The organism is Flavobacterium sp. GW821-FHT11G01 (genome assembly GCF_058808175.1).
This window is the reverse complement of the sequence record NZ_JBXARK010000003.1, coordinates 137,216-252,558: the sequence shown is the minus strand read 5'-3', so window position 1 is coordinate 252,558 and position 115,343 is coordinate 137,216. Positions and strand designations below refer to the sequence as shown.

Below are 115,343 nucleotides of genomic sequence, written 5' to 3'. Positions count from 1 at the left end.
TGGGGAAGAACTTTCCCTTATTCTAAAACAATATCAGTTGGTATACAACTTGCGTTCTAAAAAAGGTATTTAAAAATTAAAAAATAATTAAAATGAGAAAATTAATAACAAACTCCAGGATAAAACTATCAGTTGCCTTGCTTACTTTTGCAAGTCTGGCTGTTAGCTGCTCAGATTTTTTGGATACACCTCCTGAAGATGTGTTTTCAGATGACAATTTTTGGACTTCAGAAAATAACGTAAAAACATATTCTTGGTTAAACTATAATACCTTTAATGGGTACGGAAATAATACTGGTGTTACAGCTGACTTTTATTTTCATGCGGCTACAGGATTAATAGATGACAACCTGGCTAATAACGTATTTACTAACTTTCCGACGGCTGCAAATGCAACTAACGTAAACTGGAACGAATATTATACTTTGATTCGTCGTTGTAATCTTATGATACAAAGAGTGCCTAATGTACCTATGGATCAGGTGAAAAAAAATCACTATTTAGGGGTTGCAAAGTTTTTTAGAGCTCATACTTATTTTCGTTTAGCACAGCAGTTTGGTGATGTGCCATATACAGACATGTATTTAGCTCAAGGTGATGCTAATGTATATAAACCAGCTTTATCGAGAGCAGAAGTTATAGACAATGTAATTAAAGATTTAGAAGAAGCAATTCCAATGTTATTAAACGTTGATGATAATAACGTTACTGTAAATAAATATACTGCTTATGCATTATTAAGCCGAGTATGTTTAGGTGAAGGTACTTACAGAAAGTACAATTTGGCACAGAATGGAAATGCTTATCTTCAGAAAGCAAAAGAAGCTTCTTTAGCTGTAATGAATAATAGCGCTTACAAACTAAACGCAGATTGGAAAGCACTTTACAATTCTGTTGAGCTACTAGGAAATACTGAAGTAATTTTAACAAAAAGATACATTAAAGGTGTTTTAGGAAATTCAGTACAATCGTACACCAATACATCTACTGTTCAAAACGGATTGACAAAATTTGCTGCAGAAAGTTATGTAACTACTAATGGACTACCGATCAAACAAGCTGGCAATGCTCAATATTTGGGTGATAACAATATTGCCAATACTTTTGCGAACAGAGATCCAAGATTTGCTAAAGCTTTTAGTACAGCAGATTATGCCTATTCTGACAAACCTTTTAATGGTTTGACCTCTATCACAGGTTATGTATTTCAATTGTACAATAACCCTGCTACAACAGGTACAGAGGTTACAACAGGTGGACAAAATCAAATTGATGCTCCGGTTTTCACATTAAGTGAGGTTTATTTGAATTACGCTGAAGCTTGTGCAGAATTAGGTACAATTACTAATAATGATCTTAATTTATCAATTAACAAAGTTCGTACACGTGCAGGAATAGCTATTTTAACTACAGATGGTACAAATGCCAGCGCTGGAGGAGTACAAATAAATGATCCGCAAAGAACAACTGCATTAGAGCAAAAAGCAGGAATTGTTAATCCAATTATATGGGAGATTCGTCGTGAACGCAGAATTGAGTTTATGAGTTGGACTACCATGAGAAAAGAAGATCTTATGCGTTGGAAAAAAGGAGATTATTTGGACAGTAATGCTAATCCAGATGTTGTTTTAGGAGCTAAAATAGTTGCTTTGATAGGAACTAATTCTAAAACAAAAGTAAATTCAGACGGATATGTACTTCCTTATGCAGCAGGTGTAACAAGAGCATTTGTATCACCAAAAAATTACTTGAGTGCAATTCCAACCAATGATATTAGTTTATACGCTGCAGAGGGTGTAACTTTAAAACAAAACCCAGGTTGGTAATTCCAAATTCATAAATAAACAAATTGCCCTTTAAATAATTAAAACTGCCTCTGGAACCTAAATCTACCAGAGGCAGTATTTAAAAAGTCTTTTATTCGCATAGAGTGACAGACAAAATAGAATTTCAATCTGAAAAAATCAGATACCCTTTTCTACAATACCACACTACTACAATCAAAAAACATCAAATAGCAATCAAATAATAACTAATTTTATTGGTCCATTTTTGCCTTAACTATTAACTGTAATTACAATGATAAAATTCATAGCAAAAAGTGTTCTTATTGTAACTTCTTTCATCTTTACGTCTTCTTATTCTAATTCACTTTCAACGGTGACAAAAAGCAGTACGGCAACAATTAATCCTCCTGCAATTAAAACCGGAGCTGATAATTATGAGAAATACTTACCGCTTTTAAAAGATAAAAAAATAGGAATCGTCACCAATCAAACCGGAATTTTGTCCGACAAAACTCATGTAGTAGATTTTTTATTAGAGAAAAAAGTTTCAATACAAACCATTTTTGCTCCTGAACACGGGTTTAGAGGAACTGCAGATGCAGGCGAACATGTTGTTGACGGAAAAGATCCTAAAACCGGTTTATCTATAATTTCGCTTTATGGAGACAATAAAAAACCAAAATCGGAACAATTAGCCGGAATCGATATTATGATTTTCGATTTACAGGATGTAGGCGCTCGTTTTTATACCTATATTTCTTCTTTACATTACGTAATGGAAGCTTGCGCAGAAAATAATGTCCCGCTTATAATTCTTGACCGCCCAAATCCTAACGGAAGTATTGTTGACGGTCCGCTTTTAGAAAAAGAATTCACCAGTTTTGTCGGCATGCACCCTATTCCGCTTCTTCACGGAATGACGATTGGCGAATATGCACAAATGATAAACGGAGAAAAATGGCTAAAAAATGCTGTACAATGCAAATTGACAGTTATTCCCTGCGTTAATTACAATCGAAAAATGGAATACAGTTTACTGGTAAAACCATCTCCTAATTTACCAAACGATCAATCCATAAATCTATACGCCAGTTTATGCCTTTTTGAAGGAACAAATGTAAGTGTGGGACGAGGAACCGAAAAGCAATTTCAAATTTATGGTTCTCCATACTTGACAAAAACCAATTTCAGTTTTACTCCGAAACCTAATTTTGGAGCCAAAGATCCGCTTTATAATGGGAAAGAATGTTTTGGTGAAGATTTAACGAGTTATCCTAAACTAAATCAATTAGAATTAAAATGGCTCATTAAAGCCTATCAAAATACCAGTGATAAAACGAAGTTTTTCAATGCTTTTTTTACAAAACTTGCCGGAACAAAAAAACTGCAGCAGCAAATTGAATCCGGAGTTTCAGAAAAAGACATTCGAGAAACCTGGAAAAAAGATCTGAAAGCTTTTCAAATCATGAGAAAAGCATATTTACTCTATTAAACAAAACTGTTTCGTAACTCTAAATTGACTATTTTTTATCAAAATAGAGAAACCTTATACAAATTATTGAAAGCATAAATATCACAAAATCTGCTGTTTCAAAAATCAAAAAAAAAGAAAAATGAAAAATAAAAATCCTGAAACTGAACAAGAATCTTTGTACAAAGACTTGGATCAAATGAGTGTGAAAGAACTTCTTACAAACATCAATACAGAGGACAAAAAAGTGCCTCACATTATCGAAGAGCAGATTCCTAAAATTGAAAAACTGGTTAAAGCGATTGTAAAAAAGATGCAGCTTGGCGGCAGATTGTTTTATATTGGAGCGGGAACTTCCGGACGAATTGGAATTTTAGATGCATCAGAATGTCCTCCAACTTTTGGTGTGCCACATGATATGATTATCGGAATTATTGCTGGTGGAGATACCGCAATTAGAAAAGCAGTTGAAAATGCCGAAGATGATACTGAACAAGCGTGGAAAGATTTAGCGAAATTTGAAATTTCAAGCTTGGATTTTATTATTGGAATTGCAGCTTCCGGAAATACACCTTATGTTTTAGGAGCTTTGAAAAAAGCGAAGGAACACAATGTTAAAACAGGAAGTATTTCTTGTATCAGCAACGGACTTATTGCTCAGGAAGCAGATCATCCGATTGAAGTAATTGTGGGGCCGGAATTCTTAACCGGAAGTACCAGAATGAAAGCCGGAACAGCTCAAAAACTGACCTTAAACATGATCTCTACTTCGGTAATGATAAAATTAGGAAAAGTAAAAGGCAACAAAATGGTTGACATGCAGTTATCTAACGAAAAATTAGTAAAACGCGGTATCAAAATGATTATGGAAGAACTTGAAATTGAATATGATTTAGCCGAAGAATTACTGCAACAACACAAAAGTGTAAGAGCTGTTTTGTTGGCACAAAAATAAAATTCTGCAAATCTAAAAACATACTATTAAAATCTTTTATAGATTTATACAAATCAAAAATAGAATTTTCATTTTTTGGTTATTTAACGGTGACCTAACAGATTTTATAAAATCTGTTAGGTCTAATTAAAATATACCCGTTTTATATAATTTATAAAAAAACACCAAAACTATAAAATGACACCAAGTACCATCCTTCTTCTTATTATCATTTATTTCGGGACATTATTCTACATTTCACACCGGGTGAGCAGAAAAGACAGCGGAAATGATGCTTTTTTTACAGCCAATAAAAACTCAAAATGGTATTTAGTTGCTTTTGGTATGATTGGAACAGCGCTTTCCGGAGTGACCTTTATATCGGTTCCTGGAGAAGTTGGCGCACCAAGTGGTGAACAATTTAAATATTTTCAGTTTGTATTAGGAAATGCGCTAGGATTTATCGTAATCACAAAACTGTTGCTGCCATTGTATTACCGAATGAATCTGACCTCAATTTATGGTTATATTGAACAAAGAATGGGAGTTTACAGCTACAAAACTGCCGCTTCAATTTTCTTAATCAGCAGAACCATAAGTTCAGCATTCAGACTTTATTTAGTGGTTATTGTATTGCAGCGTTTTGTGTTTGATTTCTATCATATTCCGTTCGCTTTTACCGTATTAATTTCTTTAATTCTTATTTTCTCTTATACCTACAGAGGTGGATTAAAAACGATTATTATTACTGATACTTTACAAACATTTTTCCTCGTAACATCGGTTTTTCTTACCATTTATTTCATTTGCGATCGTATGGATCTAAGCGCGGTTAGTGCATTTGAAGAAGTAAAAAACAGTAATTATTCTAAGATATTTTTCTTTGATGATTTCTTCGGAAGTAAATTCCATTTCATCAAACAAATATTAGGCGGAATGTTTGTTACCATTGCCATGACTGGACTTGATCAGGATTTAATGCAAAAAAACCTGAGCTGCAAAAACATTGGCGAAGCACAAAAAAATATGTTCACTTTTACTGGAATCTTTGTAGTCATCAATATTTTCTTTTTAAGTGTTGGCGCACTACTTTACATTTATGCAAACAAAAACGGAATTGCAGTTCCAACTGATTTGATCACAGGCAAACCAAGAACCGATTTACTTTTCCCTGAAATAGCCTTAAATCATTTAGCCGTTGTTCCTGCCATTGTATTTTTACTCGGAATTATCGCGGCGACTTTTGCCACAACAGATTCGGCCTTAACAGCTTTAACGACTTCTTTCTGTGTTGATTTTTTAGGAATGGACAAAAGTGAAAATACCCGAAAAAATACGGTTAGAACGAGACATTTGGTACACATCAGCTTTTCGGTATTGATTTTCTTTGTGATTATTATTTTCAACACAATCAATGATAGTTCTGTTGTTGGAATGATTTTCAAAGTCGCTTCTTATACTTATGGACCGTTATTAGGATTATATGCTTTTGGATTGTTTCAAAAATCAAGAAATGTCAATGATAAATTGGTGCCGTTAATGTGTTTGGCCGCTCCTTTCCTCACCTATTTAATAAATGAAAATTCGAAACTGTTATTCTCTGGATACGTTTTCGATAATGAATTAATCGTCGTAAACGGATTAATAACCTATTTAGGATTATACCTTACAAGTTCTCGTACAAGCGAAAAAATAAGTTTTTAAGCTTCTTAAAAACACAACTAATTTACTAATCAATTGAAGTTAAAAGTTAATCTTCAATTGATTCAAAAAATACTATTATGAAAGATTACATCATAAAGATCAGCCTTTGTGCTTCATTTTTATTTTTAATCACCAATTGCGCTGTCAAAAAAAACAATGCAGTTACAGATTCAAAAAAAGATATTCCATTAAAAGATACCGTTGTTTATCAAGCTGATAAATCAGCAAAAAAAACTTTTTTCAAAGATTCAGATAAAGAAACCGTTTGGGTTGACAGCATTTACAGCAAAATGTCACTTCGTGAAAAAGTGGGACAATTGTTTATGGTTTCGGCTTATTCAAACAGAGATTCTGTTCACGTCAATCAAGTAAAAAATTTAATTGAAGAATATAAAGTAGGAAGCGTTATCTTTTTTCAGGGCGGTCCCGTTCGTCAGGCAAAATTGACCAACTTATATCAGTCAAAAGCAAAAGTGCCTTTGTTCATCGGAATTGATGCTGAATGGGGATTAGCCATGCGTTTAGACTCTACTTATCGTTATCCGTGGAACATGACTTTGGGAGCGATTCAAGATTTAAATTTAATTGAAAAAGTGGGCCGAAACATGGCCAATGAAAACAAGCGAATTGGAATCCATTTCAATTTTGCTCCCGTTTTGGACATCAACACCAATCCTAAAAACCCAATTATCGGAAACCGTTCTTTTGGCGAAGACAAAGTCAACGTAGCCAACAAAGCAACTGCTTTAATGAAAGGCGTGCAGAGTCAGGGCGTTTTCAGTACCGGAAAACATTTCCCCGGACATGGCGACACCTCTACTGACTCGCATCACGCATTGCCTTTGGTTAATTTTTCAAAAGAAAGAATTGATTTAGTCGAATTGTATCCTTATAAAAAACTATTTGATGAAGGTTTAGTATCGGTTATGGTGGGGCATCTTAATATTCCGAGTTTAGAGTCAACTCCAAATTTACCTTCTTCGGCTTCTTATAATGTGGTTACGAATCTTCTTCAAAAAGAATTAGGTTTTGAAGGTTTAATTTTCACCGATGGTTTAGCTATGAAAGGCGCCAGTAATTTTAAAGGCCCAGGAGAATTAGAAATTGCAGTGCTTTTGGCCGGAAATGATATTTTATTGTGTCCAGAAAATGTTCCGGTAGCGGTTATAAAATTAGAAGAAGCTTATGCAAACAATATTATAACCGAAGAACGTTTAGCGCATTCTGTTAAAAAGATTCTGCATTATAAATACAAAGCGGGATTAAATCATTATAAGCCCATTGATATGACCAATATTTATAATGATCTTAATCCGCCCCAAAATGATGCTTTGCATTATCAATTATACGAAAATGCAGTTACCGTTTTAAAAAATGAAAAAGAAATACTTCCGATAAAAGAACTGAATCAAAAAATTGCTTACATAAAATTAGGCGATGATACGAACAGTGCTTTTATTTCTACTTTAAAAAAATATACGGAAATCACAGAAATTAAAGACAACAATCTTGACAGCCTGAATCAGGAATTGAAAAAGTTTGACAAGGTTATTATTAGCTTTCATAAAGTAAATAAACCTTGGGAAAAACAAGAATTTACCTTAACAGAAATGCTTTGGCTGAAAGAAATTGCCAAACACAACAAAGTAATTTTGGACGTTTTTGCCAAACCTTATTCCTTATTATCGATTACTGATTTTGAAGATATTGAAGGATTAGTGGTTTCTTATCAAAATTCTGATATTAGTCAAGTGGTTTCTGCCGAATTACTTTTTGGAGCCATCGAAGCCAAAGGAAAACTACCCGTTTCGATTAATAATTCTTTCAAAGTAAATGACGGATTGACGACCGAAAAAATAAATCGTCTGGCTTTTACCGCTCCTGAAAATGTCAATATGAATCCAGCAATTCTTTCAAAAATAGATGCTGTAGCGCAAAAAGCGATTGATGGAAAAATGACACCAGGAATGCAGGTTTTAGTGGCCAGAAAAGGAAATGTAATTTTCCAGAAATCATACGGATCACAAACCTTCGACAACGGAAAAAAAGTAACCAACACCGATTTGTATGATGTGGCTTCGATTTCAAAAATGATTTCGACATTGCCAAATGTGATGCAATTGTACGATAAAAACAAAGTGACTTTAGATACCAAATTGAAGGATATGGTTCCTTTTTTTGCAAAAACAAATAAAGAAAACATCATCTTTAAAGATTTGCTAAACCATTACGCAGGACTTCAGGCGTGGATTCCGTTTTACAAAGCTACTTTAGACAATAACAATCAGCCTTCTCAAAAATATTATCGTAAAATAGCCGAAATTGGTTATACAACAAAAGTGGCAGACAGTCTTTATATAAGAAATGATTATCACGATACGATTATGAAGATTATTGCTGATACTCCATTGTCTCTTAAAAAAGAATACAAATACAGTGATTTCACGTTCATTATTCTAAAAGAATATTTAGAAAAAAAGACACATAAAAAACTAGAAGAGCTGAGCAAAGAAAATTTCTACAGCACTTTGGGAATGAATTATACACTTTATAATCCGTTACTTAAATTCGACAAAAGCAATGTTGCTCCTACTGAAATTGATACTTATTTCAGACATCAGGTAATTCAGGGATATGTTCACGATATGGCAGCCGCAATGGAAGGCGGAATTGCGGGTCACGCCGGAATTTTTTCTAATGCTATGGATGTTGCCAAAATGATGCAATTGTTTTTACAAAAAGGAAACTACGGCGGCATTCAATATTTTTCACCACAAACTTTCGATGCCTTTAATACTTGTTATTACAAAGATAAAGGTGTTCAAAGAGGTTTAGGTTTTGATAAAAGAATTGGTAAAGGCGGACCAACTTGCAACTGTGTTTCTGAAGCAAGTTTTGGCCATACCGGATTTACAGGAAACATGGCCTGGGTAGATCCGGAAACAGAAATTGTTTATGTTTTTCTATCCAACAGAACATACCCAGAAGTGGTAAATGACGAAAATAAATTAGCCAAAGGAAAAATTCGCGAAGAAATTCAGCAGATTATTCAAGACGCAATCATAAAATAATTTAAGGCAAAAGTCTTGCTTCTTGCCTCTTTCTTCTAAAATCTATTATCTAAAAAAACCAAACCAATGACAAAAGAACGTTTAACCTCGCTGGATGTATTTAGAGGATTTACTATTTTACTGATGACGATTGTCAACAACCCGGGAAGTTGGGCTGCGATTTATCCGCCTTTAGAGCATGCCGAATGGCATGGCTGCACTCCTACTGATTTAGTTTTTCCTTTTTTTGTTTTTATAATGGGAACTGCGATTCCTTTTGCAATGCCGGTAAAACATTTTGACGGAGCCGTTTTTAATAAAATCTTAGTTCGTTCGTTACGAATTTTCTGTTTGGGATTGTTTTTGAGCGTTTTCAGCAGAATCCATTTATTTGGTCTGGAAGGAATTCCATTATTAGGAGTGAGATTGGTCATTGCATTTGCAGTAGCTTATGCCCTTTTGGGAAATTTCAGTTTAAAAGTAAAAACGTATCTCGCTGTCGGGATCTTTATCGCTTTAATTTCTTTGGCTTACAGTGGTCTTGAACATTTTGAAGATACCAGAATCCCTGGAGTTTTACAACGTATAGGAATCGTTTATTTCTTTACTTCTATTTTGTATTTGAAAACAAATTTGAAAACCCAACTTATAGTTGCTGCTTCAATTTTAATTGGTTATTGGCTTTTAATGGCTTTTGTTCCAGTTCCCGGATTTGGTCCTGCCAATTTTGAAAAAGGTACTAATCTTGCTGCCTGGTTAGATAATTTGTTGCTAAATGGACATTTATGGATCGCTTCTAAAACCTGGGATCCGGAAGGAATTCTAAGCACATTACCTGCTATTGGAACAGGGATTCTTGGAATGTTTATAGGGCAGATACTGAACTTACAAATTCCTAAAATTGAAATTGCAAAAAAAACGGCCATTGCAGGAGTTGTGCTGGTAATAGCAGGTTTACTTTGGAATATCATTTTTCCAATCAATAAATCACTTTGGACGAGTTCTTATGTCCTGTATACTGCGGGTATTGCAACAGTATGTCTGACTATTTTATATTACATTATAGACATTTCAAACTATAAAAAATGGGCTAAACTGTTTTTAATCTGGGGCGTAAATCCTATGATTGTATTTTTCTTTTCAGGTATAATTCCAAGGGTGATGAGTGCTATTAAAGTTCAAAATCCGGAAATACCAACTGAAGAAATTAATGCTCAAAGTTTAATTTACAACCACTGGATAGTGCCTTGTTTTGAAAACCCTTTAAACTCTTCATTGGCTTATGCAATTGCCTATGCTATTTTTTGGTCTATTATCCTTTGGATTTTTTACAAAAACAAATTGGTTTTTAAGGTTTAAAATAAATTACTGTAGTAATAACGATAAATAAAATTCAACCATTTTTTGTTAGTTGTTAATTAAAGCTTCAGATTTTCTCTGAAGCTTTTTTTATGAAATAAATTCATTTCTAACACTAATTTTGTCCTTCCGATGAAATAAGAATCTTTATTAAATAACGCCAGTTTTGCAAGTCAAAAATAATTCACAAAACATAAAAAGGCAGCTGATTTTTAAGCGATTTACAATTTAAATGGAATAGAAAAATATGCGAAATCAATAATTTTATACAATTTAGCACATGTAAATTTAAAAATTCACAAGATTTTACCCGCTCTGACTTATTAAATTCCTAACGTTTGCTATTCTTTATCAATAGATTAGAAATGTAAATCCGATCTTATTGACTTTACAATAATCTCATATTAATTAAATGCTATGTTTTCTGCATAACTGGTATATATTACTAAATGATTTTATAAATTTGCGATCTTATTTTTAATATTTTTTTTGAAGTATTTTAAGCCTTGTAATCAATTACTTTTTCGGGTTTTACTCAAAAAAAATTTATATTATAACCATAATTAAATCCAATGATTAAAAAAAACAAATCCCAAATTCTAGTTTTTATTCTTTTAAATTTATTTTTTTCTCTTAATTCATTTGCTCAAAAAAATCTTTATGCCGGAATTGAAATCGGGCGCAGAGCTATAAAAGTTTCTGTTCTGGATGTAAATAATATCAGGAAAGCTGATTATGATATTTTGTATTTCGCAACTGAGAGATTTAGCTTTGCCGATCATATTACAGCTAATGGCGAACTTACCCAGGAAGATATTGACAAAGCTAGTATTACAGTTGCTGATCAATTGAAGAAAATAAAAACGGAGTTCAAGCTTCTTGAAGAAAATATATTTATAGTCGCCGCTCCAGTTTTCTCTTCTGCCCGCAATGTTGACGTTTTAAAAAATAAAATCACTTCCTTAACTCAGAAAAGTCTTTCTATTCTTAATGTTAACGAAGAACCTAAAACGCTGGTTAAAGGTGCTATACCGCCAGTAGATTACGCTAACGCTTTCTTGCTTGATATAGGCGCTCAAACTACCAAAGGAGGATACATCGATGAACTTGAAGATGACAAATTAGAGTTTATACCTTTGGAACTTGATTTCGGTACAATGACACTTACTGATGCTGTACAAAAAACGGTTGCTAATCAAAATCAGGCGAATGATATGTCAGTATATCAGGAAAAATCTTTTGACTTTAACTCGGTTTTGCGTAAGAAGATCAAAGATTTACTTGACAAAAATCCTCTTTTATTAAAAAAAGATAAAATCTATTTATCAGGCGGAGCTGTCTGGGCTTTTGCAACACTATATTATAATGAAAACGTTAAAGAGCATTATGTTTCTTTAAGTATGGAAGATGTTCTTAATTACGATGCGATCCTGAAAAATAATTTCACCAAGTTCACTACCCTTTCTAAAACCAACAAAGAAGCAGCCAGAGTTTTGAGCACGTATGACCAGAAATACCTTATTTCAGCAAATAACATACTTGTAAGCTGTCTGGAAAGCATTCCAAATTTAGAAACAAAAAAAATATACTTTGTAAAAGATGGGCAAACAATCTGGCTTATTTCACACATTGCAGATCGTTCTAAAAAAGTAAATACTAATTTTTAGTATCTTCTAAAATGGTTCAAAAACGGTTTCGTTAGAACTATAAATAAAAAAACACCACTTGAAAAAGTTGGTGTTTTTTTTTATTTATGGAGTCACTTTGTTTTAAAATACACTTCTAAAATCCTGGTTTTTCAATACTGTTTCAACTTCAGATTCTAAATATTGATAAATCTTACTGTTTAAGAAATTCCCCATACTGATTCGTTTTACTCCTGCATTCTGTAGTGCTTTAAAATCTGGTAAATCAGGCATACACATTACGTTTAGTGGTAGTGTAGTCGTTTTTGTAAGCGTTGAAATATCTTCGATTTTTGTCACACAAGGAAAAAATAATCCATGAACACCAGTAGTTTCATAAATACTAATTCTTTTTTTGGCTTCAATCAGACTGTCGGGCATTCCTAACAGGAAAACATCCGAACGAAGATTGATAAATATCTCTATATCTTCTTTTAATAGTTCTTGAACAACTGCTTTAATTTTTTCAGAAAACGTTTCAGCATCTACCATTGTTCTAACTCCATTTTCAACTATAGAATCTTCGATGTTTATTCCGGAAACACCTATTTTGTACAATTCTTTAATGTTTGTTGCAATTTCTTCAGGAGTTTTTCCATAACCCGCTTCCAAATCTACAGAAAATGGTAAAGTTACTGAAGCTGCAATGCGTTTTATAATAAATAGATATTCCTCAAAACTCATTTCTTCCCCATCAGCATAACCAAGCATTTCTGCAATTGCATAGCTCGATGTAGCAATGGCTTTAATACTCGTGTTCTCCATTTTTTTTGCACTCTGAACGTTCCAAACATTCCCAATCAATAAGGGTTCAGACTGATTGTGTAATTCTTTAAATTTTTTAAAATGATTTCCCATATCGTTTAATTTAAAATTAGGAGGCAATCCTACTTTTGAACTTTTTAAATACTAGTTTCTTTGATATCTGAGATTGTGATATCATCAGCATCAAGGGCATTTAAAAAATCAGTTGCGTCAAATGCTTCTCCTAATGTTGTAACTCCTTGCTTTTTAACTTCACCTGCCAAAATTCTTTTTACAGCCTCGACAATTAATGGAGCTGTAACGGCATAAATATCTATTCCTTCCGCTATAATTGATCTTTTCTTATTGTCTTTTGTCGCCACTACTTCCATACAAAAACGCTGAGAAGATCTGTTTTTTTCATCTACAGGTTTAGGCTCTGGTGTTTCGTCACTTCGTATGTCGGCCAAAGAATTTTGACTCAAATAGGTGTTGATCGTATTCACATTGATATGTTGCGAAATCGTAATTATTTCTGAAAGAGGTACAGTTACTACTTCCTGTGTTAATATTGGATGTGGAAAATCCCAAGTTTTTGATTTCACCTCCAGAACAGGTTGCAAACGATTTTCGGCAAACATAAATCTTTGATAATGATTTCGTTCTCCCGTCAATCGTGTTCCTTTTGTTGGATGCCAGGAATCTAAACCGATATAAAGTGCTATCTCATCTACTTTATCCCAATCCTGCGTAAGTGCTGTACTTAATAAATCTCCAAGACCACCGTAAAACGCAGCTGCAGGAATTATTGTTACGTTAGCCTGTTTTGCTTGTTCAGAAAATTGTTCAAAAATGTCTAATACTGCTTTTTGCTCTGCACTAACATCAAGATAGTGTTTTCCTAATCTCATTGCAGACTGAACGATAGGCTCTGCTGTGTCTAAAAAAGGACCTGCACAGTTTACAATTATTGCTGCATCGGCGAAAGCTTTATCCAGCGTTTCCGGATGATTAATATCTGCTACTTTAGTTATTAAATCCGGATAATCTTTACTTAAAATGTCTAATTTATCAGCATCTCGCCCACTAAGAACAGGTCTGTAACCTTGTTGATAAAGTTGGGCAATTAAAAATTTTCCTGTGTGGCCGTAAGCGCCATATACTGCAATTTTATTTTCCATAAAATGATTTTAATTTTTAAAGTTCGCTATTATGTATTGCTTATTATTTGAACGCTTTAATTCATTTATAATTTCCGATTACTACTAAAAGAATCTCTAAACATTTTCCAGCCTTCGGGAGTTTTTCTCCAAAGTACAAGAAATTTACCATCATCAAAAAGTTCTCCCTTTGCATTAAAAGACTGCCACAAACCTTCTTCTGTTACAAACTCAACACCATCGCCATATACAGCAGTGGTAATAAATTTACCATTTCTCATTCCGTAGCTATCGTAAGCAGCTCTAAAGAATTTTGAGGCAGCTTCAGGTCCGCACATTTGTACTGAATTAGGTGCCATAATACAGGCGTCTTTAGCATAACGTTCAATAAAAATAGAAGAATCGTTTTTTACGAATGATTCAAAATAAACAGCATTACTTTCGGCTATTGCTTTTTTAGCTTCTTCTAAAGCCGTATTTTGAATTTCTTTTTTAGAATTCTTGCAAGACAAAAGCATTACAAGAACAATTACAGAGATTAATAATTTGTTGTGCATAATAAATATTGTTATGGTTACCATGCAAAATTGAGTTTATACACATTAAGAACTAGTGACTTATGTCACTTTTTCAGAGAAGCAAATTATTTTTTCAAGCGGCTCAACGTTTCTCTCGATACGCCTAAATAAGCTGCCAATTTCTTTTTTGAAATCCTTTGAATCAGATCCGGATATTCTGTAATTAAGAGATTAAACCGTTCCGTAGCATCGTTGGTCATATAGGTGAGTAATCTTTTTTGTTGTTTTACGAAGCTGTCATTCGCCTTTTTACGAAAAAAATGTTCCATCTTAGAAAAAGTAGCGCATAGTTTTTCGCGATCCTCAAATGAAATCGAAATCAATTCTGTCTGCTCAAGACAAATGATATCAAAAATCGCTACTGTTTGATTATAAAAACCCTGTTGATCTGTAATCCAGCATCCTTCATTGGCAAATTGAATTATATGTTCTTTGCCTTGCTTATCAGTATAATTGGATACGACAAGACCTTTAGAAACCCAATACGTCTGATTTACTTTTTCGCCTTGCTTTACTAGATTTTCGCCTTTTTTAAAAGTAATTTTTGAAAAATATGGCAAGATATCTTCAAACTCTTTTTCTGTAACAGAAGAAAAATTTGCAATATGTTTATAAAAGATATGAAATTCAGATTCGTTCACCTCCTTAATATTTATTTAGATACTTGTTATTAATCAATGTACTACAAGAAATTTAGTACTAAAATAAACTCATTTTTCGGATTAACCAAATCTCCTATTTAGATTCGTATAATAACAAAAAAGACCGTTCTCCCGAACAGTCTTTTTACTATTTTCAGCATTACAAAAAGCTTAAGCTCTAAATAAAGCGTATTTATTGTAGTTGTACAAAACCTGATCATAAGGCACAAAAAGCGATTTTATTTTTTCTGAAGAAGCATTAAATGTGATTCCGTTATGTTTTCTAAACAAATAGATTTCTTTTAAGCAATTCGATAAGCTTTGGTGTATTTCTGATGTAAAAGTTGGTAATTGCTTATCTCCTACTAATAAATCTATTTGATAATTAGAACTACTTTTAGACAAGTTATTTCCAATAATTCTTATTGTAAAAGTGGTCGCTTTTCCGTTTTGTTCACCCTGATACTGTACTACCATAATTTTAGTATTAAAAGTTTTAAATTAATTTTCTCGTCACTTCAACCTAATTCAGTTGAATCCAATATTAAAGTTATGAAAAAATATAAGTTGTTTTACAAACTGATCTTAAATTATCAATTTGTGACAAAGTTATATAAAATTCTATTTTCAGGATTTCTTTATTCTGTTGTTTTAACAGAAATTTAATCCCACTTTCCAGCTAATACTTTATTATGAATATCCGCAGCAAATAAAGGCGTTTCTTCGTTATTATGCTCTTTTACATTTTGCAGCATCTGACTCTTTATAATTTCCAGATCTGTAATATTAGCTGCTTTCAATAACGCTGTGAATTCATCTGTCGAAGTCACCAAAACCCTGTTTACAAACTCACAAGTATTTGCTGTTATGGAAACGATTTTAATTTCCCAGGTTATGCCTAATTTCGTCATTCCCAAATCTGAAATCGAATCTGAAATCGAATTAACCCGACAATGATTTCTTTCGCCAACTTCTTCAATATAATGTTGCACAAGAAGATTACCAGCAATACGCTCCACATTTATAGACATCTTTTTTCCGTCTTGAGAAATCGAAGTTCCTCCCGCAATATGACTAACCGAACAAGATTGGTATTCCTGATCCTTTAATGTAAAAAGCCAATCTGTAATATCTATTTTTTCTGCAGCACAATGAATTATTGCCTTTGTAGTACATTCAGCAAGTATTTTCATTTTTATGACTCTAAAGCTTTAATAAATTCTGATGCGGACAAAAGTGAATGTCCATAATTCGGGAAATTTGTTTCTACCGTTGCTTTTATTTCTTCCTGATTAAAAGCTCCGATTCCATCTTTAATTAAAGTTACATGATATCCTAATTCTACTCCATATCTTGCGGTCGAGTCAACACACGTATTGGCACGCATTCCGGCAATTATAATATGGTCGATGTCGTGCATCTTTAAAAGAAAATCGAGATCAGTGTTAGCAAAACCGCTCGCTGTCCAATGATTTTGAGCTATTAGATCACCTGCTATAGGCAAAAGTTCCGGATGAAACTCAGCTCCCCAACTACCCTTTTCAAAAAGTGTCAAATTTTTACTGCCGTTATGCGATGGCGAGAAAAACTTCCAGTTTAAATAATCTCCTTGTTGTGTATGCCTGTGCGGTGCATAAACAACCTGAATTTTATGTTTTCTGGCAGCAGTTAAAACCTTTTTCATGTTTTCTACAACATTTCCGCCTTCCACGGTTTCTTTTACAAAAGGCCATAATTTCCCGTTTTCTGAAAGAAAATCATTAAACGGATCAATCAATATCAAGGCAGTTCTTTTATTTTGATAAGTACTCATGATTTGAAATTTAGAAGTTACTTCAATTTCTCCCTCAAAATTCAAACCTAATTGTAATTAATTGATTTACAATAAAATACACCATAACTTGATTATTGATATACCGCTAATAAGCTGATACACATCGAAATATCAAAAAAATATTAGAATTTCAAGGCACAAAAAAAACCGTAATGACTTACGGTTTTTCAGCAATTAACTAAATATATTTAATCAACTTGTTTAACGAGAGTAATTTTCATTCATAAGCACGATTAATTTTGGGTAACAATTGTAGTTTCTTTTTCAGTATTAATTTCTAATAAAAATGGGGTTCCATCGTCATCAAACATGGTCATATTAAGCGGATCTAATAAGGCCAGATTTTTAGAAACAGTTCCTTTAAATTTATTATAGGATAGATTCATTTCAGATAAATTATGCAATTTTTCAAGTCCTTTCGGAATTTCGCCTTCAAAGCTATTATCAAACAGGCTCAGGTTTTGTAAGGCATGAAAATTGGTTATTTCAGTGCTTAAGGTTCCTGATAACTTGTTATTATTTAAAAGCAATATTTTCAAAGTCGAAATTTTATAAATTGAACCTGGTAAATCGCCTTCAATTTCATTATTGAATAAAGAAAGTACTTCGAGCTCCTTTAATTTTCCAATCTCTGCCGGCAATTTTCCTTTCAAATTATTTTTGTGCAAATCAATAGCTACTAAATTTACCAGATCAAAAAATTCAGCAGGTAACTCTCCTGTCAAATTATTATCTTCTAAATAAAGTCCAATTACTTTTCCATTTTCAGCCTGAACACCGTACCAAGTTGATACAGAAAGAGATAAATCCCATTTAATTTTCCAGTTTGCTCCATTTGTTGCATGGTAAAACTTAATTAAGGCATCTTTTTCTTTATCTGAAACGGTATCTGCATAAATATTCAATGAAAAAATAAAAGCTATAAAAAATGAGGTTAAGCTTTTCATAACAAAATTTGGGATTTGTTTACGGGTTAAAATTATACATTTTACAGATATAAAGCAGTAAATGTCGATAAAGTGTTAATAAGTAAATAATTAACAGTATTTGTACTACTTAATAAAATCGACAAACGGTATTGTTTTTTGTTTAAATTTGACCAACTAATTCTAAAAACCTCATATTATGGAAATTAACTTTATTGCACTTTTACTGGCCGGAATCGTCACTCTTGTCGTTGGATTCATTTGGTACAATCCAAAAGTCTTCGGAACCATTTGGATGAAAGAAAATGGTTTGACTGAAGAACAACTTAAAACAGGAAATATGCTTAAAATCTTCGGATTTACGTATATCTTTTCTTTAATGATCACAGTAATTTTGATGGGATTAACCATCCATCAATCAGGAGCAGTTGGCATGGTAGGCGGACCACCTTTGTTGGAAAGTGCAAAACCTTCATTTGCCGCTTTTATGGCAGATTATGGAACGGCGTATCGTACTTTTAAACACGGAGCACTTCATGGTTTCATGTCGGGATTATTTTTTGCACTTCCGGTAATTGGCATTAATGGACTATTCGAAAGAAAATCCTGGAAATATATTTTTATTCATGCAGGATACTGGATGGTGACTCTTACTTTGATGGGAGGAATTATCTGTGCCTTTGCATAAATCATACATACAAAACCCGTTTGATATCTAATTTCAAACGGGTTTTTCTTAATAATAACTTAAACCACACCGGTTATTATAAATATTATCTAATTTTGAAAAAATTAGCTCTCACTTTTGACTACAACTTATTCTTTCGAAATATATAATAGCGCATCATTATTACCTCTGGAATGGAATTCGCTAACAGCTGACAACATTTTTTTGACTAGAGAATATCTCACAGTTCTTGAAAATTCTTGTCCGGTAAATATGATTTGTCATTTTATTGGAATTTTCGATGAAAAAAAGCTTGTCGGAATTGCCATCACTCAATTTTTGTTTGCCGAAAAGCTAGAATCTTTTGGAGATCGCGATCAGTGTTTAAAAACTTCCGTGCGGAATTTTGCTTTTAAAAACTTCGCTTCACATGTTTTATTTGTTGGTAATAATATGCTAACGGGTCAGAATGCTTTTGCTTTTGATGAAAATATCAAACAATCAAAAGCGATTAAAACACTACATAAAGCGATTAATCAGCTTAAAAAAAAGCTAAAAGCAAAGGGAAAAAAAGTTCATATCACCAGTATAAAGGATTTTACTGAAACAGAAATTAAACCACTGCAAGCTGAATTTAAAAACAATTATACGTTTTCGACACAGCCTAATATGATTTTTGAAATCAATGAAAACTGGAAAATGGAACAAGATTATATTGATGCTTTATCTAAAAAGTATCGCGATCAATACAAGCGTGCCCGCAAGAAAGCCGATGGAATTGTAAAGCAAAAAATGTCCTTAAGTGATATTTTAAAATATGAAGATATCATTTATGATCTGTATTTTCATGTTGCAAAAAATGCTCCTTTTAATACTTTCTTTTTGGCCCGAAATCATTTTAGTTTTTTTAAAGAAATCATGAAAGATGATTTTTTACTTTATGGCTATTTTTTAGATGGAAAACTAATTGGCTTCAACACTCTAATAAAAAACGGAACTATAATGGATACTTATTTTCTAGGCTACGACGAAAGTATCCAGCGCGAGAAAATGCTGTATTTAAACATGCTTTACGACATGATTGCCTATTCTATCAATCAGGGTTTCAGAGAAATTGTTTTTGCCAGAACTGCACTTGAAATCAAAAGTTCTGTTGGTGCAAAACCTCTAAAAATGTATGGTTTAATTACGCACAGCAATACTTTAATCAATCACAATATTGCCCGATTTTTCAATTATCTGGAACCAAAAACAGATTGGCAGGAACGTAATCCGTTTAAATAACAACTTTGACAAAATTTAAAACTTTGACAAATATTTTTAAGGGATGGCAATTTTCATTTGCTTATGCAGAATATGAATTTCAAGATCAGTTTGTGCGCCGCAATATTCTCCATCAATTTGAAAATTCACCGGATAATCTGTTTTGATTGTCGCTTTATCTGTCGAAATAATAACAATATCATCTGAATCAATTGGCATATTTCCCGTAATAATTTTTCCAAGTAATAAGATATCCAGACTTTTTAGAATTACTAATTCAAATTTGCCATCGTTCATAGCACCATTTGGATTGATCGTAACGCCTGTTCCGTATTTTTGAGAATTGGCAATTACAATTATTCGCGCCGTGTGCTTAACCGTTTCATGATTTGCACTAATTGTAGCAACAAAAGGTTCCGCAGAATCTTTTAGTGTCGTATAAGCTTGCAAAGCATATCCCCAAAACCCTCTTAAATCACTTTCCTCGTAATTTTTTACTAAGTCGGCATTAATACCTATATCGCTTAAATGAATGCTTTTCTTGCCGTTGATACAAATCATATCCATTTCCATATAATGATGCAAAAAGGCAATTTTAAGATTTTCTTCAATAGTTACAGGTAAATCTAAATCGACTGATAAACCGTTTGCGGAACCAGCAGGCAGAATTCCGATAATAACATCGTGTTGTTCCATAGCTTCGGCAACCATTTTTATCGTTCCGTCGCCACCTGCAACTACAATTCGTTCTGGCTGATATTGATTATAAAGTTCTTGTATGTTTTTCTGATCACTTTTACCAGTAGTTTCATAAACTTCAAGATCAAAATGATTTGTGGTTGCAAACTCCTGAACAGCCTCGATTAAATCGGATTTATCAAGATCTCCGGATATAGGGTTTACAACAAATATGATATTCTTTTTCAAAATTTTATTTTTAAAGTCAATTAAAATAATTAATTTACAACATATATAAATATACGTAATTAATGAAACCAATACTACAATTATATCGCGGTTATGCCAATGAAGAAGAATTAATTGTGATGGGACATGTTTTCAAGAGAACGTACAATTATGATTTTCAGAAGAAAAACTTCAAAAACGCCACATCGATAATTAATCAGTTTAGGATAAAAACAATCAAAAATTTTGATGTTTATCTTAAACTTGGAGATCAGGAAATCCATTCAAAAACACTGGATGACGGTTATTTTAAATTTTGTATTCCGCTTGAAAAAGAGTTTAATTTTGGATGGATGGAATATGAGGTCAGCATAAAATACAAATCGGAAATAATAACGACTGTAGGCAGTTTTATTAGGCCTCACACCGGAAATCTGGGAATTATTTCTGACATTGATGACACCTTTTTGATTTCACATACCAGAAATGTGTTCAAAAAAATGTATATTCTTTTATTTAAAAATGTAAACGACCGAAAAGTTTTTAAAGACGTTGTACCACATTATCAAGCCTTAAGTTCTGCTGGAAGAAATAATAAAGAAGAGGAAAATGCTTTTTTTTACATCTCTAGCAGCGAATGGAATTTGTATCGGTTTATTGTGAAATTCACCAAAATACATCAGTTGCCAAGAGCTGTTATTTTATTAAAAGACATTAAACGCGGCATTACTGATTTTTTCATGAGTGGAAGAGGAAATCACAATCATAAATTTGATAAAATAAAACATGTTTTAGAATTTTATCCGAATCTTAAATATGTTTTATTGGGAGACGATTCTCAGCATGATCCGTTTTTATATGAACAAATCTGCAAAATATTTCCTGTTACCGTAAAAGCGGTTTACATAAGACAAACAGGTAAATTTCAAAAAAAATCTACTAAGGCTATTTTGAAAAATTTAGAAAATCTGGAAGTTTCAGTCTGTTATTTTAAAGATAGCAGCCAAGCGATTATGCATTCTAAGTCTATTGGAATTATTAAATGATCTGCTTTGTGAATACTGTAGGTGTTATTGGCACGCGGATGACGTGGATTGTAGCGGATTTAAATTGCAGATTGAAAAATTTGATACAAAAATCCTCAATTGAAAACGATTTTCCTAGCCCAGATTGAAGAGAAAAGCCCGGAGCAAAAAAAGCTAATTTTTCTTGCCAGAAAACAGCGACCAACGGAAGCTCGTTTTATGGTTTAGAAAAATAGCTTTTTTTGTGAGGACTTGAAACGGAAAGCTGGAAATAGCTCCCGAAAATTATTTTAAGCATTGAAATTGTCAATTTCTTCCTGAACGATTTCCCAGTCCAAAAGCAATTGATCAAGATCTTTTTTCTTTTTGTTATATGCAGTAAAAAATGAAGCATCTTCGATATGTTTATCGTAATTCGAAGCCAACAATTTATCATCGTGCTGAATGTCTTTTTCTAATTGTTTGATCTGACTTTCAACTTTACTTAATTTATTTTGAAGTGATTTTCCTTTTTTCTGATCTTCGTAGGATGCTTTGTTTGTTTCTTTTGGAGCAGCAGCTTTGGCAACATCTTTTTTCTCTACTTCACGCATGTTTTCAAGATTGCGCTGTTCTAAGAAATAATTGATATCACCTAAATATTCTTTGATTTTTTGGTCTTTGAATTCGTAAACGATATTTGACATTCCCTGAAGGAAATCTCTATCGTGAGAAACCAACAATAAAGTTCCGCCAAATTTTTGAAGTGCCGCCTTTAAAACATTCTTAGATTTTATGTCCAAGTGATTCGTCGGCTCATCCATCAGCAAAACGTTAATTGGCTGTAACAATAACTTACAAAGTGCCAAACGGTTACGTTCACCCCCTGAAAGTACTTTTACCTTTTTCTCAACATCATCACCACGGAATAAAAATGAACCTAGCATGTCACGAACTTTAGAACGGTTCGTGTCCATTGCTGCATCTTCCATAGTTTGAAGCAATGTAATTTCCCCATCAAGATATTCCGCCTGATTTTGAGCAAAATAGCCTAATTGTACATTATGCCCTAATTTGATATTTCCCTGGTATTCAAATTCATTTACAATCGCTTTAATAAAAGTCGATTTTCCCTGACCATTTTGACCAACAAAAGCAATTTTACTCCCGCGTTCTACCAATAAATCAATATCTTTTAAAATAACTTTATCGCCATAAGCTTTTGTTACATGCTCAGCTTCAACCACTACTCTTCCTGGTTCTTTTGAAACCGGAAAAGAAATATTCATAACCGAATTATCGTCTTCATCAACTTCAATTCGTTCTACTTTATCTAATTTTTTAATCAACGATTGCGCCATTGAAGCTTTAGAAGCTTTTGCACGGAATTTCTCGATTAATTTTTCTGTTTCTTCAATTTTTTTCGCCTGATTCTTTTGAGTCGCCAATTGCTTCTCACGAATTTCGTGACGCAATTCTAAATACTGAGAATAAGGCTTATTGAAATCGTATGCTTTTCCTAAAGAAATCTCAATCGTACGATTCGTTACATTATCCAAAAACATTTTATCGTGCGATACAATCACCACAACGCCAGGATAATTACGAAGGAAACTCTCTAACCAAATGATACTTTCAATATCTAAGTGGTTAGTTGGCTCATCCAGAAGCAATACATCATTCGATTGCAATAATAGTTTAGCCAATTCAATACGCATTCGCCAACCTCCTGAAAATGTTTCGGTTTGGTTATTAAAAACTTCTCTTTTAAAACCAAGACCTAAAAGAATTTTCTCTGTATCTCCAACATAATTATAACCTCCAAGAAGATCAAAACGATGTGTATAATCAGATAAATCTTCAATGATCTGACTATATTCTTCACTCTCATAATCGGTTCTGGTAACCAATTGATGATTTATTTCTTCTAATTTTTTCTCTACAATCTTAATTTCAGTAAAAGCTTCATAAGCTTCTTCTAATACAGTTCTTCCTTGTTCAAAATCGATATCCTGACGTAAAAACCCCATTCGGATATCTTTCTCCTGAGAAATAACTCCGGAATCAGGAGCAAAATCTCCCGCTAACATTTTAAGCATTGTCGATTTACCCGCTCCGTTCTTACCAACAAGACCAACTCGGTCTCCGGCACCTAAACGAAAAGTAACTTCTTCAAATAAATATGTTCCACCAAAAGAAACCGAAAGATTGTGTATATTAAGCATTAAATTGTTGTTTAAAGTTTAAAGTTTCATGTTTTGATACCTTAAACAGAGAATGAAAATTGTAAATTTGCTTTACCCAAATAAACGGTAAAGTAAATTTTTTGCAAATGTTAAAAAAAGGATCCAAACTAAATAGTATTTTAACAGGAAGTTGTCCAAAATGTCAAAATGAGAGCATGTATTCAGACAAAAATCCGCTTCATTTGACTAAAGTTCTCAAAATGAACGAAAATTGCGGTCATTGCGGATTAAAATATCAAATTGAACCTTCGTTTTTTTATGGTGCAATGTATGTGAGTTATGGACTAAATGTTGCCGTAGGAATTGCAGCCTTTATTGTTTCGTTTGTTTTCTTAGGAGCTTCTATAGAACAATCGTTTTTAGCGATCGTTATTACTTTAATCGTGTTATTTCCATTTGTCTTACGACTTTCAAGAAACTTATATATTAATATGTTTGTTTCTTATGATCCTAAGGCCGGTCAGAAATAAGACTCTTTAAATATCTTTTATGAAATCGCTGAATATCAATTTCACGATCTAAAGGAACATCATCTTCAATATTATCATATAAAGCTTTTGCCATAGCAGGTCCTAACATTACACCACGTGTTCCTAATCCGTTAAGAACATGAAGTGACTTACGCTCATGATGTGTACCGATTAAAGGCCTTCTGTCTTTTACTGTTGGACGCACGCCTCCAAAATGTTTTATAATTTCAAAATCACAAGTTATAATCTCCTTTGTACGATCTACCAATTCCTTCTTTCCTTCCTCAGTAGGCAAATCGGTTTTGTCCTGCCAATTGTAAGTTGCACCAACCTTAAATAAGTCATCACCCATTGGCAAAATAAAAACGCTTGTATTTACAATTACATCTAAGTTTAAACCCGGAGCTTTAATTACAAATAATTCTCCCTTTGTACCATCCAAAGGCAAATAATTAAAAAAAGGATTTTTATGTAATCCAAAACCTTCTGCAAAAATAATATGACGAGCCTGAATATTTTTATACTGAATTCCGAAATCAAAAAACTCAATATAACTATACTGAAAAGACTCTTGTAAGAGCAAATTATTTTCCAGCAAGTATTCTTTATAAGAATCCAATAACAAAGCCGTATCGACATAGCCAGTACGCAACACTTCTCCATAATCATATGGGGAATCAATACTATTGTATTTTGTAGAAATTAATTTTGTAGATAAAAAAGGTGCCAGATTTATTTTATCTGAAGCGGCAAACCAATTATTCTGTTCTTCGATCGAAAAAAACTTTCTTAAAATTGGCATTTTAAAATTAAACTGAGTTTTTAGTTTTGCCTCAATCTCTTTATAAAAATCATCCATTAAAACTAATTGTTCTTGTGCCTTCCAAACTTCACTAAAGCGCTTTAAAATTACAGGATTATACAAACCACCCGCAACTCTCGATGATATTTGAGATTGATCATCTAGCACTAAAATAGATTTGTTGTTTTTAAGGGCAATTTCAGCAAAAGAAATTCCGGCTAATCCAGATCCGACAATTAAATAATCTAACATTTTGATATAGGTAAAAAATAAAAAAACTCTTACTACAAAGGTAGTAAGAGTTTTTGTTATAATGTAATATAGATACTTAGTAGTTCCACATATCTTGCTCGAAATTACGAATCTTTTCTTTTACTCTTTCAGATTCTAACAACTGATTTTGCGCATTGTCTTTCATGTATTCTTTGATCTCACGATCTCCGTACAAGTTTTCTTCTTTGTAAATTACAGCATTAAAACGTCTTGAATTTAAGATCTGATCGAATGAAATTGGCAATGCTGAATTATTGTCATTAAAAGCTTTCGCCTCATGTAATGCTTCTCTTGCATTTGGGAAGAAAACCCAAAATAACTCGATATAATCCTTCTCATCACTATTCATCGTATAAACGTCAGGCGTAACTGGACAAATTCCAAGTAAACGATATTTCAATTCACTTTGACGTTTATCAAAATACCAATATCCTTTAATTTTGTATTGTGTAACGTCCTGAGCAGTTAAATCTTGCTTAAGAATATACTCAGCAGGAACTGTTCTTGTTGCTCCAACTGTCTCATCAACATAAGTTACAACTTTCTTTTTACCAGTACCAGTAACTACTTTTTTCTTCACAACGTGAGTTTTGTAGTCATCTGGGTAAGCATTGATAAGTTCTCTACCAGCATCAGTTGTATCAATACGAGATAATGATCCTTCGATGTCTTTCATAGATTTTTTAGTATTGAAATAACTATCAGTATAAACTTCAGTTACTTTACCACTTTTGATGGCTTTCGTCAAAACATCATAAAGAGAACGTCTATCCGAACCAATATTAGCTGTATCTATTGGGAAATATAAAGGAAAGTTGATTTTTTCATTCAAATCAATGATCTCCCAAGTTGTTTTTCCCATCAAGACATCTCTATCATCTACGTAACCATAAGCTAAAGGCTTATCGTTGTCTGAGATAAGTTGTGCAGGAGTCTTAAGTCCTATCTGTGCCGGTGTTTTTGCATTAAGCAGATTCGATTGCGCATGAGAAGCAAAACCTCCAGCGATAGAAACAATAGCTATTAAAAAATTTCTTACTTTCATCATGATATCATTATAAGATATTGAACGTAGTTTTACCTACTTTATTATTGTATTTCGTAAATTACCGGAGCAGTACGTGGCAATAAATAACTACCAGCTCCAACAAGTTTAGTTTTAATTTCAGAAATTGTAACCTGATCACCTCTACCTGCTCTAGCAAGAACTGATTTACATTGTGCATTTAATTTATTACCAGTAACTACAACTGTAGGCTGCCCAGCAATTTTCAAATTAAATCCAACAACATCTAAACCAACTTCGAAATCAAAGTCAAGTAATTTAGCACCAATAGTAGCAATTTCTAAGTTAGATTTAGGTCCTTTAACAACACCCATATCTCCTCTAATTGTACCAGTTGGTCCAGGAATACCTTTAATTCTGAATGTTTTCTTATCAACAACTTTATCTCCGTTTGGCAATGTACCAGTTACAGAAATTGTAGTTTCATTACCTGCACCAGGGCTCATGTTATATTTACCAGGTTTTCCAGCAGAAGCTAAACCTGGAGCACTTGCAACAATTTTGTTAGCATCAACACCAGCGAATGAAACAGAGATTGGGTTAACAACACCTCTATAAACAACATTCATTTTATCAGCAGAAATAGTAGCTGAATTAGGTTTTGGTACTACAACATAAGTTCCTTTAAATTTCAAAGGAATGTTTTTTCCATCCTCTAAGAACGTAAATTGTCCATTGATATCCTGCTCACCAACACCACCTGCAGTTAATGAAATAACAGCTTGTCCGTTAACGATTTGTCCAGGTCCTTGGAAAGAAGTTGGTTTAGTATTTTCGTCATAACGACCTAAAACTACCTTACCTGTAACTTTCTCACCTTGGAAATAAGCATTTTTATCTAAAACAACAATAGCTTGGTAATTGCTATAAGAAGCAGCAGCAACCGCAGCTTTTCCTAAAGCAGCACTGTAAACATCAGACTCCGCTTTTTGAACGTCATTTTGCCAAGCTGAAAGTTTAGCTAATGAAGCAACAGCAGGAAAACCTTTAAAGTGATAAGCTAAATATTTATCTTTTAAACCTTCTTTGTTTTTTACATCAGAAACATCAAATTTCTTTTCAATCTCAGCAACAATAGCAGCATATTTTTTATCTGCTAAAGCCCCTTTCATAGCAGCTTTGTATGCCTCAATATGAGAAATGATATCTTTTCCTTTAGCAGTATATCCTTCACCAGTAAACCAGTTGTCGATATTATCACCTTTGTCCATAGACTCATAAGGCAACTTTCCAGTTTCTTTATCAGTTTCAAAACCTTTTAAAACATCACCTTTCAAAGATCCGATATATGCATAAAATTCTTTCGAAGCTGTTTCAACTTTATGAGCTGTAACTGCAGCAATAGCGAATTCTCCTTTTGCTTCAGCAGCTTTTTGATCTAACGACATCAATAAACCAGCATTTGATTGTTCTGAAGATGTGTTAGCGCTTTCAAATTTTTCATTCATTAATCCAAAAGCAGATAAAACTTCTTTGGACATATTCATTGCTAACATTGCGATGAAAACCAGATACATCAGGTTAATCATCTTCTGTCTAGGGGTTAATTTTCCTCCTGCCATTTTTTTCTAATTAGTTCTTATTAATAAATTTAATATAATAGTTAAAAACTAATTATCCTTTGTTACTCATTGCAGAAAGCATACCACCATAAACACTGTTTAAAGAAGCAATGTTTGCAGTCATTGATTGCATTTGTTCTTTTAATTTAGAAGCATTTTCAGCGATTTCGCTGTTTGCTTGTGCATTTCTTGAAGCACTTTCTAATTGTACTTTGTATAAGCTATTTAATGATTCCATTTGCGCAGCAGCCATAGACATTTCTTCAGCATATTTCTTTTGTCCTGCAATAGAATCTACTGTTGGAGAAATTGCTTTTGCAGCTCCTTCGAAATTTTTGATGCTGTTTCCTAAACTTGACATTAATTCTCCGTCAATTTTAGCCTCTTTCAACATAGCATCTAATTTTTGAGACAACAATCCTTGGGCGTCAGTTGGAGTTTCAGCTTTGTCTTCTTTTTTTCTAGCCTGACCATTTGCCAATTCTGGGTAAACAAGAGTCCAGTCTAATTCTTCGTCTACCGGTTCGAAAGCAGAAAGAGCAAAGATTAACGCCTCAGTTACCAGTCCTACAGAAAGCATTAATGTTCCTGTTAACGGTCCGATTTCAAAGTGAGTAATTTTGAATAATGCACCAATAATTACTACTGCCGCTCCCATACCATAAGCGAAATTCATTGCTTTTTTACTTAATAATGCCATAATACTTTTTTTTAGGTTTTAATAAAATAGATTTGATTTGGTTATTGAATTTAATTGTAATTTACTTTTTCTTTTTGCCTCCTGTTACCTGAGTTCCCATGTAATCTTGTACAGTTCTGAAACCAATGTAACTTCTTGCAGAGTCAGCATATTCGTGATCACGTGTACTTACCTGTAGGAAATAAGCAACGTCTTTCCAAGATCCACCACGAACTACTTTTCTTTGATTGTTTCCGTCGATAACGTTCGGATTCATTGTTGAAACGTACTCATATGCATTTGGATTGTAAGCTGAATCCGTCCATTCTGAAACGTTTCCTGCCATGTTATACAATCCGTAACCATTTACTTCATATGATTTTGCTTCAACTGTATATAAAGCTTCATCAGCAGCATAATCTCCTCTGCTTGGTTTGAAGTTTGCTAAGAAACAACCTCTGTCACTTTTCGTATAAGGACCACCCCAAGGATAAGTAGCAGACTCCAGACCTCCTCTTGCAGCATACTCCCATTCTGCCTCTGTAGGTAATCTGAAAGCATTTACTAAGTCACGTCCTTTTTTCTTAGATTTAATATAGCTGTTTTTGTTTAAAGTTCTCCATGCACAGAAAGCTTTAGCTTGTTTCCATGTAACACCAACTACAGGATAATCTCCGTAAGCTTTGTGCCAGAAATAATCATTATGCATTGGCTCATTGTATGAATAAGCAAAATCTTTAATCCAAACTGTTGTATCAGGATAAACACTAACTTGTTCAGTTTTAACGAAATCTTTTCTTTTTCCAACCTTAGCTTTAGCAGCAGCCTGGATATCCATCCAAGAATAACGGAATTTCAATTTATTTACATCAATTGTTCTTAAACCATTGTAAGATTCTTCAATTGGCAAATACATAGAATCCATTACCTCAGTATAATACTCATCCGGATAAGCTTTAGTATCTTTAATTAACTTAACTTTTTTGTTTAGTTTTCTACCAGCATACGGATCATCTTTTGTTCCTACACTATAGTAATTATCATACATATACTTATCATAAGCCGTCATTTTATCTGGCTCAGAATCATTAAATGCATAATCAGCGATACTACCGCCTTTTTTACCTTTATCACCTGTAGATTTCTGTCCAGTTTCATCAGCCAAAATAGCCAAACGAACTCTCATTGTAGAGTCTTTTACCCACTCCACAAACTGACGATACTCGCTATTTGTGATCTCAGTTTCATCCATATAAAATGAACGAACTGTTACCGTTTTAGTTGGAGCGTCTTCTACATTAGCTAAATCAGCATCTGATTTACCCATAATAAAGGATCCACCCGGAACTAATGTCATTCCGTAAGGTTTCTCAGGATGCCATTTCCCTCCTGTAACACCAACTAACTCACCTTTGTCACCTGACTTACCACAGCCGATTACTAGTGATAACATTGCTGCAAATGCAAAAAACTTCTTCATATAAATTTGGGATTATCTATTCATTATTATAAGTCCGTAAACGTATTTATTATTTATCTAAAAAACAATACTAGTTGCGAAATTTATTTTACCGTTCAAAAATAATGTTAAATAAAATAAAAAAAAAATATTTTATCGACAAACTAGCATAAAAAATCGACGTAAAACGTTAAATTTTAAACAATATAAACTTTTTCCTACTAAATTTTCTTAACTTATTTTTAATAATTCTAAAGAATTAAGATTTTTTTTAAAATTATCCTTTACAAAGCATTTTTTCTTTGTGCTTTCCACCATCTTTCTGGCAATTCTTGGTTACAAGCACACAAATATTCGTCATAAGAACACGGTAATAACGTATTTCTTTTCAATTTATTGTTTCCATTTGATACAAACGGAATTTCGATCCACCAACGCTCTGTTTTATCACTTTTGTAAAAAATCAATTCTTCATCTTCCAGTGGCACAATGTATTTCAGATAGTTAGTTCTGCTTCCAAATGGATATTCTTTAGAACGATAATGATATCCTTCAATAAAATACCAAACAATTTGAGCAATCATTGTTGACTCATATACGGTACTATTGTGATTAAAGATTCCAAATGACGAAACTTTATCACTAATTCCAGCATATCTTGCTAATGAACAGATTTCTTTTCCGTTAAAACCATTAGGTTCAAATAAAACATTATTACCTGAAGCAGAAGACTTTACAGAATTCAAATCAATACTAACCAAATCAGCATCTCTAAAGACAGGTTCCGCCAAAGCGATTTTATTTGAAATTTCACCTAAACGATAGGCATCAAAAAACAACTTTTCAATTAAATCAATTTCTTCCTGTGAATTGTAATAGGTCTGATATCCTATATTACAATAATTAAAGAGGTTATTTGGCTCATCTATAATGATTTTCGTCAAATAAGAATTGGCAGAAACTGTTTCGTTTTCCTTACCAAAATCAAATCGATTGTCTACCGCTACCATATTTACCATTTGCTCTAAATCATCATACGCACGATATAAAGCATAGGTCAAATCCTGCGAACCTCCCAGGACTATAGGAATCACTTTATTCTTAATTAAAGCAGCCGTTACCTTTTTTAATGCAAAATAAGTATCTTCTACTGAATCTCCTGCAAGTATATCTCCTAAATCAGCAATAGAAGCATCCCAGTTACCCGGAAACATACTGTAAAGCTTTTTACGAACAGCCGTCAGGTTAACTTCATTAACCATATTGATATTTCTTCGATCTTCTAAAACACCTACTACAGCTATCTGCACCTTGCTAATATCAGGAAATTGATCATGAGTATGCAAAACAATCTTGCTACCTAATTCTTGTGAAGACAACGAACTAATGAATTGTAAAATTCCGTCGTTAACTGGTTCTAGAAAATCAAATTCCATTTATTATTTCTTTTTAGCAGCTGGTTTTTTAGCCGGAGCTTTCTTTGCTGTTGTTGCTTTTTTTGCTGGTGTTTTTTTAGCCGGAGTCTTTTTTGCAATCATTTCCTGAACTTCAGCTAATGTTAATTTAGTTGCATCAACATCTTTACTTAATTCAATTTTGATTTTACCTTTTGTAATAACAGAACGACCCCAACGTGCTTTTTCAACCAGAATACCTTCGTCTTCCCAATTATGAAGCACTTTGTCTATATTTTTTTGCAATTTATCTTCAATCAGTTCTTCAACATCATTCTGTGATAAATTATCAAAATTGTATTTTTTGCTCACATTTACAAAAAGACCATTCCATTTGATGAACGGACCAAAACGCCCCACACCCTTTTGAACTGCTTCTCCTTTGTAAACTGCAATTGGCGCATCAGCGAGTGCTTTTTCGTCAATCAATTCCTGAGCTCTTTCTTTTGTAACCGCTAATGGATCTTCACCTCTTGGCAGTGAAATAAAAACACTTCCATGACGCACATAAGGTCCGTAACGTCCATTACTCACTTCAACTTCTTCTCCTTTATATTCACCTAAATTTTTAGGCAATAAAAATAAATTCAAAGCTTCTTCCAGAGTAATATTTCCAATATTTTGATCCGCCATTAAACTGGCAAACTTTTTATCTTCATCATCTGCTTCTCCAATTTGAGCCATAGGTCCAAATTTTCCTAAACGAACAGATACTTGTCTTCCTTCTGCATCTTTACCCAGAATTCTTTCACCACTTTCTCTTTCTGCATTTGCCTCAACATCCTTAACATTTGGATGAAATTTATCATAGAACTCTTGCATCATGGTTGCCCAATCAATATTTCCTTCTGCAATTTCGTCAAAGTCTTGTTCTACTTTTGCCGTGAAATTATAATCAAGGATATTTCCAAAATTCTTAACAAGGAAATCAGTAACGATTGTCCCGATATCTGTAGGAACTAATTTTCCTTTATCAGAACCTGTATTTTCTTTCAACAACTTCTCTCCTACTTTATCAGCCTGCAAAGTAAGTTGCGTATAATTACGTTCCTGACCTTCAAGCGTTCCTTTTTCTACATAATTTCTGTTGATGATAGTCGAAATAGTTGGCGCGTACGTAGATGGACGACCAATTCCTAATTCTTCTAACTTTTTCACCAAGGAAGCCTCTGTATAACGTGCCGGCGGTCTTGAATATCGTTCTGTAGCTGTAATATAGTTGTTAACCAGTTTTTCGTTTACTTTTAACGCTGGCAACATTCCTTCTTGTTCTTCCTCATCATCATCATGTCCTTCTAAGTATACTTTTAGGAAACCTTCAAAAAGCAATACTTCTCCAGAAGCTGTAAAAATTTCACCATGATTATTTGCTTCGATTTTTACGTTTGTTCTTTCTAATTGCGCATCACTCATTTGAGACGCTAATGTTCTTTTCCAGATCAAATCATATAAACGAGCCTGGTCACGGTCAATGTTTACGGTGTGGCGTGACATATCAGTCGGACGAATTGCTTCGTGCGCTTCTTGTGCTCCTTTGCTTTTGTTGGCAAAAGTTCTCGGTTTAGAAAACTCTTTCCCGTATGATTTTATGATTTCAGCTTCAGCAGCATCCATTGCATCTTTAGAAAGGTTCACACTATCCGTTCTCATATAAGTAATAAGTCCGGCTTCGTATAAACGTTGTGCTAATTGCATGGTGATTCCTACTGGCAAATACAATTTTCTTGCTGCTTCCTGTTGAAGAGTAGAAGTTGTAAATGGTGCTGTTGGAGATTTTTTGGTAGGTTTAGTCTCTAAATCAGCTACCTTATATTTTGATCCGATGTTTTGTTTTAAGAAATCTTCGGCTTCTTTTTTAGTATTGAAGTTTTTTGGCAATTTAGCTTTAAAAGCTTTTCCTGCTTCATTCACAAATTCTGCTACAATTGAATAACTCGCAACTGCATTAAAATTCTGAATTTCGCGTTCTCTTTCTACAATCAAACGAACTGAAACAGATTGTACACGTCCGGCAGAAAGTCCACCTTTAATTTTTCTCCATAAAACCGGAGATAATTCGTAACCTACTAAACGGTCTAAAACACGACGTGCTTGTTGTGCGTTTACTAAATTATAATCAATTTCTCTTGGATTCTCAATTGCTTTAAGAATCGCTGATTTGGTAATTTCGTGAAAAACAATTCTTTTGGTTTTTTTAGTATCTAGTTTTAATTCTTCCGCCAAGTGCCATGAAATAGCTTCTCCTTCGCGGTCCTCATCACTTGCTAACCAAACCATTTCGGCATTTTTAGATAGTGTTTTTAGTTTACTTACCAGCGCTTTTTTATCGGGAGAAACTTCGTATTTAGGTTTAAATCCATTCTCTACATCTACTCCTATTTCCTTTGATGGTAAGTCGGCTATATGTCCATAACTTGACTCAACCTGAAAATCACTTCCTAGAAATTTCTCTATCGTTTTCGCCTTTGCAGGTGATTCCACTATTACTAAATTCTTTGCCATTGATCTATTTTTCTGCAACAAAAGTAGAAGTTTTTTTTAAATATCAACCTTGATAATGCATTTTTGAGTTATTTTGATATTATGTTTCTAAAAATTGCAGATTTATCTGTAATCTCACCTATTATATATATAGGTATAATTTTAAATCGATTATGTATCAAGAATTTGCTTTTCTTTAGAATTTTAGATTGTAGATTTTAGATTATTTAATTTACTTGCATTTCGCGTAGTAAATTTAACCGCAAAGGTCGCAAGGGTTTACGCAAAAGTCGCCATAAACAGCTTTGCGAACTTAATGAAGCCAATTAGCAAACAAAAAATACTTTGCTTGCTTTGCGGTAAAATTAACCCGTCAACACAGGAGGTCAAAGATATACACAAAGTTATCCAGGCCCTAATCTGCTACTTTTAAGAGTACTGGAAATCAATCTAAAATCTTAACTCTAAAATCCAAAATCTTTTCTCTGCCATCTTGTCATATTTATACCTTTTGCGTTATCTTTGCACTTTGAAATTATACAATGGAAAAGATTATTGAAGAAAGCAAGCAGGGCGAAAGTCTTGTTTTGGAGAATAAACCTGAGAATACTAAAAAACTTTTTATAGAAAGTTACGGTTGTGCGATGAATTTTTCGGACAGTGAAGTCGTAGCTTCTATTTTATCTATAAACGGATACAATACTACACAAACCCTGGAAGAAGCCGATTTAGTTTTGGTAAACACCTGCTCCATTCGGGATAAGGCAGAACAAACTATTCGTAAACGTCTGGAAAAATACAATGCAGTAAAACGAATTAACCCAAAAATGAAAGTAGGCGTTTTGGGCTGTATGGCCGAGCGTTTGAAAAGTCAGTTTTTGGAAGAAGAAAAAATAGTCGACCTTGTTGTTGGACCAGATGCTTACAAAGATTTGCCCAATTTATTGGCAGAAGTTGAAGAAGGTCGCGACGCCATCAATGTAATTTTATCGAAAGAAGAAACATACGGAGATATTTCACCGGTTCGTTTGATGAGCAACGGAATTACCGCATTGGTTTCGATCACACGTGGTTGCGACAATATGTGTACGTTTTGCGTTGTGCCTTTTACACGTGGTCGTGAACGCAGTCGTGAACCTCAAAGTATTATGACTGAAATTCAGGATTTATGGGATAAAGGCTTTAAGGAAATTACGCTTTTAGGTCAAAACGTTGACAGTTACCTTTGGTACGGCGGTGGTTTGAAAAAAGATTTTGTTAATGCTTCAGAAATGCAAAAAGCAACGGCTGTTGATTTTGATCAATTGCTTGAAATGGTTGCCGTTGGTTTTCCTAAAATGAGAATTCGATTTTCAACTTCGAATCCGCAGGATATGCACGAAAGTATTTTGCATGTTATTGCGAAATATCCAAATATCTGCAAACACATTCACTTGCCTGTTCAATCTGGAAGTAACAGAATTTTAAAGGAAATGAATCGTCTGCACACTCGTGAAGAATATATGTCTTTAATCGATAAAATCAGAGCTATTGTTCCGAACGCTTCGATTTCGCAAGATATGATAGCCGGTTTCCCAACAGAAACGGAGCAAGATCATCAGGATACTATGAGTTTGATGGAATATGTGAAATATAATTTCGGCTATATGTACTCCTATTCTGAGCGCCCTGGAACTTTGGCCGGAAGAAAAATGGAAGATGACGTTCCGGAAGAAACAAAAGCCAGAAGATTACAGGAAATTGTCGACTTACAACAAAAACACGCCTGGTTTAGAAGCGAGGAATTCGTTGGCCAAGTTGTGGAAGTTTTAGTCGAAAAAGTTTCTAAAAAATCAAAAGACGAATTCTCAGGAAGAAACTCTCAAAGTATTACAGTTGTTTTTCCTAAAGAAAACTATAAAATTGGAGATTTTGTGAATGTGAAAATTGAAAACTGTACTTCAGGAACACTAAAAGGAACAGCTGTTGGATTAAGTGAAATGAATTAAAAATGTTTTAGGTTTCAAGTTTCAGGTTCTTTGCGTAACTTGAAACTTGAAACCTGAAACAAAAATATATAAGCACGAGGTTAAAAGTTAAATTTCAGTTTCAATGAGAAACTTGAAACCTGAAACAAATAAAAACTTGAAACAAAAACTACATGGAAACAGTTCAAGCAATAAAACAACGATTTGAGATTATTGGGAATGACCCGAAATTAAATCGAGCCATTGAAAAAGCCATTCAGGTTGCACCTACTGATATTTCGGTAATGGTAACCGGGGAAAGTGGTGTTGGTAAAGAAAATATTCCGAGAATAATCCATTCGCTTTCGCACAGAAAGCATGGTAAATATATTGCTGTAAACTGTGGAGCTATTCCGGAAGGAACAATTGACAGTGAACTTTTTGGACACGAAAAAGGTGCTTTTACCGGTGCAACAAGCACCCGTGAAGGTTATTTTGAAGTTGCTGACGGTGGAACTATTTTTCTTGATGAAGTAGGTGAATTACCTTTAACAACCCAAGTTCGTTTGCTTCGTGTTTTAGAAAATGGTGAATTTATAAAAGTAGGTTCGTCTCAGGTTCAAAAAACCAATGTGAGAATTGTTGCAGCAACCAATGTGAATTTATTCAACGCGATTGAAAAAGGGAAATTCCGTGAGGATTTGTATTACCGTTTAACGACAGTAGAAATTACGTTACCACCTTTACGCGAAAGAAATGAAGACATTCATTTGTTGTTCCGAAAATTTGTGGCCGATTTTGCACATAAATATAAAATGCCTCCTTTGAAACTTGATGAAGATGCAGTTCAGCTTTTGCAAAAATTCAGATGGAACGGTAATATTCGTCAGTTGCGAAATGTAGCAGAACAAATTTCTGTTTTAGAAACCAATCGTGATATTTCATTAGCCACTTTACAATCGTATTTACCTACAGAAGGAAGCAATTTACCTTCTGTAATTAGTGACAAGAAAAAAGATGATTTTAGCACAGAGAGAGACATTTTATATAAAGTCCTTTTTGATATGAAAAGTGATTTGAATGATTTGAAAAAACTCACTTTAGAATTGATGAAAAATGGTTCTTCTAAAGTACAGGATATTAACCCTAATTTGATTCAGAAAATATACGGTTCTCAGGAAAATGACAGCGAAATTGATTTTGAAGAAGAACCAAGAACAGCCGTTATGACACCTGCAACGCGCGAAGATAGTTATCGCATACAAGATGATAATAATTATTTAGACGCCGAAACCATTGAAGAAGAAGAAATTCTGCGTTTAGAACAAAAAGAAATCGAAATGATTAAAAAATCATTAGAAAAAAATAAAGGAAAACGAAAAGCGGCGGCTGATGAATTGGGAATTTCGGAGAGAACTTTATACAGAAAAATTAAACAATTCGATTTGTAGTTTTTTGCCACAAAGACACAAAATGTTTTTAAATCAAAAAGAATATCTTTGAACTCTTAAAATTAGAAATGAAAAACTTAAAATATATTTTAATTCTGGTAATCGCTACAACTTTTAGTGGTTGCAACGTTTACAACTTTACCGGAACAGGAACAATCGATGCCAAAACTTTTCAGGTTAACTTTTTTCAGAACAACGCTGATTTGATCGAACCTGGAATTGACAGACAATTTACACTGGCCTTGCAGGATTTGATTATGAATCAAACCAACTTAAATCTGGTGAGCAACAGTGGCGATTTAACTTATGAAGGCGAAATTATAGATTACAGAATTACACCAATGACAGCGACAGCAGATCAGCAGGCGGCACAAAACCGTTTGACAATTCGTGTAAACGTAAGGTTCTCAAACAGAAAAAAGGAAACAGATGATTTCGAAAAACCATTTGAATTTTATTATGATTTTCCCGGAACATCATTACCAACCGGATCTGTTTTAAACGCAGCGATTACGACTATTTTTGAAAGAATCACACAAGATATTTTCAACGAGTCATTGGCAAAATGGTAAATATGTTGAATTGGTAAATTATTTAGTCGTTTAATCGATTAAACTAATTTCAGAATAACATCTAAAACAAATAAACGATTAAATAATAAATAATGAACGTAACTGATTATACATACTTAATGAACAAACCCGATGCTATTACAGAAAAGCAGGCGGAAGCATTAGGCAATGTTTTGAATGAATTTCCGTATTTTCAAAGTGCTCGTGCATTGCGATTAAAAGGACTTTACAATCAAAATAGTTTCAAGTATAATTATGCTTTAAAAGTTACAGCCGCTCATACGACTGATCGCTCTGTTTTATTTGATTTCATCACTTCAGAAACTTTCACTTCTATTCAAGGTGAATATTATGATAAAAAACTTCAGGACCTTTTAAATATTACTGTTTTTGACAGCGAGATTGTATTAGCTGAAGAAAAAAAGAAATTAGCAGAAGTTCGAATTGATCCAATTGAAAAATCTATTCTTGATTCTATTAAAGAAGCAACAGGTGTTACTTTTCAAGAACCTGCAAAAATTGAAGAGAAGTCAATTGATATCATTATCGAGCAGCCTGCTTTAAATTCTTTTACAGAAGTAACAACCGTTACTATTGAAGAACCTTTAAAAATTGAAGAAGAAACAATTGATTTGGTTATCGAACAACCAACTATAGATTCTTTTACAGAAGCAACAAATGTTACTTTTGAAGAATCTTTAGTAATTGAAGAAAAACAAATTGAATCAATTATACCAACTTTAGATTCGTTTCAGGAAGTAACAACCGTTACTTTTGAAGAACCTTTAGTAGTTGAAGAAAAACCAATTGAAACAGTTACTGAGCAGGTTATTTTAGATTCTTTTAAAGAAGTAACAGACATTACTTTTGAAGAGCCGTTAACAGTTGAAGAAAAAATAATAGATGCAATTATTGAACAACCAACTTTAGATTCTTTTGAGGAAGTAACAACTACCCCTTTTGAAGACCCTTCAGAAGTTGAAGAAAAACCGATTGATCTGATTATCGAACAACCGACTATCGATTCTTTTGAGGAAGTAACTTCAACTATTGAAAATACTGCTATTATAGAAGAAACCCCAATTGTTGAATCAACACCTATTATAAAGAAACCAATTTCGACTTTCTTTGATGAAATTGTAGAGGAAGAAATTCCGGATGTAAGAGTGGAACCAATTGAAGAATCTATATACAATTCATTACAAGAAGCTACAACTGTAGTTTTTGAAGAAGTGCCTGTGGTTGAAGAACCAAAAGAAATCCAAGAGCCAAAAGAAATTGAGGTTTCAGAAACAGTAAAAACAGCCGAAGAAAATCTGGAAATCGGAAAACCTTTAGATTTTTCTGCTAATGAAAAACACTCCTTTCAGGAATGGCTTCAATTAGCAAAAACAGAACCTATTGATCGCACCAATGAGGCTTCGGAAGAATCAGAATCAATTAAAAAAGTCGAAAATACTTTTGAAAATATAACGCAATCTGAATCGATTGATGATGAAAAAAAGAAAAAAGCAGAAATAATCGATAAATTTATTGAAACAAACCCAAAAATTTCTCCAATAAGACAGACTGCAATAACGCCAGCGGTACAATTGGACAGTGATAAGGAAGAGAATTCTTACCTAATGACTGAAACTTTAGCCAGAGTATATTTGGAACAAAAAAAATATACAAAAGCCATACAAGCATATGAAATATTAATTTTGAAATATCCAGAAAAAATTAGTTTCTTTGCAGACCGTATTTCGGATATTAAGATTTTACAACAAAATAACAATAATAATTAAGCAATGAGCACATTTTCAATTTTTTTAGTTTTAATCACAATAGTTTGTTTTCTATTGATCGTAGTAATCATGGTTCAAAACCCTAAAGGAGGCGGATTATCGTCTACAATTAGTGGAACTCAAATGTTAGGTGGAGTACAAAAAACAACTGACTTTTTAGATAAAAGTACCTGGACACTAGCGACTATTTTGATTGCTTTAATCTTGCTTTCAAGCTTAAGTTTCACAGGATCATTAAGTGATACTGATTCTAAACTTATTGAAAAAACTGAAGCTCCTGCAACTACACCAGCTGCACCAGTTCAACAAACTCCTGCTCCGGCAACGCCAGCAGCGAAATAATAGTTTTAAAATAAATATTAAATGCCAGCCTGTCAAAGCTGGCATTTTTTTTAAGAAATAATGTCAGTTTTTGGAGCATGGCACAATTTCTGAAATCCAATAGAACATAAAAAACGTATAACTTATAATAAATTAATAAAATATAAAAATCATGGCCTTAAACATTAAACCGCTTTCAGATCGCGTACTTATTGAGCCTGTTGCAGCTGAAACCAAAACTGCCTCAGGTATTTTTATTCCGGATACTGCCAAAGAAAAACCACAAAAAGGAACTGTTGTAGCTGTTGGAAATGGATCTAAAGATCACACAATGACTGTAAAAGTTGGTGATACTGTACTTTACGGAAAATATGCAGGAACAGAATTAAAACTAGAAGGAACTGATTATTTGATTATGCGCGAAGATGACATCTTAGCAATTATCTAAAATTGCTTTAAGCTTTAAGCCGTAAGCTATAGGCTTCAACAAAGCTTAAAGCCTATTGCCTAAAGCATAAAGCCAGAGAATGAGGGATTTTAAAAAATACGATATTTGGCAACTAAGTCATTCTTTTACTTTAGAAATCTATAAAATGACTTCTACATTTCCGAAAGAAGAATTATATGGATTAACAAGTCAGATTAGAAGAGCATCTTCCTCAATTCCAACTAATATTAGTGAAGGCTGTGGAAGGAATAGCGATAAAGAATTCAATCAATTTCTCAATATCGCTTTAGGTTCTGCAAATGAAACCGAATATCTTTTGATTTTAGCTAAAGATTTGCAATATCTCAATAATGAAATTGCAGAAAATCATATAGAAAAAATTAATAGCATAAAAAGCAAAATTTACAAATTAAAACAAGTATTAGTTTAGTAATAGGCTGTAAGCAATAAGCTTTCCAACAAAGCGTAAAGCCTAAAGCTTAAAGCAAATAAAAAAATAAATATTAATTCAGCAGTAGAAAGGCTAAAGCCTAAAGCCTACTGCCTAAAGCAAATAAAAAATGGCAAAAGATATAAAATTTGATATTGAAGCACGTGACGGATTAAAACGTGGTGTTGATGCATTAGCAAATGCTGTAAAAGTAACTCTTGGACCAAAAGGTCGTAACGTAATTATCGGAAAATCATTTGGTGGACCAACTGTTACTAAAGATGGTGTTTCTGTTGCAAAAGAAATCGAATTAAAAGACCCGTTAGAAAATATGGGTGCGCAAATGGTTAAAGAAGTTGCTTCTAAAACCAATGATTTAGCCGGTGACGGAACTACTACTGCTACAGTTTTAGCTCAGGCAATCGTTAAAGAAGGTTTAAAAAACGTTGCTGCAGGTGCAAATCCAATGGACTTGAAACGTGGTATCGATAAAGCGGTTGAAGCTATCGTTGCTGACCTTGCAAAACAAGCTAAAGTTGTTGGAAGCGATTCTGATAAAATCAAACAAATTGCTTCTATCTCTGCAAATAACGACGAAGTGATTGGGGAACTAATCGCTACTGCTTTTGCAAAAGTGGGTAAAGAAGGTGTTATTACTGTTGAAGAAGCTAAAGGAACTGACACTTTCGTGGATGTTGTAGAAGGTATGCAGTTTGACAGAGGATATCTTTCTCCTTACTTCGTAACAAACCCAGAGAAAATGGAAGTTGAATTAGACTCTCCATACATCTTATTATACGACAAAAAAGTTTCTTCTTTAAAAGAATTATTACCAGTTTTAGAGCCAGTTGCTCAATCAGGAAAACCATTATTGATTATTGCTGAAGATGTTGACGGTGAAGCTTTATCTACATTAGTAGTAAATAAATTAAGAGGTGCTCTTAAAATTGCTGCTGTAAAAGCTCCAGGTTTTGGAGACAGAAGAAAAGCAATGTTAGAAGATATCGCAATCTTAACTGGTGGAACTGTAATTTCTGAAGAAAGAGGATATACTCTTGAAAATACAACTATCGAAATGTTAGGAACTGCAAAAAGAGTTTCTATCGATAAAGACAACACTACAATTGTAAGTGGTGCTGGTGAAGCTGACATTATCAAAAACAGAGTAAACCAAATTAAAGGTCAGATGGAAACTACAACATCTGATTATGATAAAGAAAAATTGCAAGAGCGTTTGGCTAAATTAGCTGGTGGTGTTGCTGTTCTTTACGTTGGTGCTGCTTCTGAAGTGGAGATGAAAGAGAAAAAAGACAGAGTTGACGATGCATTACACGCAACTCGTGCTGCTGTTGAAGAAGGAATTGTTGCTGGTGGTGGTGTTGCTTTATTAAGAGCAAAAGCGGCTTTAGCAGGAATTACAGCTGACAATGCTGATGAAGCAACTGGAATTCAGATTGTTTCTCGCGCTGTTGAATCTCCATTAAGAACTATTGTTGAAAATGCAGGTCTTGAAGGTTCTGTAGTGGTAGCAAAAGTGGGTGAAGGTTCTGGTGATTTTGGATACAATGCTAAAACTGACGAATATGTAGACATGCTTAAAGCTGGAATTATCGATCCTAAAAAAGTAACTCGTGTAGCATTAGAAAATGCTGCTTCTGTTGCCGGAATGATCCTTACTACAGAATGTGCATTAATTGATATTAAAGAAGAAAGCGCTGGCGGAATGCCAATGGGTGGCGGTATGCCAGGAATGATGTAATCGTTCTTTTCTTAAAATTTAAAACGCCAAGCAGAATTTCTGTTTGGCGTTTTTTTGTTGCCACGAATTACACGAATTTTCACGAATGCTTTGCACATAATCATGAGAAAAAAATTAGCGTAATTCGTGTAATTCGTGGCAAACTTAACATTCTCTTTTTCTTTTAAAAAACGGTTATCGGTATCTTTGCAGTTCTATTAAAATTGCACAATGAGAAAATTTACCACTCAACTTTTATCTTTTACCTTCTTATTTCTTATCTCATTTTCCTATTCTCAATCCAGTAAAGACAATTATGTTGTTTTGGTTTCTATGGATGGATTTCGTTGGGATTATGCCAAACATTTCAAACTTCAAAACCTCAACAAAATAGCCAAAGAAGGCGTACATGCAAAATCGATGCGACCTTCCTACCCTAGCAAAACTTTCCCAAATCATTATGCTATCGTGACCGGACTTTATCCGGATCATCATGGTATTATCAATAATGTTTTTTATGATAGCGCTTTAAACGAATCTTTTTCATTGTCTACAAAAGCGAAAAATGATTCAAGGTTTTATGGCGGAAATCCCATTTGGAATGTAGCTGAACAACAAGGTGTAAAATCGGCTTCTTTCTTTTGGCCGGGATCTGATACCGATCAAAAAAGACCTAGTATTTATAAAAATTACGATGATAAAATTCCGTACGGAAACAGAATTGATACGGTTATTAAATGGCTGCAACTTCCAGATAAACAACGTCCGCATTTGATCACTTTATATTTTGACGAACCGGATCATACGGGACATACTTATGGTCCGCTTTCTCCTGAAAACGAAAAAATGGTACACAAAATGGATTCGGTTATGGGACAAATGTCTTCGAAATTAGATCAATTGGCTATTGGAAAACAAATCAATTTAATCATTGTTTCAGATCATGGAATGGCCGACATCAGTAATGATAAAAAAGTAGCCATTTTAGATTATCTAAAACCGGAATGGTTGGGTTACAAAGCTGTAATTAATCCTATTATGAGTCTTCAGGCAAAACCCGGTTTTCAGGATTCCATCGCTAAAGCACTAAAAAAAATACCCCACATTAAGTTTTGGAGATCTGCCGAAGTACCAAAAAGATTGCATTACGGAACCAATCCGCGTGTGCATGATTTTGTTATTGAAGCCAAAAAAGGGTACAGTTTAGTAAGCGAAAAAAAGCAAAACATAAAAGGCGGAACACATGGCTACGACAATAAAGAAAAAGATATGCACGCTATTTTCTACGCAAAAGGCCCGGCATTCAAAGTAAATAAAGAAGTTAGCACCTTTCAAAACGTTTCGGTTTATCCTTTAATAGCACATATTCTGGGATTAAGAATCGAAGAAGTTGACGGTAAATTCAGCGAGGTTAAAAACATGCTGAGAGAATAAGAAAATGTGCCAATTAGAAAATTAGATAATTTTATAGATTCCGTATAATCATTATCTAATTTTCTAATTGACTCATTGACACATTTTTTAAAATCCAGTCGAGATAGAAACTTCTTTCCATTGCTCTAATTGATTCTGAACGCTTTCAATCTTTTGATTGGCCATATCATAAGCATCTTGTCCTAGAAATAAATGCAAGGCAGGATTTTCTTCATGACTCATATTGATTAATGCTTCAGCTAATTTTTCAGGATCTCCTGGTTGATTTTCATTAATGCTGCCTTTATGTGCATTTTCAGAAGCTCTAACTTCCTTATAAGCTGCAATTGGATTCTGAGGTAATAACAAAGAACTATCTTTTAAGAAATCAGTTCTAAAATAACCTGGGTACACCAACGTTACATTCACACCAAATTCTTTTACCTCAGCAGCTAATGATTCTGTTAAACCAGCAACAGCAAATTTTGTAGAGCAGTAAATTCCCCAACCCGGAAACTCTCCATAATATCCTCCAACAGAAGAAATATTAAAAATATGTCCCGATTTGTTGGCACGCATATAAGGCATTGTATTTCTGATTACATTTAGCAATCCAAAAACATTTACTTCATAATTTTTTCTGGATTCTGCATCTGTTAATTCTTCCAGTGCTCCCAGCAAACCATAACCTGCATTGTTTATTAAAACATCGATTGTTTTAAAATGATTTACTGTTGCTTCAATTGCTTTTTTGACACTTCCTTCATCTGTCAAATCCATTTCTAAAGGCAGAAATTTTTCTGATATATTTCCAAGTACTTTAACCAATGACGCCTCACTTCTTGATGTTGCAGCTACTTTGTAACCTTTTGCTAATAATTTTTTAGCCAATTCTAATCCAAGTCCTTTTGAGGCACCTGTGATAAACCAAACTTTGTTATTTTCCATGATTTTAATTTTTACATTTAATTATGATACAAAGGTATCAGCGAAGTGCTTGTACAGAATTAAAGCAATCAAATCAGAAGTTACGAAAATCAAACAATTTCGGTTACGCGATAAGTTTTCGGCGAAAGCTGAACATTTTTCTTAAAGAAATTGATAAAATGAGACAATTCATCAAAGCCTAAACACCACGCAATTTCATTAATATTCCAATTGGTTTGTTTGAGCAAAATCATGGCTTCCTGGATAATTCTTTCAGAAATAATTTGCGAAGTTGTTTTTCCGGTAGTTTCTTTCAACGCTTTATTCAGATGATTTACATGCACGTTTAACTGACTTGCAAATTCTGAAGGCGAACGAAAATTAATTTGTTGCGCTATCGATTCGATTGGAAATTGTCTTTCTAACAATTCTAAAAACAAAGAAGAAACCCGAATCGTTGCATTCGATTTACTGTATAATGAAGTAGTTACCGTTTGTGTTTTTAAAGCTAAATGAATAATTTCGAAAACAAGATTGCGGAGAACATCATATTTAAAAGCGTAATCAGAATTGATTTCTTCTAACATTTTCGAATAAACTATCTTTAAAGATTCTGCCAGTTCTTTCGAAACCGGAACAATCGGATTTCCGCCGGGCTGAAATAAAGGATATTCTTTTAAATTCCCAAACTGACTAAAAAAAGCATCAGTAAAAATGCAGAAAAAACCGGTTTGATTTTCATCGATATGTTCCCAACTGTACGGAATTTGTGGATTCGCAAAAAATAAAGCCTGATCTTCAATCGAAACGACTTTATCAGCATAATGCACTTTGTTTCTTCCGATGATCAAACTTATTTTATAAAAGTCTTTTCGCGTATAAGGCAATGGATTACAAGTATTACCAATATAATCATCCAATTTAAAAACATTAAAATGTCCGATTTCTTTTTTAAGATTCTCGGGCATTCCGTTTATTTTAATCGTATAAAAATCTTCTAAGGTTTCTGTAAGTTTCATTTAACAAAGTTACAAAAATCAAATAAAAACAATTAGATAATGAGAAAATTTGATAATTAGATAATTCTATAGATTCTGTTTAATCATTATCTAATTATCTAATTGGCACATTGACACCTTAAGAAACCACTTTATACGTAGGATCTTCAATTACATTGACTTTAATAACCGCTTCGGCATTTTTGAGTAAAATTCTGCAGTCTTCGCTTAGATGTTTGAGTTCGACAATTTTATTAAGCTGACTGTATTTCTTCGTTAAATTATTCAGCGCTTCTATGGCCGACATATCCGCGATGCGGCTTTCTTTGAAGTCTATGATGACATGATTGGGGTCGTTTTGAATATCGAACTTTTCCATAAAAGTAGCAATAGAGCCAAAGAACAACGGACCATAAATTTCATAATGTTTGATTCCGTTTTCGTCGATAAAATTTCGGGCACGGATTCTTTTGGCACTTTCCCATGCAAAAACCAAAGCTGAAATTATTACACCAATCAAAACGGCCAAAGCCAGATTATGAAGCAAAATAGTAACCACAGCTACCAGAATTCCAACAAAAATATCGTGTTTTGGCATTTTATTGATCACCTTAAAACTCGCCCATTCAAAAGTCGTAATCGCCACCATCATCATTACACCGACTAAAGCCGCCATAGGCAATTTCCCAATTACAGGTGCTCCAAAAAGAATGATTACTAAAATAGTCAACGCAGCAATAATTCCCGAAAGTCTGGCTCTTGAACCCGCACCAAGATTTACTAAAGTCTGCGCGATCATAGGGCAGCCTCCCATTCCGTAGAAAAAGCCGTTTAAGATATTTGAGCTTCCCTGTGCAATACATTCACGATTGCTGTTTCCGCGTGTTCCGGTAATTTCGTCTACCAGATTTAAGGTTAACAAACCTTCTGTTAAACCAACCGCAGCGACGATAACAGAATAAGGGAAAATAACTTTAAAAGTCTCAATAGACAAAGAAATATTCGGAATATGAAAAGGTGGAAAACCGCCCTGAACAGAAGCGATATCCTGAACCGTTTTGGTATCAATATTAAAGATAAGCACAATGGCAAAAACCACCATAATCGCAACCAATGAAGCCGGAACAGTTTTGGTGATTTTAGGAAAAATCAAAACAATACTAATTGTCAACGCCACCAAACCTAGCATAATATACAAAGGCGTTCCCTGCAACCACGAAACCTGTCCGTTTACCATGGTTTTAAACTGTTCTAACTGCGACATGAAAATCACGACCGCCAAACCGTTTACAAAACCAAACATTACAGGCTGCGGCACTAACCGAATAAATTTTCCGAGTTTAAAAAGCCCGATACAAATTTGCACCACTCCACCCAATGCAACGGCAGCAAAAACATATTCGATTCCGTGCGATTTCATTAGGGCGATCAAAACGATCACGGTTGCTCCTGCCCCGCCCGAAATCATTCCGGGTCTTCCTCCAAAAATAGCCGTTACCAAACCCGCAATAAAAGCAGCATACAAACCCACCAAAGGCGGAAATCCAGCTAAAATAGCAAACGACAACGATTCTGGAATCATGGTCATGGCAACTGTTAAACCGGCTAAAATTTCGTTTTTGTAATTGACTTTTTGGGTAAAGTCGAAGAGTTGGAAAGCTTTTTTCATAAGTCGCAAATTTAGGGAATTTGGGAATTAGAAAATGAGATAATTTGAGATTTTATGGTTGCTGAGAAAGCTTAAATAGTCCAAAACTTTAAAATCTTGTTGAAAATATTCCGTGGAGCATATTTCATAAGGTTGTCCTTGATAACAAAAATTAAAACTTAACCATATACAATTAAAAATTACACAATTAACCTTTTATACATTTTATTCTGTAGTAAAAAACCGTATAAACACCTGTTGTAAATTCTTAAACAATTGTTAATATTGCTTTAAACAAGTTAATATTAATTCTATCCTATTTATTAACAAAGTCAATTAAAAATATTGATTTACATTATAAGTTTCTTGTTCTAATAAATTAAAACCGATATGAGAAAAAAGATCATAACAATAGTAATCTTGCTGATAAACTTGTATGCAAACTCTCAAGTGAAAAAAGTCACAGAAGAACAAATCTTCAATGCTTTTAAACAAGACATTGTAAAATTTCAAGGCTATCTAAGCATGTTAGGAGGTGGTGGAAACTGCGCATCAATTGCTTTAATAAAATCAGCAATAGGAACTTTTGGAATTAATGGCGTATTTAAAGAAGTGAAAATTGATTCCTTAAAAGAAAAGGTTTATGTAACATGCAGAGATAACAAAATTATTGATTTAACATTTGAAAGACTTCAAAATGGCAAGGATCACTTTTTTATTATTTCAAATACGGATAAATTTTCTAAAGAAATTAGCGATTATGCTGCTTTTTGTTTTGCTGTAATGTGTAGAGCAAAACAATTACAACTAGGGTATGACGAAAAATATTTTTATCGTGGAGTTGATAATTTAAATAAAGGAGAACCTACTGAGACAATTTATACTTTATTAGGATTAAACAAAGAACAAATAACCAACTTAAACATTAACAACTTGAGAAATTATAAAAACATTGTACTTTATATTTCTCCACATGCAGTATATAGTAGTTCAGGAAATTATGACGAATTCTTTTCAGGTACAATAACAGGTATTTGAGCCTTTAGAAAGATTAAATTATTTTCATTGTAAAACTGAAAATGGCTGCCCAATATTAGGAGCATATAGCCTTAAATAAACAAAAACTAATAAGTTTCTAAATATTGGAATTACTTGTTATCACTAATTTATAAAATGTCTCAAATAGAATTACATATATATTTTTATACTGTTTTTATGTTAAACCTCTTAAATATAAAAGATGAAAAAAATCAAATTCCTTTTAAACATTTTTTTTTCCTTGGCGTACTTTGTGAACTATGGACAAACCTTTAGTTTATCGGATTCATTCTCCCAAAAAAAATCAAAAACAATTGAAACACAAAATTCAATTATCAAACTTGTAAATTCAAAAGGAAAAGAAAATTTTATTATATCTGGTAAACTTTTAGACAAAGAAACAAAATCTCCAATTCCTAATGCTACTATTTCGGAGAACAATAAGAGTAATAGTGCTACAACTACCGATTTTAATGGTAATTTTACTATCGAATCTGCAAGTGAAATGCCAGAATTAAAAATTAGCAACATTGGCAATGATACCGAAATAGTTGATACTGATTCTTCAAAAGATGAAGAAACTTCCCTAACCTCCTTGTCAGGTTTGTTAGTTGCAAATTTAGGCGAAGAATCTATTGTACAGCCAAATATTATGCTTTCACAAGGTTGGAAAATTAGCTCTAGATCTGCAATTGAACTTAGAGTCTTAGGATTTCAAAAAAACAAGGATACGATTCAACTAACTAATGGATTAAATTTAATTAAGCCTGAGATTAGCAAAATCGACATTAGAATAACTGGTGACTTTATTCCGTTTAAAAACAAAGAAGCATTTTCTTTAAATACTGAACTTAATTTATACAAACAGCAACTTAACAAAGTTGACACTTCTTCTCAAAATATTCAAGGAAAGGATATTACAAGTTTACTTTGGAAGCTTACAGCCGGCTACAATCCAACAAAAGGATTACATTTTTATGCTTCTGGGGTATATTACAATGTTTTCGAAGGAGTAGAAAACTATGAGAAACGTTTCGGGGAAAACGCTATAAAACAATTTTGGAATTGTGAATTATCAGGGAAATTTGTTTTCAAAGATGGAATGATGAAAGGGACATTTGTTCAGGCTGCATTGAATATTAATTCTAATAATTACAAAGAATTATTAAATACAAAAGATTCTGGTGTCTTTTTATTAAGAATCGGTTTTGATAAAACTCTTATACGTGAATAATCAAGAAAGCACTATTTAAAATCACTAAATTTTACAATTAAAAAAACCTCAACTAACACAACTAAACCCGATCAAGGCAATTACTTACTCAACCCACCTTTTAAGTTTACAAGCATAAATAATTAAATAAATAAAATTATGCCATTAGAAAATTTAAACGGACTGCATTACACCGCAGCAGAAAAAACAAATGTTATCGGTTTGATGACAAGTATTGAGACTTCGCTTACAGCAAAATTTAAAAACCTTAGCCCTGCCGAGCGCACCAAGTATGGAAGTGTAAATGAGCAAAACAAACTTTTAATTAACAAAGTAAAAGATTTTAGAAACAGTCAGCCTGCAATGAGTAGTCCTGATGTTGATTGGACGGAGTTTCAAAATGATTGCGATTCTAGGGAGTTTTTACAAAACACAATAATGCGTTTAGAAGCTTTGCTTAACAACCTGAAAAACAACAAAACCCTACACGATTACGATTGTTATCATGCAGCCTTAACTGATTATGATTACAGCAAATACAAAGCAGGAAGTAAAACGGCAGGCTTTGAAGTAAAAGTAAAAGAGTTGGCGCAGTTTTTTAATAGAACTGGTGCAACAGTCGAAAAGAAAACTGAGGATCCGATTTCTTAAAATTAAATTCATTATTAGCAAAACCTCTCAGAAGTAACTCTGGGAGGTTTTTTTATAGAATAAAATTAACTTGTTTTCCTCATATTTCATGCTTACCCATATTTGGCGACTTGTTGTGCATGTATGGGTGTTTTCTTTTCATTTATGACGGATTTACCCGTCAAAGATGACGTTCATGACGCCAAATTTGACGTCATGAACGTCATTTATTCCTCTCATAGCCTCATGCATGAGTGGAATTTACTCATGCTTGACGCCTTAAACTTCATGTATGGACGGTTATCGGTCATACGATCATCCTTATTGAAGTAGAACCCGTAAAAGTACTTGGTGGTTGGAATACAAACATACAATATATACCTATCTTACAAACATTTAGAATTCGATTACTCAGATATAGACAACAACTTTTTAACATTCATCTGGATTTGAAATCCATACAAACCATAAAGTTTAAAATCGTATTTTCGTTTCATAATAACTATCGATCTACAAATGAGAAAATTTCTGTTTCTAATACTTTTACTGGTTCAAAATACTTTTTCACAATCTAATGAAAACAATGCTGAATGCATTAGAACAAAAAATCTATCAGAGCAACAACGATTAAATCAATTTCCTTTCTCAAAAAGTTCGCAAATCAAGATCATTTCTTTTAAAGATAAATATGAAGAAGTTTCTGGGCAGGGTTTAATAAAACATATGCGTTCAATCAAATTAGGACAAGACGTTTTTAATCCTGAATTGTATTATGAAACAGCCACTTTAACTTCAGAACAAATAAACAAGTTAACTGATATTATCTACAATTTCACTTATAAAAAAATGCCTTATGCAATGGAAGATGTAAAATGTTACATGCCCAGAAATGGTATTTTACTTCTGAACGCTGACAATCGAATAATTGCATATTTAGAACTGTGTTTTAGTTGTAAGCATTTTAGATCTAGCGACAAAAGATTTAGGATTGGTGAATATTGCAGTACAAAGTATGATATGCTTAAATCCATATTTGAAAACAGTACGATTAAATATGGTATTTCTGAAATTAAATAGTTTTATTTCTCTTTCCAAAGTAATTAATATTTCAAAAAAAATTAACTTGGCAAGATTCAAAACCAAAAATAAGCTTTAAACAAATTCTCAATGAACAAACTCAGATTGTTTTTTCTGCTTTCCGCAGTTTTCATCTTCATAGTAGCAATCGCTTTAGGAGGAAGAAGCTTGATATTTTATTTTAAAAATAAAGAAATGTTTCAAAATCCTAAATCTTATAAAAAAGAATTTGTTGTAATTGACTCTACCTATACCAAAACAGTAGGCTCAAAAAATAAACGAATTTTAACTTATGGTTTATCTAAAAGATTTGATAATTATAAAACCATTTTTGATCTAAATACTCCAGACGGAAGTGCCGTTATCGAAAATAATATTACGGTTGAACCTATTGCAGATACTTTAAACCAAACTCATCTTAACTACTATGCGTGGGTAAACAAACAAAAGGAAAAAGGTTTTATCTGCAATCAACATGAACAATCCATTCAGGATAACTGGATTTTTTCTGATCAAATTTTATATATCAAAGCAGCTATCGGGATGTTGCTATTTTCCCTCGCTGTGTTTTATTGGCTGAAAGTATATTTAATTTTCAGGAAATAAATCAAATATCCATTGTGCGCAGATCTCTGACTTCGTAACCACAAATTTTCGCCAAAAATCATCTCCTTCTAAACAAAACACCAAGCGCCCCAGTAGACCACAAAGCCCATAAAATTAAAACAGGCTGAAAAAACAATCGAATCAATCGGGCCTGATCAGTGTTCATTCCCAGAGCGTCTGTTCCGTTTAAATATTGAGCTAGATTACCCGGAAAAACGAGCATAAAAAATACAGCAAGTACAATCCCAATTTGTGCTTTGTAACGGGTTAGAAAAATCAGCGTCAAACCCATTGCCATTTCGACAATGCCGGAAAGTATAACCACAAGATCTTTATCCATCGGAACCCAATTCGGAACCTGTGCCTGAAAATCGGTTCGCTGAAAAGTAAAATGTCCCATTGCTGCCGTTATCATAAAGATTCCCAAAAGTATTCTGAAGAAATTTTGAGTTTTGGTAGTTGTACTATTTTCCATCTTTTACTATTTATTTACGATTGAAAGAATTCCTTGTCTATTACAAGTGTTCTTTTTCAAAATTACGTAATCAGTCCTAAAATACTTTGCACTTTCTAACAGTATCGTTGCGTAATAACCATGTGATTTCTTTAAGCAATATTCTCCAATCCACCCGGAAATGGCCTATACGCATAATAATGCAAAACTTCTTCAATAGCTATTTTCAGAGCTTCGTTTATGGGAAGCAAGCTAACACCCATTCTAAGATCGATTTGGGCTAATTGCATATAATAATCAGAAAAAATGGGAACGTATTGGCCGTTATTGATCTCTTCTTCGGCTTTATTAAAGTTTTCCTGTTGCTCTTCTTTTATGATTTTGCAGGTGGCTAATCGTAGTTTTCCAAATTTGTCTGTCGTAGCGCCATAACCAAAAAGGCGGCAAATTAAACCGCGATAACGATAATTGCTACAACTTCCTTTATGATATTCGAGAACGGAAAGCGAACGGTATAAAAAACAGTTTTTAGTCGAAATGCTGCTTAATTCTTTTAAGGTTGCTTCGGCTTTGCCATTCAAAAATAAATGAAATGCCCAGGGTAAAAATTCTAAAGGCGAAGCGTCTATGTTGGGTGTAGAACAACACTTGCCACAACCGGCGTTGCAATGCAAATGCGTTTGAGACTGGAAAGCCGAAATTTCAATTTCAAGACGATCAAACAATACTTCAACCTGCCTAACCTTCTCCTCTATCGACATTTGTTTTTTTGTAAGGTAGTCTAATAGAAATGGCTCCTGCTACAACTAGCTTTTTATTGTGAAGAGTTTGGGGAATAAGCGGCCATTTTAGATTTGTCGTTTTGCTCAATTTCCCTTTTCATGCTAACTATACCTTTTTTGTCGTTAATAAAAAGCACTTTCAATGTTAAATTTACTGAATGCAATCAAAAACAGGTATAAATACGTATAGCCAGCTCTGGATTAATTCCTATACTTGCTCTCAGTATGGTGGAACATATTTTTATCTTGGTTTTTCTGTAGGTAGGGAACCTTGATTGTTAATACTATTTTTTGGGGCAAAAAGTGAGATCACAATCGATAACGGTTTAAGATCTCACTTTTTAGTTTTAGGCTATTTACCAACTTCCAAATAGTTTGTTTTAAAAAAGCGCAACTGTCTTACGATGGCTGCGCTTTTTTTATAGTATTAAGAGAAAATCTTAAATCACCTTTTCTTTTGATTGTTTGCTTCTATTTGAGCCTCCAGATACAGAATTACTTTTTTAAGGCTTTCAATTGTTTCTTTTCGGGATTCTGCAAGTTCTTTGTAATTAATGGCCTGGTCTGAATCGTCCTTAGCCGTTTTAGTATACGGGACAGCGTCTTCATTTACAACATCCCATTTTATCATATTACCGTTTCCGGATAAAAGCCACTCTATGTTAATATCAGAATATTTTTTTAAGATATTTTCTAACTTATCAACTCCTATAGTTTTATTGTTTTTCAATTGACTGGCAAAAGAACCGTTCGACATACCTACTTCCTTTTCAAAAGCACTTACCTTAATACCCTTGAAATCAAGAAATTGTTTTAATCTTTTTAAAGTGTTTTCAGCCATACATATAATATTTTAGAAAATATCTTATACTTATTACATAAATAAGAAATATCTTACTATATTTGTCCCTTTGTTAATACTAACTGAACAATGGACAAAAATATAAAATCTAAACCGAGTTATAATCAAGATGTGCTAAAGATTATAAAAGAAAGGCACGGATATTCTTACGATTATATTCGGAAATCGATTCGTGGTGACAGGGTTGGGATTATTTGTGATATACTAAAAACAGAATATCATAAGCTTAATAACGAATCTAAAAAAGCGATAGTAAACAAAGTCAATAACCTATAATAAAAACCTGGTTGAATAAGGATTTTTAAACTCTTGAATTATAATGAGTATTTTTTTTATGGTTACTGTTTTTCCAGAAGCTTTAAAAAAACTAATGACCTTAAGGGAAACGAATAGAAAAGAAGTTTCTAAACTAAAATTTAGCTAATAAGAGAATGTGCCTGTTAGATAATTTATAAATATAGCGAATAGGTTTTGATACTAACATTTGCAATGATGGTGGCATTAATAGTGATAATGGTATCAATATCAAGAAAAGACAACAACGAGTGAGTGCCCATAAATGCAATTCGCAACAATAAAAATCCGGATAGAAATATGCGGTAGAACTTTGTATTAATTCTTATACTTTTCACGACTACGGTAAAGTATTTTGTCACGGTTTTACTAGGAAAAAACCCTGAATGCTTTAATGCTTTTTTTTTGAGCAAAAGTGAGATCCGAATCGACAACGATTTAAGGTCTCACTTTTTAGTTTTAAAAAGCTGTTTGATATTATTGAACATTATTTCAGTTGCGGCTTGTAAAGATGTGATACTTTATCTGAGAGACGTTCCTTTTTTTCTATTAGCAATTAAATCTATGTTAAAAGTAGACATGCATTTTAATATTATTGTAAACTTTGTATTACTGTTTAACGTAAATAAAGATGATTATGGAAACACAAATTATGGAACTGGAAAAAAAATATTGGCAGGGAATGGAAAATCATGATTATGAAACGGTAAAAAATCTTACTCATTTTCCTTGTATAATAGCCGGCAAAACTGGCTTACAAAGTGTAGATGAGGCCACGTTTAAAAAGATGTTTGAATCAGGAGATGGAAGTGAAATAAAAGTATTGAATATTTCTGATGTGGAAACGCAATTACTTGCTGAAAATACTGCAATAACAGCCTACCAAATAGAGCTACAAATGGCAAACGATAAGCAAAATGCCCATCTGAAATGTGCCTGCACCTCTACCTGGATTAAAGAAAATAATAATTGGGTTTGTGCACTGCACACTGAAACAGAATTGTCTCAACAATAGATGGAATTCAAATTTAATTAGCAATTTCTGCTCAAATATATATCTGTCAAGGGCTTAAGATTAAGATACATTTATCGTGTAGCTTTTTCTTTGAGCCTTTGTCACTATTAGCCTATGAACCTTAAAAAATGTATCTTTGAAGCTTAGTACCCAAGAACCTACAAAACATGACACGAGAACATTATATTCCCTTTAATAAGGAATTCTTACTCGAACAGCAACTTGCCACTTTCTCTCAAGATCCTAAAAAGGTTGATGATTTCAAAAAATTGTTTGATATTATCGAACATTATTTTCATTACGAAGCTTTTAACTTAAACCGAAATTTAAAGCAAAACTATGCTTTGTTTGATCCGGATTTAAGCAACAAAGAGCGTAAAAATTTTATAGGGAAAAGTGATTTTTCAACCTTTAAGAAAACCCTTTTAACCGTTTTAACGCTCGGAAATTATACGCGAATTGATCAGGAAACTTTAGACGCTGCTTTTAAGGAATCAGATTTGATTGGTTTAAATCTTTCAATCGATTTTAATGCTTTTAAGGATTATGAAATGTATGTGCGAGGTCAACATACAGCAAAGGAAAAGGTAAAGAAATATTTTTTTTGGAAGAAAGAAGTCGAAATCGAATACTACGATCGTGTTCTGATTTACCTGCATTACAACGACACGAATTTCCTGAAAGAAAAGAAAGTTAAATTGGGTAAAATGCCAATTGAACCGGGTTCAGTAGTTTTGAAAATCTTTAAGCGCGTTCCTAAAAATGATTTGGAAACGATTTTTCCAAACGCGATTCCGAGAATGTCTTTAAAGGATAAACTGCTACTTTGGGTTCCGGGAATCTTTGGTGGAATTTCATTATTAAGCGCAAAAGTAATTCCGGCATTGGTCAATATGTATAAGGCTTATGAAACCGGCGAAGCGATCGATTTACTGAACAGTAAAACTTCCTTAAATCAGGGATTAATCGCCTTGGGAATCTTATCTATTTATTGCTTCCGTCAATACAACAATTTTGTAAATAAGAAAATCAGATATTCTAAAATACTTTCGGATAGTTTGTATTTCAAAAATCTCGGAAATAACAGCGGTGCTTTTTATTCACTACTAAATTCATCAGAAGAAGAAGTGCTTAAGGAAACCATTTTGGCGTATACTTTTTTATACAAAAGCGAAAATCCTTTAACTTCCGAAGAACTTGATACTCAAATTGAATTATGGTTTGAAACCAAATTGAACACCAATCTCGATTTTAATGTAAAAAATGCTTTGGATAAACTAAAAAGTATTGGTCTTGGTGTAGAAACCAATGGAAAATGGGAAGTTGTTTCGTTAGACAAAGCACTTGTTACTATTGATGCTTTGTGGGATGGCGTTTTTGAGTATAATTTATAATTGTGAGTTGTGAATTGTGAATTGTGAATTGTCAATACAGCTCCTGTAGAACAAAAAAAAGAGAACCTTAAAAAGTCCTCTTTATAAATTATGATTTTAATAGTTTACTCGCTATCAGCTTCAACCAAATCTTCTACATTTTCGCCCATATCTCCTACGGCTACTAATTCTGGTTTTGAACCTTTTAGTGTATTAAATCTTTCTATTTGTTCCAGATCTCCTTCTTCTCCACTAAAATATGGGAAAACATCCATAATTGGCGATTCTGAAATAGCCGGGATTGTGTAATCTCCCATCGTGTTTTTCATTACCGAAACCGTATTGTCATACGCTTCTTTTACATCATTTGCCTGAACTAACAAATACATATTTGTTTTGCGTTCTTTACCGCTTTCTTCATCAAAAGCAATTAACGAAACTTTCGATTTAAACCAGCGATCAGCATTTTCGAACGGGTGAATCTCAGCATAATTGGCCACTTTGATGTTTGTGATTTTAAATTCCTCACTCACATACGCTGCCATTTCTTCGTTGATTCTGCTTTCTGCTTCTGTATAGGATATGGCGTCTACCAAATAAGGTTCGGTCGTAACCTTTTGTGTTCCAATATCATCTGTTTTTCTATATTTTACTTTGCATTCGTACCAAACTGCGCTCATTTCTATTTATTTTAAGGTTGCCAAAGATAGATTTTAACGGAAATAAAATCGATTAATTGTGAAATAGATATTCACAATTTTGAATAAATTTTAGCTTTAATCCTGATTTACTTTTTAAGTTGCTATTTATCAGATAACAGTATATAAATCAATCATAAAATTTGCGAATTAACTTATAATATTTAATAAATTTGTAATAGCTAAATCCTATAAATGAGAATATTAGAAACCAATTAATTTAAAAAAAAGAGTAACCAAAAACAAATTTTATCGGATAACCCAAACTACTAATAACTTTAAATACCACAAAAATGAAACTTACCAATTTTTTAAGCGGACAAGGTTATGACTTGATCGAAGGACCTGTCAGAAACCATAAACCATTGCAATTATGGCTCAAAAAACCTTTTGATGACGCTCAACTTTATTACGACAATATCAACCATGCTTTTAAGAGCGATATTGTATTGACAGAAATCGAAAACGCTGCGTTGAATGTCGATTACACCAAAAAAGACGAATACGGATTTAATATTGGAATTACCCTTTTGGGAGAGATTTTGAAAACGCTTGGACTCGGAACATTCGGAATAACTTCAAAAATACAATCGGGAAAAACAGTAACGATTAGTTATGGAAATTCGGTTACCAAAGAATACACGATTGGTAATCTTGAAGAATATTTTTACGGTGCTGATTTTCTGCATCCGAATCCTTCTCTTTTAAAAAACATCAACCAAAATTATCTTTTATTGACAACAGGAACCGTTTTTGCCCAAAACCTTGTAGTCGATATTGAAACCGATTTTACTTTGAATGCGGCCTTTGTCGCCAGCCTTAATGACGTCGCTGATGGCAAACTTGATTTTTCTACAAATGGCTTAAATAAATTAAAAATGAACTCCAATATTGGGATTTCTTTTCCGATTGCCGTAAAAGCAAGCCGAATTGATTATGACAGAAGCCGATTTAAAAAATTAATTCAGGTTACAGATACTAATAATATATTTTGATTGCCTGTAATTCTTTCAGGCTCTTAATAAACTGAAGAAAATTTTGTTAGATTTACGCAACTAACCTTAAAACCAAAAAGATGAGAACTTTAGACCAATGGTTTGCAGAATATGCTGTAAGTCATCAAAACCCGAAAAATAAGGCCATTCACTATGTTTGCGTTCCTGCAATTTATTTTTCTATTGTTGGTTTATTAATGAGTATTCCGAGTGGAATAATTGCCAATACTTTAAAATTAAACGCCCCAATTATCGAAAATTGGGCAGTTGTGGTATTGCTTTTTGTGCTTATTTTTTACATTCGATTATCAGTTGCGATGGCGATTAAAATTGCTATTTTTTCTGCTATTTGTCTGGTTGTAAATTATTACATCGGTCAATTTGTACCGTTATGGATATTTTCTATTGGCGTTTTTGTCATCGCCTGGATTGGGCAATTTTACGGGCATAATATTGAAGGCAAAAAACCTTCCTTCTTAAAAGATCTTCAGTTTTTAATGATTGGCCCAGCTTGGGTGGTGGAGAATTTGTTTTCTCGAAAATAATATAATTTAATTACTGATAATGAAAGATTTTAATCCAGAGGAATTTCCTAAAAATTTAAATGAAGAGGATATTCAAAACTTAGCCAAACTTGCGACTAAAAACCCAATAGGTGATTTATGGAAACAAATTGCAGGCAAATTAACACCTGAACAAAAAATTAGAATTAATAAAAATATCGAGCGCAATAAATATTCTGAATCAGAAAAATTAATTTCTTTTCAAAAGAAATCAATGGATGATGAAACATGGGAAAGACTTGTAAAAGAAAGAGAATTAAACAAATTTTACGGAAATATGGGACAACCAGAAACTCCTTCAGAATTTAAAAGCAAATATGGTGTTTGGCCTACCGGATTTGAAGAAAGTTGATTTAAGTTACAATCTGCAATCAAAAGAAATTGTTATGAAAATAAATAACAAAGAGGTTAAAATTGAAAGCTTTGATATTTTTACTTACCGAAGAATCAGGCGTGCTATTGGTTACTTAGGTATCAGTTTGCCCATCCTTTTAGTGGGTTTGTCTTTTATTTCTTTTTTTAAAACCCCACTTCAGCCTTCTATAAGCAATTATTATTACACCAATCTCAGGGAAATTTTTACCGGAACTTTAGCCGCTGTTGGGTTATTTATGATTCGGTATAGAGGCCACGGCAATGCTTCCTTTTGGAAAAATGACAATCTGCTTACCAATATAGCTGGAATTATGGCGATTGGCGTAGCATTGTTCCCAATGAATCCCGATGATTTTACTTTTAAAATTTACACTTTGATTCCGTATTCTGAAAAATGGTTAGGCTGGCTTCACTATGGTTTTGCGGCGCTACTTTTTCTGATCATGGCTTTACTTGCTATTAATGTTTTTACGATTGGTCAGGAGAACGAAACACGAGATGCAAAAAGCATTTTAAACGAAAACAATATTTATCGTTTTTGTGGCTATTCCATAATTGTTTTTGTGATTCTTGTGCCTATTTCTGAAACTTTTAAATTCTTCCGGTATTCCACTTTAATTTTAGAAGCTCTTGCTTTATTTGCTTTCGGAATTGCGTGGCTGATTAAAGGACGTGCTTTAGGCGACAGCGGAGAAATTGGTAAAAAACTGTATCAGGAGAATAATCCTGTGGATACAGAAAAGGTTTTTGAAGAATAGCCTTCTTCTAAAATTAATTTGGATGGTATATTATTTGAATATTTATAGTGATTTAATATTAATTTCTAAATTCATTTACCATGAAAGTAACTTATTACGGACATTCGTGTTTCTCTGTTTTTGCCAATGGAAAACACCTTCTTTTTGATCCTTTTATTACGCCAAACGAATTAGCAAAAGATATTGACGTTGACGCCATAAAAGCCGATTATATTTTTATTTCTCATGCTCATTACGATCATATTTTAGACGTGGAAAGAATCGCCAAAAATACCGGTGCTAAAGTGCTTGGGAATTTCGAAATCTATAACTGGCTCCTGAAAAACGGAATCGAAAATGCGCATCCGATCAATCCGGGTGGAAAATTTGATTTTGATTTCGGACGGGTAAAATGCGTTATTGCACAACATCCGAGCAGTTTTATGGATGGAAGTTATGGCGGAATTGCCTGCGGTTTTGTACTGACAACATCAGACGGAAATTTCTATTACAGCGGCGACACGGCCCTGACTTTAGACATGCAGATTATTCCGAAATTTACCAAACTTGACTTTGCCGTTTTCCCAATTGGTGACGGACTCACTATGGGAGTTGAAGAAGCTATTGAAGCTTCAAAATTGGTTGGGGTTACTAAAATTCTGGGCGTTCATTACGACACTTTTGGCTTCATTGTAATGGATCACGAAAAAGCAACTGCCGATTTTACAAATGCTAATCTGCACCTTTATTTACCAAAAATTGGCAGTACAATCGAGATCTAATTTTTCTAAATATCGTTAAAAAACATTTTTCTTTAGCGAAATAAAGTAGAAAATAAAACTGTTAAGCCGCTCCATATCTCAAAAATACAGGATTATAAAATATTTTAACCAAGGCATTAAAATTGTTTTTTGATTTGTCGTGAACCAAAATTGAAAACGATGAAAAAATTGAAAACCTCATTTGTTTTTTTGATGCTTATAACAAATTTATCTATTATGAATGCACAAAAGATTAGCGCGCTGAATTCAACTACAGAATTTGCTGATGTTCCGGGCCGTAAAATTGCGTATCGCTCGATCGGACAAGGAACTCCAATTATTTTAGTAAACAGGTTTAGGGGTACACTCGATACCTGGGATCCTTTGTTTTTAGATCAACTGGCCGAGAAGTATCGTGTAATTACTTTTGATTACAGCGGAATTGGTTATTCCACCGGAACTTTACCAACCGATGTCAAAATAGTTGCGCAGGATGTGAAAGATCTGGCCGATTTCCTGAAAATTAAAAAAGCCATTTTTATGGGCTGGTCTTACGGCGGATTGGTGACACAGGCTGCAACGCACCAATATCCAGAACTGGTTACCCATACAATTTTATTAGGAACCGGACCTATAGGAAAAAGAGTGATACCGTTGGAACAATCTTTTCTAGATCATGCTTTAAAACCGATAAATGACTTTGATGACGAAGTCGTACTATTCTTTGAACCAGAATCTGAAGAAAGCAGGAAAGCTGCAAAAGCTTCTCACGACCGAATTGCCCAAAGAATTGATGTGGCTAAAATTCCTTCAACCATGGATGTTTTTCAATTGTATTTTGCAGGAGGCGAAAACGCTTCTGAAGACAAAGATAATTACAGAGATAAGCTGAAAACTACCAAAACACCAATTTTAATTATTTCCGGAGATCATGATACTAGTTTTGCAGTCGAAAATTGGTATCCGTTAACGCGGCATTTGCCAACGGCGCAACATATTATATTTCCACAAACGGGACATGCGCCACAGCATCAACACGTAAATTTGGTCGTAAATTATATTCATGCTTTTCTGGAAAATTCGAAATAAAATCGAATATTATAAAATAGGAAAATGGACTTTCTTTTGAAAGAGAGTCCCCTAGCCCAGATAGGAGCGGTATCCTTTTATGGCGGGGTTCGCCATAAAAGATACAAGTGGATAGCTGGAAATAGCTCCTTAAAAACTTCTAAAAAATTGAAAAAACTTCTTTATAAGACTTTTTATAGAGAAGTTTTTTTATTCGTCCCAACCTTTTCATAATAATAGTACTCTATAGTAATAGAGAAGTTTCTTCTGGAAAACTTAAAACTATACTTTATGAAAAACGTACTTCTAATTTCGCTGTTATTCTTCGGATTTTTTACTCACGCTCAAAGTCCACAATTGAATGTAAAAGGTAAAGATTCTTCTTTAGTCCGATTAAATCAACTTAAAGTTGCCGTAAAAATTGTGGGCAATATCGCCTATACGACAACTGAAATGCATTTTTATAACGGAACTAATCGCCAGATGGAAGCCGAATTGATGTTTCCGTTACCGGAAGGCGTTTCGGTTTCAAGATATGCGATTGACATTAACGGGAAAATGCGTGAAGCAGTGCCGGTAAATAAAAACAAAGGAAAACAGGTTTTTGAAGCCGTTGAACATCGTCGTGTCGATCCGGGATTACTCGAAAAAGTAGAAGGAAATAATTTCAGAACTCGAATTTATCCTTTAATGCCGGGAAAAGAACGTATTGTAATTATTGGTTACGAGCAAGAATTAAGCAGTTTTGATGCATCACATTTATCGTATCAAATGCTGAGCAGTTATTCTGGGAAACTGGACATATTTGAGTTGAATGTCGCGGTTTTGGGGGCAACCGCGGCACCAACGATTGTTAATGATGAAGGAATTCTGGCGTTAGAAAACCAGAATCAGGCTTATTTGACTTCTATTAAAAAAGAAAATTATCAGCTTAAGGATAAATTAGTAATCACGATTCCGATTCGTGCTGAAATTCCGAGTGTTGTAGCTCAAAGCGTCAATGATCAGCATTATTTTTATGCCAATACAATTTTAGATAATCCTAAAATACTAAAGAAAAATCCAAATACTATTGGTTTGATCTGGGATGTTTCGCTAAGCTGCAAAAACCGAAATAGTAAGAAAGAATTGCAATTGCTTGCTGCCTATTTTAATCAATTGAAAAACGTGTCGGTTACTTTGTATTTTGCGGGTTACAACTTTGAAAAAAAGAATACTTATGCCATTCAAAATGGTGATTGGTCTGCTCTAAAATCCGTTTTAGAAAATGCGGTTTATGATGGCGGTACCCGATTTTCTAAAATCAAATTGCCGGTTCATGATGAATATTTATTTTTTACAGACGGATTATCTTCGTTGAGTGCAAACCTATTGGCTACAACGAAAAAACCTATTTATACTATTACTTCGCTTGGGGCATCAGATTATGCCTTTCTGAATTATAATGCGATAAAAACAGGCGGGAATTTCATCAATTTAAATCAGTTAAAAATTGAAGACGCGTACGATAAATTAATGTATCAGAGTTTGAAATTTCTGGGAATCAAAGAAAATTATCTGGTAACCGATTTATATCCAATGGCCGGAACACCGGTTTCAGGAAGTTTTAGCGTGGCCGGAATTTCACTGAAAAGCAAAAATGATGTGGTATTGCTTTTTGGTTATGACGAAAAACCTGTATTAGAAAAAACAATTCATATTGATGCTACAATTCCGGTTTCGGGAGAAATAAGCATCGAAAAATTATGGGCACAAAAGAAGATAGCGAATCTTGAAATTCAATACAAAACAAATGCTGATGAAATTGAAGCTCTCGGAAAACGATACGGAATTGTAACGCAAAACACTTCACTTATTGTTTTAGAAAGTTTGCACGATTATATTCAATATGATATTGTTCCGCCCGCAGAATTGAGAGCAGAGTTCGACAATATTATGAAACAGCAATTGGCCAGCGCACAGGCAAAGAAATTTAGTAATTGGGAAAATGTCGCCAGTTATTATGATCAATTAAAAACATGGTGGGATAAGAATACAAAATATAATATTCCGAAGCCTGTACCTGTGCCAAAGAATCCGAAAAATATCAGCAATATTAGTGGTAATGTACGAGGTGTTGTTTCAGATCAGAGTGGTATTCCACTACCTGGAGTCAATGTTTTAGTAAAAGGTACTCGTCGAGGTACTACTACAGATTTTGATGGCAAATTTGGTCTTGACGTCAATTCTGGCGAAAAACTTGTTTTTTCTTTTATCGGAATGGAAACTCAGGAAATTACAGCCGGAAGAACTAGAAATTATAGAGTAACGATGAGGGATTATACAGGCGCACAGTTAGAATCAGTTGTCGTTACTGGATATGGAACAAGCCGCAGCCAACGAGATGATGTTGAAGAGGACGAAATAGCTGATAGAAAAGAAAAAAGAGATTTGCCCGCTGCTTCTGCCATGATGGTACGTTCAGAGAGTGTTTCGGCTCCAAGTAACAACATTCAAAAATCATTGGCGGCAAAAGTTGCCGGTATTGCTGTTGGTTCTGGTACTGCAATTGTTGCTGATAATGCAATCCAGAATCAAAATGTGGTGGACTCCAATCTGGATGTTACTGTTGGTTATTCCAACTTTAACCAAACCAAAGTAAACACCTGGAATCCGGATAGAATTTATTTGAAAGCTTTAGCCAATGCTCCGGCAGAAAAAAGATACAGTGTATATCTTGAATTACGCGCCGATCAAATTAACAATCCGAATTTTTATTTTGATGTGGCTAACTACTTTTATGACAATGGCGACAAAGAAAAAGCTTTGTTAGTATTGAGTAACATTGCCGATTTAGGTTTAGAGAATCATCAACTATACAAATCACTGACTTATGTATTACGTCAATGGGAAACGTATGAAGATGCTTTGTTTACTGCCAGTCAGGTAGCAAAATGGAGAGAACAGGAACCACAGGCGCATCGTGATTTGGCTTTGACATTAGAAGATAACAAACAATATCAGGCCGCTTTTGATGAATTGATCAAAGCTTTAGAAGTAAATTATTTCGGCGAAATGAGCGGACAATATTCTGGTGTTGAAGATATTATTTTAATGGATTTGAACCGAATGATTCAGGAACACAGCGGCATTAAAACAGACAAACTAGACAAAAAATATTTAAGCAAAATGCCGGTTGCAATCCGCATTATCCTAAACTGGAATCAGATGGATACGGATATCGATCTTCACATCATAGAACCAACCAACGAAGAATGTTATTACGGACATCGCGACACCGAAATTGGCGCGCGTTTCTCTAAAGATTTTACACAAGGTTATGGTCCGGAACAATATTTATTGCGAAATGCAGTAAAAGGAAAATACATCATCAAATCAAATTATTTTGGTGAAAGAACCTTAACCGAAAACGGCCCAACAACGGTTATGGTTGAAGTTTATACGTCTAAAAACGGTGTTACAGAACGAAAACTGCAAACGATTCAGTTAGGTAAAATCAAAGAAAATCAAAACCTGGCAGAAGTTGTAATTGATTAATTGTATAATTCATTTTAGTAAAAAAGGCTTTAATTGACATAGGAAAGTATGTTTATTAAAACCTTTTTTTTGTGATGTATATCAGAATAAATAATAGCTAATCCCTCTGAAATTAATGCTTTTGATACTTTTTCAGAATAGTTCGAATAAATCAAAAATATCAAATAATAATTGAAACCTCATAAATAATAATTGATGTTATGATACTTGAAAACATATCATACATTTGTCTCATAACAAGCAAAATAAACTATAGTGAACCAAAAATTACGTGTAATAATTTTCTCTTTCTTCTTCTTCATCCAGACAATAGCCAATAGTCAGAATGTGCAGATTGATAGTTTGAAAAGAGTTTTGATTCATACTCAAATTGATACTTCAAAAGTTAATCGCTACAATACAATAGCTGATTTATATAAAGAAATAGATCCTGATTCTACATTGTTTTATGCTCAAAAAGCAACTGCAATTAGTCTAAAAACCGACTTTACTTTTGGGCTCGCAATGGCTTATGTAAACAAAGGAAATGCTTCGATTATTTTAGGGAATTACTCTGTTGCCTTAAAATATTTTAAAAGTGCTCAAATTGAATTTAAAAAAGCACTGGAGGAAGACCCAAATAAAAAAGAAATTAAAAGCGGATTAGCGCGCTCTTATGCAAGTTCAGGAGTTGTGTATTCTGAGCAAAGCAATCAGAGTCTGGCTTTGAAAAATTATGAAACTGCTTTAAAATTATATCAGGAAATTGATGAACAGGCAAACGTTTCAAAAGCTTTAAATAATATTGGAATCATTTATAAATCGCAGTTTAATTATCCTAAGGCTTTAGAATATTTAAAAAAAGCGTCCAAAATTCAATCTGTTTTAGGAGAACAGAATGCAGCGGTGACATTGACAAATATTGGTGTGATTTATTTTGAAACCGGACAAGAGAAAAATGCATTTTTATATTATGAGAAAGCCAAAAAGTTATTTGAAAAGAATAATAACAAACGTGGATTTGCCTTATTGTGCAATTATCTGGGAGATTATTATAAAAAGCAAAAAAACATAAATCTGGCTGGAGATTATTATAAAAAATCGTTGGATTTATATGAAGAATTGCAAAACAAATTTGGTGCATCACTTTCTTTATATAATATTGGGATTCTACTCTTCGAACAAAAAAAGTATAAGGAAGCTATGCCATTTGCAGAGAAATCACTCGCCTATGCAAAAGAAATTGGCGTGCTTGATCAAACCTATCATTCTGAAAAACTACTTAGTGAATTGTATGAATCATTGAATAATCCTAAAGCAGCGCTATTTCATTATAAAAAATATGTTGATGCCCGTGAAAGTATAATAAATGAAAGAACAACTATGAAATTTGCTTTGGCAGAAGTGAATTATGAATACAAACAAAAAGAAGCCTTGTTGTCTGAAAAAAACAAAAGACAAATTCAGTTTATTATTTTTTCTATTCTGGGCACATTCTTGTTGATTGCATTAGTTCTGGTTATTTATAACAGAATGCAGGTAAAACGCCAACTGACATTGAAAAAAGAGGTAGCAGAATACGAACAAAAAGCATTGCATTTACAAATGAATCCGCATTTTGTATTTAACTGCCTGAGTTCGATTTCGAGTTTTATTGTTCAGAACGGAACAGATTCTGCTTTGAAATATTTATCTAAATTTTCAAAATTAATGCGCCTGACACTTGAATATTCTAAAGGTTCACTGATTCCGATTGACAAAGAAATTGAAAGTTTGCAGAATTATCTGGAATTAGAGCAGCTTCGGTTTCAGGATAAATTTGAATTTGAAATAAGATCAAGCGAAAGAATCGAATTTAATATGGGATTATCTCCTTTGTTGATTCAGCCATTTGTAGAAAATGCCATACTTCACGGCATTGTTCCTAAAGAAGGAAACGGGAAAATTGAGGTTGATTTTGATGCAAAAAACGGACAATTAATCTGTACTATCACAGATGACGGAATTGGATTATCTGAATCCAAACATTTAAAGGAAAATTCGGTAACGGCGCATAAATCAATGGCGTTGGAAATTACTAAGAAACGTTTGCAAATCATGGAATCAATTACTTCCAAATCGGCACAGATTGAAGTAACAGAATTAGAGTCTAATAACAAAAAAAGAGGCACAAAAGTAGTTTTGCGTTTGCCTGTTCAATATATATCTTAAATAAATGATAACAGCAGTATTAATAGAGGATGACAAACATTTGAGAACGGGTTTAAAAGCACTTTTAGACCGATACACAAATGATATTTTGATTATTGGTGAAGCAGAAAGTGTAAAAACCGGAATTGCCGTTATCGAAAAATTAAGGCCTCAGGTCATTTTTCTGGATATTCATTTAACCGACGGAACCGGATTTGATATACTGGAAGGATTGACCAAAGTAAACGGAAAACTAAATGCTCACATCGTGTTTATCACTGCGCATGAGCAATACGCCGTAAAAGCATTCAAATTTAGTGCTTTAGATTTTATATTAAAACCTGTTGATCCGGAGGAATTGCAATTTACAATGGCAAAAATTAAAGAGGCTGTTGGTAAAAATAATTCATTTGAAAACATTGATTTGCTTTTGGAAAACATCCGAAAGAAGGTTGATAATTTTAAACGGATTGCACTTTCTACCAGTGATGGCATTCATTTATTTGAAGTTTCGGATATTATCCGTTGTGAAGCAAAAATAAATTACACACAATTTTTTATCAAAAACCATAAACCAGTCCTGATTTCAAAAACACTTAAAGAATATGAAGAGCTTTTAGGAGAGCACGGATTTGAACGTATTCATCAATCTCATCTTATTAATTTGTCCTATCTCAAATCCTATATAAAAACCGATGGCGGCTATGTAATTATGGCTGATAATTCGAATATTCCTATTGCTCAGAGTAAAAAAGAAAAACTTCAGGAATTAATTAATGCCCTTTAACTCTTACCCCAAACTACTAAAAAAATAACCAATTATGAAAACAAAACTACTCCTATTTCTATTGTTTTTTACTGTAATAATAAATGCACAGGTTTTGACTTTTACAGATCCCACATTTAAGGCAATGCTTATAAATGGAGGTGCTGCAAATTTTACAGCTTTTTCCGGCAGTACAGCTGTAACAAGAATCGATACAAATTTTGACAATCAGATTCAGGTCTCTGAAGCTGCTTTAATTACCAGACTCTGGATTGAAGGTGCCAACGCTTACGCGGTTACCAATATACAGGGAATTGAAGGGTTTACAAACGTAACCGAATTAGGTTTTAACGGAATTAGCACAACATCTGTTAATTTAAGCGGAATGCCAAATTTGAAAACAATTTATCTAAAAAGTCCGACATTGGTTTCGGCAACAGTTTCGGGAATGAATGCATTAACTGGCGTTTCAGTTATGGAAAATCCACAAATGACAGTATTAAATATTTCAAATTGCCCTGTTTTATCTTCCATTGTGGCGCAACAAAATCCAGTTTTCTCCTCTTTAAATGTTAGTAATCTTGCTACTTTAAAAGAATTATATCTGGCGGACAATATTTTGACTTCCCTTGATTTAACAGGCTGCACGAATGTAGAATATTTTAATGCTGTAAATAATAAATTAACTTCAATGAATATTTCGGGATTAACAAAACTGACTACTTTTTTAATTGAGAATAATCCAACTTTAAATAGTATTAATGCTTCGGGTTGCACATTACTTAATTTTCCGCAATCAACATTTCTTTTCAGTAATACGCTTGTAACAGCTGATTTTTCGAATTGCTCAAGTCTGGAGTATTTGCAAATTCCTGATAATGCATTGACAACATTAAATCTTTCCGGTTGTAGTACATTGCAACAATTAAATGTTAAGAATAATGTTTTAACTTCATTAACACTTACGGGTTGTACAGCTCTTACAAATATAGATTGTAGTAACAATAAGCTTACGGCATTAAATTTAAGTTCTTCTCCAAATCTCGTACAAATTCTGGCAACTACAAATTCTATTTCTAATCTAAACCTGACTGGAACTTCTAATTTAAAAAATGCTTTTTTAAAATCGAATCAAATTCCGTCATTGAATCTTTCGGGAAATACAAATCTTGAAATTCTTGATTTGGATCTAAATCCAACAACAAATTTGAACCTTTCAGGATGTACAGGACTAAAGAATTTAAATATACCAAATACACCTCTCGTAACTGTTGATTTTTCGAATTGTAGTTCGTTAAAAAATATTAACAATATCAGTAACGCATTATCATCAATAAATGTTCAGGGTTGTGCTGCACTTGAAGTACTTTCGATCAGTGGGGAATTACTTCAAAAAGCGCCCTTAACAACATTAAATGCTTCCGGTCTTTCGAATTTAAAGATTCTGGATGTTAGTTACAATAACCTGACATCATTAAACCTAACAGGTTGTACTGGTTTAACTAACTTATTTTGTATTGATGCGCCTATAACAACTTTAGATTTTTCGAGCTCACCTAATATCACAGTTTTGAATCTTAGCAATACTAGTTTGCAAAATATTGATGTTTCGGGTTTATTAAATTTCCAATCATTATCAGCCAGTAATAATCCTAATCTTAAAATGGTTTTTGCTAAAAACGGAAGAGATGAAGATTTCTTTTTAAATAATGGAAATACCGGATTAGTTTTTGTTTGTCAGGATGATGCTTACATTGGTAAAACAAAAAGCTATTTACTAGGTTTAGGACTATCAGGAGCTGTTGTGAATTCGTATTGCAGCTTTATGCCAGGTGGAAATTACAACACAATTACCGGCAAAATTGCATTTGATGTTGATAATAACGGATGTGATATCAATGACGCAAAACAAGCTAATGTAAAAGTTAATTTGAATGATGGTTCAAGCCAAAGTTCAACATTTACAGATACAAATGGTAAATATACTTTTTATACAACCGCTGGAAATTTTAATATAACTACAGCTGTTGAAAATCCAACATTCTTTTCGGTTTCACCCACTACACCAACAATCACATTTGCTAATACCAACAATAATACTGCAACGCAGGATCTCTGTGTGACTTCGATTGGGGCTAAAAGCGATGCTGAAATAGTTATTGCACCAATTTATCCGGCAAAACCAGGATTTATGGCCTGGTACGAGATTGTCATTAAAAATAAAGGAAATCAAACCCTTAACGGAGTTGTTGATTTTACATACAATAAAAATTTACTACATTATGCATTAGCAACTTTGGCACCTAATAGCCAAAATCCGGGAACAATGACTTGGAATTATACTAATCTCCTGCCATTTGAGAGCAGAAGTTTTTATGTAGGATTAAATGTAAATACTCCAATGCAAACTCCTCCAGCCAATCTGGGAGATATCCTGAAGTTTACAGCTACTATAAATCCAATTGCTGGAGATATTAATCCTTCAGACAACCAGTTTGTCTTTAATCAGGAAATCATCGGCTCATACGATCCAAATGATATCACTTGTCTTGAAGGCAAAAATGTTTCTCCTTCAACTATTGGTGATTATTTACATTATGTTGTCAATTTTGAAAACACAGGTACGGCCGAAGCTGAAAATATAGTAGTAAAAATTGTTATTGATGAAAGTAAATATAATGTCAGTTCATTGCAACTATTAAGTGCTTCACATGCTGCAAAAGTTACTGTGAAGAAAAATGTAGTTGAGTTTGTTTTTGAAAATATCAATTTGAGTATGTCAAAAACTCCACCTGTTGGGGGGCATGGAACGATACTTTTCAAAATTCAAACACTAAAATCACTCTTAACAGGCGATGAAGTTGGAAAAGAAGCAAATATCTATTTTGACTATAATGAAGCAGTCGAAACTAACAAAGCGGAAACGATCTTTAAAGCTTTAGGAAATAAAGATTTTGAACAAGATAAAAGTGTAAAAATGTATCCAAATCCAACGAAAGGAGCTGTAAATATTAATTGTGATACTACAATAAAATCTATTGAGTTATTTGATGTTCAAGGCCGAATATTGCAAAAAGTAATAGAAGATAAAAACAATTCAAAACTTGATATTTCTAATAAATCAAATGGATTGTATTTCTTGAGAATAACAACTGATAATGGAGTTAAAGTAGAGAAATTAATTAAGGAATAAATTTACTCCTATTTGTTCTATATAAAAGCCTTTTAAAGTCACTGATTTTAAAAGGCTTTTTTCGAAACATTTATTATTTCTTATATTCGTTAAAAAATAAGCACTGCCTAATCTATTTTGGAAAATGATAATCAGGCATTATTTTGTAGTTATAATAGAAACAATAATTCACATACTTATAAAACATTGAAAAATATGGAAAATAAAAAAGTAGTAACATTTATTTTTTGGATTGTTGCAATCATATTGGGTGTAACATTATTCAAGCAATTCGACTTTGAAACTTTAAAATTTGAGAAGCCGGCCTTAGCCATTATTTACCTACTGTGTTTTGCGTTTGCAGTTTTCATTTTAGTGAAGAATTCTAAAAAGGGATCTGAAAAATAGAAAACTGGCCAATTATTTGGGAAATTAATTCTACTTAAAAAGATATACAAAAACCTAATTCATAATGAGATAGGTTTTATAATTTTGTAAAACGACACCTAGTATTACAGATAATAACAGTATAAAAGATTAATCCAACCAAATATTTAACATTATGAAAAAGTTACAATTCAAAGTAAGCATCAGTGCCCCTGTAACCAAGATATATGATTTTATGCTTGGCATTAACAGTAAATCAACTTATGAAGAATGGGTCTCCGTGTTTAACCCCACGTCTACCTATGAAGGAAGTTGGGAAAAGGGAAGTAAAATTCTATTTGTTGGTACAGATGAGAAAGGAGAAAAAGGAGGTATGGTTTCCAGAATAGCTGTAAACATTCCCAACCAATTTGTTTCTATTCAACACTATGGGCTTTTAAAAGCGGATCAGGAAATAACAGAAGGACCAGATGTAGAAAAATGGGCAAACGGATTTGAAAACTATACCTTCGAAAAAAACAACGGAACCACAACCGTTACTGTTGACTTAGACACAACAGAAGATTTTGTAAATTATATGAATGAGACCTATCCAAAAGCTCTTGACAAGCTGAAAGAAATTTGTGAAAAGTAGGAATTAATAAAAAGCTTGAGAATATATGTTCTCAGGCTTTCCTTTTTTATTGTGATTCTGATGGTACAAAATTCGAACCTTTTATTGTGAGATTTGAAGATTTTGAATAATATCCAACTTTCAAATTTTCCTGCTACTGCAAAATCAAAAGCCACTTAATAAAATTTGACAAACTTTTTTTTTGTGTAAATCACTTAATTATTATCGTGAAGCATTCAAATATCTAACCAGATTATCTGGGATTATTATAATATCTTAAAAATACGAATTTTGATTTTCTCTGTTGTTTTTGTTTGCATGACCACTCATATAAATACCAAAGCACAGCACACATATCTACCCAAATTTAGATCGCTTTGTGTGATTTTGTCACACATATAAACAAGTTAGCGGCAAGCAATCAATCTTACGTAACATTCAAACTCGACAAAATACAGGCGACAATTTTTTCCATAATGTCGTTTTCAGTAAACGAAAGTACAGGTTATTTTGCCGACAATATTCATACCGCAAGACGTTGCTGGATTCATTGAGATATGAAATAAATTACGAAATTTGTAAATAAGCAATTTGTTTAAGGATACAATCGTTAGTAAATAAACATTAATAACCTAAAACCAAGAAGATGAACCGTAGAAATTTCATTAAAACAACTGGTATGGGAGCAGCGTCAGTACTTTCTTCTACTTTACTTCAATCGCTATCGACAAATCCTGAATCAGTAGTTAGGAAGCTCTTTGTTTATGGTGGAGATTTTGACAGAGGTTTTGTAAAATATGTTGCGTCATTAACAGGCAAGAAAAATCCAAAAATTTGTTTTCTGCCCACAGCAACAGGTGATGCACCCGGTTATGTCATGAGATGGTTTGAAACTTGTGGCGATTTACCAATAAGATCTTTTGTCCAACGCTCCTTTATATCTTCTTACAGTCAAAAAGATTCATTCGAAAGTATTTTTACTGGTATGGATGCCATTTTAGTAGGAGGAGGTAATACTTTAAATATGATGGCTATTTGGAAGGCACAAGGAATGGATATTGCGTTGCGCAAAGCATGGGAGAATGGAGTTGTTTTAGGCGGTGGAAGTGCTGGGATGCTTTGTTGGTTCGAGCATGGAACTACAGATTCTCGTCCTGGAAAATTGAGTACTGTAGAAGGATTGGGGCTAATTAGTGGTAGCAGTTGTCCACACTATCATGCTGAAAGCGAACGAAAGCCACTTTATTGGTCAAAAATAAAAAATGGCGAATATAAATCAGGCTATGCTTGTGATGACAGAGCTGGAATCTATTTCGAAAACGAGCAAGTCAAACAAGTTGTTTCTCTTGATAAAGACAGTAATGCGTATTTCGTGAGCTTAGAGGGGAATGAAATTAGAGAAACCGCATTTCAAAAAGTTGTATTGCCGCCGGCTTGGCCATAAATTACCTGAATTCATCTCTTTGTAAAGATATTGGTCTCAACAGCCAATTGGGATTATTTCTCTGATCATTTTTACATTCTAATCGCCAGTAACAAGCTAAAAACTAGATGTGCGAACTTAAACATAGAGTTCAAGTTTGGAGCTGAACCTTAACTTTAGAACCTGAAAGCGAATCGTAAAACTTAACAGATCCATGATGGGGTTCGAATCAAAATCTCCTTTAAATATAGGCATTTTCAAAACCAGAAGAAAATGTTGAAAATTTTCGAAACATAAAAAAAGCCTGAGAATCTACATTCTCAGGCTTTTAAAATTCATAGTGACCGCGGAGGGGTTCGAACCCCCAACCCTCAGAGCCGAAATCTGATATTCTATCCAGTTGAACTACGCGGTCGTTTTTATTGTAGATTGTTTATTTTAGAGTTCAGATTCAATCTAAAATCTGAACTCTAAAATCATAAATTCTTACACTAAAAGTTTCTTCACAATTGCAGAAATGGTTTTTCCTTCAGCAGTTCCACCTAATTGAGCAGAGGCTAATCCCATAACTTTACCCATTGAAGCAATTCCTGAAGCTCCGGTTTCAGCAATGATTTTTGCTACTACTGCCTCTACTTCTTCTTCGCTTAATTGCGCAGGTAAGAATTTCTCGATTACAGCAACCTGAGCCAATTCTGGTTCAGCTAGATCAGGACGGTTTTGCTCTGTAAAAATTCTCGCGCTTTCTTTACGGGTTTTAACAAGTCTTTGAAGCAATTTAATTTCATCGTCTTCTGTTAATTCTTCTTTTGATCCTGAAGCTGTTGCAGCCAATAACATTTCAGATTTGATAGCTCTTAATGCTTCTAATGCAACGGTATCTTTAGCTCTCATGGCGGTTTTGATCTCGTCCATGATTAATGTTTGTAAACTCATTGTTTTATTTTATTTAAATAAGCCAGGCTTATATATTGATATGACTATTTTGAATTATTCCCAACTTAACTCGAACTGATAATAAGATTCACTTTAAAAGTGTATTAAAGAAGTCAAATTTTAAAATTCTGTGCGAAGATAAAAAAAATAACCCGAAAATTAAATCCAATTTTCGGGTTATCCTAATATTATGAATGTAAAATTAATCTACGTTGTCGTGCAAAAATGAATTGTTTGAACGCAATTGTAAATCGTTATTACTATCAGTACCAACAGATATTCTTGAATTGGTTGTATTCGACTGATTGTTTGAAAGATCGATACCTAATCTTTTGTAAGCAGGCTCTTTTTCAAGTTCATCAATTCTCGAAACATTATTATGGAATTTATAGTTAAATTCTTTTAGTTTCTTTCTTCTTTCTTCCGCTCTTAAACGTAAAGTTTCTTCGATAGTTAATTCCATTGGAGAAACATTAGAAGTTGTTGAAAAATCAGCTTCCTGAGCAAAATCAACCTTTTGTTTCAACTGAATATTCAATTCAGCTGGAATAACATCTTCTACCACTTTTTCAACTGGTTTAGAAGCCATTAAATTGTCCTCAACCTCCATATATTCTTCCAAAGAATATTTGATAACTCCATTTTCAGCAACTTCTGTTACCGGTACAAATTGTACTGGATCGTTAACTTTGATATTACGTGTTTCGTTTGATAATTCGAATAAAATTTTAGTCTCCTCAACAACCGGTTCTTTTTTCACCTCTGGCTCAGCTCTGAAAAGAGGTAAATCAAAAGAGAAAGTTGTTTGTTCTTCTCTTTCAAAAGTTCTTTGCGGAACTGTTTTTACTTCCTGAACAAATTCTGCTGCCGGAGCTGAAATAGTAAAATCGATATCTGTAATTGGCGAAACGATTTCAAAAGTTACATCAAGATTTTTAATAAACTCTGACATTACCACTAATTCTTCCTGATTGATAGTTGGAGCAACTGCAACTGGAGCAACAGGAGTTGGAACTACAGGACTATGAGTATTAGCAAAAGGCTCATCTTCCATTAAATCAAAAACAACTTTTTCTTCTGATTTCGCAGTAGGTGTTTCAGCATTTAAGTCAAAAGAGGTAACCGTTTTATTTGTTAAATTATGAACACTTCTTTGCTCATCTTCTAACGTATGAATGATTTTTTTAGGTTCTGTATTTACAATTTCATTTTGTTGTTCAACATCAAAACCAGTCGCAATAATAGTTACTGCAATAGCTTCACCAAGAGTTTCGTCTTCACCAACTCCCATGATAATATTAGCGTTATAACCTGCTTCTGCCTGAATATGATCGTTGATTTCTCCAATTTCATCAAGTGTGATTTCATTAGATCCAGAAACGATAAGCAACAATACGTTTTTGGCTCCTGTAATTTTGTTGTCATTCAATAACGGAGAATCCAAAGCAGAAATAATCGCTTCTTTCGCTCTGTTTTCGCCTGTGGCAACAGAAGATCCCATGATCGCAGTTCCACTGTTTGATAAAACAGTTTTTGCATCACGTAAATCGATATTTTGAGTATAGTGGTGCGTAATTACTTCAGCAATACCTCTTGAGGCTGTTGCTAATACTTCATCCGCTTTAGAGAATCCTGCTTTAAACCCAAGATTTCCGTATACTTCTCTTAATTTGTTATTATTGATTACGATTAACGAATCGACTTGCTTGCGTAATTTTTCGATTCCTAAAAGAGCTTGTTCCTGACGAACTTTTCCTTCAAACTGAAACGGAATTGTTACGATACCAACCGTTAAAATCTCTCTTTCTTTTGCTAATTGCGCAATTACCGGAGCTGCACCTGTACCAGTTCCACCACCCATACCAGCGGTAATAAATACCATCTTAGTACCACGATCCAACATTTTTTCAATATCAGCGATACTTTCAATAGCAGATTGTTGCCCTACATCAGGATTTGCTCCTGCTCCAAGACCCTCTGTTAAGTTCATCCCTAACTGAATTTTATTTGGTACAGCACTATTTTGAAGTGCTTGCGAATCTGTATTACAAACGATAAAATCTACCCCTTTAATACCTTGTTTAAACATGTGGTTGATTGCGTTACTTCCGCCTCCTCCTACACCTATTACCTTGATTACATTTGATTGGTTTTTTGGTAAATCAAATGAAATACTTCCAAATTCTGAGTTGCTCATCATCTTTTTGGTTTTGAAATTCTTATTAAATACATTTTTTACTTCTTGACTTGGGGCAAAAAGTAATCCTTTTCGTTTATTACTAATTTATTCTGCGTTGTCTAAAAAATCTTTGATTTTATCGACATAGCGATCAAAAAATGACCTTCTTATTTTTGTTTCAGTAGATTCTGCTTCAACCTTAGTATTATTTCTAACTTCCCTTTGTTGTTCAATAGTTTCTACTCTTTCAACGTAGTTTTCTTCAACTTCGTATCGTTGTTGTACCGGCTGTTGTGCCTGAGGCGGAACATTTCTGTAAACCACTTTTGGCTGTTCGTTTACAAGTTCCATTCTAACAGCACTTTGTGTACTATTTTCAATGCTGTTCATTACCAAACCAACTGCAGTTGCAAACAACGGGCTAGAAATTTCTTCGCTTGAATTTCCTGCTAAATGCTCATTTGGATATCCAATTCTGGTGTCCATTCCGGTAATGTACTCTACTAATTGTTTAATATGTTTTAGCTGAGCTCCACCACCTGTAAGAACGATTCCGGCAATTAATTTTTTACGAGGATCTTCGTGGCCATAAGCTTTAATTTCTGCAAAAACCTGCTCAATAATTTCCACCACACGGGCATGGATAATTTTCGATAAGTTTTTAAGCGAAATCTCTTTTGGCTCTCTTCCTCTTAGACCTGGAATAGAAACAATTTCGTTGTCTTTATTTTCTCCTGGCCAGGCAGATCCGAATTTTATTTTTAAAAGCTCTGCTTGTTTTTCAATAATTGAACATCCCTCTTTAATATCTTCTGTAATAACATTTCCTCCGAAAGGAATCACAGCAGTATGACGAATGATTCCATCTTTAAAAATGGCTAAATCTGTTGTTCCTCCACCAATATCGATCAATGCAACACCCGCTTCTTTTTCTTCCTGACTCAAAACAGCATCTGCAGAAGCCAAAGGCTCTAATGTCAATCCCGATAATTCAATTCCTGAACTTTGAATACATCTTCCAACATTTCTGATAGAAGAAGCTTGTCCAACCACAACATGGAAACTAGATTCTAGTCTTCCACCGTACATTCCGATTGGTTCTTTAATTTCAGATTGCCCGTCAATTTTAAATTCTTGAGGCAAAACGTGAATAATTTCTTCTCCTGGTAACATGGCCAGTTTATTTACCTGGTCAATCAAAAGCTGAATATCTTTTTCGCCAATTACTTCCTCCGGATTACTACGGCTGATGTAATCTGTATGCTGAATACTTCTAATGTGTTGTCCGGCAATACCCACAACAACATCTTTTATTTTATAACCTGAATTGTTTTCTGCTTCTAAAATAGCTTGTTGAATTGATTGAATAGTTTGAGTAATGTTGTTTACAACACCTCTCGCAACACCCAAACTTTTGGATTTCCCAATACCCAAAATTTCCAACTTGCCATACTCGTTTTTCTTGCCTATCATGGCAACGATTTTGGTTGTTCCAATATCTAGACCTACTGCAATGTTATCTTTTTCCATTTTCTATTATTTTGTGCAAACTACTTGTTCCGTAAACCTAAGGTCAATTTTTTTGTATTTGTATAACGAACTATCTAAAACTGCTTTTTGAAAAAAGGCTTTATAGTTATTAAATTTCTTATCAACATTCATCGTTCTTCCAAAATCGATGAAGTAATCATAATTTCGATTAAACATTTTTAGGCTGCCATTAGGCATAATTTGTATTGCAATGATGTTTTTTTTCAAAAACGCATCGTCATAAATTGTGCGAAATAAAGCAGCTAAATCTTCGTTATTTTTTTCATTTATTGCCCCCGAAACAAGAGGAACACGAGCTGTAAAATTGTCTGACAAAGGCATTTTATGTCCTTCATAGTCAATATAAAAAGAGTTATCACCATCATAAACTCTCGCTATTGGTGTCTTCTGTTTTACTCTCGCTTTTAGAACGCCATCGATACTTACAAAAACGTCTGACTTCTCAATCATGTCTTGCGTATCAAGGGTTTTTTCTATCTTATTCAAATCTACTTCATCTTTTCGGATACTGGAAGCGTCTCTTTTATTTTCTATTAACAATTTATTAACCGATTCCGGCTTAACAAACAGCGTGTTTTCTCCTACAAAAACAACCATAGATTTCTTCAATTTTCGATCTCCATTTCGATGTTGAGCGAAAGAATATAAAAAAAGCACAAGCCCAAAAATGAGTACTAATCGAATATTTGTCCAATTAAATATTTTCATTCAGCATTTTTTTAATTGACGGAACCATTTCACCAATATCACCAGCTCCTATTGTTACAATTATTGGCGCATTACTGGCTTTGATTTGCGCTAATAAATCATCTTTTGCAACAATTTTTTTGTTCGAATTTGTCATTTTCCCCAACAACCAATCCGATGTAATTCCTTCCATCGGCAATTCACGTGCCGGGTAAATATCCATCAAAAATGCTTCATCGAATTGTGATAGACTTTCAGCAAATCCATCAGCAAAATCTCTTGTTCTGCTGAATAAATGGGGCTGAAAAATTGCCAAAACTTTACGTCCAGGATACAATTCTCTAACAGCTTGATGTACAGCATTTATCTCTGTTGGATGATGTGCATAATCATCTATATAAACTAAATTTTCAGATTTAATCTGATAAGAAAAACGTCTTCTGATTCCGTTGAATGAAGCAATGGCTTTTGCAATGGAGTCGGTCGGGGTGCCAAACGTTTTGGCCATTGCAATAGCCATCAATCCATTCATTAAATTATGTTTTCCAGGCAATCCAAAATGCAAATCTTTCATGATTTCTGATGGCGTCTGCACATCAAAAACATAACTCCCATCTTCAATTCGAACATTGAACGCCTTATATACAGCATCTTCATTTATAGCACATTGAACTCCTTCAAGAGGCAATTCTTTAGTTATAAAGAGCTTACTTTTATCTTCGACTTTAGAAGCAAATTCTACAAACGAAGCCTCTATAGCATCACTGGTTCCGTAAATATCCAAATGATCGGCATCCATAGAAGTGATACAGGCAATATTTGGATGTAAGTGTAAAAATGAACGGTCAAATTCATCAGCTTCTACAACGGTTACCGTTTTTCCGGTTCCAATTAAATTAGAATTGTAATTCTCCACTATTCCACCCACAAAAGCCGTTACATCTGCCCCACTTTCATATAAAATATGCCCCAGAATACTTGATGTTGTTGTTTTTCCATGCGTTCCCGCAACTGCGAAACTAAACGTGTCTTTGGTGATAATCCCTAAAACCTCGGCACGTTTTTTAATCTCGTAATTTCTTTCGATGAAGTAATTCCACTCTGAATGTGTTTTTGGAACAGCAGGTGTAAAAATCACCAATGTATTCTCTACAAAATAATCACTCGGAATCAAATTAATATTATCTTCAAAATGAATATCAATACCACTTTCAATCAATTCACTAGTCAACATTGAAGGCGTTTTATCGTAACCTGAAACCTGTTTCCCGATATATTTAAAATAACGGGCCAGAGCACTCATTCCGATGCCTCCTATGCCAATAAAATAAACGTTTTGTATTTGATTTAAATTCATTTTAATTTTATTTTTTGAGCTATTTCTCTACTAGATTTATTTGTAAAAAACTAGTAATTAAGCTTTTGTATTTTCTCTTCTTTTAATAACCCAAAATGCCTAAAATAGCATTCTGATTTCTTTTTCGTGTTGTATAATTTCAGACAAAACTTATATTATAACAACTTTTTAATTTGCTCTACAATAACTTTCGTGGCATTTGGCATAGCCAATTTTTTAATGTTATCACTTAATTGTTTTTGTTTTCCCTGATCTTTCAATAAAGCTTCAAAAACAATACTAAACTGACTATCTAATTCTTGTTCTTTTAATAAAATCGCACCTTTTGCATCTACAATTGCCTGCGCATTTTTTGTTTGATGATCTTCGGCTACATTGGGTGACGGAATAAAAATTACTGGTTTCCCAACAATGCATAATTCCGAAACTGATGATGCCCCTGCTCTTGAAATAATTACATCTGCGGCAGCGTATACAAAATCCATTCTTTCAATAAAATCAACAACTCTTACGTTTTGCTGATTGTGTTTTTTATAATCTTCAAAATATAACTTCCCGCATTGCCAAATGATCTGAACATCTTGCGAAAGCATATTATGCAATTCTTTTTCGATTAATTGATTGACTCTTCTCGCTCCTAAACTACCTCCTAAAACCAACAATGTTTTTTTATTCGGATCCAAACCGTAAAAAGTGATTGCTTCATCACGTTTGCTATCAATGTCAATCAAATCCTGACGAACCGGATTTCCTGTCAAAACGATTTTTTCTTTTGGAAAAAAGCGCTCTAAATTTCCATAAGCGACACAAATTGCATTGGCTCTTTTGCTCAATAATTTGTTTGTAATTCCAGGAAATGAATTTTGCTCCTGAATCACTGTCGGAATTCCTGCCTGACCTGCAGCTTGCAATAAAGGCCCGCTGGCAAAACCACCTGTTCCTATAACTGCATTTGGTTTGAATTGTCTGATGATTCTTCTTGATTCTAATAAACTTGTTGCCAGTTTCAATGGAAACATCAAATTCTGCAATGTCAATTTTCTCTGTAAACCTGCAATCCAAAGCCCTTTTATTTCATAACCTGCCTGAGGCACTTTTTGCATTTCCATTTTATCCTGTGCTCCTACAAAAAGGAATTCAGCATCAGGAAATTGTAATTTTAATTCATTCGCAATCGCAATCGCAGGATAGATATGTCCTCCTGTACCACCACCACTTAATATGAATTTATAATTTGTCATATTTTTAAAAGTTTTACGCTATAAAACTATTTTGTTCTTAACTTATTTATTTAAAACTGCATTCATCGGGTTTCTCGAATTATCCTCAATTGAATACATCAATCCTTCCTCTTCATATATTTCGTCAGCTGGTAAATCTTCCTCTGACAACTCTTTATCAATTAATCTTTGAAGTGCTTCTTTTCTTCTTTCTTTCTCTTCTTTTTCTTCAACAATTTCTTCTTCTTTTTTCGTTACACTGATGATAATTCCGAGAGAAAAACAAGTCATCCAAATCGAACTACCTCCACTACTAATCAACGGAAGCGTTTGTCCTGTTACTGGCAATAATTCAACTGCAACCGCCATATTGATCATCGCCTGAAATATCATTGGAAAACCGAGCCCGACGACGACTAACTTTCCAAATAACGTAGTAGCTTTATGTGATGCAATAACGAATCTGAATAATAACAATAAATACAAAATCAATATCGAAACTCCTCCAACTAAACCATATTCTTCAACAACAATGGCATAAATAAAATCGGAAGAAGATTGTGGTAAAAAGTTCTTCTGAACGCTTTTTCCAGGCCCTAAACCTCCTAATCTTCCGGATGCAATCGCAATTTTTGCTTTTTCAATTTGGTAATCATCTTCATCCGGTTTGTCTGTTGTAAAGTTGGCAATACGACTTTCCCAGGTTGATACCCTGCTAAAGAATCTTGAATCCGGAAAAGCTTTAGCAACCAAAAGGAAGAACGCCAACATTGCGATTCCTGAACCTATAATAAAACCAATATACTTTAATGGATATTTACCAATGAACGTTAACATCATTACCATAGCAAAAATCAAGGCTGTAGTCGAAAAGTTCGCTGGTAAAATAAGTGCCAATGTGATAAAAACCGGCAACCAAAGCTGGATCAATGAAACTTGAAAAGGTTCGTTTTCTTCTTTTGTTTTAGACAAATAACGCGCCACAAAAATAAACAGAACGATGGAAGCCAAAGTCGAAGTCTGAAATGTAATTCCGATAAACGGAACCTGAATCCAACGACTTGCATTTGCTCCTGCAATGACAGTTCCCTTTAGCAATGTATAAAGCAATAAAAACCAAACAATTGGCAAAGCAATTTTTGAAATCGCTCTGAAATAATGATACGGCACTTTATGAACCCAATAAATAATCAAAAATCCAATACAAATATGAGCGAGATGTTTTACCAAATAACCCAAAGTGTTTCCGGTTCCATGACCAATGTATGCCAAATTACTACTCGCACTAAAAACAGGCATAAACGAAAATAATGCTAATAAAGCCACGAATGACCATATTACTCTATCTCCTTTTAATTTGTTTACCAATTCTTTCATAGTGCTTTGTTTCAGGTTTTTCAGGTTTCAGGTTCTCCTAACGTGAAACCTGAAACTTGAAACTATTTTTATAGATTATGAACTGCTTGTTTGAATTGTTTTCCTCTGTCTTCGTAGTTTTCGAATAAATCAAAACTTGCGCAGGCCGGAGATAATAAAACGGCATCGCCTTTTTCTGTTAATCTTTGTGCTGTTTTTACAGCATCGTTCATATTATTAACTTCAACCATAATATCAACCACGTTGCCAAAAGCTTCAATAATTTTGCGATTATCGATTCCCAGGCAAATAATTGCTTTTACTTTTTCACGAACTAATGACATCAACTCGTTATAATCATTTCCTTTATCAACTCCTCCAACAATCCAAACTGTTGGAACGTTCATACTGTCTAAAGCAAAGAAAGTAGCATTTACATTTGTTGCTTTAGAATCATTGATGTATTGAACATTCTGAATTTTTAATACTTTTTCTAAACGGTGTTCAACACCTTGAAAATTGGATAAACTTTCGCGAATTGTTGCATTTCTAATTTGCATCAATTTTGCTACAGAGCTTGCTGCCATTGCGTTTTTCATATTATGTTTTCCTTCTAACGCAATGTATTCTGTTTCCATTGTAAACTCTTCTTGGTTGATCTTTATTTCCATTTTGTTGTTATTTATAGAAGCCCCTTCATCGAATTTTTTAGTCAGCGAGAAAGGAATTAATTTTGCTTTTGTTGTGTTATTTTTTAACCATTCTGCGCTTGCCTCATCGTCTGCATCGTAAATAAGGTAATCGCTTTCGGTCTGATTCATTGTTATTCTGAACTTTGAATCGATATACTTTTGATATTTATATTCGTATCGGTCTAAATGATCCGGACTAATATTTGTAATTATGGCAATATCCGGCCGGTATTCTATAATTCCGTCAAGCTGAAAACTACTTAACTCCAGAACATACGCATCGAATTTATTTTCTGCTACCTGCCAGGCAAAACTTTTACCGATGTTTCCCCCCAAGCCTACATTCAAACCAGCCGATTTCAATAAATGATATGTCAGCATTGTTGTTGTTGTCTTACCATTACTTCCTGTAATTCCAATTGTAAGTGCTTCTGTGAAAGGTTTTGCAAATTCAATTTCAGAAATCACTTTTACTCCGGCTTCAATGAGTTTTTTTACTATGGGAGATTTCTCTGGAATTCCCGGACTTTTCATTACCACATCGGCATTCAAAATCAGGTCTTCGGTATGTTTTTCTTCTTCCCAGGCAATTTTATTAATGATAAGAACTTCTTTATAACTCTCTTTTATTTTTCCAAAATCTGATACAAAAACATCGTATCCTTTTTTCTTCCCCAGAATAGCGGTACCAACACCACTTTCTCCTCCTCCTAAAACTACCAATCTCATCTATCTAAGTTTTAAAGTAACGATTGATAATATGGCTAACATGATCGCAACAATCCAGAATCGGGTAACAATTTTACTCTCATGATATCCCTTTTTCTGATAATGATGATGAAGTGGCGACATCAGGAAAATTCTTCGTCCTTCACCGTATCTTTTTTTAGTAAATTTGAAATAACTCACTTGTAAAACCACTGAGAAATTTTCTACTAAAAAGATTCCACACAATAACGGAATCAATAATTCTTTACGAACTGCAATGGCTAAAACAGCAATGATTCCTCCAATTGTTAAACTTCCTGTATCTCCCATAAAAACAGATGCCGGATAGGAGTTGTACCAAAGAAACCCAATTAAGGCTCCCACAAAGGCAGATATAAACACCGTCATTTCCCCTGAATTTGGGATGTACATAATATTCAGATAATTCGAAAAAATAATATTCCCCGAAACGAACGTAAATATTCCGAGTGCGAGGACAGAAACTGCAGACGTTCCCGCCGCAAGTCCATCAATACCATCTGTTAAATTAGCTCCGTTAGAAACTGCTGTGATAATAAAAATTACTACCGGAATAAAAATCAACCAAGCCCATTTTTCATATCCTTCACCTGTCCAGGCTAATATTTCAGCGTAATCAAATTCATTGTTTTTCACAAATGGAATTGTAGTAGCTGTCGATTTCTCCTCAATAGGAGCTGGCAAAACTACCGTTGTGTTTGTTCCGGTTTTATAAATATCTGTTCTTCCCGTATCCGTTCTCACCGTTACAGCAGGATTGAAATAAAGAACTGTTCCAACAATAAGTCCCAAACCAACCTGGCCAATAACTTTAAAAATCCCTTTTAAACCTTCTTTATCTTTTTTGAATATTTTAATATAATCATCAATAAAACCGATTGTTCCCATCCAAAGTGTGGTCACAATAAGCAATACAATATAAATATTATGCAAACGGGCAAACAACAAAACTGGCACAAGCGTTGCAAAAATGATAATCAATCCTCCCATTGTTGGAGTTCCTGCTTTTTCGTTTTGCCCTTGAAGACCAAGCTCACGAACCGTTTCACCTACTTGCTGATTCCTCAAAAAGTTGATGATTCTTTTTCCGTAAATAGTTGACAAAAGCAACGAAAGCATTAATGCTAAAGCCGATCTAAAAGTGATATACTGAAAAACTCCTGTTCCCGGTACATCTAATGTTTTGTCTAAATATTCAAATAAATAGTATAGCATATATCTTGGTTTATTTGGTTAATTGTTGATTTGTTTATTCGTTAGTTTTGACTTAATAATTATTCGTTTAAACGAACAATCAATTCACCGTTTAAGCTTTATTTTTGTAATTGATCTAAAATTTCTTTTACCGTTTCCATATCATCAAAATGATGGCGAACACCATTTATTTCCTGATACGTTTCATGACCTTTTCCGGCGATTAAAATAATATCATTTGGCTGAGCCAATTGACAAGCGGTTTTTATGGCTTGCTTTCTGTCAGTAATTCTCAATATTTTTTTATAATTATGAGCTTCAACTCCTTTTTCCATTTCATCTAAGATCACTTCCGGATCTTCGTTTCTTGGATTATCAGAAGTTAAAATTGCTTTATCACTCAAGTCTGAAGCAATTTTAGCCATAATTGGTCTTTTTGTTTTATCCCTGTTTCCGCCACAACCCACAACTGTAATCAATTGCTCGTTCTTTGTACGGATATCGTCAATTGTTTTTAATACATTGTCTAAAGCATCTGGCGTATGTGCGTAATCTACAATCGCGGTAATGTTTCCTTCTGAAACAATATACTGAAAACGCCCCGAAACACTTTCTAAATCAGACAGTAAGCGCAACGCTTCCAAACTATCCATTCCTAGTTCGATTGCAGTTCCATAAATTGCCAAAACGTTGTAAGCATTAAAAGTTCCGATCAGTTTTACCCAAACTTCATTGTCGTTTACTTTCAATAATAAACCAGACAATTGACTTTCTAAAATTGTTGCTTTAAAATCAGCATACGATTTTAAGGCATACGTAAATTTTCTGGCAACCGTATTTTGAAGCATTACAGTTCCGTTTTTATCATCGATGTTTGATAAAGCGAAAGCCGTTTTTGGCAATGAATCAAAAAACGATTTTTTTACGTCTCTATATTCTGCAAAAGTTGGATGATAATCTAAATGATCGTGCGAAAGATTCGTGAAAATTCCACCTACAAAATGCAAAGCTTCTGTCCTCTTTTGATGAATTCCGTGCGAACTCACTTCCATAAAACAATGCGTTACACCAGCTTCAATCATTTCATTCAAATAATAATTGATTGTAATTGAATCCGGAGTTGTATGCGTTGCTTTATATTCTGTTTCATCAACCATAATTTTTACTGTTGATAATAAGCCAACTTTAAAACCTGCTTTTTGAAACAATTGAAATAATAATGAAGCAATTGTTGTTTTTCCGTTTGTACCTGTAACACCAACTAACTTTAATTTTTCAGAAGGATTTCCGAAAAAATTAGCTGCCATAAAAGCCAATGCGGTATTTGTATCTTTTACTTTGATATAAGTAATTCCTTTTTCAATAGTTGAAGGTAAAGTATCGCAAATAATAGCAGTCGCACCTAACTGAATTGCTTTTTCGATATAATCATGCCCATCAGAAAGCGAACCGCGAATAGCTACAAAAGCATCATTTGCTTCAATCTTTCTTGAATCAAAATCAATTTTGTGTATGTCGATTTCTGTCGAACCTGTTACAGATTCAATCGCTACTTTATATAATATGTCTTTCAGTATTTTCACGATAATTCTAATACTATAGTTGTGTTTTTACTAATAATTTGTCCAGGCTGAATAGACTGTTTTTTTACCTTCCCTACACCAATAACTTTCACCTTCAAATCAAGATTCTCCAGTAAAGCAATTGCATCCATTCCTGGCATTCCTTTTAAATTAGGAATCTGATTTGATTTTTTATTTACTTCAGTAGTATACTTCTCATAACTGGTATCTTGTTTTGGAATTCTTGAATCCAGTTTTTTGATTTTATTTGTTGAAGGTGCATCTGTAAAAATCTTTTGAGCGATTCTTTTAAAAACCGGTCCTGCAACATCAGCTCCATAATAATTATTTTTTAATGTATTTGGCTTGTGAACTACCACAATACAAGAGTATTTTGGATGATCTGCTGGAAAATATCCCACAAAAGAAGATGCATAATACAATCCTTCTTTTCCTGCTTTTCCATAATTCATCTGAGCCGTTCCTGTTTTTCCTGCCATCGAAAAATCTTTCGAATACAACTTAGAACCTGTTCCTTTTTTTACCACATTTTCTAAAACTGCTTTTACTTTTTTAAGCGTCTCAGGCGAGCAAATCTTTGGATTAATTACTTCTACATCGAATTTCTTAATTGTTTTATTCCATTCTTTAATTTCAGATACAAATTGCGGTTTTACCATTACGCCATTATTCGCAACCGAATTATAAAACGCCAATGTTTGCATTGGTGTAACTGAAACTGAATATCCAAAAGCCATCCATGGAAGGGAAATTCCCGACCAGCTTTTACCTCCTGGATGTGGAATAATTGGTCTTCCTTCTCCTTTAAAATGCAATCCTAAAGGTTTATCTAAACCAAAATTTCTAATATGATCTACAAATTTTGACGGATTGCTTTTATAATTATCATAAACCGCCTGAACCATTACCGTATTTGAAGAAAGTTCAAAGCCACGAGCCAATGAAACTTTTCCATAACCCCCATTATGTGAATCACGAACCGAACGTCCGTAATATTTAACTATACCGCCATGACTATCATAAACCGTACTTGTATCAGCAACTTTATCTTCTAAAATTGCCATTAAATCAACTAATTTAAAAGTCGATCCTGGTTCGTGAGACTCTGCTACTGCATAATTTGTAGTTTCAGTATACAATCCATCTTCACCTCTTCCCAGATTAGAAATTGCTTTTATATAACCCGTTTCTGTTTCCATTACAACCACACAGCCATGATCTGCTTCATAATCCTGAAGTTGTTTCAATAAAGCGTGATGTGCGATATCCTGAATAAATACATCAATTGTCGAAATCACATCGTAACCATCAACTGGATCTACTTCGTTTACGTCACGAATTGGTTTCCACTGCCCTTTTGCAATTTTTTGCTTAAGAATTTTTCCGTCTTTTCCGTTCAAATAACTTTTAAAAGCCCATTCAATTCCTTTACCAACTTCAATTCCGGTCGCCGGATCAATTCGATCGTAACCAATTGTTCTTTCTGCAATTTGCCCTATCGGATGTTTTCTAACTGTTTCTTGTTCAATTATGATTCCACCTTTAAAAGCGCCTAAATTGAATAATGGAAAACCTTTAATTTTCACATAGTCAGTGTAACTCAATTTGCGGGCAATCAAATAATAGCGGTTTTTATTGGCTCTGGCTTTTCTTAATTCCTGCTCGTAATACCCTCCTGGTCTGTCTAAAACTGTAGCCAATGAATCTGATAATGCCTTTACGTGCTTTTCAAAAGTTTCTGTTTTTGGCGCTTTTGCATCAAATCTAATTTCATAATTAGGAATTGACGTTGCCAGCAAACTTCCATCAGCCGAATAAATATTTCCTTTGTTTGCCGGAATCACAAAATTTCTAACGGTACGTTGTTTCGCCAGTTTTCTGTAATAATCTCCTTCAACCCATTGAATATTGGTTAATTTAACGACAATAGCAATTGCCATCACGAAGATGAAAACTGCTACGAGGTAAATTCTGTAGGATATATGTTTATCGTCTACTGCCATATTCTTTTAAAGAAACTTTTTTCTTCTTCTTTTTTAACTTCTATTTTTACTGGAGGAACTGTCGATGGAAAAATCTGTTTTTCAAGCATTTTATCCGATATCGTTGATTCCATTTTTAATTTCATTAATTCTGAACGTCGGTCTACAAATTCAGATCGCAATTCTTTTACTTCATTGTTCAGTTTTGCAATTTCAAAAACCTTTTGTTCGTATCGCTGTGTATTGGCAATCATTATAATGGCAAGCAAAATGATAAAAACAATGAATCGCCAGTTTTTGACTGCGTCATCATTTATAAGAAATCTTGCTTTTAATATGCCAAATACTCCACCTTTCATTTTTATACCTTTATATTATATCTTTTCAGCAATTCTCAATTTTGCACTTCTTGCTCTATTGTTGATTTTTATTTCAGCGTCATCCGGAACAATCAATTTTCCGATAGTTTTAAATGGAACTGAAAAGTTTCCATAAAAATCACGTTCCGGTTCTCCTTCAAACATTCCGTTTTTAATGAATCTTTTAACCAATCTGTCTTCTAAAGAATGATAAGAGATCACTGAAAATCTTCCACCCGGATTTAAAATCTCTAATGACTGCTCAATAAACTCTTTCAAAACATCCATTTCCTGATTTACCTCAATTCGAATCGCCTGATAAATCTGAGCCAGTATTTTATTTTTAACTCTTTCAGGTAAATATTTTGCCAAAACCACTTTTAATTCATCTGTAGTTTTGATTGGATATTTTTCTCTTGCTTCTACAATTGTTCTTGCTAAGACTGGTGCGTTTTTCAACTCCCCATAATCAAAAAAAACACGACGCAAATCCTGTTCTTCATATTCATTAACCACCCGATAAGCATTTAAATCATTTTTTTGACTCATCCGCATATCTAATTCGGCATCAAATCTTGTTGAAAAACCCCTTTCCGGAACATCAAACTGATGTGATGAAACTCCTAAATCTGCCAAAATTCCATCGACACTTTTTACTCCGTGAAAACGTAAAAACCTTTTTATAAATCTAAAGTTCTCATTAATTAAGGTAAACCTTTCATCCGGTAATGCATTTGCAAGCGCATCTTCATCCTGATCAAAAGCAAATAATTTACCGTTTGGCCCTAATCGTCTCAAAATTTCTTTTGAATGCCCACCACCTCCAAATGTAACATCTACATAAATGCCGTCAGGTTTAATATTTAAACCATCAACTGTAGGATGAAGTAAAACCGGATTATGATATTCCATTGTCGTCGTCATTAATATTTCCCATTACTTCTTCGGCTAAATCTGCAAAATCCATATCTTCGCCGCTTATTGATTTTTCATATAAATCTTTATCCCAAATTTCCACAATATTAACCGCAGATGAAAAAACCACATCTTTAGCAATACCTGAAAATGCCACTAAATCTTTTGGCACCAACAATCTTCCTAATGCATCAATTTCTACCATTTTAACTCCGGCAGTAAATCTTCGAATGAAATCATTGTTCTTTTTTACAAAACGATTCAGCTTGTTGATTTTTTGCATCATCAGGTTCCATTCTTCCATTGGATACAATTCTAAACACGGTTGAAAAACAGAGCGCTTCAAAACGAATCCGTCCTGAAGAGAAGAAGCCAATTGCTTTTTCAAGGGCGCAGGCATCATTAGCCTCCCTTTAGCATCGACTTTACACTCATATGTTCCAACAATTGTGTTCAAGAAAAATCAATTAATATGTTATAGGACAAAAATATAAAAAATTTTACCACATTTTACCACAATATACCACTTTGTTAATAAGTTTAACCACTTTTCTACCACTCCACCTAATTAACAACCAATCAATACCTTAGCTAATTATTACTCAATTTCCAATTACACTAATCAATTGAAAAAAATATGCACCATTTTTCTTAAAAAAATGTCTATTCATCAGGTTTCTTAACATTTGACAATTCCACCAAAAACACCTCTAAAATCTGATTTTTAACCACTTAGATGTTCTACGAAAATTATCTAGTTAAAAAACGGTAGCAAAAATTCATTTTTATTTATTAAACCCTATATTTGTCCAAATTGAAATTGGCATTAAATTAGATGGACAAACACTACAAAAAAGAAGGTAAATACAGCTATTATGAAGCTGGAGAAGGAACTCCTATCGTTATTTTACATGGCTTAATGGGAGGCCTTAGCAACTTTGATGCTGTAGCCGAATATTTCCCAACAAAAGGATACAAAGTTGTCATCCCTGATTTGCCAATATACACTCAAAGCATTTTAAAAACGAACGTAAAAAGCTTTGCAAAATATGTAAAAGACTTCATTACTTTCAAAGGTTTTGATCAGGTAATTTTATTGGGTAATTCATTAGGCGGACACATTGCACTTTATCACACAAAATTATATCCAGAAAAAGTAGCCGGACTTGTAATCACCGGAAGTTCTGGTCTTTACGAAAGCGCTATGGGAGACAGTTACCCAAAAAGAGGAGATTACGAATACATCAAAAAGAAAGCTGAAGATGTATTTTATGATCCTGCAATTGCCACTCCGGAACTTATTGATGAAGTTTACGCAACGGTCAATGACCGCATCAAATTAATTAAAACTTTAACGATTGCCAAGAGCGCAATTCGTCACAATATGGCTAAAGATTTACCAAAAATGACAGTGGAAACCTGTATTATTTGGGGTAAAAATGATGCCGTTACGCCACCAAATGTTGCCGAAGAATTTGATAAATTATTGCCTAATTCAACTTTATATTGGATAGACAAATGTGGACACGCTGCTATGATGGAACATCCTCAGGAATTCAACAAACTTCTTGAAGAATGGCTCGTTAAAAAGAATTTATAGCATCTAACTTTCGACTTTAGGAGGTTTTAAAAACAAAGAACATGAAAATTACAACCGCCGAATTTATTGTCAGCAATTCTGAAGTTGCAAAATGCCCCGCAGAATTTTTGCCGGAATATGCTTTTATCGGAAGATCAAACGTAGGTAAGTCATCGTTGATCAATATGCTTACCAATCATAAAAATTTAGCAAAAACTTCAGGAAGACCTGGAAAAACACAATTAATAAATCACTTTAAAATCAACAATAATTGGTTTTTAGTAGATTTACCGGGTTATGGTTACGCGAAAGTATCCAAAAAGACCAAATCTGTTTTCCAGCAATTTATTACTGATTATTTTGAAACCAGAGAACAATTAGTTTGTGCTTTTGTTTTGATTGATATTCGCCATGAAGCTCAAAATATAGATATTGAATTTATGTCGTATATGGGTGAGAGTGAAATTCCGTTTTGTATTATTTTTACAAAGGCAGACAAAATCAGCAAAACAAAAATTGACTCTCATATTGCAGCATACAAAAAACAAATGTTTGCCAACAACTGGGAAGAAATGCCTCAATATTTTGTAACCTCATCTACGGAATCAACCGGAAAAGAAGAACTTCTATCTTATATTGACGAAGTAAATCAGGAGGTATTTAAAAACAATTCTCAATTTTAAATTTCAATACAAAGAAATAATAAATATAAAAAATCCCAAATTCCAAGCTTACAATTGGAATTTGGGATTTTTATTTTAAAGAAAAATCTTAAAAATATTTTTTTAGTTTATATTTGAAGCAAATCAAGTATAATCTATGAGCAATTTTAAATCGATTAATTTCACACTTTGTTTTGTTTCTTTTTTTATTTTATTTTCCTGCCAATCATCTCATTATATGTTCACCACGGGACAAAGAACCGGAGTTGATTTTACTTCTGGAAAAAAATGGCTTTTAAACGAATTAGATTGTCCCAAAAATTCTAAAGATAAGCTAACCGAAGAATCTTTGGAATTTTTCAAAAAGAGGTTAGGAGACCGAATTTTTTATATTCATGATGTTAATGGATTACTTGTTACAAGAAAAATTAATTTAAATCCTAACAGCATAAAACTAAAAGAACTAAAAGATGGAACTGGCTTTGATTTCTTTATCAATATTTCTACTAAAAAAGACAGAAGCGATTTATCATCGGTAGAGCTTTATCAGGACGAATATTCCACACAAAGAAATGAAGCTTCGGTCACTTTAGAGATATACGATTTAAACTTATGCCAAATTATTTACTCACAAAAAGTTATAGGCATAACAAACAAAGGAAACACAAAATCGATGTGGGAAACCGAAAAATCGAGCAAACTTATAGACAATATAACGCTCTATAAAAATTCAGACAACTTAATGACCGGAGCTTTAAAGCGAATTTTTAAAGATTTAGAAAAAAGATCTGTAAAATAAAAACAGCAAAAAAAATCCCAAATTCCAATTTCAAAGTTTGGAATTTGGGATTTATCCCGAAGCTTGGGGATTAGAAATTTCTATTGCTTTGTAAGTTCCAGTTTTTCTGCAAAATAATCACAGAAATCTTTCATTGTGTCTGACATTTTTTCGTCGTCTGTTGCACGTTTAAAAGTATCTGACATAGCAACTAAAGTTTGGTGAAAGAAAATTTTCATTTCATCAACCGGCATATCTTTTGTCCATAAATCAATACGCATTGTTTCTTTGGCTTTGCTGTCCCAAATAGACAACATAATCGCTTTTGCTTCTTCAGCCTGAACTCCGCCGTCTTGTGCGCTCCAAGTTAATTTTTCCGGAACACGGTTTTCGTCTAATTCTATATTGAATTTAATTTCTGAGTTTATTGTATCTGACATTATTTCTTAGGTTTATATTTTGACTTTTCAAAAATCTCTTTATTATTTGTTTTTAATAATTCCGGCAAAGTAACATTGTTACTCTTCATATACGAACGTACTATTTGCCATCCAATCCATGCCCCAACTCTTCCTGGGGTATCATTATCTATTTCCAGATAAAATTTAGAAAACGGTGCCGGCGTCATAAATCGGGTTGTTAATTTAGGATCATCGCTATACAGCATTTCTTTTTCCAGAAAATAACGCCACATATACGCTTCATTTTCTTCGCACCATTTTATCTGTTCAGGTGTATAACCAATTTTATCAGCATCTGTATATTCTGGTAATAATAAATCTTTTGCATACAATTGTTTTCCTTCAAAAATCATTTGAGAAACTAAATTCCTATCCGGGAAAGCCGGAATATTTCTGTAAGCAAAACTTGAAACTACATCTGGCATAATTTGTTTCTCTTCAAAATTTTGCTTCAAATAATTCGGAAACTCATAAAATTTATGATCTTTTCCTAAATACAATTCCAAAGCTACAATTACCAGACTATCTGCATAAATTGCTTTGGCATTATAATCCATTTCACCAATTACTGTAATTACTTTTGGCGTTTTGGTTTTTGGAAAATAATATTTGACGTGTTGAAAAAGCGAATTAAATTCCTGACGTACAGGCTCAAAATTCGAATATTTTTTCTGCACCTCTTCATATACTTCTCTCCAAATTGGTTCCTGCATTTTTTTAAGCCAAACTGAATCGTCATTGCCTGCCGGAAAAAAGAACGGATACTGTCTTTTTACTTTAGCTAAATCTTCTGGCTTTGTTTCAAAAAACACTTTATCAAAACGTTCTACTTTAATATCAACCGGAATTTCTTCCACTTCTTTTTCGACTTTGCTTTTTTGATCACAAGACAAAAAAAACAGGGACAGAACCACTATAAAGCGATATATTTTCATTTTATTTTAATTAGATTTGTGTTGCATAAATAAATATACATATACTTAAAAAATATTTGTGCAAATATACATCCCTGTATCTTAAAACTTGAACTATTATGGCTAAAAAAAGTACAATTCAGACAGAAAAAGTAAATACCCACATTGTAGATTGGTTAAAAAATTATGCTAACAATGCAAAAGTAAATGGTTTTGTAATTGGAATTTCCGGTGGAGTGGATTCTGCCGTAACTTCAACATTATGTGCCCAAACTGGTTTACAAGTTTTATGTGTTGAAATGCCAATTCACCAAGCCGAAAGTCAGGTTTCGAGAGGAAGAGAACATATTGAACAATTAAAAAAACGCTTTCCAAACGTTTCAAGCACAGAAACTGATTTAACGGCTACTTTTGAAGCTTTTAAAAGCTCCGTTCCAAAAACAGATGACGAGGCTAAGGTGAGTCTGTCTTTAGCTAACACACGCGCTCGTTTAAGAATGACATCTTTATATTATTTAGCCGGTATTCACGGGCTTTTGGTTGCCGGAACCGGAAATAAAGTAGAAGATTTTGGAGTAGGATTTTATACCAAATATGGAGATGGCGGAGTTGATTTGAGTCCAATTGCTGATTTAATGAAATCTGATGTTTATGCTCTGGGAGCGTTTTTAGCAATTCCGCAATCAATTTTAACAGCAGCTCCAACAGATGGACTATTTGGTGATAACAGAACTGATGAAGATCAATTAGGAGCAAGTTATGACGAACTTGAATGGGCCATGTTGGCAGCGGAGTCAGGAAAGACGGCAGCTGACTTCAATGGGAGAGAAAAATCTGTCTTTGAAATTTATAAACGTTTAAACACCAGCAACAAGCACAAAATGGATGCTATACCTGTCTGCATAATACCAAAAACGTTAAAATAAAACTTTTTAACATTTACCTTCGATTAATTACAGAATTTATTTATTAATTTTACAGCTCCAAAAACATGATAAAACAATTCTAAAAAGGTAAAAATTATGATTAAAGTATGTCTTGCAGACAATCATCCTGTGACTCACTTTGGCGTTAAGTCTTATTTTAAAGACCACGATCAAATTTCAATTGTTGCCAATGTAGGCAATTTTTCAATGGTTAGAGATATTCTTCAAACGAAGGAAATTGACATCCTAATTCTAGATTTAGAGTTAGAAGGTCTTTCGAGCATCTTTGAAGTTAAATCAATCCTGAAAAACTTCCCAAAAACAAAAATTGTCATTTTTAGTGACCTCGCTGAACAAATGTATGCTCCAAATGCAATTAAAGCAGGAGTTTCCGGGTATGTACACAAAACTGAAAAACTTGAAACTTTAGGTCTTTCAATTATTAAAGTACATGAAGGAAAAATTATCATCAACGAAACTGTTCGTAAAAACATGGCTCTAATTGCTAAACAAAGCAAAAGCGAACGTTTGTACAGAAAACTGTCAAATCGCGAGATTGAAGTTTTACGTTACTTAAGTGATGGTAAGAAAAACAATGAAATCTCTAAAATCTTAAACCTGAACGAAAAAACGATCAGTACTTACAAATTAAGATTATTGACTAAATTGAATGTTACTAATTTAGTTGACTTAGTTAACAAAGCGAAGACTTTAGAAATTATTTAATGGTATCTCGACATTACTCTTCCGAGTTTTTTCGAGAATGAATTAACTAGTTTTGAGTAATCGACAACCATAGACAAAAGCTCTATATTATCTGAATTATCAGGTTGTATAGAGCTTTTTAATTCTTCTATAATTTTATCTACCAAAAACCAACGCATAGACATAATTGTTTCAGTAACATATTGCGCAATAGTTTCGTGTTTCATCTTTGAAAAAATGTTCTGCCCTTCCCAATTGTGAAGTGCCAATCTTTCATCTTCCATTAAAATATCCGTTACTTCCTGAGCAAAATCAGGCTGCAAACGCATTAAATATTGCTCCAGACTAAATTTTTCATTTTGATGATAGAACGAAATTAAATCTGTAAAAATATCACGAAATAAATTATTTGAAAGCTCTACTTCATCTTCCTGCAAACTCAAATAAATACGCTGATAGACCTTATATTCTCTTCTTTCCGTAACCGTTTCTATTTCGCCTTCTTCATTATTTTTCAGAAGAACATCTTCAAATACTTCCGTTTTATCACCATAAAGCAATAGAATTTCAATCACTTTTCGCTCTAAACGATATAATATATCAACTTTTTCAGCTTGTTGCTGTTGCTGATATTCTGACTCTCCCGGATACCCCTCAGGCGGCCCTGTTCTTGGATCTTCCGGGTCTCCTCCTGAAAAACCAGTATTTGGGTTTTGGTTTCTAAAAACCTGAAAAGGTTTTTGTTCCTGCTTTTGCTTTTTATTGGCTTCTGTAAGATCTTTTTGAATCAACTGCGCTAACGTACTTACCAAAACCTGCTCCGAGATATCCATTATTCGGGCACATTCCTGAGTATAAACTTCACGCTGAATACGATCCGGAATTTTAGAAATACTAACAACCATATCGCGAATCAAATCGGCTTTTTTTATAGGATCGTTTTTAGCCTCTTTCATTAAGAGGGATGCTTTGAACTGTATAAAATCTTTACTATTTTCTTCTAAATAAGCAACTAAATCATCGTGCGAATTTTTTCTGGCAAAACTATCCGGATCTTCTCCGTCAGGAAAACCACAAACTCTTACATTCATTCCTTCCTCCAAAATCAAATCGATTCCACGAATAGAAGCACGAAGTCCTGCAGCGTCACCATCAAAAAGCACCGTAATATTTCTGGTCAGACGATTGATTAATCGAATCTGATCTGGAGTCAGGGCGGTTCCAGAGGACGCCACAACATTCTCAATTCCGGCCTGATGAAACTGAATTACATCGGTATATCCTTCAACTAAATAACAATTATTTTGTTTGGCGATAGATTGCTTGGCCTGAAAAATTCCATAAAGGACTTTACTTTTATGGTAAATATCACTTTCTGGCGAGTTTAAGTACTTCGCCGCTTTTTTATCATTCGTTAAAATACGTCCTCCAAATCCCAAAACACGTCCCGACATACTTTCAATCGGAAACATCACACGTCCTTTAAAACGGTCAAAAGGACGATCTTCTCTCGGAATTGTCAAACCGGTACTTTCTAGAAATTCCAATTTATATCCTTTACCCAAAGCTTCTTTGGTTAAAGCATCCCAGGTTTCTGGAGAATATCCCAAACTAAACTTTTTGATCGTTTCATTTGTAAAACCTCTTTCTTTAAAATACGAAAGTCCAATTGCTTTTCCTTCCTCTGAATTTAAAAGTGTTTTATGAAAATAATCTTTTGCAAATTCTGAAACCAGATACATACTTTCGCGAATATCTGTATTTGCTTTTTCAGCATCTGTTTGTTCCGTTTCTTCAATCTCAATATTGTATTTTTTGGCTAAATACCGAATGGCTTCCGGATAAGTAAATTGAGAATGCTCCATCAAAAATTTAACCGAGTTCCCTCCTTTTCCTGTACTAAAATCTTTCCAGATTCCTTTTGCAGGCGACACCATGAACGATGGAGAGCGCTCATCTGAGAACGGACTCAAACCTTTAAAATTACTTCCGGCACGTTTTAAATTAACAAAATCACCAATAACCTCCTCTACACGAGCAGTTTCAAAAACAGAATCAATTGTACTTTGTGAGATCAAAACGTAAAATATTTTTAAAGTTGAGAGCTTGTAAAAATACACAAATCCATCCTGAAATTTGTCGATTATTTTCATAAAAAAAGCGCCTCTATCAAAGCGCTTTTTCCACTAACTAAACTCAAACTTTATCTTAGTTTAAATCGAAACGTAATCCCAGGGAGATATTTTTTTCATCCACTAAATTATCCTGAAACAATGGATTCAAATCGTATTTTAAATACAAACTCAAAGCTTTGTAACCTACATAAGAACTTAATCCGTAGATGAAATTATTTACATTATAATCTCCTTTAATTGTCGTTTTATAATCTAAATCGTCCTGATCGTATTTTAGGATTTGTTTTGATTTTACGTTGATTCCTGCATAACCTCCAATTCCGAAACGGAAGCTTTCATGTGTTCTAAAATACGTTTTTCCGTTACTTACTTTAGGTTTTGTAAAATCAAATTCTAAGTGAACCGGCAATACAATATATACGTTTCGAAAACGAGATTCATCCAGATTTATAGCATTTACTTCTAAATTTGTTTGTTCGCCATTGACTACAAAATTGCGATTGTCTGTTGGACGAATGTTATTGTACATTAACGAAAGACCGTATTTAGCATGTAGTAAATTGTCGTTTTTCATTAATCTTGAATTATAAGTAAACCCCCATTCGTAGAAATGCGAACCTATAAAACTATAATTTGAATCCTGAAGTTTTCCGTCAACCATCATATTATTCAAACCTGTAGCAAAAACAAATTGTGAAGTTGTTCTTCTTTCACCTCGAATCGAATCTTTGCATTTTTTATTATTCCAGTCATTTTTATCCCAGTAAATAACAACCTTACCTTTCTTTGTCGAATCCTGTTCTTTGATTTTTCCGTCTACTTTTTGCTGAACCAAATCGTTCAATTCGTTTTGGGCTAAAGTCACTTTTTCTTCGATTATTACTGCTCTGGCTTCGGCTAATTCTTTTTTACGTTTGTCTGCTTGTTCCTGTGTAATTTTCCCTTCAGATAATTGCACATTTACAGCTTCAACTTCTTGTTTTAAAGTTTCTTTTTCTTCTTTGGTAACTTTCTCGATTTTATTGGCAATTTTCTTTGCTCTCGATTCAAAAGTTTCCTGACCTAAAACCTTACTTACAAATAAGAAAATTAGGATTACGAGATGAATTGTAATGTTTTTCATGATTGATTTTTTAAATTGATTGTTGATTGATGATTTTTAATTGTGAATGGTGAATTGTGAATGCTTTATTCCTTTTCCGTCGGGTTAAAACCCCACGCTACAATATGGATCGTTACTCCGGAAATAAAAATCTATATTATATTTCTTGTCTCTTTACTCTTGCTTCTTTGTTCTTTATTCCTGTTGATTTCTGTTTGCCAAAGCCACTTTTACCGTTTGGTAATTTTTATTGACTTTCGTTATTACTTTCTCTCTGAACGAAAGTTCTAATTCGCCGTCAACCTGATTTAGTAAATCATTTGCATTAACTCTTACTTTTGATTTTGGCTTAGCCGAATTTTCTGCAACAACTGTTTTTTCGGCTGAATTAAGCAATTGAACTACAGTTGAGTTTTTAGGATTTTCAACAACTGAAGTTTGATTGTTGATTGATTGTTTTTCGGGATTGTTTTTGATGATGATTGAAGACTCCGCTATTTGATTTGATTCATTTTTAATGGTTTTATTTGTGTTTTGATTACGATTTATCTTTTTTACAATTGAAAATTTTGTTGAAGTCTGAGTTGTATCTTTTTCAGAAACAGCAATTTCCGTTTTAACTGAATCTATTGCATTCAATGCCGGTTTTACTACAGAATCTTTTTTAATGTTTTCTTCAAATACAACTGAATCTTTAGGGTTTTCGATTGCTTTTTTCTGATTAAAGAAGAAAGTTCCAACCAACAAGAATCCAACAACACTTGCTGCGATATACAACCACTTGTTTTTCTTTTTTGGTTTTTTATTTTCAGCAACACTCAACATGGCGTCTAATCGATCCCAGGCTTTATTGCTTGGTTCAATTTTGCGTTCGTTTAGTTTTTCACGGAAATCCTTTTCAAAATTATTCGGTTCCATTATCTTGTTTTTTTAAAATAGTAATTTGTGTTTGCAGCATTTTTCTGGCGTGCGATAATTGCGATTTCGATGTTCCTTCATTAATTCCTAACATCTTTGCAATTTCATTGTGTTTATAACCTTCAATGGCGTATAAATTGAAAACCATTTTATAGCCATCCGGTAAAGCATCAATTAAAAACTGAATCTGATCTATTGAAAACTGACTGTCAATTGCATTAAAACTTTCTTCAATAAAAAATTCATCTTCAGCAAATTTTACTTTTTTCTGAACTCTTAAATAAGAAATACATTCGTTGATCATAATTCGGCGAATCCATCCTTCAAAACTTCCTTTGTGTTCAAATTTGTTTAAGTTGGTAAACACTTTCATGAAAGCTGTTATCATTACATCTTCTGCCAATTGAATGTCTTTTATATATTGTCGACAAACACTTAACATTTTCGAAGAAAACCGACTGTAAATTTGCTGTTGCGCCTGTCGATTGTTCTCGACGGCCAACTTTATAATTTCGGTTTCTTCTTGATGTAAATGAATAATTTTCATTTATAAGCTTTTGGTTTTTGGTTTTAGAAACAGACTTCTATTAGCATAGACGATTGTCGATTCGAAATGGTTGCATGAGAATTAAAAAAATCTGATAAAAATATTTTCAAGGCTAAAAAACACTATTTTAGCTACAAATAATTTATTCTAAATGGCTTTAGAAACTAATGAAAAATCATGCTAAACAAATATAGTTTTATAATTTTTATTCTTCTAACCATAAACATTGCCCAATCTCAAGTTAACCCTAACGAGGTTTTTGTAAATGGCTACACAAAAGATAATGGTACTGTAGTTGCTCCTCATTACAGAACCGCCCCAAACAGCACTAATATTGATAATTTTTCTACTCTTCCAAATATCAACCCACATACATTAGAACCTGGATATATTTTACCAGATTCCAAATTGAATAATATTAATTCAGAGACATATATACCTGACTATACAAATTACTATTCAAATCAAAATGAATTAAAAACTGATTATTCATATGAAAACGAAAGAATAGTAGAAAAAATAAGAGATTTAGAATATCAGTATAATTCTCAAAAATCATCATACGAAGTACTTGATTCAAATGATCCATATTACTACAATCAAAACACTATAGAAGATCTTGATTATAACACTTCCATAATAGATTCTAGTGCTGCATCGATTGATTCAAGTTTAGTTATTAAAACATCATCTTTTGAAAGTTCTCAAATCATTATTCCAGATAATAATTATGACAACAAGAAAACTAATTTTACTAATAACATTATTAAACAAGAATCTGATATTTCAAACTTCGCAAAAATCTGTGCAATCGTTTTTATAATATTAATTTTAAAGAAAATACTTGCATAAGCGGATCAATAAAGCCTTTGAGATTGACTTAATCCTTATTTTTTTCTTTCAATAACGTAGTTCACCATTAAAATAAGGGCATCTTTAAACTCAGAATCTTCGAAATTTTGAAGTAACGAAAGAGCTTCTTGTTGGAATTCTATCATTTTGTTTTCGGCGTAAGCCAAACCATTATTATCTTTTACAAAAGCAATAACTTCTTTAACACGCTTTTTGTCTTTGTTGTGGTTTTTGATGGAGTTTATCAGCCACTTTTTTTCTTGCGGAGTACAAGTATTTAAAACATGAATTAAAGGCAAAGTCATTTTTTGCTCTTTAATATCGATTCCGGTTGGTTTACCGATTGCTTCTTCACTATAATCAAATAAATCATCTTTAATTTGAAAAGCCATTCCGATAAGCTCACCAAACTTTCGCATATTCTCCACCTGAATATCATCTTCAATTACCGATTTTGCACCAAGCGCACAACAAGCCGCAATAAGTGTAGCGGTCTTTTTTCGGATGATTTCGTAATAAACGTCTTCGGTAATATCAAGTCTTCTGGCTTTTTCTATCTGAAGTAATTCGCCTTCACTCATTTCACGAACGGCAACTGAAATGATTCGGAGTAAATCGAAATCACCATTATCTATCGAAAGCAACAATCCCTTAGACAATAAATAATCTCCAACCAAAACAGCAATTTTATTTTTCCACAGTGCATTGATTGAAAAAAATCCGCGACGGCGATTACTATCGTCCACAACATCATCATGAACCAAAGTTGCGGTATGAATTAATTCAATTACAGAAGCTCCGCGATATGTTCTTTCGTTTACAATGCCTCCGGAAACCATTTTTGCTGTCAGAAAAACAAACATCGGACGCATTTGTTTTCCTTTTCGATTTACGATATAATACGTGATACGGTTCAGCAATGCCACCTTTGAGGTCATCGATTCATGGAACTTTGTTTCAAAAAGTTCCATCTCGTTAAAAATGGGCTGTTTTATTTGAGAAGTAATATTCATTTCGATTCCAAATATACTATTTTAAATAAAAATACGTTATCTATTTTAAGTTAGTATATCAACAAATGTGTACTAATTTAAAAAATCACCAAAAAAACATAATCTGATTAAAGCCTAATTTGAATTCATTATTTAAAAGTAAATCACGAAATCGAATTATTATGAAAACAAAATTTTTATTTATTGGAACATTAGTGGCTTTATCTTTTTTTATCAGCTGTAACTCTGATGAAAAAACAAATGACGGATCATCTGCAGCAATTACAAAAGATGAAATAGTTACAAATTCTAAAATTGACGCCTCAATCGATGATGTAACAAATATTGCTGAAGATCAATTTAGCGCACAACAAAATGTAACGAGTAAACCTAGCGGTCCGATAAAAAATTTCCTTCCGAGTTGTGCTACAATAACAACAGTTTTAACTAATAATACCTGGACCAGAACTGTCGATTTTGGAGTTGAAGGCTGTACATTGGAAAACGGAAATACAGTAAAAGGAAAAATGGTTATTTCTTTTTCTAATGATTTTTCGGCTTCAACACAGACTATTAGTTATACTTTTGATGGATTTTATCACAACGGCAAAAAACTTCAAGGTAGTAAAAGCATAGTACGAACTGTAAAAACAACTGATTTATTAGCGACAGCACATCCTGTTTTAACAGCCGCAATTGACCTGACGATTACTTTTGATGACGGAGGTGTTTATACCAGAAAAGGCTCTTTAGTTAAAGAAATGGTAGAAGGTTATGATACCTGGTTCAATTGGGAAGATAACGCCTATTTGGTAACCGGAAGCGGCACCACTACTTTCCCAAATGGAGATACATTTTCAGCAGAAATTACAACACCTTTACAATTTAAAGCAATATGTAAAAAACCATTTGCTGTAAAAGGAATTGTAACGGTAACTAAAAATGGAGCTTCGGCAGTTATAGATTACGGAGACGGAAGTTGCGATACACTTGCTAAAATTACAAAAGACGGAGTAACGGAAGAAATTGATTTGAAAAAATAAGAATCCTTTTTGCCCAGAAAAAAAGCATTAAGAACAAGAAGATCTCTCGTTTTTAATGCTTTTTTACATTTCAAATGTTTTTATGGAACATCATCGCCATTATCAATATTTTTTTTCTACAGATGAGATATTCCTACGGAATATTACATTTCTGCTTCTTTGTTAGCTAGTTGACCGCAGGCAGCGTCGATATCTTTTCCGCGACTGCGACGTACTTTTACTACTACTCCAATGTTTTCCAAAGCTTTTATGTAAGCCATAATCGATTCTTCTGAGGCTTGTTGAAACTCGCCGTCATCAATTGGGTTATATTCAATTAAATTGACTTTACAAGGCACGTATTTACAGAATTTCACCAAAGCATCAATTGAAGCTTTGTCATCATTAATTCCTTTCCAGACTACATATTCGTATGAAATTTTACTTTTGGTTTTTCTATACCAATATTCTAAAGCCTCTCGTAATTCTGATAAAGGGAAATTTTTACTGAAAGGCATGATTCGCGCACGAATTTCATCAATAGCCGAATGCAACGAAACTGCTAATTTGAATTTTACATCATCATCAGCCATTTTCTTAATCATTTTCGGAATTCCGGAAGTTGACACCATAATTCGTTTTGGCGACATTCCTAAACCTTCTGTTGACGTAACCATATCAATCGCTTTAATGACATTATTATAATTCATTAAAGGCTCTCCCATTCCCATAAAAACAATATTAGAAAGAGGATGATTGTGATATAAACGGCTTTCTTTATCGATTGCTAAAATCTGATCGTAGATTTCCCCTGGCTCCAGATTTCGCATTCTTTTTAATCTTGAAGTTGCGCAGAAATTACAATCTAAACTGCAACCCACCTGACTAGAAACACAAGCTGTTGTTCTGGTATCAGTCGGAATTAAAACCGACTCCACTACTAAACCATCATGAAGACGAACTGCATTTTTTACAGTTCCGTCACTACTGCGCTGCATGGTATCAACCTTAATATGATTGATAACAAAATTATCTTCAAGCATAGCACGTGTTGTTTTAGCAACATTCGTCATATCCTCAAAACTGTGTGCTCCTTTGCTCCATAACCATTCATAGACCTGATTTCCACGAAAAGCTTTGTCATTATTTGCGACAAAAAAATCTCGTAATTGATCTTTTGATAAGGCTCTTATGTCTTTTTTCTCGATTTGCATGGTGCAAAGTTACTAAGTATTTATGGAAACCTCTTAATTCTGAAAAAACTTTAGGAGTAAACTTTATAAATTATAAATTTTGGCACGAGAATTGTCTTCCAATCAAAAGGAAAATAATCTTACAAAGCGCGCAATCATTTTAAAATTTGTATCTTTATTTTTCAGCTTTATAACCTTTAAATTTTATAACCTAAAAAAAATTGATTCATTATGAAAAAACAAATTTTAAGCTTAGCTGTAGTTGCTTTGTTAGCATTCGCTGTTCAATCTTGCGAGAAGAAAGAACCAAAACCAGGAGAAGATGAATTAACTCTTGGAAACAAAGTTGACACCTTGACTACAGATATTGAACAGGCAAAGGATAGCGCTGTAATTAAAGCTGAAAATGCTGCTGCAAATGCAAAAGAAGCTTCTGAAAATGCTGCTCAGGATGTAAAAGACGCTACAACCAAAGCTGCACAAGATGTAAAAGAAGCTACTAAAAAAGCTGCAGACAAGGCAGAAGCCGCTGCTAAAGCTGCTAAAGACGGAACAGTAAAAACTGCTAAAGACGTTAATGAAGCATTGAAAAAATAATTGCTAAAAAAATTAAGACTGAAACCATCCACTTAAAGGGATGGTTTTTTTATGCAAAAAAGTAAGCGGATATTTTTTGTATTTTTGTTTCAAATTAGAAGATACTAAAAGATGCATTTTATTTCACAAGACTTAGAAGATTATATCGAACAACATTCTGAAAACGAACCAGAATTGTTAGCAAAACTTAATAAAGAAACGTACCAGAAAATTCTTTTGCCAAGAATGTTGAGTGGCCATTTTCAGGGTCGTGTTTTGAGTATGTTATCTAAATTAATTCGTCCTGTAAATATTTTGGAAATTGGTACTTATACTGGTTATGCGGCTTTGTGTCTATGTGAAGGAATGCAGGAAAACGGAGAATTGCATACAATAGATATTAAAGAAGAATTAATCGATTTTCAACGCAAATATTTTGACGCTTCACCTTGGGGAAAACAAATTTTTCAGCATTTAGGAGAAGCCATTGATATTATCCCTACTTTGGATGTGAAGTTCGATTTGGTTTTTATCGATGCCGATAAAGAAAACTACTTAAATTATTGGGAAATGATTGTTCCGAAGATGAATAAAGGCGGCATTATTTTATCTGACAATGTTTTATGGAGCGGCAAAATTTTGGAGCCTGTTCACCCGAATGATCTTAGTACGAAAGTGCTTTTAGAATATAATTTACTTTTGAAAAATGATCCCAGAGTGGAGACGGTTTTATTGCCGATTCGTGATGGGTTGACAGTAAGTAGGGTGCTTTAAAAAAAGTTACTAAAACTCTAAGACACTAAGGTTCTAAGTTTTTTTTTTAGAATATGTCATTATATAAAATTTGATCTCAAAATGAATTTGTTAAACGAAATAAATACTGAAGGTTTTACAATTATAAATAAAGTTTATAGTGAAAATGAAATCGAAAAATTGATTTCGTTAATTGAGAATAATACCGAAAATAAAGCAGACACTTCTACTTATAGAAAATCTCAGGATTTATTTGCTATCAGGCAATTTCATAAAGAAGTTCCTGAAACTTTGCCTTATATCTTCAATAAAAATCTACAAGATATTATTCAATCTAATTTTGGAGAAGGTTACTTTATAACTAAATCCATTTATTTTGATAAACCGGAAAAATCAAATTGGTTTGTAGCTTATCATCAGGATTTAACAATTTCAGTTGATCAGAAAATTGAGATTGAAGACTTCGAAAACTGGACTATAAAACAAAATCAGTTTGCAGTTCAGCCTCCAAAGGAAATTCTGGAAAATAATTTCACCATCAGAATTCATCTTGATACTACCACAAAAGATAATGGAGCTTTAAAAGTCATAAATAATTCGCATTCAAAAGGAATCTTTAGAGTTGAAAACCTGGAAATTGAAAATGAAACTATTTGTGAAGTCGAAAAAGGCGGAATTATGATCATGAAACCTTTACTGTTTCATGCGTCAAACAAAACTACCAATAACGAAAGACGACGAGTTATTCATATTGAATTTAGCAATCAGGAACTTCCTTACGGATTAGAATGGAGCGAGAAAACAATTCTTGAAAACTAAAAACCTTCTTTTGAAAATAAGTGCTTTAATAAAAAAACTTAGAATCTTAGTTCCTTAGAAACTTAGCACCTTTATAAATTATCCCGGAAAATATTGTGGTTTTAATTTTCGGTAAACCAAATAAAGTAAAGATCCGAAAAGTGCTCCGAAGAAATATCCCGTAAGAATATCTCCAGGGTAATGCAAACCTAAATAAATTCGGCTGTAAGCGAAGATTAACGGCCATAGAAACAAGAATCCTAAATACTTGAAGTGGCGTTTTAAAATCAAATATAAAAAGGTTGCAACAGCCATTGTATTAGCCGCATGGCCTGAGAAAAAACTAAAGGATTTACGAACCTGAACAACACGAATAAATGAATTTATTTCGGGATTATTACATGGACGTAAACGTTCAAAAGTATGTTTGAATAAATTAGTCATCTGATCTGTAAAAGCAATCAATACTGCAATGAAAAGAAGAATATACAAGGTTTGCTTTCCACCTATTTTTTTATAAATAAGAAAAAACAGGAATAAAAAAAATGGCGTCCAATACAATTGATTGGTAATAATCAACCAAAGTTTATCGTATGTTTCAGAACCCAGACCATTAAGATACACAAAGAGATTGGTATCTAATTCTTGTATTTTTTCAAGCATAATTACATTTGGCGTTTTACAGGTCCGGAGATTGAATCGATGTCTTCTTTTACTTTGTCTATTTCTGTTGCAGTATCACCTAATAAATTACCTGATAAACTGGTAGTATCACCTAAAAGGTTCGATTTTGCATCGTTAATCTGGGCATTAATATTTCCTGTGATATCCGTCAAAGATTTTGTATCAAGACCATTAGCCTCAGCTCCTTTTTGAATTTCACTTTTAATGTCGTTGGTTGCGTTTTTTAATTGCGCCATCGCTTTTCCCATTGTACGAGCAATTTCAGGCACTTTATCAGAACCAAAAAGCATTAATACTATAAACAGTATAAAAACTAATTCTCCTCCTCCTATACCAAACATATCTTTTATTTTTGTGTGCCACAAAGATATTAAATTTTGTAGCCGACTGTTTTAAAATTTACTTAAAAAAAAAGACTCTTTTCGAGAGTCTTTTTTAGTTTTATCTTTAATCAAATTTTGATTTTTCTTCTACTTTTGGCCACGAGTTATTGGTTACATCAATATCAGCGGTCATTAATTTTGGATCTATCTGAATGCTTTTGATTGCTTTTTCAGTTGCATAAACCTTCTTAGCCGTATCATTATTTTTTCTCCAGATTTGAGCCGGATACTGGAAGTTTTGTTTTGAACCATCTTCGTAAGTGATCTCAACCAAAATTGGCATGATCATGCCACCCGGTTTATTAAACTCAACTTCGTAGAAATATTTAGGTGATTTTAAACCTGCTTTTTCTTCAGCCGTAAAACTTTGATTTACATAATCTGCTAATAATTTTACGTCATCTACTTTCAATGCTTTTTTCTTTGAGGCATTAACTTCTGCATTATCGCTTGCTACTAGGTAAACGAATGGACCTTTGTCTAATCCAAAACGTCCTTTTCTAACTTTTACATCTTTTAAATCAGCGGTTGGAGTATCCGAAACATAATATTGTTTTACTTCCTTAATTCCGATATCTACAAAATCAGTTGAGTAAAACCATCCTCTGAAAAACCAATCCAAATCTACGGCAGAAGCATCTTCCATAGTTCTGAAGAAATCTTCAGGAGTCGGGTGTTTAAACTTCCATCTGTTTGCATAAGTTCTGAATGCATAATCAAACAATTCTCTTCCCATAACTACTTCTCTCAGGATGTTAAGACCTGTAGCTGGTTTTCCGTAAGCGTTGTTACCAAATTGTGCAATCGTTTCAGAGTTAGACATAATTGGCTCTAAAAACTTTTGATCTCCACTCATGTAAGGAACAATATTTTTTGCCGGTCCGCGTCTTGAAGGGAAGTTTGGATCTAATTCCTGCTCTGCCAAATATTCTAAAAATGAATTCAAACCTTCATCCATCCACGTCCACTGACGCTCATCTGAGTTTACAATCATCGGGAAAAAAGTGTGTCCTACTTCGTGAATTACAACACCAATCATTCCATTTTTAACTTCTTTACTTGTCACCCCGTTTTCATCTGGGCGACCAAAATTCCAACAAATCATTGGATATTCCATTCCCTGATCTTCAGCCGAAACTGAAACTGCTTTTGGATAAGGGTAATCAAAAGTATGAGAAGAATAACTTTTTAAAGTATGAGCCACTGTCATTGTAGAAGTTTCTCCCCAAAGCGGATTTGCTTCTTTAGGATAAACAGATTCTGCCATAACGATTTTACCACCCAATTTTACAGCCATTGCATCATAAATGAATTTTCTTGAAGATGCAATACCGAAATCACGTACGTTTTTAGCACTAAATTTCCATGTTTTTTTCTTTTCAGAGAAACCTTTTTCAGCCGCTTCAGCTTCCGCCTGTGTAACAATTACAACTGGTTTGTCAAATGATTTTTGAGCTTGTTCGTAACGTTTTACCTGTTCTGCTGTAAAAACTTCGGCTCTGTTTGTTAATTCTCCTGTTGCGTCAATAACGTGATCAGCAGGAACTGTAATATTTACATCGAAGTTTCCAAAAGGAAGAGCAAACTCTCCGCTTCCCCAGAATTGCATATTTTGCCATCCTTCAACATCGTTGTAAACTGCCATTCTTGGATAGAATTGCGCAATTACATATAATTTATTTCCGTCTTTTTCGAATAATTCATAACCTGAACGTCCGCCTTCTTTTCTATAATTATTGATATTATACCACCATTTTATAGCCAATGAAATTTTTTCACCTGGTTTTAAAGGAGTTGCCAAATTAATACGCATCATCGTTTCGTTAATGGTATATGACATTGCGTTTCCTTTTGCATCTTTTACTTGATCGATGTTAAAACCACGCTCCAAATCTTTTTTCAAATATTTACTAGAAAAACCATCTAATGGCAATACCTGATTTATTTTTTCACTCTCAGCCAATGGCGCCTGAGTATTTGCTTTAGCCTGATTCTGATCTAACTGAATCCATAGATATTCTAAACTATCCGGAGAATTGTTTGAATACGTAATCACCTCAGATCCTGTCAATTTTGAATTTTTATCGTCTAATTCGATATCAATTTTATAATCTGCCTGTTGTTGGTAATACGCCGGACCAGGTGCTCCGGAGGCAGTACGAAACATATTTGGTGTTGCCAGCAAATCATACATTTGACTAAATTTGTTGGTATCGTACTTACCTTGTTGTTTTGGGGCAACTGTGGTATTTTTTTCCTGAGCCATTAACAAGGCAGGAAAAATTAATAATAATGAAAGTTTTTTCATAAAATGTAATAGGTAATTTTATCAGGGTGTGAAAATAACAATTAAAATGATAATTTAATCCATTCATTAATACTTTAACACTTCTTTCCTTGATGATTCTGTAAAAAGAACACTCTTTTTAGTACCGAAAGCTGAAATATGTGTAATGTTTTGCTGTTCAGCATTCCAATCTACTAAAATGGTGTTTGAAATCTCAAGCGTTTTAAATTTATCGACATCTTTTATTCGGGAATAACAAACCAATACATCACCAGCCTCAATTTCTTTAGATAAAAAAGCAATTTGTTTTGGCTGACCGTTTATTTTTATTGTGAAATTTTCTGAAAGATACTTTTTAAATAATTCTAAATCTTCAGGCGTTTCTTTTTCTGTTCCGACAAAGGTTTTTTTATGGTATTTCTTCTCCATTCCGTTATTTAAATCGTCAATAAAAATACGGGATGTAATTTGAATCATTTTCTTTTCAGCTGCGTAATTGACCTGAAAAACGCCCATGTAAAATTTGTGAAAAGCAAATGAGGATAACGATAAAAATAATACCCCAATTAAGGGGTAGATTAATTTATTTTTCATTTTTGGAAACAGTAATATTCTTAAAATCTTTATTCTTGTTAATCATGAAATCGATTAACTGAAATTTATCATCTGGTTTTAAATATCGCTTAGATTCTGGGTCATTAGAACAATACATTAAAAACAGTTCTATTTCATCATCTTTTAAATTCAATGTTTTATTAAAAAAATCTGGCGTAAAATTATCTCTGGCATACGCTGTAAAGGCAATATCACTTATAACCTCTTCCTGAACATCATCATTTTTACGCAAAAGCTTTTTAACATCCTTAAATATTCGAACAAAATCGGTTCCATATTTAATTGTCTGATCAGAATACATTACAGTATTTTTTGCTGTTGATTGTTTATCATCCTCAAACTGCATATCAACTATTTTCTGAGAACTACCTCCAAGTGTTTTATCCTGAAAATCTTTATGAACCAAAACTTCTTTAAGCTGATTATTTACTAAATCTAAAGGAACAGTAAACAGAATTTGCGAACAATCTTTTTCGGTCAAAACAATCTTTTTAGACTGAAATGCCATTCCCGTAAATACCAAAGTATCTTTTGGCTTTGCCATAATATCAAACAATCCACCAGAACCAATAAAAGTTCTGACATTGGCATTTATATTCATTACATACCCACTTTCAATAGCAAGTGAGGCGTTGGTCACTTGTCCGTGTAATGACTTCCTTGTTGCATTCTGTCCGAATGAGATTTGACAAAACAGGCACAAAACGAGTATTCTTAGGCTATTTTTCATTTTCGAGGATTTTAAGATATTTTCTGGCTAATTCGGTGATTAAAAACATACTCATTGTTTTGTTTTTACTATTCAAAGATACGGCAAATTCAGAATCTTCTACACAATATAATTGAAATCCTTTAATATCTTCTAGTGAAATCCTTAATCTTTCGGTGTAATAATTGTCATCAAAAAGATATTCCAGTTTCCTGAAAAGCATTTCCTTTTTCTCTACATTCACTTCTTTTTTTAGCATCGCCGTGCGTCCGGAAATCCCATTAATTATTTTATCTACCGAAGTAGATTTTGCTGTGTATAGCTTTCTTTCAGCAGGCGTATATGTCTTTTGACCATAAGGAACAATTCCGAGATTTTCAGCCGTAATACCTGCGTTATCATTCACAACAACCTCTTTCAGCTCGATTTGTTTTGCAGTCATTTTTATCTTAAGTGTAGGCGAAGTCAAATCTTCTGCAGTAATTCTAAGTTTTAGTGGTTCCAGATTAACAGAAGAAAAAACCAAAACATCTCCTTCTTTCGCTACAATAGAAAACATTCCGTTTTCATCTGAAACGGCAGTAATTTGCGTATTATTGTTAATAATATTCACCCCTTCAACAGAAGACGATTGCTCAAATACCTGTCCCATAATTTCTTTGGCACCAGAAGCTTGTCCCAATGAAATTTGAGCTATTAATAAAAATAGAATTAATAAAGTATTATTTGTTCTCACTTGCTAATATTTCCTTGTATTTCACAGCCAATTCAGCTAATAAGAATTCTGTTGAAGTTTTATTTTTAGAATTTAAAATGACCGTAAACTTATCATTCTCTACGGCATAATATTCGAAGCCTTTTACATATTCATTGGGTATTTTTAATCGATTCACAAAATGATCAAGACTGAACATATTCTCTAAAAGCTTCATAAAAAATTCCTTTTTTTCTACAACCAATTCCTTTTTAAGCATTTTTGTTCTTCCTGATAAAAAATTCAAAAAAGGGTCCGCAGAAATTGAACCTCCAGCCATTCCGCTCGCACTTGCTGTTGCGTCTAAGGCCGTAGCAGTACGTAATTTTCTTTCACTTTCTGTATATGTTTTTTGATTTCCCTGAACAATTCCTAAAGCCACGGCATTGATATTATCATATCGTTTTATAATTACTTCCTGCAATTGATGCATTACCAAACTGAGTTTTACAGTAAAATTAAGATCTGTAAAATTTTCACTGGTTAACAAAACCCTATTTTCTTTGAATTGAATAGAAGAAAAAACAAGTGTATCTCCAGGTTTAGCCAGAATAGAAAAAGATCCATCAGCAGTTGTAGTTACCATAACTTCAGTTTGTGCATTTACCACATAAACACCTTCCAAATCATTTGTATTCGAAACGATTTTGCCGTTTATAATAGCACGATCCTGATCTTGAGACCAAGCAGTGTGACTCAAAACAACAACCAAAACACATAAAACTTTGTTGATCAAAATGAAAAAATTAAAATTACCGTTAAAAGTGTAAAAATATCTTAATGTGTTCCAAAATTAGTATTAACGGCTTGGTAAAAATATGTTAATTAAACTCTGATTTTCTCGTCTCAAAAAAGAGTTTTTAATACCTTTAACCTTCACAATTTGAGTATATAATTTATGAAAAGCATTATTATTGCCAGCACCTCTACCCTTCACGAGGGCAATTATTTAGAGTATTTATTGCCTAGTTTACAAGTACATTTTAAAAACTGCAAAAGCATTTTATTTATTCCATTCGCTCGTCCCGGCGGAATTTCACATAACGATTATACCGAAAAGGTGTCGCAGGCATTTACAACCATTAACATTTCTGTAAAGGGAATTCATGAGTTTGAAAACCCTGAAAATGCCATAAAAAATGCAGAAGGAATATTTACCGGTGGAGGAAATACTTTTTTATTAGTTACTCAATTATACAAACACAATATCATGCAGCTTCTTTCTGAAACTGTTAAAAACGGAACTCCTTATTTAGGAACCAGCGCAGGAAGTAATATTTGTGGTTTATCAATGCAAACAACGAATGATATGCCAATTGTTTATCCACCAAGTTTTCAAACTTTAGGATTGATTCCTTTCAATCTGAATCCACATTATTTAGATCCGGATTTGCAATCGAAACACATGGGCGAAACCCGCGAAACCAGAATTAAGGAATTCCATGCTTTTAATTCCATTCCCGTTTTAGGCTTAAGAGAAGGAAGCTGGCTTGAGGTAAAAGGAGAAAAAATCACTTTAAAAGGAAACCTGACGGCACGTTTATTCAAACAAAACCAAAGCCCGACAGAATTGGAAACTGAAAGTGATTTGAGCAACTTAAAATAAAATTTCCCAATTTTTTAAATCCCAAATTCCAATTTTAAAAACATTTTTATACAAAGATTGGAATTTGGGATTTAAAAAATTGGGATTTAATTCGGTCTAAAAACAAAAAATCCCCAAACAAATTGCTTGAGGATTTTGAAGA

General features: G+C 33.4%; 104 protein-coding genes and 1 tRNA gene (1 of these 105 cut by a window edge). 51 read left to right on the top strand and 54 right to left on the bottom strand.

From position 1 onward, the window contains the following. From AC1RRN_RS08175 to AC1RRN_RS08140, 8 genes are all read left to right on the top strand, one after another. On the top strand, window positions 1–60 hold the end of the coding sequence (locus AC1RRN_RS08175; RefSeq protein ID WP_492966831.1) for a SusC/RagA family TonB-linked outer membrane protein. Its footprint begins 3,213 nt before the window's first position; only the last 60 of its 3,273 coding nucleotides appear in the window; the start codon falls outside the window, past its left edge; its stop codon occupies window positions 58–60. 32 nt (window positions 61–92) lie between these two features. After that, a complete protein-coding gene (locus AC1RRN_RS08170) occupies window positions 93–1,826 on the top strand; it encodes a RagB/SusD family nutrient uptake outer membrane protein (protein ID WP_492966830.1) in 1,734 nt (577 codons plus the stop codon). 253 nt (window positions 1,827–2,079) lie between these two features. Then, window positions 2,080–3,279, top strand: coding sequence for an exo-beta-N-acetylmuramidase NamZ family protein (locus tag AC1RRN_RS08165; RefSeq protein ID WP_492966829.1), 1,200 nt, complete (start codon window positions 2,080–2,082; stop codon window positions 3,277–3,279). Between the two features lie 121 nt (window positions 3,280–3,400). Next, window positions 3,401–4,213, top strand: a complete 813-nt coding sequence (gene murQ, locus AC1RRN_RS08160; RefSeq protein ID WP_492966828.1) for an N-acetylmuramic acid 6-phosphate etherase — start codon at window positions 3,401–3,403, stop codon at window positions 4,211–4,213. A 177-nt stretch (window positions 4,214–4,390) separates the two neighbouring features. Beyond that, window positions 4,391–5,896, top strand: a complete 1,506-nt coding sequence (locus AC1RRN_RS08155; protein WP_492966827.1) for a sodium:solute symporter — start codon at window positions 4,391–4,393, stop codon at window positions 5,894–5,896. 77 nt (window positions 5,897–5,973) lie between these two features. Then, window positions 5,974–8,967, top strand: coding sequence for a serine hydrolase domain-containing protein (locus tag AC1RRN_RS08150; protein ID WP_492966826.1), 2,994 nt, complete (start codon window positions 5,974–5,976; stop codon window positions 8,965–8,967). A gap of 66 nt (window positions 8,968–9,033) precedes the next feature. Next, on the top strand, window positions 9,034–10,305 hold the full coding sequence (locus AC1RRN_RS08145) for an acyltransferase family protein (protein ID WP_492966825.1): 1,272 nt from the start codon (window positions 9,034–9,036) through the stop codon (window positions 10,303–10,305). A gap of 572 nt (window positions 10,306–10,877) precedes the next feature. Further along, window positions 10,878–11,972, top strand: a complete 1,095-nt coding sequence (locus tag AC1RRN_RS08140) for an exopolyphosphatase (RefSeq protein WP_492966824.1) — start codon at window positions 10,878–10,880, stop codon at window positions 11,970–11,972. Window positions 11,973–12,074: 102 nt separating this feature from the next. Here AC1RRN_RS08140 and AC1RRN_RS08135 read toward each other — a convergent pair whose 3' ends face one another. From AC1RRN_RS08135 to AC1RRN_RS08100, 8 genes are all read right to left on the bottom strand, one after another. Next, the gene (locus AC1RRN_RS08135; protein WP_492966823.1) at window positions 12,075–12,848 is read right to left on the bottom strand and encodes an isocitrate lyase/PEP mutase family protein; all 774 of its coding nucleotides are present in this window, start codon (window positions 12,846–12,848) and stop codon (window positions 12,075–12,077) included. 44 nt (window positions 12,849–12,892) lie between these two features. Next, a complete protein-coding gene (locus AC1RRN_RS08130; protein ID WP_492966822.1) occupies window positions 12,893–13,915 on the bottom strand; it encodes a saccharopine dehydrogenase family protein in 1,023 nt (340 codons plus the stop codon). A gap of 65 nt (window positions 13,916–13,980) precedes the next feature. Beyond that, complete coding sequence (locus AC1RRN_RS08125; protein WP_492966821.1) at window positions 13,981–14,451, bottom strand: YybH family protein; 471 nt, start codon at window positions 14,449–14,451, stop codon at window positions 13,981–13,983. Window positions 14,452–14,537: 86 nt separating this feature from the next. Continuing rightward, complete coding sequence (locus AC1RRN_RS08120; protein WP_492966820.1) at window positions 14,538–15,113, bottom strand: Crp/Fnr family transcriptional regulator; 576 nt, start codon at window positions 15,111–15,113, stop codon at window positions 14,538–14,540. 171 nt (window positions 15,114–15,284) lie between these two features. Continuing rightward, window positions 15,285–15,590: a hypothetical protein gene (locus AC1RRN_RS08115; RefSeq protein ID WP_492966819.1), complete on the bottom strand. Its 306-nt coding sequence runs from the start codon at window positions 15,588–15,590 to the stop codon at window positions 15,285–15,287. Window positions 15,591–15,775: 185 nt separating this feature from the next. Beyond that, the gene (locus tag AC1RRN_RS08110) at window positions 15,776–16,306 is read right to left on the bottom strand and encodes a hypothetical protein (protein WP_492966818.1); all 531 of its coding nucleotides are present in this window, start codon (window positions 16,304–16,306) and stop codon (window positions 15,776–15,778) included. Between the two features lie 2 nt (window positions 16,307–16,308). Next, window positions 16,309–16,926 (bottom strand): cysteine hydrolase family protein, encoded by a 618-nt coding sequence (locus tag AC1RRN_RS08105; RefSeq protein ID WP_492966817.1) that lies wholly within the window; start codon window positions 16,924–16,926, stop codon window positions 16,309–16,311. Between the two features lie 254 nt (window positions 16,927–17,180). After that, window positions 17,181–17,894 carry a leucine-rich repeat domain-containing protein gene (locus AC1RRN_RS08100; protein ID WP_492966816.1) on the bottom strand — a complete coding sequence of 238 codons (714 nt, stop codon included), beginning with the start codon at window positions 17,892–17,894 and terminating at the stop codon, window positions 17,181–17,183. A gap of 178 nt (window positions 17,895–18,072) precedes the next feature. Between AC1RRN_RS08100 and AC1RRN_RS08095 the strand changes: the two genes are divergently transcribed. Together AC1RRN_RS08095 and AC1RRN_RS08090 are read left to right on the top strand one after the other, a co-directional pair. Then, entirely contained in the window at window positions 18,073–18,561 is a 489-nt protein-coding gene (locus AC1RRN_RS08095; protein ID WP_492966815.1) for a DUF1761 domain-containing protein, read from the top strand. Between the two features lie 117 nt (window positions 18,562–18,678). Then, window positions 18,679–19,824, top strand: a complete 1,146-nt coding sequence (locus AC1RRN_RS08090; RefSeq protein ID WP_492966814.1) for a GNAT family N-acetyltransferase — start codon at window positions 18,679–18,681, stop codon at window positions 19,822–19,824. A gap of 36 nt (window positions 19,825–19,860) precedes the next feature. Here AC1RRN_RS08090 and AC1RRN_RS08085 read toward each other — a convergent pair whose 3' ends face one another. Then, a complete protein-coding gene (locus tag AC1RRN_RS08085) occupies window positions 19,861–20,730 on the bottom strand; it encodes a diacylglycerol/lipid kinase family protein (protein ID WP_492966813.1) in 870 nt (289 codons plus the stop codon). Between the two features lie 62 nt (window positions 20,731–20,792). Between AC1RRN_RS08085 and AC1RRN_RS08080 the strand changes: the two genes are divergently transcribed. Beyond that, complete coding sequence (locus AC1RRN_RS08080; protein ID WP_492966812.1) at window positions 20,793–21,755, top strand: App1 family protein phosphatidate phosphatase; 963 nt, start codon at window positions 20,793–20,795, stop codon at window positions 21,753–21,755. A gap of 269 nt (window positions 21,756–22,024) precedes the next feature. Here AC1RRN_RS08080 and AC1RRN_RS08075 read toward each other — a convergent pair whose 3' ends face one another. Further along, entirely contained in the window at window positions 22,025–23,938 is a 1,914-nt protein-coding gene (locus AC1RRN_RS08075; protein WP_492966811.1) for an ABC-F family ATP-binding cassette domain-containing protein, read from the bottom strand. 107 nt (window positions 23,939–24,045) lie between these two features. Between AC1RRN_RS08075 and AC1RRN_RS08070 the strand changes: the two genes are divergently transcribed. Continuing rightward, window positions 24,046–24,429: a DUF983 domain-containing protein gene (locus AC1RRN_RS08070; protein WP_492966810.1), complete on the top strand. Its 384-nt coding sequence runs from the start codon at window positions 24,046–24,048 to the stop codon at window positions 24,427–24,429. On the opposite strand, the gene AC1RRN_RS08065 is transcribed toward AC1RRN_RS08070, so the two are convergent. The 7 genes from AC1RRN_RS08065 to topA form a co-directional block, all read right to left on the bottom strand. Next, a complete protein-coding gene (locus AC1RRN_RS08065) occupies window positions 24,410–25,483 on the bottom strand; it encodes an NAD(P)/FAD-dependent oxidoreductase (RefSeq protein WP_492966809.1) in 1,074 nt (357 codons plus the stop codon). The genes AC1RRN_RS08070 and AC1RRN_RS08065 overlap by 20 nt on opposite strands. A 76-nt stretch (window positions 25,484–25,559) precedes the next feature. Further along, a complete protein-coding gene (gene porN / locus AC1RRN_RS08060; protein WP_492966808.1) occupies window positions 25,560–26,549 on the bottom strand; it encodes a type IX secretion system ring subunit PorN/GldN in 990 nt (329 codons plus the stop codon). 44 nt (window positions 26,550–26,593) lie between these two features. Further along, complete coding sequence (gene porM, locus AC1RRN_RS08055; RefSeq protein ID WP_492966807.1) at window positions 26,594–28,132, bottom strand: type IX secretion system motor protein PorM/GldM; 1,539 nt, start codon at window positions 28,130–28,132, stop codon at window positions 26,594–26,596. Between the two features lie 52 nt (window positions 28,133–28,184). After that, window positions 28,185–28,832 carry a type IX secretion system motor protein PorL/GldL gene (gene porL, locus AC1RRN_RS08050; RefSeq protein ID WP_492966806.1) on the bottom strand — a complete coding sequence of 216 codons (648 nt, stop codon included), beginning with the start codon at window positions 28,830–28,832 and terminating at the stop codon, window positions 28,185–28,187. 61 nt (window positions 28,833–28,893) lie between these two features. Further along, entirely contained in the window at window positions 28,894–30,291 is a 1,398-nt protein-coding gene (gene porK, locus AC1RRN_RS08045) for a T9SS ring complex lipoprotein PorK/GldK (RefSeq protein WP_492966805.1), read from the bottom strand. A gap of 263 nt (window positions 30,292–30,554) precedes the next feature. Then, window positions 30,555–31,706: a formimidoylglutamase gene (locus AC1RRN_RS08040; protein WP_492966804.1), complete on the bottom strand. Its 1,152-nt coding sequence runs from the start codon at window positions 31,704–31,706 to the stop codon at window positions 30,555–30,557. A gap of 3 nt (window positions 31,707–31,709) precedes the next feature. Then, window positions 31,710–34,226 carry a type I DNA topoisomerase gene (gene topA / locus AC1RRN_RS08035; protein ID WP_492966803.1) on the bottom strand — a complete coding sequence of 839 codons (2,517 nt, stop codon included), beginning with the start codon at window positions 34,224–34,226 and terminating at the stop codon, window positions 31,710–31,712. 521 nt (window positions 34,227–34,747) lie between these two features. On the opposite strand from topA, the gene miaB reads away from it, so the two are divergent. The 9 genes from miaB (at window position 34,748) to AC1RRN_RS07990 (ending at window position 44,332) form a co-directional block, all read left to right on the top strand. After that, complete coding sequence (gene miaB / locus AC1RRN_RS08030; RefSeq protein ID WP_492966802.1) at window positions 34,748–36,193, top strand: tRNA (N6-isopentenyl adenosine(37)-C2)-methylthiotransferase MiaB; 1,446 nt, start codon at window positions 34,748–34,750, stop codon at window positions 36,191–36,193. A 152-nt stretch (window positions 36,194–36,345) separates the two neighbouring features. After that, window positions 36,346–37,602, top strand: a complete 1,257-nt coding sequence (locus tag AC1RRN_RS08025; protein ID WP_492966801.1) for a sigma-54 interaction domain-containing protein — start codon at window positions 36,346–36,348, stop codon at window positions 37,600–37,602. Window positions 37,603–37,670: 68 nt separating this feature from the next. Further along, on the top strand, window positions 37,671–38,174 hold the full coding sequence (locus tag AC1RRN_RS08020) for an LptE family protein (protein WP_492966800.1): 504 nt from the start codon (window positions 37,671–37,673) through the stop codon (window positions 38,172–38,174). 92 nt (window positions 38,175–38,266) lie between these two features. After that, window positions 38,267–39,961 carry a tetratricopeptide repeat protein gene (locus tag AC1RRN_RS08015; RefSeq protein WP_492966799.1) on the top strand — a complete coding sequence of 565 codons (1,695 nt, stop codon included), beginning with the start codon at window positions 38,267–38,269 and terminating at the stop codon, window positions 39,959–39,961. A 3-nt stretch (window positions 39,962–39,964) separates the two neighbouring features. Further along, on the top strand, window positions 39,965–40,303 hold the full coding sequence (secG, locus tag AC1RRN_RS08010; RefSeq protein ID WP_026985706.1) for a preprotein translocase subunit SecG: 339 nt from the start codon (window positions 39,965–39,967) through the stop codon (window positions 40,301–40,303). 151 nt (window positions 40,304–40,454) lie between these two features. Then, window positions 40,455–40,730, top strand: a complete 276-nt coding sequence (locus tag AC1RRN_RS08005; RefSeq protein WP_012023920.1) for a co-chaperone GroES — start codon at window positions 40,455–40,457, stop codon at window positions 40,728–40,730. Window positions 40,731–40,809: 79 nt separating this feature from the next. After that, entirely contained in the window at window positions 40,810–41,160 is a 351-nt protein-coding gene (locus AC1RRN_RS08000; RefSeq protein ID WP_492966798.1) for a four helix bundle protein, read from the top strand. Between the two features lie 130 nt (window positions 41,161–41,290). After that, a complete protein-coding gene (groL, locus tag AC1RRN_RS07995) occupies window positions 41,291–42,919 on the top strand; it encodes a chaperonin GroEL (protein WP_375031395.1) in 1,629 nt (542 codons plus the stop codon). Window positions 42,920–43,129: 210 nt separating this feature from the next. Then, window positions 43,130–44,332 carry an alkaline phosphatase family protein gene (locus tag AC1RRN_RS07990; protein ID WP_492966797.1) on the top strand — a complete coding sequence of 401 codons (1,203 nt, stop codon included), beginning with the start codon at window positions 43,130–43,132 and terminating at the stop codon, window positions 44,330–44,332. Window positions 44,333–44,419: 87 nt separating this feature from the next. On the opposite strand, the gene AC1RRN_RS07985 is transcribed toward AC1RRN_RS07990, so the two are convergent. From AC1RRN_RS07985 to AC1RRN_RS07975, 3 genes are all read right to left on the bottom strand, one after another. Continuing rightward, window positions 44,420–45,259: an oxidoreductase gene (locus AC1RRN_RS07985; RefSeq protein ID WP_492966796.1), complete on the bottom strand. Its 840-nt coding sequence runs from the start codon at window positions 45,257–45,259 to the stop codon at window positions 44,420–44,422. 89 nt (window positions 45,260–45,348) lie between these two features. Then, window positions 45,349–46,257: a helix-turn-helix domain-containing protein gene (locus tag AC1RRN_RS07980; protein WP_492966795.1), complete on the bottom strand. Its 909-nt coding sequence runs from the start codon at window positions 46,255–46,257 to the stop codon at window positions 45,349–45,351. 118 nt (window positions 46,258–46,375) lie between these two features. Continuing rightward, window positions 46,376–47,905, bottom strand: coding sequence for a SulP family inorganic anion transporter (locus AC1RRN_RS07975; RefSeq protein ID WP_492966794.1), 1,530 nt, complete (start codon window positions 47,903–47,905; stop codon window positions 46,376–46,378). Window positions 47,906–48,274: 369 nt separating this feature from the next. Here AC1RRN_RS07975 and AC1RRN_RS07970 point away from each other — a divergent pair, with 369 nt between their 5' ends. From AC1RRN_RS07970 to AC1RRN_RS07950, 5 genes are all read left to right on the top strand, one after another. After that, entirely contained in the window at window positions 48,275–48,922 is a 648-nt protein-coding gene (locus AC1RRN_RS07970; RefSeq protein ID WP_492966793.1) for a hypothetical protein, read from the top strand. Between the two features lie 202 nt (window positions 48,923–49,124). Further along, window positions 49,125–50,156 (top strand): carboxypeptidase-like regulatory domain-containing protein, encoded by a 1,032-nt coding sequence (locus AC1RRN_RS07965; protein WP_492966792.1) that lies wholly within the window; start codon window positions 49,125–49,127, stop codon window positions 50,154–50,156. Between the two features lie 138 nt (window positions 50,157–50,294). Beyond that, window positions 50,295–50,786 carry a hypothetical protein gene (locus AC1RRN_RS07960; protein ID WP_492966790.1) on the top strand — a complete coding sequence of 164 codons (492 nt, stop codon included), beginning with the start codon at window positions 50,295–50,297 and terminating at the stop codon, window positions 50,784–50,786. A gap of 495 nt (window positions 50,787–51,281) precedes the next feature. Further along, on the top strand, window positions 51,282–51,842 hold the full coding sequence (locus AC1RRN_RS07955; protein WP_492966789.1) for a hypothetical protein: 561 nt from the start codon (window positions 51,282–51,284) through the stop codon (window positions 51,840–51,842). 90 nt (window positions 51,843–51,932) lie between these two features. Further along, a complete protein-coding gene (locus AC1RRN_RS07950) occupies window positions 51,933–52,448 on the top strand; it encodes a hypothetical protein (protein ID WP_492966788.1) in 516 nt (171 codons plus the stop codon). Window positions 52,449–52,506: 58 nt separating this feature from the next. Here AC1RRN_RS07950 and AC1RRN_RS07945 read toward each other — a convergent pair whose 3' ends face one another. The 3 genes from AC1RRN_RS07945 to AC1RRN_RS07935 all read right to left on the bottom strand — a co-directional run bounded on the left by AC1RRN_RS07945 (window position 52,507) and on the right by AC1RRN_RS07935 (window position 54,525). Further along, the gene (locus AC1RRN_RS07945) at window positions 52,507–52,923 is read right to left on the bottom strand and encodes a DoxX family protein (RefSeq protein WP_492966787.1); all 417 of its coding nucleotides are present in this window, start codon (window positions 52,921–52,923) and stop codon (window positions 52,507–52,509) included. A 131-nt stretch (window positions 52,924–53,054) separates the two neighbouring features. After that, a complete protein-coding gene (locus AC1RRN_RS07940) occupies window positions 53,055–53,663 on the bottom strand; it encodes a YkgJ family cysteine cluster protein (RefSeq protein WP_492966786.1) in 609 nt (202 codons plus the stop codon). Window positions 53,664–54,129: 466 nt separating this feature from the next. After that, window positions 54,130–54,525 carry a hypothetical protein gene (locus AC1RRN_RS07935; RefSeq protein WP_492966785.1) on the bottom strand — a complete coding sequence of 132 codons (396 nt, stop codon included), beginning with the start codon at window positions 54,523–54,525 and terminating at the stop codon, window positions 54,130–54,132. A 952-nt stretch (window positions 54,526–55,477) separates the two neighbouring features. Between AC1RRN_RS07935 and AC1RRN_RS07930 the strand changes: the two genes are divergently transcribed. Next, window positions 55,478–55,855, top strand: coding sequence for a nuclear transport factor 2 family protein (locus AC1RRN_RS07930; protein WP_492966784.1), 378 nt, complete (start codon window positions 55,478–55,480; stop codon window positions 55,853–55,855). 167 nt (window positions 55,856–56,022) lie between these two features. Continuing rightward, window positions 56,023–57,249: a TMEM143 family protein gene (locus tag AC1RRN_RS07925; RefSeq protein WP_492966783.1), complete on the top strand. Its 1,227-nt coding sequence runs from the start codon at window positions 56,023–56,025 to the stop codon at window positions 57,247–57,249. 104 nt (window positions 57,250–57,353) lie between these two features. Here AC1RRN_RS07925 and AC1RRN_RS07920 read toward each other — a convergent pair whose 3' ends face one another. Further along, window positions 57,354–57,908, bottom strand: a complete 555-nt coding sequence (locus AC1RRN_RS07920) for a DUF4494 domain-containing protein (protein ID WP_492966782.1) — start codon at window positions 57,906–57,908, stop codon at window positions 57,354–57,356. Between the two features lie 311 nt (window positions 57,909–58,219). Between AC1RRN_RS07920 and AC1RRN_RS07915 the strand changes: the two genes are divergently transcribed. The 12 genes from AC1RRN_RS07915 to AC1RRN_RS07860 all read left to right on the top strand — a co-directional run bounded on the left by AC1RRN_RS07915 (window position 58,220) and on the right by AC1RRN_RS07860 (window position 74,513). After that, window positions 58,220–58,921, top strand: a complete 702-nt coding sequence (locus AC1RRN_RS07915; protein WP_492966781.1) for a gasdermin — start codon at window positions 58,220–58,222, stop codon at window positions 58,919–58,921. A gap of 80 nt (window positions 58,922–59,001) precedes the next feature. Then, entirely contained in the window at window positions 59,002–59,466 is a 465-nt protein-coding gene (locus AC1RRN_RS07910; protein ID WP_492966780.1) for an Mpo1 family 2-hydroxy fatty acid dioxygenase, read from the top strand. Window positions 59,467–59,485: 19 nt separating this feature from the next. Then, window positions 59,486–59,836 (top strand): hypothetical protein, encoded by a 351-nt coding sequence (locus AC1RRN_RS07905; protein WP_492966779.1) that lies wholly within the window; start codon window positions 59,486–59,488, stop codon window positions 59,834–59,836. A 34-nt stretch (window positions 59,837–59,870) separates the two neighbouring features. Then, window positions 59,871–60,617: a hypothetical protein gene (locus AC1RRN_RS07900; protein ID WP_492966778.1), complete on the top strand. Its 747-nt coding sequence runs from the start codon at window positions 59,871–59,873 to the stop codon at window positions 60,615–60,617. 80 nt (window positions 60,618–60,697) lie between these two features. Next, complete coding sequence (locus AC1RRN_RS07895) at window positions 60,698–61,378, top strand: metal-dependent hydrolase (RefSeq protein ID WP_492966777.1); 681 nt, start codon at window positions 60,698–60,700, stop codon at window positions 61,376–61,378. Window positions 61,379–61,537: 159 nt separating this feature from the next. Next, window positions 61,538–62,446 (top strand): alpha/beta fold hydrolase, encoded by a 909-nt coding sequence (locus AC1RRN_RS07890; protein WP_492966776.1) that lies wholly within the window; start codon window positions 61,538–61,540, stop codon window positions 62,444–62,446. Window positions 62,447–62,716: 270 nt separating this feature from the next. Continuing rightward, the gene (locus tag AC1RRN_RS07885; RefSeq protein WP_492966775.1) at window positions 62,717–65,962 is read left to right on the top strand and encodes a DUF2135 domain-containing protein; all 3,246 of its coding nucleotides are present in this window, start codon (window positions 62,717–62,719) and stop codon (window positions 65,960–65,962) included. 255 nt (window positions 65,963–66,217) lie between these two features. Then, window positions 66,218–68,152: a tetratricopeptide repeat protein gene (locus AC1RRN_RS07880; RefSeq protein ID WP_492966774.1), complete on the top strand. Its 1,935-nt coding sequence runs from the start codon at window positions 66,218–66,220 to the stop codon at window positions 68,150–68,152. Between the two features lie 4 nt (window positions 68,153–68,156). Beyond that, a complete protein-coding gene (locus AC1RRN_RS07875; protein WP_492966773.1) occupies window positions 68,157–68,918 on the top strand; it encodes a LytR/AlgR family response regulator transcription factor in 762 nt (253 codons plus the stop codon). 34 nt (window positions 68,919–68,952) lie between these two features. Continuing rightward, a complete protein-coding gene (locus AC1RRN_RS07870) occupies window positions 68,953–72,090 on the top strand; it encodes a T9SS type A sorting domain-containing protein (RefSeq protein WP_492966772.1) in 3,138 nt (1,045 codons plus the stop codon). 541 nt (window positions 72,091–72,631) lie between these two features. Beyond that, window positions 72,632–73,090, top strand: coding sequence for an SRPBCC domain-containing protein (locus AC1RRN_RS07865; protein ID WP_492966771.1), 459 nt, complete (start codon window positions 72,632–72,634; stop codon window positions 73,088–73,090). Window positions 73,091–73,715: 625 nt separating this feature from the next. Beyond that, entirely contained in the window at window positions 73,716–74,513 is a 798-nt protein-coding gene (locus AC1RRN_RS07860; RefSeq protein WP_492966770.1) for a Type 1 glutamine amidotransferase-like domain-containing protein, read from the top strand. A gap of 320 nt (window positions 74,514–74,833) precedes the next feature. On the opposite strand, the gene AC1RRN_RS07855 is transcribed toward AC1RRN_RS07860, so the two are convergent. From AC1RRN_RS07855 to mraZ, 15 genes are all read right to left on the bottom strand, one after another. Beyond that, window positions 74,834–74,907, bottom strand: a tRNA-Arg gene (locus tag AC1RRN_RS07855). 71 nt (window positions 74,908–74,978) lie between these two features. Beyond that, the gene (locus tag AC1RRN_RS07850) at window positions 74,979–75,428 is read right to left on the bottom strand and encodes a GatB/YqeY domain-containing protein (RefSeq protein ID WP_041517509.1); all 450 of its coding nucleotides are present in this window, start codon (window positions 75,426–75,428) and stop codon (window positions 74,979–74,981) included. A 202-nt stretch (window positions 75,429–75,630) separates the two neighbouring features. After that, a complete protein-coding gene (gene ftsZ / locus AC1RRN_RS07845; RefSeq protein WP_492966769.1) occupies window positions 75,631–77,628 on the bottom strand; it encodes a cell division protein FtsZ in 1,998 nt (665 codons plus the stop codon). An 84-nt stretch (window positions 77,629–77,712) separates the two neighbouring features. Next, a complete protein-coding gene (gene ftsA / locus AC1RRN_RS07840) occupies window positions 77,713–79,137 on the bottom strand; it encodes a cell division protein FtsA (RefSeq protein ID WP_492966768.1) in 1,425 nt (474 codons plus the stop codon). A gap of 6 nt (window positions 79,138–79,143) precedes the next feature. Further along, on the bottom strand, window positions 79,144–79,866 hold the full coding sequence (locus tag AC1RRN_RS07835) for a cell division protein FtsQ/DivIB (RefSeq protein WP_492966767.1): 723 nt from the start codon (window positions 79,864–79,866) through the stop codon (window positions 79,144–79,146). Next, complete coding sequence (gene murC / locus AC1RRN_RS07830) at window positions 79,853–81,202, bottom strand: UDP-N-acetylmuramate--L-alanine ligase (protein ID WP_492966766.1); 1,350 nt, start codon at window positions 81,200–81,202, stop codon at window positions 79,853–79,855. Before murC ends, AC1RRN_RS07835 begins: the two co-directional genes overlap by 14 nt. Window positions 81,203–81,357: 155 nt before the next feature. After that, window positions 81,358–82,443 carry an undecaprenyldiphospho-muramoylpentapeptide beta-N-acetylglucosaminyltransferase gene (gene murG / locus AC1RRN_RS07825; RefSeq protein ID WP_492966765.1) on the bottom strand — a complete coding sequence of 362 codons (1,086 nt, stop codon included), beginning with the start codon at window positions 82,441–82,443 and terminating at the stop codon, window positions 81,358–81,360. 42 nt (window positions 82,444–82,485) lie between these two features. After that, entirely contained in the window at window positions 82,486–83,799 is a 1,314-nt protein-coding gene (locus tag AC1RRN_RS07820) for an FtsW/RodA/SpoVE family cell cycle protein (protein ID WP_492966764.1), read from the bottom strand. 68 nt (window positions 83,800–83,867) lie between these two features. Continuing rightward, window positions 83,868–85,199 (bottom strand): UDP-N-acetylmuramoyl-L-alanine--D-glutamate ligase, encoded by a 1,332-nt coding sequence (gene murD / locus AC1RRN_RS07815; RefSeq protein WP_492966763.1) that lies wholly within the window; start codon window positions 85,197–85,199, stop codon window positions 83,868–83,870. Further along, window positions 85,200–86,432 (bottom strand): phospho-N-acetylmuramoyl-pentapeptide-transferase, encoded by a 1,233-nt coding sequence (mraY, locus tag AC1RRN_RS07810; RefSeq protein WP_492966762.1) that lies wholly within the window; start codon window positions 86,430–86,432, stop codon window positions 85,200–85,202. It lies immediately after the preceding gene. Window positions 86,433–86,530: 98 nt separating this feature from the next. Continuing rightward, on the bottom strand, window positions 86,531–87,994 hold the full coding sequence (locus tag AC1RRN_RS07805) for a UDP-N-acetylmuramoyl-L-alanyl-D-glutamate--2,6-diaminopimelate ligase (RefSeq protein WP_492966761.1): 1,464 nt from the start codon (window positions 87,992–87,994) through the stop codon (window positions 86,531–86,533). Continuing rightward, window positions 87,991–89,997, bottom strand: coding sequence for a penicillin-binding protein (locus tag AC1RRN_RS07800; RefSeq protein WP_492966760.1), 2,007 nt, complete (start codon window positions 89,995–89,997; stop codon window positions 87,991–87,993). Before AC1RRN_RS07800 ends, AC1RRN_RS07805 begins: the two co-directional genes overlap by 4 nt. Continuing rightward, window positions 89,988–90,335 (bottom strand): FtsL-like putative cell division protein, encoded by a 348-nt coding sequence (locus tag AC1RRN_RS07795; RefSeq protein ID WP_029273288.1) that lies wholly within the window; start codon window positions 90,333–90,335, stop codon window positions 89,988–89,990. The genes AC1RRN_RS07800 and AC1RRN_RS07795 overlap by 10 nt, the downstream gene beginning before the upstream one ends. Window positions 90,336–90,350: 15 nt before the next feature. Next, window positions 90,351–91,259, bottom strand: coding sequence for a 16S rRNA (cytosine(1402)-N(4))-methyltransferase RsmH (gene rsmH, locus AC1RRN_RS07790; protein ID WP_492966759.1), 909 nt, complete (start codon window positions 91,257–91,259; stop codon window positions 90,351–90,353). Next, entirely contained in the window at window positions 91,234–91,707 is a 474-nt protein-coding gene (gene mraZ, locus AC1RRN_RS07785) for a division/cell wall cluster transcriptional repressor MraZ (protein ID WP_026985666.1), read from the bottom strand. The genes rsmH and mraZ overlap by 26 nt, the downstream gene beginning before the upstream one ends. A gap of 378 nt (window positions 91,708–92,085) precedes the next feature. Between mraZ and AC1RRN_RS07780 the strand changes: the two genes are divergently transcribed. The 3 genes from AC1RRN_RS07780 to AC1RRN_RS07770 all read left to right on the top strand — a co-directional run bounded on the left by AC1RRN_RS07780 (window position 92,086) and on the right by AC1RRN_RS07770 (window position 94,290). After that, window positions 92,086–92,850, top strand: a complete 765-nt coding sequence (locus AC1RRN_RS07780) for an alpha/beta fold hydrolase (protein ID WP_492966758.1) — start codon at window positions 92,086–92,088, stop codon at window positions 92,848–92,850. Between the two features lie 41 nt (window positions 92,851–92,891). Beyond that, complete coding sequence (gene yihA, locus AC1RRN_RS07775) at window positions 92,892–93,512, top strand: ribosome biogenesis GTP-binding protein YihA/YsxC (protein ID WP_056194695.1); 621 nt, start codon at window positions 92,892–92,894, stop codon at window positions 93,510–93,512. Between the two features lie 217 nt (window positions 93,513–93,729). Beyond that, window positions 93,730–94,290 (top strand): hypothetical protein, encoded by a 561-nt coding sequence (locus tag AC1RRN_RS07770; RefSeq protein ID WP_492966757.1) that lies wholly within the window; start codon window positions 93,730–93,732, stop codon window positions 94,288–94,290. A gap of 80 nt (window positions 94,291–94,370) precedes the next feature. Here the strand turns inward: AC1RRN_RS07770 and gldC are convergent, their stop codons facing one another. Further along, entirely contained in the window at window positions 94,371–94,709 is a 339-nt protein-coding gene (gldC, locus tag AC1RRN_RS07765) for a gliding motility protein GldC (RefSeq protein WP_492966756.1), read from the bottom strand. Continuing rightward, a complete protein-coding gene (gene gldB, locus AC1RRN_RS07760) occupies window positions 94,709–95,665 on the bottom strand; it encodes a gliding motility lipoprotein GldB (protein ID WP_492966755.1) in 957 nt (318 codons plus the stop codon). The genes gldC and gldB overlap by 1 nt, the downstream gene beginning before the upstream one ends. Before the next feature lie 98 nt (window positions 95,666–95,763). Between gldB and nadE the strand changes: the two genes are divergently transcribed. Together nadE and AC1RRN_RS07750 are read left to right on the top strand one after the other, a co-directional pair. Further along, a complete protein-coding gene (gene nadE, locus AC1RRN_RS07755; RefSeq protein WP_492966754.1) occupies window positions 95,764–96,570 on the top strand; it encodes an NAD(+) synthase in 807 nt (268 codons plus the stop codon). A gap of 96 nt (window positions 96,571–96,666) precedes the next feature. Then, window positions 96,667–97,296, top strand: a complete 630-nt coding sequence (locus AC1RRN_RS07750) for a response regulator transcription factor (RefSeq protein ID WP_026730588.1) — start codon at window positions 96,667–96,669, stop codon at window positions 97,294–97,296. On the opposite strand, the gene dnaG is transcribed toward AC1RRN_RS07750, so the two are convergent. From dnaG to AC1RRN_RS07730, 4 genes are all read right to left on the bottom strand, one after another. Continuing rightward, a complete protein-coding gene (dnaG, locus tag AC1RRN_RS07745; protein ID WP_492966951.1) occupies window positions 97,293–99,353 on the bottom strand; it encodes a DNA primase in 2,061 nt (686 codons plus the stop codon). The two genes, AC1RRN_RS07750 and dnaG, sit on opposite strands and share 4 nt — an antisense overlap. A gap of 130 nt (window positions 99,354–99,483) precedes the next feature. After that, window positions 99,484–100,533 carry a F0F1 ATP synthase subunit B family protein gene (locus tag AC1RRN_RS07740; RefSeq protein ID WP_492966753.1) on the bottom strand — a complete coding sequence of 350 codons (1,050 nt, stop codon included), beginning with the start codon at window positions 100,531–100,533 and terminating at the stop codon, window positions 99,484–99,486. Window positions 100,534–100,707: 174 nt separating this feature from the next. After that, window positions 100,708–101,430 carry a hypothetical protein gene (locus AC1RRN_RS07735; protein WP_492966752.1) on the bottom strand — a complete coding sequence of 241 codons (723 nt, stop codon included), beginning with the start codon at window positions 101,428–101,430 and terminating at the stop codon, window positions 100,708–100,710. After that, window positions 101,417–101,977, bottom strand: coding sequence for an RNA polymerase sigma factor (locus AC1RRN_RS07730; RefSeq protein ID WP_492966751.1), 561 nt, complete (start codon window positions 101,975–101,977; stop codon window positions 101,417–101,419). Before AC1RRN_RS07730 ends, AC1RRN_RS07735 begins: the two co-directional genes overlap by 14 nt. 177 nt (window positions 101,978–102,154) lie before the next feature. Here AC1RRN_RS07730 and AC1RRN_RS07725 point away from each other — a divergent pair, with 177 nt between their 5' ends. Further along, window positions 102,155–102,829: a hypothetical protein gene (locus tag AC1RRN_RS07725; protein WP_492966750.1), complete on the top strand. Its 675-nt coding sequence runs from the start codon at window positions 102,155–102,157 to the stop codon at window positions 102,827–102,829. Between the two features lie 35 nt (window positions 102,830–102,864). On the opposite strand, the gene AC1RRN_RS07720 is transcribed toward AC1RRN_RS07725, so the two are convergent. After that, window positions 102,865–103,842, bottom strand: a complete 978-nt coding sequence (locus AC1RRN_RS07720) for a polyprenyl synthetase family protein (protein WP_492966749.1) — start codon at window positions 103,840–103,842, stop codon at window positions 102,865–102,867. Between the two features lie 161 nt (window positions 103,843–104,003). Between AC1RRN_RS07720 and AC1RRN_RS07715 the strand changes: the two genes are divergently transcribed. Continuing rightward, window positions 104,004–104,864 carry a hypothetical protein gene (locus tag AC1RRN_RS07715; RefSeq protein ID WP_492966748.1) on the top strand — a complete coding sequence of 287 codons (861 nt, stop codon included), beginning with the start codon at window positions 104,004–104,006 and terminating at the stop codon, window positions 104,862–104,864. Window positions 104,865–105,007: 143 nt separating this feature from the next. Here AC1RRN_RS07715 and rlmN read toward each other — a convergent pair whose 3' ends face one another. Then, window positions 105,008–106,057, bottom strand: a complete 1,050-nt coding sequence (gene rlmN, locus AC1RRN_RS07710; protein ID WP_492966747.1) for a dual-specificity RNA methyltransferase RlmN — start codon at window positions 106,055–106,057, stop codon at window positions 105,008–105,010. A 210-nt stretch (window positions 106,058–106,267) separates the two neighbouring features. Here rlmN and AC1RRN_RS07705 point away from each other — a divergent pair, with 210 nt between their 5' ends. The 3 genes from AC1RRN_RS07705 to AC1RRN_RS07695 all read left to right on the top strand — a co-directional run bounded on the left by AC1RRN_RS07705 (window position 106,268) and on the right by AC1RRN_RS07695 (window position 108,184). Next, window positions 106,268–106,633, top strand: coding sequence for a hypothetical protein (locus AC1RRN_RS07705; protein ID WP_492966746.1), 366 nt, complete (start codon window positions 106,268–106,270; stop codon window positions 106,631–106,633). A 111-nt stretch (window positions 106,634–106,744) separates the two neighbouring features. After that, window positions 106,745–107,386, top strand: coding sequence for an O-methyltransferase (locus AC1RRN_RS07700; protein WP_492966745.1), 642 nt, complete (start codon window positions 106,745–106,747; stop codon window positions 107,384–107,386). A gap of 81 nt (window positions 107,387–107,467) precedes the next feature. After that, window positions 107,468–108,184 (top strand): phytanoyl-CoA dioxygenase family protein, encoded by a 717-nt coding sequence (locus AC1RRN_RS07695; protein WP_492966744.1) that lies wholly within the window; start codon window positions 107,468–107,470, stop codon window positions 108,182–108,184. A gap of 78 nt (window positions 108,185–108,262) precedes the next feature. On the opposite strand, the gene AC1RRN_RS07690 is transcribed toward AC1RRN_RS07695, so the two are convergent. From AC1RRN_RS07690 to AC1RRN_RS07660, 7 genes are all read right to left on the bottom strand, one after another. After that, window positions 108,263–108,826 (bottom strand): phosphatase PAP2 family protein, encoded by a 564-nt coding sequence (locus AC1RRN_RS07690; RefSeq protein WP_492966743.1) that lies wholly within the window; start codon window positions 108,824–108,826, stop codon window positions 108,263–108,265. Window positions 108,827–108,828: 2 nt separating this feature from the next. Next, a complete protein-coding gene (locus AC1RRN_RS07685) occupies window positions 108,829–109,188 on the bottom strand; it encodes a Sec-independent protein translocase subunit TatA/TatB (RefSeq protein ID WP_056194644.1) in 360 nt (119 codons plus the stop codon). Between the two features lie 106 nt (window positions 109,189–109,294). Then, window positions 109,295–111,538 (bottom strand): M1 family metallopeptidase, encoded by a 2,244-nt coding sequence (locus AC1RRN_RS07680; protein WP_492966742.1) that lies wholly within the window; start codon window positions 111,536–111,538, stop codon window positions 109,295–109,297. A gap of 66 nt (window positions 111,539–111,604) precedes the next feature. After that, window positions 111,605–112,111 carry a DUF6702 family protein gene (locus AC1RRN_RS07675; RefSeq protein ID WP_492966741.1) on the bottom strand — a complete coding sequence of 169 codons (507 nt, stop codon included), beginning with the start codon at window positions 112,109–112,111 and terminating at the stop codon, window positions 111,605–111,607. Then, window positions 112,101–112,862 (bottom strand): BamP family beta-barrel-assembly machinery protein, encoded by a 762-nt coding sequence (bamP, locus tag AC1RRN_RS07670; RefSeq protein ID WP_492966740.1) that lies wholly within the window; start codon window positions 112,860–112,862, stop codon window positions 112,101–112,103. The genes AC1RRN_RS07675 and bamP overlap by 11 nt, the downstream gene beginning before the upstream one ends. Continuing rightward, window positions 112,852–113,577: a carboxypeptidase-like regulatory domain-containing protein gene (locus tag AC1RRN_RS07665; RefSeq protein ID WP_492966739.1), complete on the bottom strand. Its 726-nt coding sequence runs from the start codon at window positions 113,575–113,577 to the stop codon at window positions 112,852–112,854. The genes bamP and AC1RRN_RS07665 overlap by 11 nt, the downstream gene beginning before the upstream one ends. After that, the gene (locus AC1RRN_RS07660) at window positions 113,564–114,331 is read right to left on the bottom strand and encodes a carboxypeptidase-like regulatory domain-containing protein (protein ID WP_492966738.1); all 768 of its coding nucleotides are present in this window, start codon (window positions 114,329–114,331) and stop codon (window positions 113,564–113,566) included. The genes AC1RRN_RS07665 and AC1RRN_RS07660 overlap by 14 nt, the downstream gene beginning before the upstream one ends. 162 nt (window positions 114,332–114,493) lie before the next feature. Between AC1RRN_RS07660 and pepE the strand changes: the two genes are divergently transcribed. After that, window positions 114,494–115,201: a dipeptidase PepE gene (pepE, locus tag AC1RRN_RS07655; RefSeq protein ID WP_492966737.1), complete on the top strand. Its 708-nt coding sequence runs from the start codon at window positions 114,494–114,496 to the stop codon at window positions 115,199–115,201. The last annotated feature ends 142 nt before the right edge of the window (window positions 115,202–115,343 follow it).

Bases quoted from the DNA above. Each gene is read 5' to 3' on its own strand.
- AC1RRN_RS08170 (WP_492966830.1), top strand. From the start codon at position 93: ATGAGAAAATTAATAACAAACTCCAGGATAAAACTATCAGTTGCCTTG.
- AC1RRN_RS08165 (WP_492966829.1), top strand. From the start codon at position 2,080: ATGATAAAATTCATAGCAAAAAGTGTTCTTATTGTAACTTCTTTCATC.
- murQ (WP_492966828.1), top strand. From the start codon at position 3,401: ATGAAAAATAAAAATCCTGAAACTGAACAAGAATCTTTGTACAAAGAC.
- AC1RRN_RS08155 (WP_492966827.1), top strand. From the start codon at position 4,391: ATGACACCAAGTACCATCCTTCTTCTTATTATCATTTATTTCGGGACA.
- AC1RRN_RS08150 (WP_492966826.1), top strand. From the start codon at position 5,974: ATGAAAGATTACATCATAAAGATCAGCCTTTGTGCTTCATTTTTATTT.
- AC1RRN_RS08145 (WP_492966825.1), top strand. From the start codon at position 9,034: ATGACAAAAGAACGTTTAACCTCGCTGGATGTATTTAGAGGATTTACT.
- AC1RRN_RS08140 (WP_492966824.1), top strand. From the start codon at position 10,878: ATGATTAAAAAAAACAAATCCCAAATTCTAGTTTTTATTCTTTTAAAT.
- AC1RRN_RS08135 (WP_492966823.1), bottom strand. From the start codon at position 12,848: ATGGGAAATCATTTTAAAAAATTTAAAGAATTACACAATCAGTCTGAA.
- AC1RRN_RS08130 (WP_492966822.1), bottom strand. From the start codon at position 13,915: ATGGAAAATAAAATTGCAGTATATGGCGCTTACGGCCACACAGGAAAA.
- AC1RRN_RS08125 (WP_492966821.1), bottom strand. From the start codon at position 14,451: ATGCACAACAAATTATTAATCTCTGTAATTGTTCTTGTAATGCTTTTG.
- AC1RRN_RS08115 (WP_492966819.1), bottom strand. From the start codon at position 15,590: ATGGTAGTACAGTATCAGGGTGAACAAAACGGAAAAGCGACCACTTTT.
- AC1RRN_RS08110 (WP_492966818.1), bottom strand. From the start codon at position 16,306: ATGAAAATACTTGCTGAATGTACTACAAAGGCAATAATTCATTGTGCT.
- AC1RRN_RS08105 (WP_492966817.1), bottom strand. From the start codon at position 16,926: ATGAGTACTTATCAAAATAAAAGAACTGCCTTGATATTGATTGATCCG.
- AC1RRN_RS08100 (WP_492966816.1), bottom strand. From the start codon at position 17,894: ATGAAAAGCTTAACCTCATTTTTTATAGCTTTTATTTTTTCATTGAAT.
- AC1RRN_RS08095 (WP_492966815.1), top strand. From the start codon at position 18,073: ATGGAAATTAACTTTATTGCACTTTTACTGGCCGGAATCGTCACTCTT.
- AC1RRN_RS08080 (WP_492966812.1), top strand. From the start codon at position 20,793: ATGAAACCAATACTACAATTATATCGCGGTTATGCCAATGAAGAAGAA.
- AC1RRN_RS08075 (WP_492966811.1), bottom strand. From the start codon at position 23,938: ATGCTTAATATACACAATCTTTCGGTTTCTTTTGGTGGAACATATTTA.
- AC1RRN_RS08070 (WP_492966810.1), top strand. From the start codon at position 24,046: ATGTTAAAAAAAGGATCCAAACTAAATAGTATTTTAACAGGAAGTTGT.
- AC1RRN_RS08065 (WP_492966809.1), bottom strand. From the start codon at position 25,483: ATGTTAGATTATTTAATTGTCGGATCTGGATTAGCCGGAATTTCTTTT.
- porN (WP_492966808.1), bottom strand. From the start codon at position 26,549: ATGAAAGTAAGAAATTTTTTAATAGCTATTGTTTCTATCGCTGGAGGT.
- porM (WP_492966807.1), bottom strand. From the start codon at position 28,132: ATGGCAGGAGGAAAATTAACCCCTAGACAGAAGATGATTAACCTGATG.
- porL (WP_492966806.1), bottom strand. From the start codon at position 28,832: ATGGCATTATTAAGTAAAAAAGCAATGAATTTCGCTTATGGTATGGGA.
- porK (WP_492966805.1), bottom strand. From the start codon at position 30,291: ATGAAGAAGTTTTTTGCATTTGCAGCAATGTTATCACTAGTAATCGGC.
- AC1RRN_RS08040 (WP_492966804.1), bottom strand. From the start codon at position 31,706: ATGGAATTTGATTTTCTAGAACCAGTTAACGACGGAATTTTACAATTC.
- topA (WP_492966803.1), bottom strand. From the start codon at position 34,226: ATGGCAAAGAATTTAGTAATAGTGGAATCACCTGCAAAGGCGAAAACG.
- miaB (WP_492966802.1), top strand. From the start codon at position 34,748: ATGGAAAAGATTATTGAAGAAAGCAAGCAGGGCGAAAGTCTTGTTTTG.
- AC1RRN_RS08025 (WP_492966801.1), top strand. From the start codon at position 36,346: ATGGAAACAGTTCAAGCAATAAAACAACGATTTGAGATTATTGGGAAT.
- AC1RRN_RS08020 (WP_492966800.1), top strand. From the start codon at position 37,671: ATGAAAAACTTAAAATATATTTTAATTCTGGTAATCGCTACAACTTTT.
- AC1RRN_RS08015 (WP_492966799.1), top strand. From the start codon at position 38,267: ATGAACGTAACTGATTATACATACTTAATGAACAAACCCGATGCTATT.
- secG (WP_026985706.1), top strand. From the start codon at position 39,965: ATGAGCACATTTTCAATTTTTTTAGTTTTAATCACAATAGTTTGTTTT.
- AC1RRN_RS08005 (WP_012023920.1), top strand. From the start codon at position 40,455: ATGGCCTTAAACATTAAACCGCTTTCAGATCGCGTACTTATTGAGCCT.
- AC1RRN_RS08000 (WP_492966798.1), top strand. From the start codon at position 40,810: ATGAGGGATTTTAAAAAATACGATATTTGGCAACTAAGTCATTCTTTT.
- groL (WP_375031395.1), top strand. From the start codon at position 41,291: ATGGCAAAAGATATAAAATTTGATATTGAAGCACGTGACGGATTAAAA.
- AC1RRN_RS07990 (WP_492966797.1), top strand. From the start codon at position 43,130: ATGAGAAAATTTACCACTCAACTTTTATCTTTTACCTTCTTATTTCTT.
- AC1RRN_RS07985 (WP_492966796.1), bottom strand. From the start codon at position 45,259: ATGGAAAATAACAAAGTTTGGTTTATCACAGGTGCCTCAAAAGGACTT.
- AC1RRN_RS07980 (WP_492966795.1), bottom strand. From the start codon at position 46,257: ATGAAACTTACAGAAACCTTAGAAGATTTTTATACGATTAAAATAAAC.
- AC1RRN_RS07975 (WP_492966794.1), bottom strand. From the start codon at position 47,905: ATGAAAAAAGCTTTCCAACTCTTCGACTTTACCCAAAAAGTCAATTAC.
- AC1RRN_RS07970 (WP_492966793.1), top strand. From the start codon at position 48,275: ATGAGAAAAAAGATCATAACAATAGTAATCTTGCTGATAAACTTGTAT.
- AC1RRN_RS07965 (WP_492966792.1), top strand. From the start codon at position 49,125: ATGAAAAAAATCAAATTCCTTTTAAACATTTTTTTTTCCTTGGCGTAC.
- AC1RRN_RS07960 (WP_492966790.1), top strand. From the start codon at position 50,295: ATGCCATTAGAAAATTTAAACGGACTGCATTACACCGCAGCAGAAAAA.
- AC1RRN_RS07955 (WP_492966789.1), top strand. From the start codon at position 51,282: ATGAGAAAATTTCTGTTTCTAATACTTTTACTGGTTCAAAATACTTTT.
- AC1RRN_RS07950 (WP_492966788.1), top strand. From the start codon at position 51,933: ATGAACAAACTCAGATTGTTTTTTCTGCTTTCCGCAGTTTTCATCTTC.
- AC1RRN_RS07945 (WP_492966787.1), bottom strand. From the start codon at position 52,923: ATGGAAAATAGTACAACTACCAAAACTCAAAATTTCTTCAGAATACTT.
- AC1RRN_RS07940 (WP_492966786.1), bottom strand. From the start codon at position 53,663: ATGTCGATAGAGGAGAAGGTTAGGCAGGTTGAAGTATTGTTTGATCGT.
- AC1RRN_RS07935 (WP_492966785.1), bottom strand. From the start codon at position 54,525: ATGGCTGAAAACACTTTAAAAAGATTAAAACAATTTCTTGATTTCAAG.
- AC1RRN_RS07930 (WP_492966784.1), top strand. From the start codon at position 55,478: ATGGAAACACAAATTATGGAACTGGAAAAAAAATATTGGCAGGGAATG.
- AC1RRN_RS07925 (WP_492966783.1), top strand. From the start codon at position 56,023: ATGACACGAGAACATTATATTCCCTTTAATAAGGAATTCTTACTCGAA.
- AC1RRN_RS07920 (WP_492966782.1), bottom strand. From the start codon at position 57,908: ATGAGCGCAGTTTGGTACGAATGCAAAGTAAAATATAGAAAAACAGAT.
- AC1RRN_RS07915 (WP_492966781.1), top strand. From the start codon at position 58,220: ATGAAACTTACCAATTTTTTAAGCGGACAAGGTTATGACTTGATCGAA.
- AC1RRN_RS07910 (WP_492966780.1), top strand. From the start codon at position 59,002: ATGAGAACTTTAGACCAATGGTTTGCAGAATATGCTGTAAGTCATCAA.
- AC1RRN_RS07905 (WP_492966779.1), top strand. From the start codon at position 59,486: ATGAAAGATTTTAATCCAGAGGAATTTCCTAAAAATTTAAATGAAGAG.
- AC1RRN_RS07900 (WP_492966778.1), top strand. From the start codon at position 59,871: ATGAAAATAAATAACAAAGAGGTTAAAATTGAAAGCTTTGATATTTTT.
- AC1RRN_RS07895 (WP_492966777.1), top strand. From the start codon at position 60,698: ATGAAAGTAACTTATTACGGACATTCGTGTTTCTCTGTTTTTGCCAAT.
- AC1RRN_RS07890 (WP_492966776.1), top strand. From the start codon at position 61,538: ATGAAAAAATTGAAAACCTCATTTGTTTTTTTGATGCTTATAACAAAT.
- AC1RRN_RS07885 (WP_492966775.1), top strand. From the start codon at position 62,717: ATGAAAAACGTACTTCTAATTTCGCTGTTATTCTTCGGATTTTTTACT.
- AC1RRN_RS07875 (WP_492966773.1), top strand. From the start codon at position 68,157: ATGATAACAGCAGTATTAATAGAGGATGACAAACATTTGAGAACGGGT.
- AC1RRN_RS07870 (WP_492966772.1), top strand. From the start codon at position 68,953: ATGAAAACAAAACTACTCCTATTTCTATTGTTTTTTACTGTAATAATA.
- AC1RRN_RS07865 (WP_492966771.1), top strand. From the start codon at position 72,632: ATGAAAAAGTTACAATTCAAAGTAAGCATCAGTGCCCCTGTAACCAAG.
- AC1RRN_RS07860 (WP_492966770.1), top strand. From the start codon at position 73,716: ATGAACCGTAGAAATTTCATTAAAACAACTGGTATGGGAGCAGCGTCA.
- AC1RRN_RS07850 (WP_041517509.1), bottom strand. From the start codon at position 75,428: ATGAGTTTACAAACATTAATCATGGACGAGATCAAAACCGCCATGAGA.
- ftsZ (WP_492966769.1), bottom strand. From the start codon at position 77,628: ATGATGAGCAACTCAGAATTTGGAAGTATTTCATTTGATTTACCAAAA.
- ftsA (WP_492966768.1), bottom strand. From the start codon at position 79,137: ATGGAAAAAGATAACATTGCAGTAGGTCTAGATATTGGAACAACCAAA.
- AC1RRN_RS07835 (WP_492966767.1), bottom strand. From the start codon at position 79,866: ATGAAAATATTTAATTGGACAAATATTCGATTAGTACTCATTTTTGGG.
- murC (WP_492966766.1), bottom strand. From the start codon at position 81,202: ATGAATTTAAATCAAATACAAAACGTTTATTTTATTGGCATAGGAGGC.
- murG (WP_492966765.1), bottom strand. From the start codon at position 82,443: ATGACAAATTATAAATTCATATTAAGTGGTGGTGGTACAGGAGGACAT.
- AC1RRN_RS07820 (WP_492966764.1), bottom strand. From the start codon at position 83,799: ATGAAAGAATTGGTAAACAAATTAAAAGGAGATAGAGTAATATGGTCA.
- murD (WP_492966763.1), bottom strand. From the start codon at position 85,199: ATGAGATTGGTAGTTTTAGGAGGAGGAGAAAGTGGTGTTGGTACCGCT.
- mraY (WP_492966762.1), bottom strand. From the start codon at position 86,432: ATGCTATACTATTTATTTGAATATTTAGACAAAACATTAGATGTACCG.
- AC1RRN_RS07800 (WP_492966760.1), bottom strand. From the start codon at position 89,997: ATGGCAGTAGACGATAAACATATATCCTACAGAATTTACCTCGTAGCA.
- AC1RRN_RS07795 (WP_029273288.1), bottom strand. From the start codon at position 90,335: ATGAAAGGTGGAGTATTTGGCATATTAAAAGCAAGATTTCTTATAAAT.
- rsmH (WP_492966759.1), bottom strand. From the start codon at position 91,259: ATGACGACGACAATGGAATATCATAATCCGGTTTTACTTCATCCTACA.
- AC1RRN_RS07780 (WP_492966758.1), top strand. From the start codon at position 92,086: ATGGACAAACACTACAAAAAAGAAGGTAAATACAGCTATTATGAAGCT.
- yihA (WP_056194695.1), top strand. From the start codon at position 92,892: ATGAAAATTACAACCGCCGAATTTATTGTCAGCAATTCTGAAGTTGCA.
- AC1RRN_RS07770 (WP_492966757.1), top strand. From the start codon at position 93,730: ATGTTCACCACGGGACAAAGAACCGGAGTTGATTTTACTTCTGGAAAA.
- gldC (WP_492966756.1), bottom strand. From the start codon at position 94,709: ATGTCAGATACAATAAACTCAGAAATTAAATTCAATATAGAATTAGAC.
- gldB (WP_492966755.1), bottom strand. From the start codon at position 95,665: ATGAAAATATATCGCTTTATAGTGGTTCTGTCCCTGTTTTTTTTGTCT.
- nadE (WP_492966754.1), top strand. From the start codon at position 95,764: ATGGCTAAAAAAAGTACAATTCAGACAGAAAAAGTAAATACCCACATT.
- AC1RRN_RS07750 (WP_026730588.1), top strand. From the start codon at position 96,667: ATGATTAAAGTATGTCTTGCAGACAATCATCCTGTGACTCACTTTGGC.
- AC1RRN_RS07740 (WP_492966753.1), bottom strand. From the start codon at position 100,533: ATGAAAAACATTACAATTCATCTCGTAATCCTAATTTTCTTATTTGTA.
- AC1RRN_RS07735 (WP_492966752.1), bottom strand. From the start codon at position 101,430: ATGGAACCGAATAATTTTGAAAAGGATTTCCGTGAAAAACTAAACGAA.
- AC1RRN_RS07730 (WP_492966751.1), bottom strand. From the start codon at position 101,977: ATGAAAATTATTCATTTACATCAAGAAGAAACCGAAATTATAAAGTTG.
- AC1RRN_RS07725 (WP_492966750.1), top strand. From the start codon at position 102,155: ATGCTAAACAAATATAGTTTTATAATTTTTATTCTTCTAACCATAAAC.
- AC1RRN_RS07720 (WP_492966749.1), bottom strand. From the start codon at position 103,842: ATGAATATTACTTCTCAAATAAAACAGCCCATTTTTAACGAGATGGAA.
- AC1RRN_RS07715 (WP_492966748.1), top strand. From the start codon at position 104,004: ATGAAAACAAAATTTTTATTTATTGGAACATTAGTGGCTTTATCTTTT.
- rlmN (WP_492966747.1), bottom strand. From the start codon at position 106,057: ATGCAAATCGAGAAAAAAGACATAAGAGCCTTATCAAAAGATCAATTA.
- AC1RRN_RS07705 (WP_492966746.1), top strand. From the start codon at position 106,268: ATGAAAAAACAAATTTTAAGCTTAGCTGTAGTTGCTTTGTTAGCATTC.
- AC1RRN_RS07700 (WP_492966745.1), top strand. From the start codon at position 106,745: ATGCATTTTATTTCACAAGACTTAGAAGATTATATCGAACAACATTCT.
- AC1RRN_RS07695 (WP_492966744.1), top strand. From the start codon at position 107,468: ATGAATTTGTTAAACGAAATAAATACTGAAGGTTTTACAATTATAAAT.
- AC1RRN_RS07690 (WP_492966743.1), bottom strand. From the start codon at position 108,826: ATGCTTGAAAAAATACAAGAATTAGATACCAATCTCTTTGTGTATCTT.
- AC1RRN_RS07685 (WP_056194644.1), bottom strand. From the start codon at position 109,188: ATGTTTGGTATAGGAGGAGGAGAATTAGTTTTTATACTGTTTATAGTA.
- AC1RRN_RS07680 (WP_492966742.1), bottom strand. From the start codon at position 111,538: ATGAAAAAACTTTCATTATTATTAATTTTTCCTGCCTTGTTAATGGCT.
- AC1RRN_RS07675 (WP_492966741.1), bottom strand. From the start codon at position 112,111: ATGAAAAATAAATTAATCTACCCCTTAATTGGGGTATTATTTTTATCG.
- bamP (WP_492966740.1), bottom strand. From the start codon at position 112,862: ATGAAAAATAGCCTAAGAATACTCGTTTTGTGCCTGTTTTGTCAAATC.
- pepE (WP_492966737.1), top strand. From the start codon at position 114,494: ATGAAAAGCATTATTATTGCCAGCACCTCTACCCTTCACGAGGGCAAT.